We start from the raw sequence: 107132 nt of genomic DNA on the forward strand, positions 1-107132 counted from the left end.
GCGGCCCCCCCCCCCCCCGCCCCGCCGCCGCCCCCCCCGCCCCCCCCCCCAACGCGACCGGGCCGTCGGGGCGCCGATCCTGCGCGACAGGGTGTGAGAGCCTGACCCGGTGCTGGACGACGGACATGGCGGGCGGACAGCGGCCCGGCCGCAGTGGTGGGCCGCCTACCTGACACGGCATTGCGCGGTGGCCGACACCGAGCGCGAGCTGGTCGCGGGGTGGTTCGGTACCGGTGCCGCCGAGGCCGACGCCGTGTGGGAGACGGCGATGCTGGAGGGGCTGGAGGTGCGCCTGCCCTTCGGCGGCGGGCACGCGGTGCACGTGTACAGCTGCGACCTTCCCACGGAGTGGGGAACGGAGTACCTGGTCGTCCACCCCGACTGGGGCCGGTTGCGGGGCCGTCTCGCCGCCGTCGACACCCGCCTCCCGGAGCCGGAGCACCAGCAGGGACCGGGCCTGTCCTGGCGGGAGCTGATCCACGTCGCGAGCACGCCCGACCGCGCCGCGCCCGGTGTGCACGACCCGTCCGTGCGGCTGCTGCTCCTGCTGCCGACCCTCGGCGACGCGCAACTGCCGCCGGACGCCGCCGAAGTGGTGCGGGCGGCGCTGGCCGCCGTCGGGACACCCCCGGAGAACGCGGCGCACCTTGCCGCCTTCGTCCTGCGGCACCCGCGCTGGGCACCCGCTCGCTGGAGCGCACCGCAGGGCCGGCGATGGGCCCGGCCCCGGGCAGGGCGGGAGCGCGCCGTCGCCGGGATCCTGCGGTGCGACGTCCCGGGAAGCCCGCGGTTCGCCCGGCAGCTCGCCCACGGCATCACACCCGCGCAGGGCAGGCAGCTCGCCCGGGCGCTCGGGACCCGGCAACCGCGGTGACGGCCGTCCACCGGGCTCTCCGTCACGGGCCCGGTCGACGGCTCGGTCGACGGCTCGGCCGGGCACGGGCTCGGTCGACCACGGGCCCGGTCGACGGCTCGGCCCAGACCCGCGACAGGGGCCGGGGAGGGCTCAGAACCGCTCCGGAACGACGTCCACGCCGGCTGCGAGCATCTCGGCAGTGATCCGCTGCGCCAAGGTGTCGTTGCAGATCAGCAGTTGCGTCCACGGCGCGTCCCGGCGCCGGACCACATGGCCGCCGCCGCTCTCGTGGAGCTGCCACCGGTCACGTTCCGTGGTCCACAGGTACTGGTAGCCGCCGAGGGCGCGTTCGACCTCGACGGCTTCCGCCGCGGCCCGGGTCCGTCGGCCTGCCGGCGGGGGTGGCGGGGTGGCTCGCAGGGTGACGGCCGTCAGGTAGCCGTGCCGGTCCTGCGGCGCGATCGAGAGTTCCGCGGGCAGATCGTCGCCCAGGGCCTCCAGCACCTCGGTCGCCGGGTACCCGAAGAGATCGACGTCGGCGAGGACGACGGGCGTGCCGCCCGGCACGTGTGAGGCCGACCGGCCGCGGCTCAGCACGACGGACCGCAGGACAGGCTCGGTGGGCTCCGCCCCGGCCCCGCCCAGCTCCTCGGCGCCGTCCAGCTCCTCGGCACTGGCGGTCACTTCGATGTCCGCCCAGCGGGCGGTGCGGCTCCGGACCGTGTCGGGTACGGGCCTCGGCGGGAGCGGGCCGAGCCCGGCCAGGGTCTCGGCGGTCGTCCGGTCGTCCAGGCCGAACCGCAGGGTGCCCGCTGCGCCCGGCAGTTGGACCCCGATGCCGGGGAGCAGTTCGAACATCGGCCGATCCTCCCGCGGTGCCGGAGTGGGAGGCAAGCTCCGGAGCGGGAGGCAAGCTCCGGAGCGGGAGGCAAGCTCCGGAGTGGGAGGCGGGCTGCGAAAGGGCCCGGCGCCCCGCCGCATCGCGGGGCGCCGAGCCTGGGTTCCGCCGGGCCGGCTGGCGCTACCGGCGGCCGCTGCTGCTGCGGGTGCGGCGGGTGAGGGAGTCGAGGACGACGGCGGCCAGCAGCACCGCGCCGGTGATCATGTACTGGATGGCCTGGGCGGCGTGGACCATGTCCAGGCCGGTGGTGATGGACTGGATGACGAGGATGCCCAGCAGGGCGGACCAGGTCTTGCCGCGCCCCCCGAAGAGGCTGGTGCCGCCGATGACGGCCGCGGCGATGGCGCTCATCAGGACGTTGCCGCTGCCCAGTTGCTTGTCGGCGGAGCCCTGCTGGGAGGCGTAGAACAGGCCGCCCAGGCCAGCCAGGAACGCGGAGAGCACGAAGACGGAGATCCGTACCCGGGCGACGTTGACGCCCGCGCGCCGGGCGGCCTCGACGCCGCCGCCGACGGCGAAGACCTGGCGGCCGTAGCGGGTGCGGCGCAGCACGAAGTCGGTGGCGAGGACGGCGCCGAGCAGGACGACCAGGGACAGCGGCAGGCCGCGGTCCTGGTTGAGGGTGTAGGCGGTGGCGAGGGTGAGGACGGCGAGGGCGGCGGCGCGCACGGCGCTGTCGGCGGCGGGGGGTGCGGTGAGGCCGGCGGCGCGGCGCCGGCGGGCGGTGTTCAGGCGGGTGGCCAGGTAGAGGACGGGGGCGAGGACGGCCAGGGCCCAGGCGTAGGCGATGTCGCCGTCGCCGAGGAAGGTGCTGTCCAGGCCGGCGACGACGCCGCCGTGGCGGTTGTTGACGGTGCCGCCGTCGCCGAGCACGTACTCCTGCAGGCCGCTCCAGGCGAGCATCCCGGCGAGGGTGACCACGAAGGCGGGCACGCCGACACGGGCGAAGAACAGGCCGTGCAGCAGCCCCATGACGCAGGCCGCGCCGAGGGCGGCGAGGATCGCCACCCACTCGCTCCAGCCCTGGCGCACCGTCAGCACCGCCGCGATGGCGGCGCCGGCGCCGGCGACCGAGCCGAGGGAGAGGTCGATCTCGCCGAGGATCAGCACGAAGACGACACCGACCGCGATGAGGCCGGGCCCGGCGATGAAGCGGGTGATGTTGGTGAGGTTGTCGGCCTGCAGGAAGTGGTGGGTGACGGACTGGAAGACGACGGCGATGACGACCAGGCCGACGACGACCGGCAGCGAGCCGAGCTCGCCGGAGGCCAGGCGCCGGCGGGCGGCGCGCAGTTGGCCGGCCCAGCCCGGTTCGGTGCTGTGCAGCCTGGGGTCCGGCGTGGCCGCGGTGGCGGGGGCGGTGGCAGGGGCGGGTGCTTCGGGGGTGCTCATACGGCCTCGGCCTCCTCGGTGTGCCCGGTGCGGCGGGCCCGGCGGGCGTGGGCGTTGTCGGTGGCGCCGGTGATCGCGGCGACGATCTGCTCCTGGGTGGTGCCGGCAACCGGGAAGACGCCGTTGTTGCGGCCCAGGCGCAGGACGGCGACGGTGTCGGCCACCGCCCGTACGTCGGCCATGTTGTGGCTGACCAGCACGACCGCCAGGCCCTGCCCGCGCAGCCGCTCCACCAGGTCGAGGACCTGGGCGGTCTGTTCGACGCCGAGGGCCGCGGTGGGCTCGTCCAGGACGACCAGGGCCGGTTCGCCGACCAGGGCGCGGGCGATGGCCACCACTTGGCGCTGCCCGCCGGACAGGGCGGCGACGGGGGTGCGCACGTCGGGGATGCGGATGGAGAGGGTGTCCAGCAGCCGGCGGGCGTGCTGTTCCATGGCGACCTCGTCGAGCAGGCCGCGGCGGCGTTTCTCGTGGCCGAGGAAGAGGTTGGCGATGACGTCGAGGTTGTCGCACAGCGCGAGGTCCTGGTAGACGGTCGCGATGCCGAGGGCGGTGGCGTCCTGGGGGCGGGCCAGGCGCACCGGCTCGCCGTGCCAGGCGAGGGTGCCCTCGTCCACGGGGTGGACGCCGGCGATGGTCTTGACGAGGGTGGACTTGCCGGCGCCGTTGTCGCCGACGAGGGCGAGCACCTCGCCGGCGTGGACGGCGAGGTCGACGTCGGTGAGGGCCTGGACGGCACCGAAGCGCTTGGAGACCGAGCGCAGCTGCAGGACGGGTGCGCCTGTCACGGGAACAACCACCTTGGGGGAGCGGCTACTTGGTGTGATAGCCGAGGCCTGCTGGAGAGGGCCTGCTGAAGGGGCCTGCTGGAGAGGCCTGCTGGAAGGGGGCCTACTTGAGGCCGGCGGCGGCGCACGCGGCGGCGTAGTCGGCGGTGCAGATGTCGGAGACCTTGTAGATGCCGTCGGCCACCACGGTGGTGGCGATGGTGTCCTTGGTGACGACCTTGGCGTCCAGCAGCTTGGACGGGATGTTCTTGGCGGTGGCGCTGTCGACGCTGTCGGGGGCGATGCTCTTGACGTCCTTGCCCCGCAGCAGGGCGACGGCCAGTTCGGCGGCGGTGTCGGTGATCGGGCGGTAGGCCTTGTAGATGGTGTACGCCTGGTCGCCGTTCACGACGCGCTGGATGGCGTCCAGGCTGGCGTCCTGGCCGCCGACGGGGATGTTGATGCCGGCGCCCTTGAGCTGGGTGATGATGGCGGCGGCCATGCCGTCGTTGGCGGAGTAGACGCCCTGGAAGCCGTTCTTGCCGAACTCGGTGACGGCGGCGGAGATCTTCTGCGCGGCGACGGCGGCGTTCCACTGCCCGGACTGCTCGTAGACGACCTTCTTGATCTTCCCGTCGAGGGCCTTGTGCGCGCCGGACTTGAACTGGGCGGAGTTCGGGTCGGCCTCGTCGCCGTCGATCATGACGATGTTGGCCTCGGCGGCCTGCGGGCCGAGCGCGTCCAGCAGGGCCCGGCCCTGGAGTTCGCCGACCTTCTCGTTGTCGAAGGAGGTGTACGCGGCGACCGGGCCGCTGGCCAGGCGGTCGTAGGCGAGGACCTTGACGCCCTTGGCGGCGGCCTCCTCGACCCAGCTCTGGGTGGAGTCGGCGTCGTACGGGTCGAGGATGATCACCTTGACGCCCTGGGTGAGCAGGGTGTCGAACTGCTGCTTCTGCTTGGCCGCGCTGCCCTCGGCGTTGTTGTACAGCACCTTGCACTGCGCGCACAGGGACTTGACCTTGGCCTCGATGAACGGCCGGTCGAAGGACTCGTAGCGCACGGAGGAGGCGTTCTCGGGCAGCAGCAGGCCGATGGCGTCGGGGTTGCCGGCGGCGGATGCCTCGTTCTTGGTGCCGCCGGCCTTCCCGCACGCGGCGGTCATGGACAGGGTCAGCGCGAGGCCCACGGTGGAGACGAGGGCGCGACGCAGTACGGCGTTCATCGGATACCTCTCCCTGGGATCGCCGCGGCTTCGCGGCGGGGTGGGGGGAGTTAAACCTGGGCGCGTACATGACGTCAATAAGTAAAACCAAACTCCCCGGAATCCACCACCATTCGTTATCTTCGTGAACGCGCCTCGGACGGGCGGCGCACCCGCGGCGCGGGAAAGCGGAATGCCCGCCGCTCCCCTCGGACGGCGGGCACTCCCGGCTCGGACCTGACGAAACGTCAGGGACGGTCGAGCGTGATCGAGTTGATCGGACCCAGGTCGTCGTACACGCCGCGCTGCGCCGCGATGTCGTAGACGCAGTCACCGCCGCCCGAGGCACGGCACAGGTGGGCGTGCGCGCCGCCGGTCTGGTTGTTGAGCACCCAGTGGTTTCCGTACTGGCCGCTCAGGTTGTGCGCGCCGTAGCTCCGGTAGACGGCACTGGGGCTGACCGCCGGGTCCTGGTCCTGCGGGTAGATGCAGACCGCCCCGGACGGGCAGCCCGCCCAGTCGCCGGCCGCGGCGCCGGCACTGCCGGCTCCCATCGTGGTCAGCGCGGCGGCGGCCATGGCCAGGGCGGCGACGGCGTGGGTGATCCTGCGCATGAGTGGTTCTCCCTTGGCTGGTACGAGGACGGACGACCCGTCCGTCCGGTGCCCGTCAGCCTAGGAATCCGGCGCCCGCAGCGGTCCCTGACATCTGACAGGGGCGCGCCTGCTTGCCCCACGAGCCGGGCGCCCCCCCCAACGAGCCGGGAACCCCCCGCGAGTCGGGCGCCCCCCCACGGAACCGGCGCTCCACGGAACCGGCGTCCCGCCGGCCCGGCCCCGAGGTCAGTGCGGGTGGCCCAGGTACGGGAAGGCCGGCAGCAGATCGGTGTGCGGCCCGATGTGGTCACCGGACACCTTGCCGTCGGTGAGCATCGTCAGCCGCGCCGAGGTCACGTCGTCGGTCAGCGAGCGCCCGTTCGGGTAGACGGCCGGGCGGGCCCGGTCGTAGCGCAGGACGTCCGGCAGCACGATCCGCAGCTGCGCGTGCGCCGCGTCCGTGGTGTACCCGCCGAAGTGCTGCAGCTTCGCCGTCCACGGATCACGGTAGGTCACCCAGTCGTCCACCGGCTCCCCGGCGTTGTACGCGTCCTTCACGTCCTCCTCGTTGAAGTACGCCGTCAGCGACGGATGCGCACCCCGGTCCACCGACACCAGCCGACCGTCCTTGCGCACGCTCACCCGCGCCCACACCCCGATCTCCGGCGCCTCGCCGAACGCCGCGTCCGGCGCCTCCAGCACGATCCCGAAGACGTTCTTGTCCGCGCCCCAGTCCACCCCCGTCCACTGGAAGTCCTTCACGATCCCGTCCAGGTCCGCGAAGAACGGGTCGCTGCGCAGCCCCGCACTCACCCGGTACGACCCCGCCTCCACCACCGCAGGGGTGCCCGTGAAACTCACCGGCGCCCGCGACACCAGCACCTCACCGGTCGCCTCGTGCCCGCGCGCCCCCTCGCCGGTGGTGCGCCGCACCGTCATGCTCTGCGCCCCGCCCACCGGCTCGGAGAAGGTGAAGCTGTACGCGATGTCGGCCCGCTGGTCGCCGTCGGTGTCGATGTCGATCCGGTACACCGCCTCCGGATGGAAGGCCTGCCCGCCACTGGGTGCGACCGGGTTCACGTTCATGATCAGCACCGTCCGGCCCGGCTCCGGCGAGGCGAAGGCGAACAGGTCGGTCAGATCCAGGCGCGCGTCACCCTCCGGTGAGCGCAGGTTCGGTCCGCTGAGGTGGTGCGACACGACGGTCTCCGGTCTCCAGTGCTTCGCGTGCGTCCGCGTGGACACCCCCCGCCCCCTCCGGCCATTGCTAACACGACCCGCCCGTACCGGCCCGCCCCGCTGCGCCACCCGGGCGACGTCGCAGGGGGGCGACGGGCCCGGGGCGGCGGGGTGGGGCGGGCCGGTACAGCAGCCACCGGCCGGCCCGGCCGGGGCCTGCGCGGCGCGCCCCTGCGCTCCGGCACGGGCGGTCCGGCACGGACGGGCACGGCACGGCTCACGCCCGCACGCGGCCCGCCTCGTGGATCCGCGGCGGCGCCACCGCGCTCGTGGCGCGCTCGAACAGGGCGCCGCTGCGGCTGTGGGCCACCGTGCGCACCCAACGCCAGCCCTGCGCACGGTAGTAGGCGTGCAGGGCGGCGTTGTCGCTCCACACGTTCGCCCGCAGCAGCCCGGCGCCCGCCCGCGCGGCCCGCCAGGCGGCCCAGTCGCCCAGCCGGGCGCCGATGCCGCGCCCGGCGTACCGGCGGTCCACCGTGAAGGAGCTCACGTAGCGGGCCGGGCGGGCGAGTTCCTCGCCGCTCCACAGGCGGGGGCTGCCGGTGGGGCGCAGCGTCACGGTGGCGACGGCCTCGCCCTGCGGCGCCAGCGCGGCGACCACCGTCGCGCCCCGGGCGATCAGCGTCAGGCCGCGCTCGGCGTCGTACGGGGCCGACCACTGGGCCGAGCCGTGCTCCAGCGCGATCCAGGCGGCGGCCTCCGCCCGCAGGGCGGCCAGCCGGGGCAGGTCGGCGGGCACTGCGGCGCGGACGTACAGCGGCACCGGTGTCCTCGGCACGGGCGTCCTCGGCACGGGTGTCCTCGGCACGGGTCTCCTCATCGCGACGCGCAGGGGACGGCGGATCCCACGGGTTCGTCGAGGGGTTCGAGGACGAAGCCCGCGCGCAGGGCGTCCACCAGCCGCCGTCCGGGCGCGGTGAGCGCGGTGCCGTCCGGGGTGGTCAGCGGGTGCCGGGCCACGACCCGGGCGAGCGGCACCCCGGGGAGCAACACCGTCCCGGGGGAGGGGAGTTGCAGCAGCACGCAGTCGTCGGGCCCGCACTCCAGCAGGCCGAACCCGGCGCCGCAGTACCGCAGCCGCCCGTCCTTGAGCCGGTGCAGACCGCCCCCGGGCGCCGCCGCCACCCGCACCGGGGCGCCGGTGTGCCGCACCACCAGCTGCACGGCGCCCGCCGCGTCCGTGCGCGGCTCGCCGCCGGTGGCGTGCCCGTAGAGCTCCAGGACGTGGCGCAGCGCGGACGGCAGCGCGTGCTCGGCCAGTTCGAGCTCGCCCAGCAGCCAGGTCGAGCCCTGCATACGGCAGTTGAGCTCCAGCAGCAGCGGGCGCTCGCCGTCCAGGACGAAGTCGGCGCCGAACAGGCCCCGGTAGCCGAGCGCGGCCAGCGCCTCGCCGACGCGCCGCGCCGCGGTGCCGGCCCGGGCCAGGGCGAGCGGCGACAGCAGGGCGGGGGCCGCGAAGTCGCAGCCGGAGTAGGCGCCGAAGGGCGCGCCGACACCCTCGATACGGGTCAGCTGGACGGACGGGCGCAGCACCCGCACCGCGCTGTCCGCCGAGACCAGGACGTGCAGGTTGACCGCGACGCCCTCGACGTAGCCGCTCACCAGCCAGGGCCCGCCGCCGACCCGGCGGATCGGGCGCAGGTCCGCCTCGTCGACGACCAGGTGGGTGCCCTTGCCGCTGGAGCCCACCGGCGTCTGCACCACGTAGGGGGACCCGAAGCGGCGGCGCAGCTCCCGGTGGTCGAGCGCCGGGACCACCGCGTCCGGCGGGGTCGCGGCCCCCACCGACCGCAGCCACGCGCGCTGCGCCCGCTTGTCGCCCAGCATCGGCAGGTCCACGTGCGAGGGCGGCTCCAGCAGGCGGGTGCCGAGCGCGCCGAGTGCCGTGCGCCACTCGGCTTTCATCGCCGAGTAGGGCAGCAGCGCCAGTTCCCGGCCCCGCCAGCCGCCGCCCGCCGCGTCCGCGTCCTCGCCCGGGGCGCCGGCGATCGCGCGCAGCACCGCGTGGACCCCGGCCCCCGCCGAGGTGTGGTCGCGCACCCCCCGGTCCGGTTCCAGCGCATGGAAGGTGGCCCCGAACTCGCCCGCCCAGCCCGCGTCCGGGCCCTCCACGCTCACCACCGCGGACAGGCAGCCGGTGCGCAGCAGCGGCAGCACGTTCAAGGGGCGGGCACAGCACGACAGTCCGGGCAGGGCCCGCAGCCGGGCCACCGCTTCGTCACAGGATGTGATCACCCACGCGATTATGGAGAGCCCGGGACCGGGCCCGCCGCCGCCCCGAACCCCGCCCCGCCCCGCACGAGGCACGCCCCGCCCCCACCCTCACCCGAACGAATGAACCCCCCGCGTTGACGGTCCGTCGGGTCCGCTGTCGGCACCCGGCAGTACCGTGCACGAATGAACAGCCGCACCGCCCCCGACCCGCACCGCCCCGCCGCCCGCACCGCCGCACCCACCTGGCGGGTCACCGAGACCGCCGGCCTGGAGACCTCCTGGATCGACCTGCGCCCCACCGCCCTGACCGCCCGCGGCCGCGTCGCCGCCGCCGAACCGGCCCCGTACTGGCTCGACTACGAACTCGACACCGGCGACGGCTTCACCACCCGCCGCATGCACGTCACCGCCCGCACCCCCGACACCGTCCGCACCCTCGACCTGCGCCGCGACGGGACCACCGGCCGCTGGACCGTCGACGGCACCCCGCGCCCCGACCTCGACGGCGCCCTCGACTGCGACCTCGGCCTGTCCCCGCTCACCAACACCCCGCCCGTGCTGCGCCACGCCCTCCACCGCGGCCCGGGCGAGCACCACTTCCTGATGGCCTGGATCCGGGTGCCCGAGCTGGTCGTCGTGCCCTCCCGCCAGACCTACACCCACCTGCGCCGCCACGAGGACGGAGGCGCCACCGTCCGCTACGCCTCCGGCGACTACCGGGCGGACCTGCTGCTGGACGCGGACGGCCTGGTCGCCGACTACCCGGGCCTGGCCCACCGCATCGCCTGACGGCCCCGGCCCCGGCGGCCCGGTTCGGCCCGACGGGGCGCCCGACCTGACGGGGAGCCCGGTTCCCCTGCCCGGTACGCTCGGGCGCGTCCCCCGACCCGCCACGAGGAGGCCCCGATGCCCTGGTTCGCACTGGAGCGCTTCGACGCCTCCTTCTTCGACACCGCCCCGCACCGCCACCGCCACGTGATGGACCTGCCGGTGGCACCGCGGAGCGTGTGGGCGGGGCTCGCCGGCCCGGCACCGCTGTCCTGGTGCCGGGGCCTGGCCGGCGGCCGCTACACCTCACCGGCCCCGCACGGCGTCGGCACCACCCGGGAGATCACCGCGCTCGGGACGCTGCGGCTGCGCGAGGAGTTCACGCTCTGGGAGGAGGGCACGCGGCACGCGTTCTGCGTCACCGAGGCCTCCCTGCCGCTCTACCGGCGCTTCGGCGAGGACTACCTCCTCGAACCCCTCCCGGGCGGCGGCACCCGCTTCACCTGGACCTTCGCCTACGAGCCGGCCCCACTGCTGCGCCGCCCCGCGGCACTGACCGACATGCCCGGGGCGGCCTTCCAGCGGACGCTGGTCGCCGACACCAAACGGCACTTCGGCGCGGCCTGAGCCCGCCGGGCCACGGGCGCCGGGCCCTCCGGCGAACCACGCCCCCGCACCCCGCCGTCCCGGCGTCCCGGGCGGAGGTACCGCTGATGGCCGCCATCGGCAGTGCCTGTGCCGCACCCGCCGCCCTCACCGGAGCCCGCCCGCCGTCCGTGCGCCCCGGCCCCGGGCTCAGGCGCCGTAGGCGCGCAGGAAGACGTCCACCGCCTCGGCGGCCACCTCCCGCACGTCCGCGTCCGGCCGGTGCTCCAGGGGCCCGGTCAGCAGGGCGAGGAGGTGCTCGGCGGCGCGGTCGGGGTCGCAGGGGCGCAGCCGGCCGGCCAGGACGAGGCGGGCCGTGCGGTCGGCGAGGGCGGCGTGCGGGCGCAGCAGCACGCGCTCGCGCACGGCGGCCGCGAGGCCGGGGAACTGGACGGCCTGCGCACAGGCCAACTGCCGTACCGTGCGGGACTCCTGGCAGCAGATGGCCAGCAGCAGGGCGTGCGCGGCCGAGGTGAGGGCCGCCCGCAGGTCGGCGGCGTCCGCTGCGGCGGCCGAGCGCAACGGTTCGACGGCGGCCACCGCCCGGACGCCGACGCGCTCGGCCGCCGCCTCGACGGCCTCGCGGTAGAGGCTCTCCTTGTCGGCCAGGTGGCTGTAGACGGTCGGCTTGGCCACCCCCGCCTCGCCCGCGATCTCCTGCACGCAGGCCTGCGCGTAGCCGCGCCGCGCGAAGACCGCGAACGCGCCGTCCAGGATCGCCTGCCGCCGCTCCGTCTGCCGCTGCGTCTGCAGCTGCTTCTGCCCACGGCCCGTTCGCCCGGCGCCCGTTGACACTTCTGAACCCATGGGTTCAGTCTAGAGCCCGAACCCTAAAGACCAGATTTCTGAACCAGAGAGTTCAATCCCGAGTTCACGTTCGAGGGAGAGACGCGTGATCATCCACATGCTGCGCTTCGCGTTCAAGGAGACCGCCACCGAGGAGGACCGCGCACACGTCCTCGCCGTCATGCGCCGCACCGCCTCCGTCGAGTCGGTCGCCTTCTCCACCGTCGGCCGGAGCCTCGACGCCACCGGCGGATTCACCCACGCCTACTGCGTCGCCATCCCCGACCTGCCGGCCCTGCGCCGCTACATGCACGACCCGGTCCACCTCGCCGGGGACCCGCAGATCATGCCGCACCTGGCCCGCATCGCCATCGGCCCCGACCTGTCCGACGACCCGGCCCCCGACCTCGCCGCCCAGGTCCTCGCCCTGCACGAGGAGAAGGTCGCCCTCCACCCCGAGTGGGCCGCCGAACTCGCCCCGCTGCTCGCCGCCTGACCGCCCGCCGGTCCGTCGACCGGCGCGCCGGAACGCGGCTCCGACAACCCGGGGGAGGGGCCGCGGCGGGCCGCCCCGACCATCCCCGTGAAGCCCGCACACGTACGAGTGAACGAGCTGGACCGGGCGCCTCCGGGTCACGTACAACTGCGCCCACAGGGCCACCCGTTGAACGACCCGACCGCCGTCGGCCCTGCCACCCACGCACCCCCGGAGGGCCCGATGGCCACGGAGATCACCTACGAGGAACTGGCCACCCTGGTCAGGACCCGCGCCGGCGTCCAGGTCACCGCCGAGGAACTCGCCGACCCCGGCCGCATGTTCCTCGACCTCGGCGTCGACTCCCTGGGCGTGCTGGGCGTCCTCGCCGACCTGGAGAACCGCTACGGCGTCTCCCTCGACAGCTCCGACCTGCTCGGCCGCCCCGTCGCCGAGTTCCTCAAGGACGTCAACGCCTCGCTGAGCCCCGGCTCCTGACCGGCCCGGCGCGGGGCGGGAAGCCCGACCCCGGAGGCCCCCGGCGGCCCCCGGCGGCCTCCCGCCCCGTCCCCGCCCCGCCCCGCCCCCGCGCCCCGCGGCCCTACCCCTGCGGGTAGAACACGAACAGCGTGCAGCCGACGGCCGTCGACGGCACGTGCCACGACCCCGCCGGAGCGTGCAGGAACGTACCGGCCGGGTAGTCCCGCGCCCCGTCGCTGAAGACGCCCGCCACCACGAACACCTCCTCCGGCCCCGGCTCGTGGACGTCACGGTGCGGCCAGCCGGAGCCCGCCGCCATCTCCAGCACATGGGCGTGCGCACCGTCCGGCCCCCGCCACAGCGCCCGCAGCCGGACACCGGGGAACAGCTCGCGGACCGGGGACTCGTCGACGGACACGGACATGTAGCCCTGCTGGGCAAGGATCTCCGGATACATGCCCGCAACGGTGCCGCGCCCCGGCCGGCCCGGACAGGCCCCACCGCGACACCCTGGGGTACTTTCCTGCCATGCACCGCGTGGTGGCCCTGGTCCGGCCCGTCCAGTCGACCTTCGAACTCGGCTGCGCCGCCGAAGTCTTCGGCACACCGAGACCCGGCCTGCCGCAGCACTACACCTTCGCCACCTGCACGCAGGTCCCCGGCCCGGTGCCCACCACCGGCGGCTACACCATGTCCGTGCCGCACGGCCTCGACGCGCTCGACACCGCCGACACCGTGATCGTCCCCGGCTGGCTGCCCGTGGACGAACCCCTCGCCGACCCCGTGCGCCGCGCCCTGCTGCGGGCACACGCCCGCGGGGCCCGGCTGACCGCCATCTGCTCCGGAGTGTTCGCCCTGGCCCGCACCGGACTGCTCGACGGCCGCACCGCCACCACCCACCGGGCCCGCGCCGACCAGCTGCGCCGCGCGTACCCCCGGATCCGGGTCGAGCCGTACCGGCGCTACGTGGACCACGGCGACGTCGCCACCAGCGCGGGCGCCGGCGCCGGCCTCGACCTGTGCCTGCACCTGGTCCGGCGCGACCACGGCGCCGCCCACGCCGCCGCGCTGGCCCGGCACATGGCGATGGCGCCGCACCCCGACGACGACCGCACGCCGTACGCGCCGGCGCCGGCGTCGCCGCTGTCGCCGCTGTCGCCGTCACCGCCGTCACCGCCGTCACCGCCGGTGCCGGTGTCGTCGGGGCAGGCGCTGGACGGCCTGCTCGCCTGGGCCGACGAGCGCCTCGGCGCGCCCCTGTCGGTCGAGGCCCTGGCCGCCCGCCTCGGCGTCTCGCCCCGCACCCTGGCCCGGCGTTTCGCCGACCAGCTCGGCACCAGCCCGGGCGCCTGGCTGCTCGCCCGCCGGCTGGCCGCGGCCCGGGTCCTGCTGGAGGACACCGACCTGCCCGTCGACGCGATCGCCGCCCGCGTCGGCCTGACCTCCGCCGTCAACCTGCGCCGCCGCTTCCGCGCCCGCACCGGCACCACCCCCGGTGCCTACCGGCAGGCCTTCCGCACCCGCTGAGCCGTAGTCCCGCGGTACGTGCCCCGCGCCCCGTGCCACGCCGCCACGCGCTGCGGGACGTACGGCCGTCAGCCGCGCCGGAGGGCCGCCGTCACCCGATCGAGTGGCCGGCGCCGCCGTTTCCCGTGCCGGTGACGTGCGCGTGGGTAGCGTCGGTCCATGATCGTGGACTCGTCAACAGGTCTGACATGTCGACGATTTGACTTATTGTCATACAAGTAAAGAGGCATTGTCGCATGGCAGAGAAGCGCCTGAAGTCCTGGGGCAACAACCGCTCCGGCCAGCTCGGGGACGGCACCTGGGCCGACCTCCGCACCACGGCCACCGCCGTGCTCGGGCTGACCAGCGCCGACGTGGTGAAGATCGCCGCCGGCGGGGCCGGTGCCACCCTCGGCCACGGGCTGGCCCTGCTCGCCGACCGCACGGTGCAGTCCTGGGGCGTCAACGGCTCGGGCCAGCTCGGCGACGGCACGGTGTTCAGCCACAACGCGCCCGGCCAGGTGGCCGGTCTCGCCGACGCCACCGACATCGCCGCCGGCGGCGCTCACAGCCTCGCCCTGCTCGCCGACGGCACCGTCCTGGCCTGGGGCCAGAACACCCACGGCCAGCTCGGCAACGGCACCGGCGCCGACAGCGGCGTCCCGGTGCGGGTCGAGGGCCTCCACAAGGTCGTCGCCATCGCAGCCGGCCTCCACCACAGCCTCGCGCTGCGCGAGGACGGCACCGTCTGGGCCTGGGGCTACAACAGCAACGGCCAGCTGGGCGACGGAACTTCGACCAACCGCGGCCTCCCCGCGCGGGTCGTCGGACTGACCGGCGTCAGCCGGATCGCCGCCGGCGCCAGCCACAACCTCGTCCTGGTCGGCACACCCGGCACCGGCGCCGCCGTGAAGGCCTGGGGCTACAACGCCACCGGCCAGCTCGGCGACAACACCACCATCAACCGCTACACCCCCGTCACCACCCACGGGGCCTGGACCGGCGGGGTCACCCGGATCGCGGCCGGCTGCAACCACAGCATGGCCGTCGTCGACACCGACCACCGCCTCAAGGCCTGGGGCCAGAACACCGCCGGCCAACTCGGCGACGGCACCACCGTCTTCCGCGTCACCCCCGTCACCGTCCCCGGCCTCAGCGGCGTACGGCTGGTGGCCGGCGGCCGGGAGCACACCGTGGCCCTGTCCGGGACCAGCACCGTGCACTCCTGGGGCAGCAACGGCTCCGGCCAGCTCGGCGACGGCACCACCGCCGACAGCAGCACCCCGGTGCCCACCCTCACCGCCCTCACCGGCATCGACAAGCTCGCCGCCCCCGTCGGCGGCGACTTCACCCTCGCCAACTGAAGCGCCTCGACGGTGCCCGGCCGTCCCTCCTGCCACAATGCGCGTGAGCACTCCGTAGCCGCCGCAACCCGTACAGTGAGGTCATCGTGTCGAAGGTCAAACTGAGCACCAACCACGGCGCCATCGTCCTGCGCCTCGACGCGGAGAAGGCCCCGGCAACGGTGGAGAACTTCCTCCAGTACGTCCGGGACGGCTTCTACGACGGGACGGTCTTCCACCGGGTCATCAACGGCTTCATGGTCCAGGGCGGCGGGATGGAGCCCGGCATGAAGCAGAAGAAGACCCGCGCCCCCATCCAGAACGAGGCCGACAACGGCCTGAAGAACCTCACGTACACCGTCGCGATGGCCCGCACCGGGGACCCGCACTCGGCCACCGCCCAGTTCTTCATCAACGTCGCCGACAACGACTTCCTCGACCACAGCGGCAAGAACGCCCAGGGCTGGGGCTACGCCGTCTTCGGCGAGGTGGTCGAGGGCCAGGACGTCGTGGACGCCGTCAAGACCGTGCCCACCGGCTCCAGGAGCGGCCACCAGGACGTCCCCAAGGAGGACGTGGTCATCGAGAAGGCCGAGGTCGTCGAGTAGAGGGCGGGGTCGTCGGCCGGGCGGGGGAGCGGGCGTGCGCACGGGAAGTCGGCCCGGCCGACTTCCCGCTCCACGCGGCTTCGCCCGCCGCGCCGCCGCCGCACGGGTGAATGCGCCCATGGCGGTGCGCGGCGCGCCCGCCCGGGCCGCGCCGGGCCGTCGAATACTCACGTACTCACGCGATGAGGCGCACGGCCCGTGCCGCCCGGACGAGGGAGGACCCGCATGCACCGCCGCACCGCCGCCAGGCCGGGACACCGCATCGCCGCGCCCCTGCTGGCCGGCCTGCTGCTCGCCGGGTGCACCTCCGCCGCCTCCGACCCCGAGGCCGCCCCCGGCTCCTCCGGCGCCGTGCCCACCGCGCCGCCGCAGCCCTCGCCGCAGCTGAGCGACCGGCAGGTGGCCTTCGCCGTGGACCGGATCGACGCCTATGTCCAGGACGCCCTGCGCAAGACCGGCGTGCCGGGCCTGGCCCTGGCGGTCGTCCACAAGGACAAGGTCGTCCACGCCAAGGGCTTCGGCGTCCGCGAACTCGGCAAGCCGGACACCGTCGACCCCGACACCGTCTTCCAGCTCGCCTCCGTCTCCAAGCCGATCTCCTCCACCGTCGTCGCCACGGCCGTCGGCCAGAAGGCGGTCGCCTGGGACGACCCCGTCATCGCCCACGACCCCGGCTTCACTCTCGCCGACCCCTGGGTCGGCCGCCACGTGACGCTCGCCGACCTCTTCTCCCACCGCAGCGGCCTGCCCGACCACGCCGGCGACCTCCTCCAGGACCTCGGCTACCAGCGCGACTACATCCTCCAGCACCTGCGCGACCAGCCCCTGGCCCCGTTCCGCGCCACCTACGCCTACACCAACTACGGCCTCACCGAGGCGGCCGTCGCCGTCGCCAGGACCAGGGGCACCGCCTGGGAGACCCTGGCCGCCGACACCCTCTACAAGCCGCTCGGCATGACCTCCACGAGCTCCCTGCGCTCCGCCTACGACAACGCGCCCGACAAGGCCGTGCCGCACGTGCGCACCGGCACCGGCGGCGGCTGGCAGGTCAGCACCACCGAGAACGCCGACCCGCAGTCCCCGGCCGGCGGCGTCAGCTCCACCGTGCAGGACCTCGCCCGCTGGATGCGGCTGCAGCTCGCCGACGGCTCCTTCGAGGGCAAGCAGATCGTCGACACCGCCGCCCTGGGCGAGACCTGGCTGCCGCACAGCCTCTCCAACCCGCCGTCCGCACCCGACGGCAACCCCGGCCAGTACGGCCTGGGCTGGAACGTCGGCCGCGACAACGGCGGCCGGCTGCGGCTCAACCACTCCGGCGCCTTCGAGCTGGGCGCCGCCACCGTGGTCACCCTGCTGCCCTCCGAGCAGCTGGGGATCGTGGTGCTGACCAACGGCCAGCCGGTCGGTCTGCCCGAGGCGGTGGCCGAGGAGTTCTTCGACCTCGCCGAGGAGGGCCACGAGACCGTCGACTGGCTCGCCTTCTTCGGCAAGGTCGTCCCCGCCGCCGCGCTGACCGGCGTCTCGCCCACCGACTACACCAAGCCCCCGGCCGACGCCGCCCCCGCCAGGCCCGACGCGGCCTACGTCGGCACGTACGCCAACGGCTACTACGGCCCGCTGACGGTGACCACCGGCAACGGCGGCGCCCTGGTGATGAGTCTGGGCCCGGACGACCTGCAGTTCCCGCTCCAGCACTACGCCGGGGACGTGTTCAGTTTCCGCACCCGCGGGGAGAACGCCGTCGGCCTGTCCGGGGTGACGTTCGGCGTGGGCGCCGACGGCCGGGCCTCCACGGTGGTGGTCGAACAGCTCGACCACGAGGGCCTCGGGACTTTCACCCGAAGCTAGGGTCTGTCTTCAGACCCCTGTCTGCGGGGCCGGGTGCCGCAGGAGGGCGAGGCGGCTGGCGGTGCGGTCGAGGTCGCGCATGAGGGCGGAGTCGGCGGGGAGGCCGGCGAGCGGGTCGGCGCCGATCAGGACCAGGCGGACGTCGCGGTCGCAGCAGACGTCGACCAGGTTGGCGAAGCGCCGGCGGCCGTCGGGGGAGGCCTCGGTGAGCGGCGGGACGCCGTCGAGGACGACGGTGGGGAAGCGGTCGGCGAGGGCGAGGTAGTCCGCGACGGAGGTGAGGCCCTCGCACAGCTCCGGGAAGCCGAACCACACGTGGTCCCCGCGGACGGCCCGGGCCGGCAGCTCGCGGTGGTGGGCGGCCACCGGACCCGCCTCCTCGGGCCGGGGCGCCGTGAGGCCGGCCGAGGCCTCGTCGCCGGGGTGGAGCCGGGCGCCGAGGCCGAACCCGTGGGCGCGTTCCGACCCGGGCAGGCGCCGGAAGTCGACTTGCCCGCAGACGTCGACCACGTCCATCCGCTCCTCGATCAGCCTGATCGTCGGCTCGAAGAGGTGGTGGTACAGCGGGTCGGGCATCAGCCCGGCGGGCGGGTAGTTGGACGTGGTGACCAGGGTGATCCGCCGGTCCAGCAGGGTGTGCAGCAGACGGGCCACCAGCATCGCGTCACCCGCGTCGTGGGCGTGGAACTCGTCGAAGACCAGGACCCGGCAGTCGCCGAGCAGCTCGTCCACGGCCCGGTCCACGGCCGCGCCGTCCGCGCCGCGACTCCCGGCGTGGTGGGCGACGCCCTCGTGCAGCCGGCGGAAGAAGTCGTGGAAGTGCAGCCGCCGCTTGCGCGGGGTCGCCAGCCCGTCGAGGAAGGTGTCCACCAGCCAGCTCTTGCCGCGGCCGACCGGGCCCCAGAGGTAGAGGTGCCGCGGACCGCGGCGCAGCCGCCAGGCCGGGTGGGCGAGCTCGCCGGCCAGCCGGCTGAGCCGCTCGACCGGGAGCTCCTGGGCGGGGTCGAGCGTGAATCCGCGCTGCCCGGCGGCCCGGTGGAAGTGCCCCCGCATCGCCTCGTACTGCTTCTGCACCCTGTCCGTCACGGGTCGGGACCCTAGCAGGGCGTCAGCGGTGTACGGATCACCGGGAGTTGCCCGGTCACGGGGCCCCTTCACGGCCGGTCCGGCGCGGGGCGGGTGCTGACGGAGCGTCCCGCACCCGCCCGGCCGAGGTTCCCGCTCCCGCTCCCGGGCCGCCGGCCGGCGGAAACGGTGAAGTCCGGTGGAACCGCTAGTAGTAGCCCTTCGAGCCGTCGAGGAGCTCGCGGACGATGTCGGCGTGCCCCGCGTGGCGGCCGGTCTCCTCCACGAGGTGGATCAGCATCCAGCGCAGGTTGGCGCCGCCGGCGCGGAAGCCGGGCTTGCGGCCGACGTCGTCCAGGGAGGCCGCCGCGACGATCTCGTTGCTGCGGGCGCACTGGGCCTCGTACTCCGCGAGCAGGTCGGCGAGGGGGCGGTCGTCGGTGTGCCAGTCGGCGTCCTCGGTGGACTCGTCGAAGGACGGATTCTGCTTCTCGTCACCGCCGAGGAACATCACCTCCAGCCAGAGGTGCTCGGTCCAGCGCATGTGCGAGATGAGGCCGGCCATCGTCATGGCCGGCGAGGTCGGGACGACCGCCCGGTGCGCGTCCCGGTCGTCCAGCCCCTCGCACTTCCAGCGCAGGATCTTCCGCTGCAGGTCCAACCAGCCGATGAGCGCGGTGCGTTCGTCCGCCTGGAGTGGGGGGCGTTCCAGTTCCGATGCCATGGCGGTGCAGGCTACCGAGGTGTCGCGCCGGGCGCACCGGGTTTTCCGCGTGCCGCCCGCCGCGCCGGGCGCGGGCACGCCGGTCGTGCGTGGGAAGTCGGCCCGGCCGACTTCCTGCTCCTGGGCCGGTCGGCGGTCGGCGGTTCGGGGGTCGCCGGTGCGGTGCGGGTGGCGGGCGTTCGGTTCGCGGACGATGAACCGGCCTCGGGCGGAGGCCCGTTGGAGTCGGAAAGAGAACGTTCACGCCCGATCACCATCGGGGCCCCGAGTCCGGAGGCTTCTTGCATGTCGATCAACCGTAGGACCCTTCTCAGGGGCGCAGCGCTCGCGGCCACGACCGGGGCCCTGGGCATCGCCGGCTCGGGCGCGTCGGCCGTCGCCGCGCCGGACCGCCTCGTCCACCGCCCCACCGACAAGTGGATGTCGCTGCTGGGCGACAACGTGAAGCTGTCGCAGCTGACGATCCCCGGAACCCACGAGACCTGCGCGCTGTACGACGGCGGCGCCTTCGGCTTCGCCCAGTGCCAGGAGTGGCGCATCAACCAGCAGCTCCAGGCGGGCGTGCGCTTCCTCGACATCCGGTGCCGGGTGGCGGGCGACGTCTTCACCATCCACCACGACAAGATCTACCAGAAAATCAACTTCGGTGACGTGCTGAACCTCTGCATCGACTTCCTGAAGGCGAACCCCCGCGAGACGATCATCATGCGGGTCAAGAAGGAGTACACCGAGGGGCAGGACTACCGCTTCAGCGAGATCTTCAACTACTACATGGACGGCTACGACGGGAAGGGCAACTACCGGCCCTGGTTCTGGCTCCCCAAGGCCGGATCACTGCCCGGCGGACTGCCCACACTCGGGCAGGTGCGCGGCAAGATCGTCCCCATCATGTCGGACTTCACCTGGGGCGACGGGCGCTACGACCCGCTGCAGTGGGGGGACAGTTCCCGGATCTGGCTGCAGGACGCGTGGAGCGACGGGCCCAGCCGCAAGGTCCAGCGGGTCAGGGAAGGGCTGGACACGGCGTTCTACGGCCAGAACGACGGCAAGCTGTACCTCCACTTCGCCAGCTCCAGCAGCTTCCCGGACACCCCGTACCAGATCGCCAAGGTCGTCAATCCCTCCATCCAGGACTACCTGACGCCGCGCATCTCCCAACGCGCGCACTACGGCGTGATCGCGATGGACTTCGTGGACGAGCGCAAGGACCTGCTGCAGATGATCGTCGACTGGAACTTCGGGCTCTGACCCCAGCCACCGGCCCCGCCGCCCCGAGGGTGGGGCGACGGGGCCGAGGGTTGTGGTCAGCGGGCGTCGAACTCGCCGGTGCGGACGGCGGTGACGAAGGCCTGCCAGGCGGCGGAGTGGAAGAGGAGGGTGGGGCCGGAGGGGTCCTTGGAGTCGCGTACGGGCATGACGCCGGCGAAGCCGTCGGCGACCTCGACGCATGCGCCGCCGCCACCGCTGTACGAGCTCTTCCGCCAGGTGGTGATGTGGGTGGTGTCCATCGCGCGCCTCCTGGGATCGTGCCCGCCAACTGGTGACCAGGGTAGGGGAGAAGGGCGGGAAGCAGGCCACGCCGGCTTCCCGCCCTTCAGATGGTCACCCGGTGGTTTCTAGTAGAACCAGACGGAGAGGCGGGCGGTGTTCGGGGCGACGTCGCAGAAGTAGCTGACCGCCTCCCCGCGAGCCACGTAGGCCTTGCCGGCCGCGTCGCACGCGGCGCCGCTCGGGTACATGCCGATGTAGGTGTAACCGGTCGTCCTTGTGGTGGACGCCTGGGCCGCGGGGGCGGCCATCAGACCGCCCGCAACCGTGAGCAGCCCGGCCAGGGCCATGGTGGAAACCGCCTTGCGAAGTGCCATGTCGATGTCTTCCTCGCTCAAGGGAGAACACCGGAGTCCGCTTCCCGGTGCTCGGCGGCGAGCCTTCCGGAATCCCGGATTCGGGGCAATGGTAGAGACCAATTTGGCAGAAAAGAGCCGCCCGCTGCCCAGTTGCGCACACCTCGGCCCCGCCGTCCCTGGGCTGGGGCGGCGGGGCCGGTGGTGGCTGTGGTCAGCGGGCGTCGAACTCGCCGGTGCGGACGGCGGTGACGAAGGCCTGCCAGGCGGAGGCGGGGAAGAGGAGGGCCGGGCCGGAGGGGTCCTTGGAGTCGCGCACGGGCATGACGCCGGCGAAGCCGTCGGCGACCTCCACGCACGTACCGCCGCTGCCGCTGTGTGAACTCTTCCGCCAGCGGGCGCTAGTCAGGTCGACATCCATTCAAAGTCCCTCCGTACCGCACGGATCATGGCTACCGATTCGGTCTGGCCCAAGGCCTCCACCACGAGCCGATCGTAGTCGTTGCCAAGTGCCGTGATCGCGTCGGAATCCCGATCGAGGTAGCCGCGCTGCTCAGTCTCGCCGTAAGCAAGCTTTTTGCGGTCGGGCATGGTAAGGAGGTGCACCAGCCGGGTGAACGGCCTGTTCTCGCCCAGCGAGTACGGCGCCACCTGGAGGATGATGTTGGGTTGAGCAGCCATTTCTTCAAGGTGGATCAGCTGCTCGACCATGACGTCCCGGCCGCCGATGGGTCGCCTGAGACAGCTTTCATCGATCACCGCGTGCAGGAGCGGCGGCGGTGTGCGGTTGTAGATGTGCTGTCGGGCAAGCAGAAATTCGATTCGCTCATGGGCCTGCTCCTGCGTGACGGTGCCTCGCCGGAGATTTCCCTGCTCCCAGGCGACTGCGTACGGCCGGGTCTGCAGCAGTCCAGGGATGACGTTGATCTCGAAGAGCTTGATCTTCTCCGCGCTCGCCTCGTAGTTGGCGTACTCAGGGAAGCCCGGAACCAAGGCCGTGTGCTTGGCCTGGAAGTACATCAGCATCAAAGTCCCGCCCGTCTCCAGGACTTCGTCGGCCTTGGTAGCAAACTTCTTACTCGGCGGTCGGCGCGCAAGTTCAACGAACGAGACGTACGACGAGCTGACTCCGCACTTGCGGGCGAGCTGGTGCTGCAGGAGGCCCTTTGCCTTGCGTGAGTTGCGGAGTTGGATCGCGAAGGGGGCCCAGGGGCCGGACTCCGGGTCAATCTCCTTGATGTTCACCATGGCTGCTCCAAATCCACGCTTGCGCCGCAGTCAAGTTGTTTGCGCTTCCGATCGTAGGCGTCGGCGGGCCACCATGTGCACAGAACGTGAAACTCCGATCGCAGAGGGTTCCCTTCCCATGCACCACGACCAACTCCCTCGCCTCCACGGCTACGGCGTCCGCTGGGACGCCGGGGCCGACCGCTACCGGGTCCGCAACGAGCTCACCGGGGAATGGCTCCGCGGCGCCAGCGGCGAACTCGCGGCCTTCACCTTCTTCGGGGACGCGTACGGCGCCTGGCGCGCCTTCGAGGTCCACAAGCGGCCGGGGGAGTGAGCAGCTTGTCCTCCACCCTCTCCCGCGCGACCGCCGAGCAGCGCCGGCAGGCCGCCGACGTCCTCGACGACCTCGCCACCGTCCTCGCCCTCGGCGGCGTCAAGCTCCCCACGCTGGAAGTCGACTGGGCGGACGGCCGCCTGACGTGCAGCTACCTGCTGCGCCTCACCGCGCGACCGCTCGACCTCCTGCGCATGGTCGACCTGTTGCGCAAGGGACTGCGCTACGAACGCCTCACCCACGACGACTGAACATCCCCCACCGCGTCGAGAAAGCGACCTCCCCCATGCAAGACCCCCGCCTGCTCGCCAAGCCCCCCGTCTGCCGGCTCGGCTGCCTCGTCCTCGTCCGCAACCAGCGCGGCGACGTCCTGCTGGTCGACCCCGACTACATGGACGGCATGATCCTGCCGGGAGGCTCCGCCAAGCCCAACGAACCCCCGCACCTGGCCGCCGCCCGGCACCTGCACGCCGAGACCGGCCTGATCGTCCGCCTGAGCGACGTCCTCGCCGTCGACTTCACCCCCGCCGACCGCCATCTGGAGCGCCTCACCCTGGTGTTCGACGGCGGCGCCGTCCCCGACGGCACCCTCATCACCGTCCCCGCGCAGCGCAGGAGCGGTCTGTTCGGCGCCCGCTTCGTCCCCGCCCGCAGCCTCCCGGACTTCATGGCGCCCTCCCAGGCCGCCCGCGCCGCCGAGGCCCTCGCCGGCCGTTCCCTGCCCGCCCTCCTGCACGGCCAGCGCGCCGCGTGACAACGGCAGCGGCGGGGCCGACCGGCATGTCGTTGCCGGTCGGCCCCGCCGCTGTCGAACCGTCGTCTACCAGTCCGACTTGATCTCGAACGCCCAGTCCCAGCTTCCGAGTTCGGTTCCGTCGTCGTCGACGAAGCTGCCCTTGCCGGTGTAGGCCCCCCGGGTGAGGACGCCGGACGGCACCTCCTCCCAGTCGTGCCGCGGAACGGAGACCTCGTGCGGCTGGGTCTGCGGGCCGAAGGAGCCCAGCATCTGGCGGTCCTTCTGGACCCTGAGCCCCTTGCGGTAGGTCTGCGCCGTGTACTGGACACCCGACGCGATCTCGCCCGCGACGCGGAACGTCAGCTTCACCTGGTACTGGGCGCCCTCCTTGAGGGCGAGGGGGGTGTCGGCCGCCAGCTTCCGGGCCTCCTCGGTGGACAGGTCCAGGACCACGGAGTCGCGGCCCTCGAACTCGAACGTGGCCCGGAGAAGGGCGAACCGGGGCTCCGGCTGTGCGGTGCTGTCGCTCGTCATGATCCCATTCCTCGCTGATCGGATGCGATCAGCCTTCCGGGGCAACGGCGTTCGGGGTGCGCGGCCCGGTGCGATGTGGCCGAAACCAAATGTGATCTTCACTCTTGAGAGTGAAGATCACGGGCGTATCCCGGCCACGGTGCAGATGGGGCAGGGCGATCATTGGCGCGGCGATCGTCGGCCCGGCGCGGGCTCCCCGCGCCGGGCCGGGGCGGTTCCGTCAGTCCCTCGGGGTGCGGCGGCAGGCGTCCGCCGCGACGGTGGCGGCGATTCGTCGGACCAGCTTCGTAGTGATCAAATCCTCTCGAAGGGCATGGAGTTGGCGGGATGAAGGGAGCATGATCCGCCCACGATCCCCGGCCCGGGGCATGCATGCCGGACCGCGCGCCGTGCCCGTTCGGACGCCGGGCCGACACCCGACCAAGATCACCCGAAGACGAGGAGGGAGGGTCGTGCCGGGCCCGCCGACCACCGTGCTGGCAGGATGGCGGCATGGAACGAGTAGTGGGCATCGGCGGGTACTTCCTGCGGGCCGCCGACCCTGCGGCGCTGGGCGCCTGGTACCGCGACTGCCTGGGGCTGGACGCCGACGAACACGGCCTGTGGCGCCAGGAGCCCGGGCCGACGGTCTTCGCGGCCTTCGAGTCCGGGACCGACTACTTCGGCTCCCGCACCCAGCGGACCATGCTCAACTTTCGCGTCCGCGACCTGGATGCGATGCTCGCCCAACTGCGCGCCCGGGGGGCGGACGTGGCCGAGGAGACCCAGGACATGGCGGGCGTCGGCCGGTTCGGCTGGGTCACCGACCCCGAGGGCAACCGGATCGAGCTCTGGCAGCCCGCCTGACCGGACCGAGCCGCGGCGGGCCGAGGTGATCATCTCCCCATCCCAGTACGGGAGATGAGGGTTCTCTGAGGGTGCTTTCTCGGGGACAACCCCGATGCCGGACCCGGCCGTGGGGCCCGAGACTCGGGTGCATGCGCATCACACGGGCCGGCTGGGCCGTCATGACGGTGCTCTCCACCCTCATCGTCGCCGTCTCCGCCAAGTACCTCAGCTTCGATCCGGCGGTCTTCATCGAGCAGCAGCGCGCCACCTACCTGAGTCACGAAGTGCCGCTCTACATCCACATCTTCGGCGCGCTCACCGCTCTGCTGGTGGGGCCGTGGCAGTTCTCCCGCCGCCTGCGCGAACGCCGCCCGCGCCTGCACCGCCGCATCGGCGTCACCTACCTGATCGGCTGCCTGGTCGGCGGAGCGGGCGCGCTGCTGATGGCGCCGGTCGCGTTCGGCGGCGCGGTCTCCGGGACCGGCTTCGCCTGCCTGGCCGTGGCCTGGCTGGTGACCGGCGGCGCCGGGCTGCGGGCGATCCTCGACGGGCGGGTGGTCGACCACCGCCGCTGGATGGTCCGCAGCTTCGCGCTCACCTTCGCCGCCGTCACCCTGCGGCTCATGCTGACCGTCGCCATGGCCGCGCACCTGGACTTCCGCACCTCCTACACCGCCATCGCCTGGCTGTGCTGGGTGCCCAACCTGCTGCTGGCCTGCTGGTTCACCCGCCGCAGCCCCGTCGCGGGGGCGCCGAACCGGCGGAACCGGTCGAGGTGACGGCTGCTCATGTTTCCCTCGGTGACGTTCTGTTGATCGAACAGGGGAGTGCGGCCCCCCGTTAGCCCGGCCGGGCAGCGGGGTTCCTCCGCCCGGGTAGCGGATGCCTTCCCCGGCGGCGGGCCCGGGTGGTTCGGGTACGGATCGGGGTCGATGCGGGGAACAGTCCGCCGTCGACACAGCCCGACCCCACACCCCACACCCCAGGAGGCCGCCGTGGCCCGCACGAAGCCCCTCGTCCTGACCGCCCTCACCGCCTTCAGCGTCCTGGCCGCGAGTGCCGCCGTCGCCTTCGCCGACGGCAAGCCCGCCGGCAAGCCGAGCGTCGTCGTGCCCCACGACGAGGCCGCCGCCGACCCCGCGCTGCTGTCCGCGCACAACCAGGTCTTCGGCGACTTCGTCGACGTGGCCCCGGGCGGCAACGGGTTCGCCACCGTGACCTGCCCCTCCGGCCAGGTGCCCACCGGCGGCGGCGGCCAGACCAGCGCCTTCCGGATCTTCTTCACCGACTCCTACCCGAGCGGCAGCTCCTGGGTCGTGCGCGGCACCAACACCGGCACCGCGACGGAGTCGATCCTGGCGACCGCCGTCTGCACCATCCCCTGACCTCCGGGGGGAACGGCCCGGGTCCGGCATTCGGGCCCGGGCCGCCGCATGTCCCGCGGGCGGACGGTGTGGCGCAGCTCACGGCGCGCGGGCGGCGCGGGGATGTCACAGAACGGCGGGCTGTCCTGTCTTCAAGGGCAGCAACGGGACCACCGACCGAGGAGCACCCCATGGAAGCCCGCCTGAACCCCTTCGCCAGCCCCGTCATGGGCAAGGTCTTCAAGCACCTGATCGCCGCCAACAGGCCCGTCGCCGAGTCGAGCCTGCCGTACACCGTCCAGGAGCTGGTGCGGCTGCGCGCCAGCCAGATCAACGGCTGCGGCGCCTGCATCGACATGCACTTCAAGGAGGCCGTCCACGCCGGGGAGGACCCGGTGCGCCTCAACCTGGTCGCCGCCTGGCGCGAGGCCACCGTGTTCACCGACGCCGAGCGCGCCGCGCTGGAACTCGCCGAGGAGGGCACCCGGCTCGCGGACGCGGCGGGCGGGGTGAGCGACGAGGTGTGGGCGAACGCCGCCAAGCACTACGACGAGGAGCAGCTCGCCGCGCTGGTCTGCGTGATCGCGATCATCAACGCCTTCAACCGGGCCAATGTGATGCTCCGCCAGCCCGGCGGCGGCTACGAGGTCGGCATGTACCAGCACTGACTTCCTCAACCGGCCTGCCGGGCCGGGCCGGAGGGAAGACCGGGGCCGCTCGACGGTACGGCCGCCGCGAGGGTGCGGCGCCGCGCCGCCGGGCGGCCCCGGCGGCCGTTCACCGGGCGCCCGGACCGGGCGGGTGCGGGTGGCCTACCATGTCCCACTGATGATCATCTCGTGGCCGCACCCGGTGTACGGGGAGCGGGCCGAAGGGGGACGGGTATGGAGATCGGGCTCGCGGACACCATCCGGGCGCTTCGGCAGGAGCTCGCCACCGCGATGGCCGACGGCGAGGGCTCGCCGGTGCGGCTGCGCGTCAACTCCGTCAAGCTCGACGTCGAGGTCGCCGTCACCGCCTCGGCCGAGGTCGAGGGCGGGGTCAAGTTCTGGGTGGTCTCCGGCGGGGCCAAGGCCGCCGGCGCCAGGACCGCCACGCACACGGTGTCGCTGGAGCTGACGGCCGAGACCGAGCAGGGCGGTGCGGTGCTGACCAACTCCGAGGCCGGGATCCTGCTGCCCGACTGACGCCGGGCGGGGCCCGGCGGACGGCGGTAGCCACCACCGGGGAGGCTTTGCGGAACGGTCCGAACGGCGGGTGGGGGACAGGGCATGCGGCGCGGCCCGAACGGCATGCTGGACAGGGTGGTGATGGTCGCCCGACGGGACCGGACGACCGGCGGGACGCGGTTCCTCGCCTCGGGCTTCCTGCTCGCGAGCGGTATCGCACTCTCCGTGCGCCACGCCTTCGAGGACTCCGAGCGCTACGCGTACGAGGTCCGTCCGGCGGTGGGATCGGCCGGCGGGAGCGGCAAGCCCGTCGCCGTCGACCTGGTGGTCGGCCACCAGGACCCCTCCCTCGACCTGGCCCTGCTGGTGCTGGCCGAGGACCGCGGCGACCTGCCGCCGATCCGGCTCGGCGTCGCGCCCACCCGGCTCGGCCGCATCGCCTTCACCGCGGTCGGCTTCCCGGACTTCGCCATCGACCGGATGCGGCCGACCACCCGGCAGATCGACGGCGACGTGCTGCTCGGCTCCTTCCTGGGCCGCGCCGACCTGGAACTGTCACTGACCTCCCCGCCCCCCGCGGTGCCCCCCGCGGCGCCCACCGACCGGCCCGGCCCGGCATCACCGTGGACGGGCTTCTCCGGCGCCGGCGTGTTCACCCGCGACGACGTACTGCTGGGCGTGTGCAGCAGCCACCACACCCGCGGCGGGACCGCGAGCCTGACGGCCACCGGCTTCCAAGGACTGTCCGAGGACCCCAGGTTCGTCCGCTACCTGCGCGCCCACGACATCGACCCGGACCCGGTCGCGGTGACCGACCGCGAGGGCTCCGCGCAACGCCTGCGGGAGATCCACACCCACGACGAGGTCGTCCGGGGACTGCACGGACGCGAGACCCGCCTCGTGGACGACCGCCTCTCCTTCGTCAGCCCCGGCCCCCTCCACGAGGCCCAACCGCGGAACCTGCTGCGCCGTCTCTCGACACCGGACCCGCGAGGCGTCCTCCTGGTCGGACAGGCCGGCGCGGGAAAGACCCGGACCTGCTTCGAAGTCGCGCGGGCCGCCCATCTCGACGGCTGGCAGGTCCTCCACCTCCAGGCGAACAACTCCGTGACGGTGGACGACCTCTCGCAGGTCGTGCGCCAGGCCGAGCGGCCCCGGGTCCTCCTCGTCCTCGACTCCCTCGACACCTGCGCCCAGCTGGACCCGCGGGCACTCGTCGACGCCCTGCTGCCCGAGGCCAAACGGTGCGGCGTCCACGTCGCGGCGCTCGCCTCGACCCGTCCGGGAGCACGCCACCGGCTCCACCAGCGCGGTGCCGGGCTCCTCTTCGACGAGGTCCTGCTGCGCCAGGACGAGGACCACCGGACCACGGTGATCACCCACATCCTCCGTGAAGTCGCCCCGCAGGCGCTCCAGCGGTGGGGGGAGGAGGAACTCGCCCGGGCCTGCGGGCGCCGTCCGGTCATCGCCCTGCTCATCGCCGACGCCCTCGAACGCCGGATCCGCGCCGGCCACCTCGCCCCGGACCTCGCGCGGGTGCGCCCCGGTGAACTGGTCAGCTGGATCCGGGAGGGAATCCGGCAGGACTCGCTGACCCCCGTCGGCACCGGGGACGCGACCGGCCCGCTGGCCACCGCCCTGCCCGACCTCGCCCACCTGGCCTTCGCCACGGCGGTCAGCATCTGCCCGCAGCCCCGCCCGGCCGTGGAGGAGGCACTCGACGCGCTGCTCGACGCCCACCCCTCCACCGCCGCGGGCGTCATGGGCGGACGGCACGTCACCGACACCCTGGTCTCGCTGGGGTGGATGGACGAGTCCGGGGGCGAACTCCACGTCGTCCACGACATCGTGACGGACGAACTGGTCCTCCACTCCCTCCTGCCGCCACCGGGCTGGAGCATCCACGGCGCATCCGCCGAAACGCTGTTCGACGCCACGTCCCGGCACTCCCGCTCGTTCGCCCTGTTCACCGGCCATCTGCAGCGGCTGGCCTCCGACCTGGACGGGCCGGGAACGGGCCACCGGGCCGGCGCACTGGAGCGCTTCTGCCGGGACTGGGCCACCCGCAACGCCGTCAGGCTGGGACAGCTGCTGGAGCACGCGGGCCGGGACGGCGAGCAGGCGCTGCTCGCCATGACCCTCGACCCGCCCTGGAAGTCCGCGGCCCTGGAGACCTGGGACGCACTGGTCCGCCCCTGGCTGACCCGGGCCGAACTCGACCACGCCGCAAGGCCGTTCCTCTCGGCGGCGCTCGGCGATCCGCAGAACGTGCCGCAGCCGCTGATCTCGGCCTCGCTGTCCTGGCTGTCCCGGCGGGCCGGGCAGACCGACGCCGACCACGTCATCCAGGCGCTCCTGGAACGGGACGACCTCTCCTGCGGCCAGGAGCGGCTGGCTGTGGACCACGCCCTGGAGTGGGTCCGCGGACACGCCGGCTGGCGCTCCGCCCCACTGGTCCTCAAACAGCTGCTCAAGCGGGACCACGACACCCCCACCCGCGGCCGGGTGGTCCAGTGCGCCTTCGACTGGCTGAGCCCGCGCCGCCCGTCCGAGGCGAGCGCCGCCGTCCTGCAGCACCTGCTGACGTACGGGAACCCGGCGGGGGAGCAGCGGGAGGAGGCCGTGCGCCGCACCCTCGCCTGGTTCGCCGACCACCGGGACGCCGCCGGCACACTGCGGGCCGCGTCGCTCCTGCGTACGCTCCTGAGCCACCCCGCGCTGACGGCGTCCGAGGAGCACGCGGCGCTCGAACGGGGCCTCGACTGGCTCGCGGAGCACCACGCCGAGGTCCCCACCGCCGGCGCGGTGCTCCGCGTCGTCCTGGAGCGCCACACGCTCACCCCCGACCGGGCGCGGCGGGTGACCCGCTACGTCGAGGCCTGGAGCAGGCTCCATCCCGCCAGTCCGCACCGCAGCCACGTCCTGCGCGTCCTGCTGGCCAGCGAAGGCACCGGCGCCGGCGAAGGCACCGGCGCGGGCACCGGACTGCTGCACCAGCTGGCCGGCGATCCCGCCGATCCGGCGGCGGCCGTCGCGCTGCAACGACTGCTCGAACGCCCGCTGACTCCCGAGGAGGCCCGCCCCCTCATCTCCCGGGCGTTCCGGTGGCTGGAGCTGAACGAGACCTCCGCCGACCGCCGGCGCGTCCTCCAGGTTCTGCTGTGGCGGAGGGAACTGACCGGAGAGCAGCTGACCGAGGTGGCCGATCTGGTGGTGGCGGAGCTCCGCGCCGGCCCCGCCCAGCCGGCCCTCCTCGGCTCGCTCCTCGGCCGCCGCACCGGACTGCGGCCCGACCAGGCCCGGTTCGGGATCGACCTCGCGATCGACCTGTGCGCCGTCCACACCACCTTCCACTTCCAGCGGCCGTTCCTGTGCCCGCTGCTGAGGCGGTCGGACCTGACCCCCGAACAGGCCTCCCGGGCGGTGGCGCTGGGACTGGAGCGGCTCTCGGCGAACTTCAGCAACAAGACCCGGGAGATCCTCTGCGCCCTGCTGGAACGGCGGGACCTCTCCGCGGCCCAGCTGTCCCTGCTCCTGCGGCACACGACGGATTGGCTTGCCAGGCGCGGCTCGACACCGAGGGCCCCCTTCGTCCTGCTGCACCTGCTGGAGCGCGACGACCTGCCGGCCGGGATCGAGCAGGAGGCTCTCCGCAGGGCCCGGGAGGCACTCCTGGCGTACCCGGACACCCTGCCGGCGGAGCGCCTGCGCGCACGGCTGGCCGGACGCGGCCCGGTCGGGGCCTGAGCGCAGGGGCGCCCCGGCCGGGGCCTGAGTACAGGACACCAGGCCCGGCGGGTCCCGGCGTTGTTCAGCCCAGCACCGCCGCCACCGCGCGCGGCGTCCAGTGCCCGGCCGCGCCCGGGCGGGTGGCGAGGTAGCCGGCCGCGCGCCAGGGGCCCCAGCCGTGGGACTCGGCCAGGCCGGTGGCCAGGGTGCGCAGGTAGGGCGGGGTGGGGGCGTTGAGATCGGCGCCGGCCACGCCCCGGGAGGCGGTGAAGGTCAGCAGCGGGTGGCCGTCCGACTCGCCGACGTGCAGCAGGGTTTCGTAGCGGCCCGGGCCCAGTTCGGCGCGCCCGGCGGCGAGCGCGGGGGCGAGGTCGAGGTCGGTGCCGGGGCTCCGGCGCATCTCCTGGGCGGCGATGTCGCTGAACTGACCGACCGTCACCAGATAGGCGCGGCACGGCACTTCGCCGCCGCCGGCCGGGTCGTAGAAGGCCGATCCGCCGCCCCAGGTGAGCGATTGCCCGGCGAAGTAGAGCGTGCCCGGCAGCACGGTGGCCACCGCCCGGCGCGGCGGACGCGGATCGCGGCAGCCGGGCTGGGCCTGCGCCCCGCCGTCCGGGCGCCCGCCGCGCAGGTAGCAGGCGAGGCGGGCGGCGTGCAGGTTCGAGCCGTACGCCACGTACCAGACGAGCGTGCTCCCGTTCCGGCCGTCGGCGCTTGTCCGCGGCCCCTCGTCCTCGGTGGAATGCCCAGCCGATTCCCAGCCCGAGGGGCCCTTGCCCGGCCCGCTCACAGGACGGAGCCGCGGCGAGGTGCGCGAAAGGATCCCACGCGAAGATGTGAAAACCGTGAACAGTCCGATGATCCGACCAGAACCCCCCGATCCGGTAGCGACCCCCTCGCCACCGGTAGCGTTCCGGACGCCATGGTGTTCATCACCCTTCCCTCTCCCGTCGCGCCGTTCCGGTATTCGGCGATTACTCTTCACCAGCGGAAACGAGCGAAAACCCGCGAAATGTCATTCGATTCATACCGTTGCTGTTCCTGTGCGGCATCGATGATGAGAATTCCCTTTGATCGAACCTTCGCTGCATCCAGCCGACTCCCAGCAGAGTCATGGTGAGTGGGCGCCCTCCGCAGGTGACAACCGGGTCATCCGGCGTCACACCCGTACACCCGTACACCCGTACGCGCCCCCAGGACCCCGGAGCCAAGGAAACCCATCCATGGACGCACGCCACGACACGGCCGGCCCAGGCACGCTGCACCGCCCCCACCAGGGCCCCGCGGCCGGCTGGCCGGTGGCCCAGGCCGCCCACCCCCGCAGCCTGCTCGACATCGTCGCCGCCACCGCCGACGCCCACCCCCACGCGCCCGCGCTCGACACCGGCGACACCGTCCTCGACTACCGCGCCCTGCTCCACGAGGTCGACACCCTCGCCGGGCAACTGGCCGGCCACGGCATCGGCCGCGGCGACCGCGTCGGCATCCGCATCCCCTCCGGCACCGCCGACCTCTACATCGCCGTCCTCGCCGTGCTGCGCTGCGGCGCCGCCTACGTCCCCGTCGACGCCGACGACCCCGACGAGCGCGCCGGGATGATCTGGCAGGACGCCGCCGTCTGCGCCGTCCTCGGCCCCGGCCGCAGCCTCCACCCCGGCGCCGCCGCCCACCCCGGCGGCCGCCCCGCCTGGCCCGGGCCCGCCGACGACGCCTGGATCATCTTCACCTCCGGCACCACCGGCCGCCCCAAGGGCGTCGCCGTCACCCACCGCTCCGCCGCCGCCTTCGTCGACGCCGAGGCCCGCCTCTTCCTCACCCACCGGCCGCTCGGCCCCGGCGACCGCGTCCTCGCCGGCCTCTCCGTGGCCTTCGACGCCTCCTGCGAGGAGATGTGGCTGGCCTGGCGCCACGGCGCCTGCCTCGTCCCCGCCCCCCGCGCCCTGGTCAAGGCCGGCACCGACCTCGGCCCCTGGCTGGTGACCCGGCGCATCACCGCCGTCTCCACCGTCCCCACCCTGCTCGCCCTGTGGCCGCAGGAATGCCTGGACGCCGTCCGCCTGATCATCGTCGGCGGCGAAGCCTGCCCCGCCGAACTCGTCGAACGCCTCGCCGTCGACGGCCGCGAGTTCTGGAACACCTACGGCCCCACCGAGACCACCGTCGTCGCCACCGCCGCCCGCCTGCTCCCCGGCGAACCCGTGCGCATCGGCGCCCCCCTCGACGGCTGGGAGATCGCCGTCGTCGACCCGGCCGGAAACCCCGTCCCCTGGCACGCCAGCGGCGAACTGCTCATCACCGGCGTCGGCACCGCCCGCTACCTCGACCCCGCCAAGGACGCCGAGAAGTTCAGCGCCCACCCCGCCCTCGCCTCACCCCGCGTCTACCGCAGCGGCGACCTCGTGCGCAACGACCCCGACGGCCTCGTCTTCCTCGGCCGCGCCGACGACCAGGTCAAACTCGGCGGCCGCCGCATCGAACTCGGCGAGATCGACGCCGCCCTCCAGGCCCTGCCCGGCATCCGCGCCGCCGCCGCGGCCGTCCGCAGGACCCCCGCCGGCGCCGACCTGCTCGTCGGCTACCTCGTCGCCCACCCCGGCACCACCCCCGACCTCACCACCGCCCGCCGCCGGCTCCTGGAACGCCTGCCCGCCCCGCTGGTGCCCGTCCTCGCCCTCGTCGACTCCCTGCCCACCCGCACCTCCGGCAAGGTCGACCGCGGCGCCCTGCCCTGGCCGCTCGCCACCACCGGCACCGCCCCCGCCGCCCAGGCCCTCGACGGCACCGCCGGCCTGCTCGCCGGCCACTGGGAACGCCTGCTCGGCACCACCCCCGGCCCCGACGACGACTTCTTCGCCCTCGGCGGCTCCAGCCTCACCGCCGCCCGCCTCGTCTCCGAACTGCGCACCCGTCACAACGGCGTCTCCGTCGCCGACCTGTACGCCCACCCCGTCCTCGCCGACCTCGCCGCCCACCTCGACACCCTCACCCCCACCACCGCACCCGAGGACACGGCCGCCACCACCGCCGTCCGCGGCCGCACCGTGCGCCGCACCCCCCGCAGCGCCGGCCTCTGGCAGACCCTCCTGCTCCTCGGCATGTTCTCCCTCGCCGGACTGCGCTGGATCCTCGTCCTGATCGCCCTCGACAACCTCACCGGCAGCGACCTCGCCTGGGCCCCCCACAGCTCCTGGTGGCCCGTCGCCGCCGGCCTGCTCCTCCTCTACAGCGCCCCCGGCCGCACCCTGCTCGCCGCCACCGGCGCCCGCCTGCTCACCGTCGGCATCCGCCCCGGCAGCCACCCCCGCGGCGGCCACGTCCACCTGCGCCTGTGGGCCGCCGAACGCTACACCGCCATGTTCGGCACCGCCGCCCTCGCCGGCACCCCCTGGGCCCCCCGCTACGCCAAGGCCCTCGGCTGCCGCGTCGGCCCCGGCGTCCAACTCCACACCCTGCCCCCCGTCACCGGCCTCGCCCGCCTCGGCGCCCACGCCTGCGTCGAACCCGAAGCCGACCTCGCCGGCTGGTGGCTCGACGGCGACACCCTCCACCTCGGCCGCATCGACATCGGCGAAGGCGCCCGCATCGGCCACCGCGCCACCCTCATGCCCGGCGCCCGCATCGGCGCCCGCGCCGAGATCGCCCCCGGCTCCTGCGTCACCGCCACCACCCCCGTCCCACCCGGCGCACACTGGACCGGCTCCCCGGCCCGCCCCGCCACCGAAGCCCCCGCCGACTGGCCCACCACCCCCGCCCCCGCCCCCCGCCGCTGGAACCTCGCCTACGGCGCCGGCTTCACCGTCCTCGGCCTCGTCCCGATCATCGCCGCCCTGCCCGCCCTGCTCATCGTCTACCCGATGGTCGACACCGACGCCACCCTGGCCGGCGCCCTCCTCCAACTCCTGCCCGCCACCGTCCCCCTCGCCGCCCTCACCATCACCTGCTACGCCACCCTCATAGCGCTCCTCGTCCGCCTCCTGTCCCGCCCGCTGCGCCCCGGCTTCCACCCCGCCACCGGCCGCGTCGCCTTCTGCGCCTGGGCCGTCAGCCGCCTCGCCGACACCGCCCGGCGCACCCTCTTCCCCTTCTACGCCAGCCTCTTCACCCCCGTGTGGCTGCGCCTGCTCGGCGCCCGCGTCGGCCGCCGCGTCGAAGCCTCCACCGTGCTCGCCCTGCCCGGCCTGATGCGGGTCGACGACGGCGCCTTCCTCGCCGACGACACCCTCGTCGCCCCCTACGAACTGCGCGGCGGCTGGCTCCACCTCGGCCCCGCCCACGTCGGACGCCGCTCCTTCGTCGGCAACTCCGGCATCGTCGGCCCCGGCCGCCACCTGCCCGACAACTCCCTCGTCGGCGTACTGTCCGACACCCCCGCCCACGCCCCCGAAGGCTCCTCCTGGCTCGGCCGCCCCGCCTTCGCCCTGCCCCGCGTCGCCGACACCGGCACCGAAGGCCGCACCTACGACCCGCCCCGGCGCCTGATCTGGGCGCGCGCCGGCGTCGAACTGTGCCGGCTGCTGCCCATCGTCCTCGCCGCCCTGCTCGGCGACCTCGTCCTCGCCGTCCTGCAGGAACTGCGCGACGACTACGGGCTCGGCGCCGCCCTCGGCGCCGCCGGACTCGTCCTGATCGCCGCCGCCGTCACCGCCTGCGCCGTCACCACCGCCGCCAAATGGGTGCTCGTCGGACGCTTCCGCGTCGCCGAGCACCCCCTGTGGTCCTCCTTCGTATGGCGCAACGAGCTCTACGACACCTTCGTCGAGGAACTCGCCATGCCCTTCGGCGGCCACACCATCACCGGCACCCCCTACCTGAACGTGTGGCTGCGCAGCCTCGGCGCCCGCATCGGACGCGGCGTGTGGTGCGAGACCCACTGGCTGCCCGAGACCGACCTGGTCACCGTCGAGGCCGGCGCCAGCGTCAACCGCGGCACCGTCCTGCAGACCCACCTCTTCCACGACCGGGTGATGCGCCTGGGCCCCGTCCACCTCGCCGCCGGCTCCACCACCGGCCCGCACTCCATCGTGCTGCTCAACTCCTCCCTCGGCGCCGGCACCACCGTCGGCCCGGCCTCCCTCGTCATGCGCGGCGAGAACGTCCCCGGCGGCGGGCACTGGCTCGGCAACCCCGTCGCCGCCTGGAACGCCGACCCCACCCCGCCCGCCGGACGGCGCCGCCGCCGGGCCACCGCCGGGGTGTGACGCGGATCACCCACGCGGGGCGATGAGTTCGCGGTGCGGTCACGGTCCATACCCGTGACCGCACCGCTTCCCGCCGTGCCCCGCCGAGAGGAACCGCCCATGACCGCCACCCCCGCCGCGAAGACCCCCGCCGAGAAGAAGCCGGCCGCCAAGGGCAACCCCGCCTCCTACTTCCCCGCCATCGAGAAGAAGTACGGCCGCCCGATCGAGGAGTGGAAGGACCTCGTCCGCACCTCCCCGCTCACCAAGCACATGGAACTCGTCGCCTGGCTCAAGACCGAGCACGGCCTCGGCCACGGCCACGCCAACGCCCTCGTCGCCCACACCCTCGCCGAGAAGGCCGCCTGAGCCCGGCCGGCACGTGCGCAAGCGCCGCCGCGCGGGCCCGGGAGACGACCCGTCAGGTCGTACGGGCCTCGCGCCAGGGCCCCGTGACGGCGGGCCCGGAGGATCCGGCCCCCGCCGCCCACCCGCCGCCCGACGACTTGCCAGCCGTCCGGCGCTCCCCGACAGTGGGCGCGGGGAGTCGGCGATCACGCCGCTCAACTCCGCTACCGGGACAGGGGATCGGCATGGCAAGGCAGTTCAGGGAGCCCGCGTTCGGTGCGCTCCACCGCAGTGCTTCCGTCATCGGCGTCCCCGGGCTGCTCTGGCAGCTCGGGCGGCGGTTCGTCCTGGTGTTCTGCCTGGTACTGCTCGTCGGCCTGGTGGTGATGCGCCCGGACAACGCCGTGATCAAGACCGCGATCGTGGTGGCGATCGTCCTGGCGGTCTACGGCCTCGCCTTCGCCTGGCGCTGGGCGGCCGGGCGGCTCGGTATCCGCCAGTGCCGCCTGCACGAGGACGGCGTGGCCGTGACCGACCTCCTCGGCGGCGTCCGGGACGCGGTCGCGTGGCGCGACCTGGCGACGGTCAGGGAGATCAACGCGACGGGCGTCCTGACGTCCTTCCGCCGCTTCGAGTTCCAGCACCGGGCAGGACACCTGGCGATGGCGGTCGTCGTCCCCTCGGTCCACCGCGCCTTCGCCAAGGACCTCATCCGCCTCGCCAACCGGAAGATCGGCGCCCAGGGGTCCTGATTCGTAGACCGCCGGAGTTCACGGGAGTTCACGGGGGTCACGGGCGCCGGGCCACGAAGACGAACTCCCGGCCCGGCCGGTCGGGCGCGTCGCGGACCTCCTCCACCACGAAGCCGTGGGCGGCCAGATCCCGCTCGACCTCCTCCCGCTCCCGGAAACGCAGCGTCGAATCCGAGGTCAGCACCTGCCCGTCCGCGGCGAACACGTACGTCCACCGGAACGACACCAGGGGCCAGTGCACCCCGGTCAGGTCGACCCAGCTCTCGACGGAGCCGGCCCCCGGGACGTCCGTCACCCGGTGGGAACGCCCACGGGTCCACTCCTGCCAGGCGCGCGCGGCCGGGTCACGGGTCTCGAAGACCAGCCGCCCGCCGGGCCGCAGCGCCCCGAAGGCCCCCCGCAGCGTCCCCTGCCAGTCCCGCGGACCGACGACGGCCTGGGCGACGTTCGCCGTCATCGTCGCCAGATCGACCCGCAGCGGCGGCAGCCGCGTGGCGTCACCGTGGATCCACCGCACCCGCCCGCCGCCCGGCTTGGCCCGCGCGACCTCCACGGACGCCGGCGCGGGATCCACGCCGACCACCTCGACCCCGCGCCCGGCCAGCAGCAGCGCGAACACCCCCGTGCCGCAGCCGATGTCCAGCACCCGGCGCGCCCCGAACTCCCGCACCATCCCCAGGTAGGGGTCGAGATCACCGCGGTCCGGGTCGAGCGGGTCGTAGACCGCGGCCAGCCGCGGGTGCCCGAAGCATGCGTCCACCATGGGCCGAACATAGGCGAAGCCCCGCCCGGCACCCAACGGGTCGGCACCACTTCGCCCACGGCCGGCCGAAACCGGCCCCGTCCCGCGCCCGCCGGGCCGAGGCCCTCGCCGCCCGACAGGCCGTGGTCGCGCTCAGCATGCGCTGCGCCCGGCCGGGGCTGCCTCCAACGCGCCATTGCCGCAGCCCTGTTGTGCCGGATCCGGGCACCTGGCCGACCTGGCGCACGGGCGTGCGCACCGCCCCCTCGCCTGGATCGAGGCCGAGGGCGAACCCGCCGAACTCGCCCACTTCCAGCGGCTGATCACCGTCCCACCGCAGCCCCGCCCGGGGCACCCGGGACGCCCGGGACGCCAGCCGGGCCCGGCCGAGCGGCGCAGGAAGTCGGCGGGGCCGACTTCTCGTGCGTTCGGGGTGCGGGTTCGCCGTCCGGGTGTCGGGCGCCGCCGGTCGCGCCGGTACGTGGGAAGTCGGGCGGGCCGACTTCCCGTGCGCGCCCGGCCGGGGCCGCTACCGGTGCGGGGCCGGGACGCCGGCGGCGCGCAGCCTGGCCTCGGTGAGGGCGGTCAGCCGGGCCGAGACCGGGGCCTCGTCGTCGCGGTGGCGGTCGATCAGGCGGTACTGGACGGAGGCCCTGGCCCAGGCCCGCAGGCTGTCGGGATCCCCCAGGAGCGCGGGGTTGGCGAGGCAGCGGTCGGCCATGGCGGCGGCGAGCTCCTCGATCCTCGGATCGTCCGGCGCCCAGGCCTCGGCCTCCTGGCCGCGTCTGGCCAGATCGACGAACTCCGGGTCGTCCAGGCGGTGTTCGAGCTGGGCCAGGAAGCCGTCGAAGCCCTCCGGCACCAGGGCCCGCGCCAGCACCAGGGCCTCGCGCTGCGCCGCCACGTAGTCGGGGCCGAAGCCGAGCCCGGGCATCCGCTCCAGGGCCGCGCAGGCGCGGTCGGGCAGCAGGGCCCGGTCGCCGTCGGCGAGCCGGTGCAGGGTGTCGCGGCGCGCGGTCAGTTCCGCGATCCGCTCGTCCAGCCGCCGCTCCACGTCGGCGAGGGCGGCGGTGAACCGCTCGCCGTCGGCGCCGAGCAGCGGCCCGATCTCCGCCAGCGGCACCCCGGCGGCGGCCAGCGTCCGGACCTGCACCAGCCGCAGCAACTCGGCCGACCCGTACCGCCGGTAGCCGGAGGCGTCGCGCTGCGGCTCGTCGACCAGCCCCTGCCGGTGGTAGTGCCGCACCGTCTTCACCGTGACGCCGACGTACGCCGCCGCCTGCCCGATCGTGACTCCGTCGAATCCGTTCGTCATTCGTTCAGCCTGCCGTACGACCGGATGCCGTACGACCGGATGCCGCGGGGCCGGGCCCGGTGCCGAACACCTCGTCGACGAGCCGCCGCTGGGCGTCCTGGAACGCCGCCGCGATGGACACGTCGGCGTCGTCCACGTAGTTCAGCCCGGCGGTGAGGGTCGTGCCGCCGTCCGGCGAGCCGTACATCAGCGCCGCGGAGCCGATGGTGGCGCCGTTGTGGTGGAAGACGGTGCCGCCCTCCCTCTCCTGGGCGAACAGCCCCAGTCCGTAGCCGACCGTCGCCTCCGGCGTGCGCATCTCGGCCAGCAGGCCGGGCGGCAAGAGCCTGCCGCCGAGCAGCGCGGAGACGTAGGTGTGCAGGTCCCGGGTGGTGGAGATCATGTCGCCGCCGGCCGCGACCCAGGACGGGTCGTGGCGGGTGACGTCGAGCGTCCGCTCCCGTCCGGCGTCCTCGTAGCGGTAGTAGCTGCGGGCGTGCGGCGCGGGGACCTCCGGCGAGGCGCCCGGCGCCACCGTGCCGGTCAGCCCCAGCGGATCCAGGACCAGCCGCCGCAGCTCCTCGGCGAAGGGGCGGCCGCCGACCCGCTCGACCACCAGCCGGGCCAGCACGTAGTTGGTGTTGGAGTAGCTCCAGCCCGCCCCCGGCGCGAACCGCGCCGGCCGGGACAGCGACAGCCGCACCAGTTCCTCGGGCGGGTACGTGCGGAAGCGGGCGTCCACCCACTCCTTGCCCCGCCACGGGACGCCCGGCACGAACGTCCCGTCCTCGGTCAGCTCGCCGGTGTGGTTGAAGATCCCGCTGGTGTGCTGCAGCAGCATCCGCACCGTGATCCGCCGGTCCAGCCCGAACCCGGGCAGGTGGTCGCCGGCCGGGTCGTCCAGGGCCAGCCGCCCCTCGGCGACCAGCAGGAGCACCGAGGTCGCGACGAAGCTCTTGGTGACGCTGCCGACGCGGAAGTGCCCGTCGGCCGGCGGCCTGCCGTCGCGGCCCAGCTCGCGGGCCCCGGTGCTGCCGACCCACTCGCCGTGCGCGTCGTTCACCCGCACCTGCACCCCGAGGAAGCCGGATGCGGCGATCTCCTCGACCGCCCGCCGCAGCTCCGGGCGGTCCGGACCGTGGCCGAGGTGGTGGCCGACGTGGCGGGTGGAGCGGTGGGTGGTGGACATGCTGCCCCCTCGTATCCGTGGGGCCCGCGTGGTCGTCGGGCCCGATGAGGGGAGCCTGCACCCTGACCCGAGGTCAACCTCAACCGTGATCCGGCTCACAGCCGCAGCGTGGACGGGGGACGGGAGGACGGGGGGCGGGAGGACCCGGGACCGGGGCCGCCGTCGGCACGATCGGGAAGACGGCGGCCCCGGCCCCGGTACGGGTCCGTACGGGCGGGGCATCGACCGCGGGGTTGCCCGTACGGCTGCGGTCGGCACCCATTCCACGACTTCAACAGGACTTGAAGTCAAGCCCCGTCCGAGGCGAGGCCCCGCCCGAGGGTGCCGTTCCGGGGCGGGGTAGCCTCGCTGCGGCGGGGGACTGCGGAGGACAGACACGGACAAGACGGACAGGGGCGGGCGGATGACGGAGCAGCACAGCTACTGGCGGGTGTCGGACGGCGCGGCGGTCGGCGCCACCCAGGCGCACATCGTGTGGACCAGGGCGGCCTACCCCGCCCTGGTGGAGGTGGCGCGCCGCTACCACGCGGTGATCAGCTACGCGGACCTGGCCGAGGCGGTGCAGGAGGCCTCCGGGGTACGCACCCGGGTCAACCAGCGGCACTGGATCGGCAAGGTGCTGTCCCTGGTGATCCGCGAGGCGCACCGGCGCGGCGACCCGCCGCTGACGGCCCTGGTGGTGCACGCCACGGACGGCCGGGTCGGCCCCGGCTACCAGGAGGTGCTGGCGGTGGCCGGACAGCCGCCGGTGGCCGCGGAGATGGACCGCGAGCAGCACGCGGCCGCCGCCCGCCTGGCCTGCTACCGGCACTTCGGCGCCGACCTGCCCGCCGACGGCGGCACCCCCGCCCTGGCCCCGCGCCTGCGCGCCTCGGTGGAGCGCAAGGCCGCCGTCGCCGCCCCGCCGCGCCCGCCGGCGATCTGCCCGACCTGCTTCCTGGAACTGCCCGCGACGCGGGTGTGCGACTCCTGCGGGGCGACCGTCGCGCCGTGAGCGGGGGAGTGCGGCCGTGAGCCGGCGGCCCGAGGGCTGAGCGGACGTCCCGTCACACGGCGGCGGGCAGCCGCCCGGGCATCTGCCAGCCCTCGGCGAGGCGGGACGGGGACAGGCGCCGCCCGTCGCCGAAGAACTCGCAGAACTTCATGATCAGCGGGTCCCAGCCGACCGGGTCGACGTAGTGGTCGCTGCCGGGCACCAGCAGGCTCTCCTCGACGTGGGCGCGCACCACCGACACCTCGAAGGCGGTGCGCCCGCCGCCGGTCAGCGCCGTCGCCGACTCCACCCGGCACTCCAGCTGCACCGGGCACTCGGCCGCGCGCGGCGCCCGCACCAGCTCGCCGGGCAGCTCGGTCATACCGGCGGCGGCGAACTTCCGCCGCTCGTGGCGGTAGCCCTGCTTGAGCCGGTACTCGGCGATCCGCGGGGCGGCGGTCAGCAGCGCGAGGGCGTCCACGGCGTCCACCTGCGAGGAGGAGGGCAGGTTGAGCACGCACTCGCCCTCGCGCCGCAGGTTGGCGGCGGTCTGGGAGCTGTCGCCCAGGCCCAGCACGCAGGACTGCCCCAGCCACCACGCCGAGGACATCGGCATGAGGTTGGCGCTGCCGTCCTCGTTGCGGGATCCGATCAGCACCACCGGGGTGCCGAAGTAGAGAACCTTGAGATCGATGACCTTGTGCACGGGAACTGCCGTCCTCGGGATGGGGAATCGTTGCGGTCACCGACTCTGCCCCGGCCCGGCCGGGGGCGCTGGCGGTGATCGGACATCGCGTTTCCGCAGGTCCCGCAGCTCCCGCAGGTCCTGCGGCTCCCGAGGACGGCACGGCCCGCCGCGGCGGGCGCTCCGTCAGCCCACCGGCCCCCGGGCGGCGACCAGCCGGGCCCGGCCGTCGCGCAGCCGGTAGGACAGGCCCACCACGGACACCTTCCCCCCGGCGACCTTCGCGGCCAGCGCCTGCGAGCGCTCCACCAGCAGGTCCACGGTCTGGCGGATGTGCTCGTCCACGATCCCGTCGCTGTCCTCGATGCCCGCTGCCTTCGCGGACAGCACGCTCGGGGTCACCCGCTCCACCACGTCCCGGACGAAACCGCCCGGCAGCTGCCCCTGCTCCAGGGATTCGAGCGCCGCCGCCACCGCACCGCAGGAGTCGTGGCCCAGCACCACCACCAGCGGGCAGTCCAGCACGCTCACCCCGTACTCGATGCTGCCCAGCGCCTCCGCACCGGTGACGTGCCCGGCGGTGCGCACCACGAACAGGTCGCCCAGGCCCTGGTCGAAGATGATCTCGGCGGCCAGCCGGGAGTCCGAACAGCCGAACAGCACCGCGAAGGGCCGCTGCGCCGGGGCGAGCGCCGCGCGGCGCCCGGCGTCCTGGTTGGGGTGCTCGGGGTTGCCCGCGACGAACCGGGCGTTGCCCTGCATCATCACCCGCAGCGCCTGGGCGGGGTCGGTCAGGAAGTCGTCCGTGGGGCCGTCGAGCGGGCCGGGCTCGGGCGCGGATATCGGTGTGGGGATCATGTCTGCACCCTAGATCGCCGCAGGTCGAGCCCGCAGCCGGGGGTCAAGGGTCGGACGGCCCCACGGACGGGCCCGTACGACCCCGTGCGATCCGCACGCGACCCCCGTACGGCCTCATGCGCCCCGTGCGGGTCCGTACCGCTCCGACGGGCCCGGGCTGCGGGTCCGTCGGCTACGGGGCGGGGCCGCGGGTCCGTCGGCTACGGGGCGGGGCGCAGGGCGAGGACGGTGACGTCGTCGCGGCTGTGGCCGCCGCTCCAGCGCCGGGCCCGCCGGTCGAGGGCCTCGGGCAGGGCGTCGGCGGGGGTGGCGGCGAGGTCGGCCAGGCCCTGTTCGACCGGGTAGAACGTGCCGGAGTTGTCCTGGGCCTCGGTGATGCCGTCGGTGAGCAGGACCAGCACCCCGTCCCCGGGCAGCGCGAAGCGCCGTACGGGGCGCGGCTCGCCGGGGGCGGCCAGGGCGGCGAGGCCGAGCGGGATGCCGGCGTCCAGGGGGACGGGCTCCACGCGGCCGTCGGGGTGCAGCAGGTAGGGGGAGAGGTGGCCGCAGTTGACGGCCCGTACCTCGGTGGCGGAGCCGTCCCGGGCCCGGGACCCGGTCCCGTCCGCGTTCCCGTTCCCGTTCCCGTCCGGGCTGCCGACGCACAGCACGGTGGCGGTGACGAACCGCTCCTGCTCGCCGCTCTGCACCGCGTACGCGTTGTGCCGCTCCACCGCCGCCTCCAGGGCGTCGGCGACGGCGGGCAGCCGCGCCTCGCGGAAGGCCGCCTCCCGGAAGGCGCTCAGCACCGCGAAGCCCGTCCCGATCGCGGGCAGGCCCTTGCCCTGGACGTCGCCGACCAGCACCCGGGTGCCGTGCGGGGTCTCGGCGACGTCGTACAGGTCGCCGCCGACCATGGCGTCCTCCTCCACCGGCCGGTACAGCCCGTCCAGGCGCACGTCCGAGGTGGTGACGGGCAGCGGGCGCAGCAGCTGGCGCTGGAGGGCGACGGCGCTCTGCCGCATCCGCGACAGCTGCCGCTCGCGCCGCACCCGCCGCGCGCACAGGCCGATCACGGCAGCCTCGGCGGCGACCACGCCCACCAGGGTGCCCAGCCGGGCCGGCAGGTCGCCGGGCGGGACCACCAGCGAGTGGAGCACGACCACGGCGGTCACCCACACCGAGACGGCCACCGTCTGGGCGATGGTGCCCAGACCCGCCATCAGCGCAGGCAGGAACACCAGCAGCAGCACCAGGCGGGAGCTGGTGCCGCTGGCCGCCTGGACCAGCAGCACGGCGGCGGTGGCGGCCAGCACGCCGAGCACCACCGTCCGGTTGGCGGGGGCACGCGGGGCGGCGGGCTGTTGATCCTTGCGGTCCACCCCTGCCGTCCTCTCCGCCGCCCGGCCGTCCCTCCAGGGTGGTCGGCGCGGCGGGGCAGGCGCGAGCGGGCTGCGCCGGGCGGGGGACGGCGACTGTCGGCGGCGCTCGGTACGGTGGCCGGTGTGTCCTCCCCGTCCACGCCCCCGCCCCCGTCGGCGCCCCCGCCTGTGCCGCCGCCCCCGCCTGTGCCGCCGTCCTCCCGTGCGACCCCGGCGGGCCGGGTGCCGATCGACGACCTGGTGCGGCTGCGCCGGGCCCGGGACCGGATGGACCGCGAGTACGCGCAGCCGCTGGACGTGCCGGCGCTGGCCCGTACCGCGCTGATGTCCTCCGGCCACTTCTCGCGCAGCTTCCGCAGCGCCTACGGCGAGACCCCGTACAGCTACCTCATGACCCGACGGATCGAGCGGGCCAAGGCGCTGCTGCGGCGCGGGGACCTGAGCGTGACCGAGGTGTGCATGGCGGTGGGCTGCACCTCGCTGGGCTCCTTCAGCACCCGCTTCACCGAGCTGGTCGGGCAGAGCCCCAGCGCCTACCGGGCCGGCGACCACGAGCCGGGCGCGGCGATCCCGGCCTGCGTCGCCAAGGTCCGCACCCGCCCGGTGCGCCGCGCGGAGGCCAAGGGCGCCAAGGGGGCGAAGGAGGTCGAGGAGGCCACGGGGGCCAAGGGGACGAAGGGGGTCAAGGGTGCCGAGGACGCCGAGGGCGCCCGGCGGGACGGCGGCCCCGGCGCTCCCGTAGCGTGACGCGCATGAGCATCGAACTCGCGCAGTGCTTCATCGCCGTCGACGACCACGACCGGGCGCTCTCCTTCTACCGCGACGTCCTCGGCTTCGAGGTGCGCAACGACGTCGGCTTCGAGGGCATGCGCTGGGTCACCGTCGGCTCGCCCGACCAGCCCGGCGTGGAGATCGTCCTGGAGCCCCCGCTGGCCGACCCGCACGCCTCCGAGAACGACCGCCTGGCCGCCGCCGAACTCCTCGCCAAGGGCCTGCTGCGCGGTGTCATCTTCCGCACCGACGACTGCGACGCCACCTTCGAGCGGCTGCGGGCGGCCGGCGCCGAGGTCCTCCAGGAGCCGATGGACCAGCCCTACGGGGTGCGCGACTGCGCCTTCCGCGACCCGTCGGGCAACATGCTGCGCTTCAACCAGCCGCGCACGAGGTAGCGGCCGGCCGGCCCTCGGCCTGTGCGGCCTGGGGCGGCCTGGGGCGGGTCAGACGGGCTGGAGCCGGGTGCGCAGGAGGCAGAACTCGTTGCCCTCCGGGTCGGCCAGGACGTGCCAGGCGGCGTCGGCGGGCTGGCCGACGTCGACCGGTACGGCGCCGAGCGCGAGCAGCCGCTCCAGCTCGGCGTCCTGGTCTCGGTCGGTGGGGTTGACGTCGATGTGCAGCCGGAGCTTGCCGGGCCGCGGCTCGCTGTTGGGGAGGAAGAAGAGGGTGGGCTGCGGGCCGCCGAAGCCGGTGCCGGGCGGCCCGATCTCGATGGTGCCGCCGCCCTCGCGGCCGACTTCGACGTAGCCGAGGACCTCGCTCCAGAACGCGGCGAGCCGCTCGGGGTCGGCGGTTTCGATGACCAGTTCACTGATGCGGCATGCCATGGTCCGTCAGCCTACGTCGATCATGTCGCGGCGCAAGGGAATTGATCCGCCCGCCCGGACGACGGGGCGCCTCGGGGGCCGGGCGGCGCGCGGGGGCGTTCGCGCAGACGAACGGCCCGGCGCGCACCCCGGTGCGGCACGATGGGGCGATGGAGAGCACTCGACAGACAGTCAGTTCCGGCTCGCCCCTCGAACCGCGGATCGGTTTCTCCCGGGCCGTGCGCAAGGGCGATTACGTCGCGGTCGCGGGCACCGCCCCGATCGGCGAGGACGGTGCGCCGGTCGGCCAGGGCGACGTCCACGCCCAGACCGTCCGCTGCCTGGACATCGCCGAGGCCGCCCTGCGGGAGACGGGCGCCACGCTCGCGGACGTCGTGCGGACCCGCATCATGCTCACCGACATGAGCCAGTGGCGGGAGGCGGCGCGCGCCCACGGCGAGCGCTTCGCGCAGATCCGCCCGGTCACCACCTTCGTGGAGGTGTCGCGGTTCATCGACGAGCGGTGGCTGGTGGAGGTCGAGGTGGACGCGGTGATCGGCTAGCGGGCCGACCGGGCCGACCGGCGGCCCCCTGGCGGCACCGGGCGGGGCCGGCGGGCGGTGGCCGGCCGGTGGGGGAATGAATCGCGGGATGGGTGCTGTTGTCGCAGGTCGAGATACCCCCACCCGTATTTTTTCGGGCGTCCGTACCCCGGACACCCGAGAACGGAGCCCCCGTGAACCGCCCCGCCGAAGCCGTACGGCCCGACGCCCCGCCCCCCGACGCCCCCGCGAGCGGCGGCGCCCCCGAGGGCGGCCGACCCGGGCCGCTCGGCCGCCTCGGCGTCTGGTCCACCCGGCACTTCAAGGCCGTCCTGGTCGGCTGGCTGATCGTCGTCATCGGCCTCGGCGCCTTCGCCCCCAAGGTCACCACCGCACTGTCCGGCGCCGGCTGGCAGGCCAACGGCTCCCAGTCCGTCCAGGTCCGCGAACTCGCCGAGCGGCACTTCGCCGGCAACGCCTCCTCCGCGATCCAGATCGTCGTGGCCGCCGACCGCCCCGTCACCGACCCGGCCGTCCAGCAGGTGATCACCGCGGCCGGCGCCCTCGCCGCCGCCGACCCCCGGGTCTCCACCGTCATCGCCCCCCAGCCCGGCGCCACCATCAGCCCCGACGGCCGCACCGCCGTCCTGCTCGCCGGCGCCAAGGCCTCGCCCGACGACATGGTCCGCGCCGCCGACGACCTCAAGGAACCGCTGGGCGCCCTGTCCACCGACGGCGTCAGCGTCCACGCCACCGGCGCCTCCGTCCTGTGGAGCGACTTCAACAAGGCCAACCACGACGCCATGATGAAGTCCGAGTTCATGTCCTGGCCGGTCACCCTCGCCATCCTGGTGCTCGCCTTCGGCTCCCTCGTCGCCGCCGGCCTGCCCCTGCTGCTCACCATGGCCGGCCTCGCCGCCTCCGCCGGTTCCCTGGTACTGATCAGCCACCTCTTCCCGGTCTCCGTCTGGGCGATGAACTTCGCCATGATGTTCGCCCTCGCCCTGGGCATCGACTACGCGCTCTTCCTCGTCGTGCGCTTCCGCGCCGCCCGCCGGGCCCGCACCGCGCGCGGCGCCGCCGGGGCCGCGGACGCCGTGCGCGCCGTCGCCGAGACCATGGACACCGCCGGCAAGGCCGTCCTGCTCTCCGGCGCCACCGTCCTGATCAGCCTCTCCGCCGTCATGCTCGTGCCCTCCCCGGCGTTCCGCTCGATGGCCGGCGGCATCATGCTCGCCGTCCTCTTCGTCCTCGCCGCCACCCTCACCCTGCTGCCCGCCGTCCTCGGCCGGCTCGGCCACCGCGTCGACGCCCTCGCCCTGCCCCGGTCCAAGTCCGCCCGATCCGACACCTCCGCCTCCCCGCGCTTCGCCGCCTGGGGCGAACGCCTGTGGAAGCACCCGCTGCGCTACGGCGCCCTCGCCCTCGCCGCGCTGATCGCCCTCGCCGCCCCCGTCATCGGTCTGCGCACCGCGATGCCGTCCATCACCGTCCTGCCCGAGGACGCCAGCGCCCGCGCCGGCTACACCGCCGTCCAGCAGGCCTTCGGCCCCGGCGCCCCCGGCACCCTGCAGATCCTCACCCCCACCGACCGGGCCGCCGACGTCACCGCCCGGGTCGCCGCCACCCCCGGCATCGCCGCCGCCATGCCCGCCCAGCCGGCCGCCGACGGCTCCGGCTGGTCGATGATCCAGGCCGTGCCCACCGTCGACCCCTCCAGCCCCGACCTCTCCGGCACCGTCCAGACCCTGCGCGCCGAACTGCCCGCCGACGTCATGGTCGGCGGCGCCGCCGTCGAGAACCTCGACCTGCAGCACCTGCTCACCGAGAAGACCCCGCTGGTCATCGGCGTCGTCATGGCCCTCGGCTTCCTGCTGCTGCTCGCCGCCCTGCGCGCCCCGCTGATCGCCGCCCTCGGCACCGCCGCCAGCCTGCTGTCCACCGGAGCCGCCTTCGGCGTCGCCCGCCTGGTCTTCCAGGACGGCCACGGAGCCGGCCTGCTGGGCTTCACCCCGCAGGGCTTCCTGGACGGCTGGGCACCGGTGTTCTTCTTCGCGATGATCTTCGCCATCGCGATGGACTACACCGTCTTCCTCCTCGCCTCCGCCAAGGAGCACTACGAACGCACCGGCGACCCCAAGGCCGCCATGACCGGCGCCCTGGCCCACTCCGGCCGGGTCGTCTTCGCCGCCGCCGGCGTCATGGTCGCGGTGTTCTTCACCTTCGCCCTGTCCGGCCCGCTGCCGCCCAAGGAGATGGGCATCGTGCTCGGCACCGCCGTCCTCCTCGACGCGGCCCTGGTGCGGCTCGTCCTGCTGCCCGTCCTGCTGCGCCTGACCGGGCGCGCCGCCTGGCACACCCCGCGCTGGCTGGACCGGGTGCTGCCGCGGATCACCTTCTCGCACGACTGACGGGCCACCCGCCCCGCGCACCGGCGCCCCGGTGCGCGGGGCGGTGGGCCGCCCTACCGGCCGCGCCGCAGCGCCCCCGGCACCGCCGACAGGTCCTGCTCGGCGATCTCCGGGTGCGCCAGCAGCACCTCGCGGGCCGCCGCCAGCACCGGGCCGCCGCCCGCCAGGGCGAGGTCCTTGGCGGCCAGCCGGACCGGGAAGTCCGACCCCGTGCCGAACGCCCGGGCCGCCACCCCCGCGAGCGGCCCGGCCGACAGCACCTCCCGCGCCTGCTCCTGCGGCACGCCCAACTCCTCGGCCACCGACAGGACTTCGCCCAGGGCGGTGACGCAGGCGACGATCGCGCCGATCACCACCACCTTCAGCGCCGCGCCCGAGCCCGGGCCGCCGCAGCGCCGTACCCGGCCCAGCTGCTCCAGGACCGGCTGCGCGCGGTCCAGGTCGGCGTCCTCGCCGCCCGCGAGGACCGTCAGGCCGCCGGTGGCCGCCGGGCCCGTGCTGCCCAGCACCGGGGCGTCCACCAGGGCGACGCCGTCCGGCAGCCCGGCGCGCAGGTCGGCGGTGGCCCGCGGGCCGATCGAGGACATGTCGATCCACAGGGTGCCCGGGGCCAGTTCCGCCGCGCACCGCCCGGCCACCTCGGCGACGGCCGCCGGGTCGGACAGCATCGTGACGACGACGTCCGCGCCGCGCACGGCCTCGGCCGGGGTGGCGGCCACGGTGGCCCCGGCCAGGTCCCCGGCGCGGCCGGGGGAGCGGTTCCAGACGGTCAACGGGTAACCGGCGGCGGCGAGTCGGCGGGCCATCGGCAGGCCCATCCGGCCCAGCCCCAGAAAAGCGATCTTCTTCATGGCCGCCACGCTAGGCAGCCACGAGCCAGGCGACAAGCGAATGTCCGGCATGGTAGTCATGCGCAATGGACATGGCTTGGCTGGACGTCTTCCGCACCGTCGCCCACCTGGGCTCCTTCACCGCCGCCGGCGAGCGACTGGGCTACACCCAGTCCGCGATCTCCCGCCAGATCGCCACCCTGGAAGGCGAGTTGGGCACGCCGCTGTTCGACCGGCTGGCGCGCGGCGTACGGCTGACCGAGCACGGCCGTGCCCTGCTGCCGCACGCCGAGGCGATGCTGCAACGGCTCGACGCCACCCGGCGCGACCTGACCTCCCTCACCGAACTCACCGCCGGACGGCTGCGGGTGGGCGCCTTCGACAGCGCCAACGCCGACCTCGTCCCCGGCGCCCTCGCCGCCTTCCGCGCCGCACACCCGGACGTGGAGATCGGCCTCACCGAGGGGCTGGCGGCGCACCTGCTGGACCTGCTCGCCGAGGGCGCCGTCGACCTCGCCCTCGTCGCCTCGTACACCGAACCCGCCGACGACGGCGACCGCTTCGACTTCCGCCCGCTGATGGACGACCCGGTGCTGGTCGCCCTCCCGCGCGGGCACCGCCTCGCCGGACGCCGCCGACTGCGACTGGCCGAACTCGCCGACGAACCCTGGATCGCCGCCCGCCGCCACGCCGAATCCACCCTCCTCGCCGCCTGCGTCCGCAGCGGGTTCCAGCCCCGCATCGAGTACACCGTCGCCGCCTGGACCGCCAAACTCGGCCTGGTGGCCGCCGGGTTGGGCGCCACCCTGATTCCCTCCCTCGCCGCCCGCGTCAGCCGCCCCGGCATCGCCCTCGTCCCCCTGCACCCGGACGACACCCCGGTCCGGCAGGTGTACACGGCGACGCGGCGCGGGCAGCGGGTGGCCCCGGCGGTGGCGGCCTTCGAGGCGATCCTGCGCGAGGGCGCCGGTTAGCGGCGCAGGGCGAGCCCGGCGGTCAGGGCACTGACCGCCGGGCCGCCGAGGAGCAGGACGGCCGGATGGCGGGGCCGGGACTGCAGGGTCGGGCGGAAGCCGCCCACGCGGAACCCCAGGAACGGGCGAAGGGGACCGCTGTGCAACAGGCGCCGGCTCAGCAGGCGGTGTCCGCGGCCGGCAGCGCCCCCGTCGACAGGTAGGCGTCCACCGCCGCGTTCGCGCACGGGCTGTAGGCGTTGAGGTAGAGGGTGTGGACGCGGCCCGGGACGGTCACCAGGCGGGAGCCGGGCAGACGGGAGTGCAGCGCCAGGGCGCCCCGGTAGGTCGCGTGGGTGTCGCCGGTGGCGTGGAGCTGGAGGGCTGGGACGGCGTTGCGGACCTCGACGGGCGGCTCCAGCGGGGCGCTGCGCCAAGCGGCGCACGGGACGGGGGCGTTGTAGACCGGGCCGAAGACCGGTTCGGCGGCGCGGGAGCGCTCGACGGCGTCGCGGTACCAGGGGGCCGAACGCGGCATCGCCACGTCGTCGCACAGGATGCCGAGGGTGGACGACAGGCCGGCGCCGGCCTCCGGGCCCGGGGCGAGGAGCACGGTCAGCAGCTGGTGCAGGGCCGGGCCCGCCTGGACCGGCCGGCCGTCGGCGGCGTCCAGCAACTGGCGCAGCACGTCCGCGCACAGGGCGCCGTCGCGGTCGTCGCTCAGGCAGACCGCGAGCAGCACCGGCAGCAGCGCCCCGTCGAGCCGGAAGCCGTCGACGGCGATCGGCGCCGCCTCGGCCCGGCGCGCCAACTGCTCGACGGTGGCCCGCACCGCCGCCGGGGTGGCGCCCAGGTGGTAGGCGCCGTCCTGCGGCGCGGCCCAGGCGGCGAAGTCGTCCAGGGCACGCTCGTTGGCGCCGGCCATGTCCTGGAACGCCCCCATGCCGTACCGCGCCGGGTCCAGGGCGCTGTCCAGCACCAGCCGGTCGACGCGCTGCGGGAACAGCTGCGCGTACACCGCGCCCAGCATCGCGCCGTAGGACTGCCCGAAGAAGGAGGTCCGCTGCTCGCCCAGCGCCGCGCGCAGCACGTCGACGTCCCGGGCGGTGTTGCGGGTGGTCAGGTGGGGCAGCAGATCGGGGTACTTGTTCCAGCAGGCGTCCGCGTCGGCCTTGGCCAGGCGCCAGGCCTGCTCGAAGCCCGCCCGGCCGGTGCCGGCCGAGCGCAGCCACGTGCCGCGGGTCAGGCCGCAGTCCGGGCCGCCGGCGCCGACCCCGCGCGGGTCCATGCCGACGATGTCGTAGGCCGCCGCCGTCCCGGGGGCCAGCTGCTCCCGCAGCGCGACCGGCATGTCCAGCCCGCGATCGCCGGGGCCGCCGGGGTTGGTCTGCAGGACGCCCCGGCGCTTGGCCGGGTCCGCGGACCTGATCCGGGAGACGGCCAGGGACAGGGTGCGGCCCCGCGGCTCGCGGTAGTCCAACGGCACGGTCAGGGAGGCGCATTCGGCGCCGGCGGCGGCCAACTGCGGCTCCTGGCAGGCGGCCCAGGCGAGCGGCTGGCGGCGGTAGGGCTCCAGCTGATCGGCGCCGGCCGAGGAAGCGGGGGCGGCCGAGGAGGCCGAGGAAGCGGAGGAGGCGGGGGCGGCGAAGGGCGCCGAGGAGGCGGGGACGGCTGCGGTGAGCACGGTGGCCGCGGACAGGGCGAGGGCGGTGGCGAGCGCCGGTGCGGTCTTCATGTCGGCCAGCCTAGAAGGGAGTTGGCCACCACCGGGGATCCGGCCCGCCGATCCGCCTTGACCTCAAGTCGGCTTGAGGTCCTACGGTCGGTCGCGTCCTGACGATCAGTCGATCGTCGATCGGCCGAAGGAGCACCGGACATGACGATCAAGACCTACGAACCGCAGATCATCGCCGCCCAGCCCATCGGGGCATGGACCGGCGAGGTCTACCGCCGCCTGGTGGTGGAGGGCCTGCGCGAACAACTGGCGGTGGAAGACCTCACCCAGCCCCACTGGTGGACGCTCAACCACGCCGCCGGTCGCCCCGGCGGATGGACCCGCACGACCCTGACCGAGCGGCTCACCCCCTACGACGACCAGAACACCGCCTTCGACACCGTCTACGACGACCTGATCGCCCGCGGCTGGCTGACCGAGGACGCCGACGGCGCCCTCACCCTCACCGAGGAGGGCGAGGCCGGCCGCCTGCGCGCCCGCGAACGCAACCTGAGGATCAGCGAACGCGCCCACCAGGGCATCGACACCGACGAGTTCGTGACCACGATCAACGTGCTGCGCCGCATGGTGGCGAACCTGGGCGGCAACGGCAACCTCCCCGACTGACCGCCCCCGCAGGACGGTACGGCAGGACGGTACGGGCCCGGTTGAAGGACGGAATTGACCCATGGAAACGATCGCCGATTGCCACCTGATCGGCGGTCTTTCCGCCCATAGGCTGGTCACATGACGACGACGAAGACCACCGCCGCCCCCGTCCTGACCCGCTGCGCCGAGGCCGAGACCTGCACCGACCCGAGCTCCACCATGACCCTGCTGGCCGACTCGGCCCCGGAGGAGGGCGGCTTCACGGTCTACCGCTCCACCTTCGCCGCCGGCGCCCCCGGAGCACCCGCCCACTTCCACACCCGGGCCTGGGAGCTGTTCTTCGTGATCAGCGGTTCGCTGCGGGTGCTGGTCGGCGAGGAGGTCTCCGTGCTGGGCGCGGGCGACTTCCTCGCCGTGCCCCCGCACACCCCGCACGCCTTCGCCGCCGCCCCCGGCGCCGAGGCCGACGTGCTGTGCGTGTTCACCCCCGGCATGGACCGCTTCGACTACCTGCGCCTGCTGGGCAGCGTCATGCGCGGCGAGAGCGACCCGGGCGCGATCGCCGCCTCGGCGGAGCGCTTCGACAACCACTACGTGGACAGCCCGGCCTGGCGGGCAGCCCTGGCGGGCGACGGCGCCTGAGCCCCGCACACCGCCGCCCGACGGCTCCGGTCCGCTCGACGGGCCGGGCCCGCCCGGGTGTGGAACGGTGGTAGCCCGGGAGCGTCCCGGTCGCGAGAGGAGTGGCCATGTCGTCGAAGCGCCGCCGCAAGAAGAAGGCCAGGGCCAGGCGCGGGGCCAACCACGGCCGCCGGCCCCAGTGCTGAGCCGCGGCTGAACGGGTGAGGCGCGCCCGGGCGGCCTTCCCGGCCGCTCCGGGCGCCGCCCGGTCGCTGCCCGAAGAGCCCTTGCCCCCGGAGCCCCGGCTCAGAGCCGCCCGCGTCCCAGGAAGCCGCCGCGCGCCACCTTGTGGTACTGGCAGTAGCCGACCCAGTTCGCACCGAACGCCAGCTCCAGGACCACGCCCCGCCCGTCCGCGCGGACCTCGCTCAGCAGCTGCGCCGCGTCCACGTCCGCCGGCGTCTGCTCGAACACGTAGAGCCGGTTGATGTACGGGCCCGCCGGGATCGGGTCCCGGTGGGGGATGCCGTCCCGGTCCCAGGTCAGCGTCGCGCCGGGGCTGGACAGGCAGGGGGACTGCATCCGCCAGCCGTCGGCGTCGACTCCGCCGTCGCGGTGCCAGCGCAGCGCGTGGTCGAGGCTGCCGGCCGGGTCCGGCCCCTGGCCGTGGGCCTGCCACGGGACCACGTCCGCCGCCTCGATCCGCCGCAGGACGTCGAGGACGTCCCCGGCGTCCTCCCGGACGACGAAGTAGGCGCGGGCGTAGATCCGGCAGACCAGCAGGGTGTCCCGGGGGTGGTCCAGGCCGTAGGAGGACGGGAGGGTGGACTGGTCCAGGACCTGGGTCAGCACGTGCTCGACCCCCTCCACCGCCCCCAGCGCCTCGACCAGCCCCCGGATCCGCTCCCGCTCCGCCGCCCGGGCCGCCCGCGCCGCCGGCGAGTCGATCAGCTTCAGCCTGCGCCGCTCGGTGGGCCAGTGCATCGCCCGCAGCGACTGCACACCGTTGAGGACCGGGTTCACCAGCATGACGACGAGATGGACGAGGCTCGTGGCCACGTCCTTCAGCAGCTTCTTCACCAGCAGGGAGTCCTCTCGGGTCGCACGCGCGTCTGCGCCCCACACCCTGTCCCGCCCGCACCCGGCCCCGCAATCCGCGCCCGTACTCAACTCCCCTCCGTGCCCGCCCGGTTGCCGAGCGCGTCCACCGTCCACCGTCCACCGTCCACCGTCCACCGTCGGCCGCCGGGTCGATTCGGGGCAGTCGGGCCGCAGCGGCCACCGGTCCGCCGCCCCACCGCCCCGGCGGCGGGGCGATCGTCGGCGGCGTGACCTACGGTGGCGTCATGGACGAGTACGCGGTGCCGGTCCTGCCCAGCCGGGACCTGGACGAGACCCAGGAGTTCTACGCCCGCCTGGGCTTCGAGCCGCGCGGGCGCTGGGACGGCGAGGACGGCTACCTGATCCTCGTCCGGGGCACGGTCGAACTGCACTTCCGCCACGACCCCGGGGTGGACCCGCTGTCCACCGCCGCCGGTTGCTACCTGCAGGTGCGGGACGCGGACGCACTGCACCGCGACTGGGCCCGGCTCGGCGTGCCCACCGACCCGGCCACCGGCAGCCGTCTGACCCCGCCCGCCGACACCGCCTACCGGATGCGGGAGTTCGCCCTGGTCGACCGCAGCGGCAATCTGCTGCGGATCGGCAGCCCGCACGGGCCCCGGTAGGCCCGGGCCGCGTCCGTACGGCGACCCGTTCGCGAGGGCCCGCGCATGCTCAGGGGCTCGCGGGTTCCGCGGGCCGGTCCCCGGGGGCCGGGGACGGCGTACGGGAGCGGCTTCGCACGCCGGTGACGACGAACCACAGGCAGGTCAGCAGGGCCATGGCGGAGAACGTCGCGATGAGCAACTGGGTGTCGGGCATGTCGTCGTCGGGGTAGTGGGTACCCAGCACGCGGGCCGTCGCCGGGTGGTCCGCGGCCACCTCCAGGGGAACGGTCACGCCGACGGCCGGGTGGGCGACGGCGCGCCCGACCTTGAGCGAGGTCGTACTGTACTCGCGCTCGCCGACCCGGTACGTGAGGGTGCGCTCCACCCCGCTCTTCTCCCTGTTCCGCTCGGCGCTGATCGTGGCGTCCACGCGCAGTGGCGAGGCGTCGATGCGGTCCGCCGCCCGGTGCTGCGCGAGCATGCCGGACAGGCTCAGGCCGAACACCAGCAGCGCGAGCGCCGCGCCCGCCAGCGGCAGCGGCCACCTCCGGCGGATCAGTTCCTTCATGGCCCGACGGTATCCGCCACGACCCGGGCGGGTCCACGGAGTTGAGCGAACGGACGCCCATGTGATCGCGCGTCATCGCTCGTCGGCGCCGTCAGCGCGTGGCCACGGTGGTCGTCACGCGGACGAGCGAGGGCCGCCGCGGGGTGGAACCGAAGCCGAACCGCACCGGTGCGACCGGTGCGAGCGGGCCGAGCCGTCGGCCGTCGAGCACGGCGGTCACCGCGGTGACCGCGTGGAGGTCGCGGACGCCGTACCACTCGCGCCGGCCCCGGCCCGCGGTGCCCCGGGTCCGCACGCCGAGCAGGAGCCGGGCGAGCGGGTCGGTCACCGCGGTCCAGCCGGGCCGGGCCGCGATCGGCCCGGGCACCGCCCTGAGCGCGAGCCCCAGAACGCCGCGCCGCCCGGTGGTGAAGCGCAGGTCGAGCGGGCCCGCCGTGACCCGCCAGCGCGTCGCGCCCCGCTGCACCGCGACCGGTACGACCCGCACCCGGTCGAAGGCGTACGTGCCGGCGATGAACTCCGCCGTCCCCTCGGTGGGCGCCAGCAGGATCCGGGTCCCGTCGGCGTGCTCGACCATGACGTCGGAGAACGGCCCGAACGGCGAGGCCGCCCAGTGGCCCACGACCACGCGCGTGCCGGAGGCGGTGCCGATGCCGGCGATCCAGCCGTCGAACCGCAGTCGGCGCGGGCCCGCAGGCCCCCGGGCGGTCGCCGGGCGACGGGCCCGGGCCGTGTGCGGTGGATCCATCGTTCCTCCTCGCCCGCCCGGCGGGACGCCTGCGGCATCCATCCTCGACGGCTCCCCGGACCGTGTCCACGCGGGACCGGGCGGCGCCCGGGGGAGGGGGCCGGGCCCCGGGCCGCTCGGCCCCGCCCGGCCCCGCGGTCGGGGCCGAACCGGCTTGCTACACCGTGCCGTTGGTTCGTGGGGCGGCTGCCGCGCGGACTCGCCGGCGCAGGAACAGGGCGGCGCGGTCCAGCGCCTCGTCCGCCTCGTCGAGGACGCCGGCGAACGCCTGGAACACGTGCGGCACGTCGGCGGTGACGTCGAGGACGACGTCCACGCCCGCCGCGCTCGCCCGGGCGGCCAGGCGGGTGGAGTCGTCCAGCAGCATCTCGTTGCCGCCGACCTGGATCAGCATCGGGGGGAAGCCGGTCAGGTCGGCGCAGACGGCCGGGCTGAGCAGCGGCTGGTGCGGGTCGGCCCCGGCGAGGTACATGGCTCCGGTGCGTTCCAGGCCCGCGCGGGTGAAGACGGGGTCGACGCCCTCCCTGGTCTCCATGCTCGCGCCGCTGCGGGTCGCGTCGAGGCCCGGGGAGAAGGCCAGCAGGGCGGCGGGCAGCGGCAGGCCCGCGTCCCGCGCGGCGAGGCAGGTGGTGACGGCCAGGCCACCGCCGGCGGAGTCGCCCGCGAAGACGACGGCCGAGGGGTCCTCGCCCCGGTCGAGCAGGGCGCGGTAGGCGCTCAGGGCGTCCTCGATCGCGGCCGGGAAGGGGTGCTCGGGGGCGAGCCGGTAGTCCAGCGAGTACGCCCCGAGGCCGGTCCTGGCCACGAGGTTCCCGGTCAGGGAGAGGGCCGTTCCGGGCGAGCCGAAGACCCAGCCGCCGCCGTGGAAGTAGAGGATCGTCCCGGCGGCGCCCGGGGCAGCCCGCTCTCCCGTGCCGGGCCCGCCGACCGGCTCCACCCGCAGGGCGGGGCGGCCGCCCAGCGTCGTCGGGGCGGTGCGGATGCTGTCGTGGGGCACGATCATCCGGGCCATCAGCTCCCGGAATCCGGCCCGGACCTCCTCGACCGACCGGGGCCCCGCGGGGCCCTGCTGCCGCAGGATCCCGTCGACCCGGATGCGCTGCTCCCTGCTCATGGGCGTGCTCCTGCCGTAAGTAGCTTCCGGTACACTATATGCCGTGGAATATACATCGAGCGGTGACCGTGCCGGGGCCGGGCTCCCCGGGCTCTTCGCCGACCTGGTCCGGTGCGAGACACGCCTCTACAACGACCTCGGCGAGCGCCTGCGCGAGCGGCACGGGATCGTCCTCTCGCAGTACGAGTTCCTCGGCTACCTGCGCGACCACCCGGGCTGCCGAGTGGCTGACATCGCCGCCGAGTTCGCCATCGGCGTCGGCGCGACCAGCAAGGGCGTCGACCGCCTGGAGAAGCAGGGATGGGCGGCCCGCCGACCCAACCCCTCGGACCGCCGGTCCTCGCTCCTGGACCTCACCGACGCCGGCGCGCGGCTCGTCCGGGACGCCGAGCGGACCTACACCGGCGGCCTGGCCGAGCTGCTCGGCGGCGCCCTCGACGCCCCCGCGCTGGCGGCGGTCGCACAGGCCCTGTCGACCCTGCGGTCCGCCCTCGAACGCGACCGGGTCGGCACGCCCACCGGCTGACCGGGGCCCGGCCCGGGAGCCCGCGCCGGGCCTAGGACTCCAGCCCGTTACGCCGCCCCGGCGTCCCGCCTACGGTCCTTTCCCGTGGACACGACAGGGATTCTGGACGAAGCGCTCCAACGACTGCACGCCTGCGGGCCCGAGCGGCTCGGACGGCTCACCAACCACGCGCCGATGGCCGTCGAGGCCCTCACCGCCCGCGGACAGGCGCCGTCGGTGCACCGCTGGCTCGACCTCTACGCGCGCAAGCTGGAGGACCTCCCGCCCCGCGTCGAGCCGGTGACGGACACCAACTGGCGTACGGCGCTCGGCGATCCGAGGCGTGCGGCCGACTGGATCGGCCACTTCGAGCGGGAGGTCGCCGAGCGCCCCTGGCGCGAGGTGCTGGCCCGGTGGTGGCCGCGGCTGCTGCCCGGCCTGTACGGCGGGTCGACGCACCCGGTGATCCGGGTGGGCCACGCGGTGCGCACGCTGCTGGCCGGCGAGGCCACCGGGCCGCGCCTGGCGGAACTCGCCCACGGCCTGGGCTACTGGGCGGCCCGCCACCGGAGCGTCGCGGTGCCCGCCCGCCTGCCGGGCGCCGCCTCCGCGGCCGCCGCCCTCGACGCGGTGCCGGCCGTCGACGTCCGGGACGGGGGCTTCCCGGAAAGGCTCGGCCGCGTCACGGCCCTGCCGGTGTGGGCCGGGGCCGAGGCACCCCTTCCGGGGGAGGTGCCCGGCCGCCTCGCCGAACTGGTCCGGGCGGCGACCCACCGCTACGCCACCCACGGCCACGGCGAGGAGACGATGCTCGTCCACGCGGCCACGGCCCCCAACGCCGTGCTGCGCACGCTGCCCGCGCTCCCGCGGGCACTGTGGCCGGCGAGCCTGCGGGCGGCCTGGACGGCCTCGGCGGCGGTGACGGCGATGTACGCGCCCGCCGCACCGGCCGGGTACGTCCCGCCCGGCGCGTTCACCCCCGAGGAGGTCTTCGAGCGGGCGCTGGCGCACGGCGACGAGCACGTCATCAAGCTGACGGACACGGCCCTGGACGTCGGCGACGCACCGGCCCTGACGGCGGCCCTGCGCGCCATGGAGCTGAGCACCCCGCTGGGATGAGGTGTACGGCGCGGGGCCGCCGGAATCGCCCGCCGGAATCGCCCGCCGGGACCGTCGTCGGAATCGATGGCGTGAACGTGTACATGAGGGGCGGCAACTCCCCGACGGCGCCTGCCGCATGCCTTCCGAACGCCGACCCCGACGCCCGCGCGACCGTCGCGCACAGACCGGCACCTCACCGCCTCCACCGCGAAGGAGTCCTGACCATGCGGAAGTTCATCCTCGATCTGGTCGAGCGCACCGTCGCCACGTACGCCGCGGCGTTCCTCGGCCTGCTGCTGGCCGACAGGTTCGACCTCACGTCGATCAGCTCACTCAAGGCGGCGGCGGTCGCGGCGCTGCCGGCCGCACTGACCGTGCTCAAGGGGGCGGTGGCGACCCGCGTCGGCGACCCGAGCTCGGCCGCCCTGCTGGGCCGCCCCCGCGAGTAGCCGGACCGGCCGGCGAGGGGAGGGGCGCGCCACGGGGCGCCCCGCCCCTCGCCTCGGGTGTGCCCGGTGCCGGTGGGCCGACAGTGAGGACGGTGAGCTGCCGGTGGGATGCGAGTGGCCCGAGGGAGCCTGGGAACCGGGCGGGACCGGCTGCGATGCGCGGGTCCGCCCGTACCGCCGGATCACCGTGCCGAGTTCCAGGAGCCCGCCATGCCCTCCCAGCCCCAGTCCCAGTCCCAGCGCCAGCCTCAGTCCCAGCGCCAGGCCCAGTTCCAGGCCCGGCGCCAGGATTCGCCGTGGGACGTCCACCGGCTGCCCCGCGCCGAGGGGAGGAACGTCCTGGTCACCGGCGGCAACGCGGGCATCGGGTACTTCGTCGCCGAGCAGCTCGCCGCCGCCGGGGCCACGGTCGTCCTCGGCAGCCGTGACCGGGCGAGGGCCGAAGCGGCGATCGCCTCCATCGGCTCGCGCGTCCCCGGGGCCAGGGTGGAGCACCTGCCCCTGGACCTGGCCGACCTCGCCTCGCTCGGCCCGTCCGTGGACGCGCTCGGACTGGACCGGCTCGACGCGGTCGTCCACAACGCCGGCGTGGCGCTCGACCACCCGCCGCGCCGCGAGACCGCCGGCGGCCACGAGCTGATGCTCGCCACCAACCACCTCGGGCACTTCGCGCTGACCCACCACCTGGCACCCCTGCTCGCGGCCGCCCCCGGAAGCCGCATCGTCACCACCGGCAGCTTCGCCGCCAAGTCCGAACGCCTGGACCTCGACGACCTCCAGAGCACCCGCGACTACCGGCCCAAGCGCGCCTACGCGCGCTCCAAGTTGGCCCAGATGCTCTTCGCCCTCGAACTCGACCGCCGCCTGCGCGCCGCCCGCAGCACGACACTGAGCGTGCTCGTCCACCCCGGCGGCGCGCTCGACTCCCTCACCCCCTCGCGCCCGCCCGTCCACGTCCGCACCACCGGCGAGCGGCTGCGCCACCTGCCGCTCGGGCTCGTCGTCCAGGGCAAGGACGCCGCCGCCTGGCCCGCCGTCCGGGCCGTGCTCGACCCGGCCGTGCGCGGCGGTCAGCTGTGGAGCCCCCGCGCGTTCGGGCTGCGCGGCACGCCCAGGACCGAGCCGCTCTGGGACCACCTGGCCGACACCGCGACCGCCGCGCGGCTGTGGGCGGCCAGCTGCGAGCTGACCGGTCACGACCCGACGCCCGCCCACTGAGCTCCGCCGGAACGCAGAGAGACCGCTCGGGCCACCAGGGCCGGGCGGTCTCTGCTGTTCGGGCGGACCCATGCGCCAACACGGCCCGCTGCCGATGTTCCCGAGTTGTTGGAGTGCACAGCGCCCCGGGTTCCGGACCCGCGGGTCCGGGTGACGCCGCTGCAAATCGTCACATCCAGCCAGGACGGCTCACAAGGGCATGCTGCACAAAGGCGCATCAAAATCCGGTTTCAGTTCGTTGAACTGTGCGTTTCTGATAGGGCGTTCACGAGATTGCGGCCAGGGGCCGGGACCGTGGCGCATCAATCTTCGCGATGTTCACCGAACCGATTGGGATTCACCCGTACGCCTGACAGAGTGTGTGCCCACCGGGCACACAGTGCGACGCCAACCGCACAAGTGCCCGCCAGTTGGAGTGGACAGTGATATGGAGGACTCCTCGATGACGAGGAAGCGGAACAAGCGCGCCCACACCCCTACCCACTGCGCGGCGGCGCAACCGGTACCGCCGCGCCCGCGCCCGTACCGGCCGCTCGCGGCCGGTGAAGCGGCCGTGGTCGTCGTCGTGGTCGTCCTGACGGTCGCACTGGCCGCCGCCCTGGTGGCGACGGGCATGTCGGCCGGGGCCGCGCTCGAACTGGCCACGGGCGGATGCCTGTTGGCCGCGAGGCTCCGACGGGAGCGGGCCTAGGAAGAGCGCCTGCCCGAGATGGGACGCCGAGAGAATCCGATCGGGGCGACCGAGCCGGCGCTGGGCCGGCTGGCCGTCTGGCTGCGGGAGCAGCGCGAGCAGGCCGGGTTGACGTACCGTCAGCTCGCCGCTCGGACCAACTACCACCCCACCACCCTGCAACGGGCCGCCGGCGGGCGCTCCGTACCGAGCTGGAAGGTCGTCGAGGCCGTCGTGCGCGAATGCGGCGGCGACCTCAAGACCGCCCGGCGCAAGTGGGTCCAGGCCAACTACTGGGCCCACGTGCCGCGCCCCTCGGGCAGCCGGCGGCTGCGCGCACCCCGGCGGGTCGACCCCCAGCAGGTCGACTCCTTCGCGGACCTGCGCCGGGCGATGCACGAGATGCGCCGCAAGGCCGACTGGCCATCCCTGCGGGAACTGGACCGCCGGGCCCGCGACCGGGGCGGACGCCTGCCCTCCAGCACGCTGGCCCTGGTCCTCAAGGGCGAGGCCCCGCTGCGCAAACCCGTCTTCCTCGCCTACATGGAGGTCTGCGGGGTCAAGGAGGCCCGCCGCGCCCTGTGGGCGGCGGCCTGGGACCGGACGAACAACGCCCGCACCCCGCTGCCGGTCAACTCGCGTACGTACCACAGCGAGTTCGTCCGGGCCATGCAGTCCTCCAGCGCCGGCACCCCGACGGACATCCTGTTCCGCCTGTGGGCGACCCTGCGCACCAGCCTCGCCGCCGAACGGGGCGAGGGCCCCGGCCACCCCGCGGCGGCGGGCCGCGAAGGCACCGACGACAACCCGTCGGTGCTCGTGTGACCCGGTCCGCGGCCGGGACGCGCCACCCGCGCCCCGGCCGCGGACCGGGCACCCGCCGCGGACCAGCACCCACCCGCGCCACCTCGGGACACCACCATGCCGACACCACGACGCCGATCGGCAGCCCCCGGGCCCGCCCTGGGCCTGTGGGCGCTGCACGACCTGCACCTGCGCCACTACCTCGACTACGCCGAACTGCTCCTGCCGCCCGCCGACGCGCCCCTGGCCGTCCGCGCCGCCTTCGAGGAACTCGGCAGCCACTGGCTCGACGCCCTGTCCACCGCCAGCCCGGCCGCCTATGCCTGGCAGGCGGTGCGCCGCCGGGTCTGCACCCTGGCCGGCCCCCGGCCGCTGGGCCCGGTCGCCCACCTCACCGCCGCCCAGCAGGACGTCCTGCTGCTGCACCTGGTCCTCGACCTGTCCGCCGCCGAGATCGCCGCGCTCACCGGCACCGAACCCGCCGCCGTCCACGTCCAGCTCCGCTCCCTGGCCGCCGCCGCCCGCCGCTGACCGGGCCGGTGTCGCCCGCCGCTTGCCGAGAGCCCGTCAGGGGCCGGGGCGCCGTGCGGACTACGGGGCCGGCGGGTAGCCGCGGGTGTGGACGAGGTCGCGGGTGAGGCGGGTGAAGGCGCGGGCGGCGGCGCTGCGGTAGGCGCCCTCGCGGTGCAGGAGGGTGACGGTGCGGGTGGGCAGCGGAGGGTCGAGCGGGACGGGGGCGAGGTGGGGGTGGTCGTGGGCGAGGGCGTCGGGCAGGACGGTGGCCAGGCCGGTGCGCCGGACGATCTCGGTGAGGGCCTGGACGGAGTTGGCCTCGACCGTGATGCGCGGGGCGGCCCGGTGGCGGGCGAAGTAGCCGTCGATGTGGCCCCGGGTGGCGAAGTCACCGCTGAGCAGGGCGAGTTGTTCGTCCTTGAGGGCGTGGACCGGTAGCGGGTCGGGCAGTGTCCGGGCGCGCGAGGAGCCGGTGACGAGGCTGAGGGTCTCGGTGAACAGCGCGGTGGCGGTGAGGCCGGGCGGGTGGGCGCCGGCGAAGGCGATGCCGAGGTCGAGGTCGTCGGCGAGCAGCGCGGCCTCGATGCGGTCCTGGGTGGTCTCGGTCAGGGTGAGGCCGACGCCGGGGTGGCGGGCGTGGAGCTCGGCGGTGAGCGGGCCGACCAGGTAGGCGGTGAAGGTGGGGGTGACGCCCAGGCGCAGGTGGCCGCGGGAGAGGTCCTGGACGTCGTGGACGGCGCGTTCGGCGGCGGCCAGGTCGCGCAGCGCGCGCCGGGCGTGGTCGGTGTAGACGGCGCCGGCGTCGGTGAGCCGCACGGTGCGGCCGGTGCGGTCCAGCAGCTGCACGCCCAGGGTCCTCTCCAGCTGCCTGATCTGCTGGGAGAGCGTGGGCTGGGAGATGTGCAGCTCCTCGGCGGCGCGGGTGAAGCTGCCGTGTTCGGCGACGGCGAGCAGATAGCGCAGGTGACGCAGTTCGGGAGCGGCCATGGAACACACTATAGATGCGACCAATGGCTTCCATGCCCGACAGCTCTTGGACGCTATAGGCACAGGTCATGCATGGTGGATCTCACCGGCCCACCGAGGCCGGCCACCACCCGAAGGGAGTGACCAGTGCAGGACCTCACCGACGGCGTCGCCCGTTTCCAGCGGGACGTCTTCCCGGCCAAGGCGGAGCTCTTCGCCCACCTGGCCACGCACCACGCCCCGGACACCCTGTTCATCGGCTGCTCCGACGCCCGCGTCGTCCCCGAGCTGATCACCGGCACCGAGCCGGGCGACCTGTTCGTCATCCGCACCGCCGGCAACCTGGTGCCCGCCCACACACCCGAGGCCGACGGCGTCGCGGCCAGCATCGAGTACGCCGTCGCCGCACTCGGCGTGCGGGACATCGTCGTCTGCGGCCACTCCGCCTGCGGCGCGATGACCGCCCTCGCCGAGGGCCACGACCTCAGCGGCGCCCCCGCGGTCGCCACCTGGCTGCGCCACGCCGACGCCTCCGTGGCCCGCACCGCCGCCGACGGCGACGTCCCCGCGCTGGTCCGCCAGAACGTGCTCGCCCAGCTGGCGAACCTGGCCACCCACCCCTCGGTCGCCCGCGTCCTCGCCGCGGGCGGGGTCGCCCTGCACGGCTGGGTCTACGACATCCCCACCGGCCGCGTCGAGGTCCTCACCGCCGGCGCCCCCGCGCTCGCCGCCTGACCCCCCGACCCCCCGTACCCCCTCGCGTCGCCCCCGTTCCCGGGTGACGTGGACCCCTCGCAGAGAGAAGGACAACCGCCATGGTGCACGCCCAGTTCAACCAGAGCGCCCGCGAGGCGCTGGCCGACGCCGCCGTCGACGCCAAGATCCGCAAGAACCTCTCGTGGAAGCGGATCGCCGAGGCCTCCGGCCTGTCGGTGGCCTTCACCACCGCCGCCGTCCTCGGCCAGCACCCGCTGCCGGAGGAGTCCGCGAAGGCCGTGGCCGAACTGCTCGGCCTGGACGAGGACGCGGCGCTGCTGCTGCAGACCGTCCCGGTCCGCGGCTCGATGCCCAACCGCATCCCCACCGACCCGACGATGTACCGCTTCTACGAGATGCTCCAGGTCTACGGCACGACCCTCAAGGCCCTGGTGCACGAGGAGTTCGGCGACGGCATCATCTCCGCGATCAACTTCAGGCTCGACGTGCGGAAGGTCGCCGACCCCGAGGGCGGCGAGCGCGCGATCATCACCCTGGACGGCAAGTACCTGCCGACCAAGCCCTTCTGACCGGCCCTTGCGGCCGAGCCCTGCCGATCGGGGGCGGGCCGGGACCCCCACCCCGGCCCGCCCCTTGCCCCCCGTCCCTTACCTCTGCCCCTTCCCCCCGCTCCCGCCCCGGAGGCCCTGATGGACTTCGTCCAGCGCACCATCGACATCGCCCGCCAGAACGTCACCGAGGGCGGCCGCCCGTTCGCGACCGTCATCGTCAAGGACGGCGAGATCCTCGCGGAGAGCCCCAACAGGGTCGCCCAGACCGGCGACCCCACCGCCCACGCGGAGATCCTCGCCATCCGCGAGGCCTGCACCAGGCTCGGCACCGAGCACCTGACCGGCACCACCGTCTACGTGCTCGCCCACCCCTGCCCGATGTGCCTGGGCTCGCTCTACTACTGCTCTCCCGACGAGGTCGTCTTCCTCACCACCCGCGACGCCTACGAGCCCCACTACGTCGACGACCGCAAGTACTTCGAACTGGGCACCTTCTACGACGAGTTCGCCAAGCCGTGGCAGGAGCGCAGGCTGCCGATGCGCCACGAGCCGCGCGAGGACGCCGTCGAGGTGTACCGCCTCTGGCAGGAGCGCAACGGCGGCGAGCGCCGCGTGGCGGGCGCCCCGCGCCCCCAGGGCTCCGCGCGGGACTAGGCACGCCCTAACATCGAGCCGTGATCGTATGGCTCAACGGCACCCACGGCGCGGGCAAAACGACGACCGGCGCACTCCTGCAGCCGCTGATTCCGGATGCGCGGGTGTTCGACGCCGAGAAGGTCGGCGAGACCCTCATGGACATCACGCCGGGGCTGCCCCGGACGGACAACTTCCAGCACTGGCCGCCGTGGCGGCAGCTCGTGGTCGAGACCGCCCACCGGGTGCTCGACTACACCGGCGGCACCCTGGTGATGCCCATGACCGTCCTGGTCGAGCGGTACTGGCGGGAGATCAGTGCGGGCCTCGCCCAACGTGCCATCCCGGTACGGCACTTCGTCCTCCACGCCGACCAGGGGACCCTCCGCGGACGGATCGAGGGGGACACCGTCCTCGGCCCCTCCTCCTTCCGCCTCAGGCACCTCGAACCCTACGCCGAGGCGGCCCGCACCTGGCTGCACGCCGAGGCCGAGGTCCTCGACACCACCCACCTCACGCCCGCCCAGGCCGCCCGGCGGATCGCGGCGGCCGTCACGGGCCGGGGCCCCACCCTCCCAGCCGTTGAGCCGGGGGCCGGGTCGGGGCCGTAGACGTGGAAGGGGCGCCCTCTGCCGGAGCGGGCGCCGCGGCGTCAGGAGGCAGGCGTGCTCAGGTTCCACGGAGCATGGCGGATCACCGTCGTCGGCAGGAGCGCCGACTTCGACCAGCGGGCCGTCGTGCGCGGCGCGTACGGGCTGCGGGTGCTGGCCGGGCGGGTCGGCGCCGCCATCGAGGTGGACGAGGAGAGCTGGACGCTGTCCCTGGAACACCACCTGCGGGGCCGCAGCTGGCAGCCCAACCTGCGCACCACCCCCGGACCGGTCACCGAACACGGCGGCCTGCGCAGCCAGTTGCTCACCAGCAACGACTGCCACTGGCCGGGCAAGCCGCTCGACTACGTCAACTTCGTGCTGCGCCTGGACCAGGCCGTCACTCCGGCCGTCACCCGGACCGCCGCGCCGGTGCGCGCCGCCCGTCCGCTGGAGGCGCCGATCGCCGCGCCCGTTCAGGCCGTCCGCACCTCCTCCTCGGGCTGGCCCGGGTCCGGGCCCGCGACCGGGCCCGAGCGCGAACGCGAGCGCGGCACCACCCCTGAGCGCAGCACCGCCCCCGAGCGCGGCACTGCCCCCGCGTCGCCGTCGGTGTCGCCGAGGGAGAGCGGGCGGCCCGCCTGGTAGCCCGACGGCGCGAGCGGGGGATACCCCCAGGTCACGGCGGCCCGCTGGCCGGGTGTTCCGGCGGGCCGGCGCCGGGTTGGCTGGAGCCGTCAGCACCAGCCGAACCGAAAGGCCGTCACCCGTGCCCTTCCGTACGACCGTCCGCACCACCGCCCGCGCCGCCGCCCGGGCCGCCGCCGTCACCGCCCTGGCCGCCGCGCTCGGCGCCACCGCCATGAGCACGAGCGCCTCGGCCATCGTCAACGGCCGCGACTCCACCGAGCGCTACCCCTTCATGGCCACCCTCCCGCTGAGCGCCGAGCAACTCGCCGACGGAGCCTGCGGCGCCACCCTGATCGACCGCCAGTGGGTGCTGACCGCCGCCCACTGCGTGGTCGGCACCGAGGACACCGGCGTCACCCTCAAGGGCACCGTGCGCATCGGCAGCGCCCACCGCGACAGCGGCGGCACCGTGCGCAGGGTCGACCGCGTCGTCGTCCACCCCGGCTTCGAGTTCGGCGACGGCGCCACCCGCCCCAACCGGAACGACCTGGCCCTGGTCCGCCTGGACCGCCCCGCCCCCCAGCAGCCCGTCCGCGTCGCCGAACACCCCGGCAGCCCCGGCACCCCCACCCGGCTGCTCGGCTTCGGCACCGTCGTCGACACCACCGACTACCAGCGGATGGTCTTCCCCGACCGCCTCCAGGAACTGCCCACCCGCATCGGCGCCACCACCGACTGCGCCCCCGGCTGGGCCGACCCCACCCGCCTGTGCACGCTCAGCCGGGTGCCCCGGGCCATGGCCTGCTTCGGAGACTCCGGTGGCCCCCAGATCCAGCGCGGCCGCGGCGGCCGCTGGGAACTCGTCGGCACCACCTCCGGCCCCGGCGCCCCCGGCGTGCCCTGCGCGGGCGGCCCCGGCCTGTACACCGACGTGCCCGCCTACGCCCCCTGGATCAGCGGCACCCTCGCGGCCGGCTGACGCCCCGACCCCACCGCGCGGCTAAAGTCCCAGGTGAGAACCGTCGCGCCCGAGGAGAGCCCGCCATGCCGACCGACCCCGCCGCCACCGCGATCCCCGCCCCCGCCGCCGCGCGCCCGCACCCCGCGCGCCTCGGCCTGGGCACGGCGGCCGTCGGCCGGCCCGGCTACATCAACCTCGGGCGCGACGCCGACCTGCCCGCCGAACGCACCGTCGACGCCCTGCGCGAACGCACCCACACCCTGCTCGACGCCGCGTACGCCGCCGGCGTGCGCTACCTCGACACCGCCCGCTCCTACGGCCGCGCCGAGGAGTTCCTCGGCCAGTGGCTCGCCGAACACCCCGAGGCCGCGGCCGAGGTGACGGTCGGCAGCAAATGGGGCTACACCTACACCGCCGACTGGCAGACCGACGGAGTCGCCGCGCACGAGGTCAAGGAGCACTCCACCGCCGTCTACGACCGCCAGATCCACGAGACCCGCACCCTGCTCGGCGACCACCTCGACGTCTACCTCGTCCACTCCGTCACCCCCGACAGCCCCGCCCTCACCGACCCCGCCCTGCACCGGCGCCTCGCCGACCTCGCCGCCGAAGGCGTCCGGGTGGGCCTGTCCACCAGCGGCCCCGCCCAGGCCGACACCATCCGCCGCGCCCTCGCCGTCACCGCGGACGGCGGACCGCTGTTCACCGCCGTCCAGGCCACCTGGAACCTGCTGGAGACCTCCGCCGCCCCCGCCCTCGCCGAAGCCCACGCGGCCGGATGGCTCGTCGTCGTCAAGGAGGGCATGGCCAACGGCCGCCTCGCCGGCCGCAACGCCACCGGCCCCGACACCGCCCCGCTGCGCACCCTCGCCGACCGCACCGCCGCCACCCCCGACGCCCTCGCCCTCGCCGCGGCCACCGCCCAGCCCTGGGCCGACATCGTCCTCTCCGGCGCCGCCACCCCCGACCAGCTCGCCTCCAACCTCGCCGCCACCGGCCTCCGCCCGACCCCCGAGGACCTCGCCGCCCTCGGCACCATGGCCGAGCCGGCCGGGGCGTACTGGCGTACGCGGGCCGGGCTGCCCTGGTCCTGAGGCGTCGCGGGCGGGGGCTCCGCGCGAGAAGTCGGCGGGGCCGACTTCTCGCGACCCCGCCCGTTGTCGGTGCCCGCCCCTACGGTGAGCCGCATGACCGAGCACCTGGACCTCGTCGCCGCCCTCGCCGCCCTGCCCGTCGACCTGCCCGTCGACCTGCCGCCCGGCCGTACGGTCACCGCGGACGACGGGCCCGAGCCGCTGCTGTGGATCAGCGACGCCCCCGCCCCCGCCGGGCTCTGGCGCCAACTGCACCGCGCCCACCCGCAGACCGGACTGTGGCCGCTGCTGCTCACCCCGCTGGACCCCGCCGGCCCCGACTACCGGCCCTGGCTGTCCGGCGAGCTGTACCCGGTCGACGCCGCCGTACCCGACCTCTACGACCCGGCCGCCCTGCTGGCCACCTGGTGGAAGCAGGTCGACGAGGACGAGGACGGGGAGGTCAGCGAGGACGCCGAGATCCTGGACGAAGCCCTCGCCCCCTACGGCCGCACCTGGCCCGGCCCCGCCCCCGCCGCCACCGTCCCCGAGGGCGCCGCCGGCACCGAGGCCCGGGAACTGGCCGAGGTGCTGCGGTCCGTCAAGGACGCCCGCCTCGGCCTGGTGCGGGCCGACAGCGGCGCCCAGGCCCTCGCGGTGTGCGGCTGGAGCGGCCCCACCAACCACGACGACATCGCCAGGATCGCCACCGTGCTCGCCGACTGGGAACGCCGCTTCGGCGCCCAGGTCGTCGAAGTCGGCTTCGACACCCTGGAGCTGAGCGTCCCCGTGCCGCCCGCCACGCTCGCCGAGGCGCTCCCGCTGGCCGCCGAGCACACCGCCTTCTGCCCCGACCTGGTCTTCCAGGGAACCGGCAGCCTCACCGAGTACGCCGAGGGGCTGGTGGGCGCCCACCAGTGGTCCTTCTGGTGGGACTGACCGACCTGACCTGACCTGACCTGGCCCGATCCGGGGCCGGGCGCAGGGAGCCGCTTGGGCACGACGGACCCGGGCGGGCCGACCCGGGCGCGCCGACCCGCCCGGCGCCCGCCGGCCACCCGTGTGGCATGCTGCGCCGGGCCGCGAACCGGGCCGCGAACCGGGCCGCGAACCGGGCCGCGAACCGGGCCGCGAACCGGGCCGCGAACCGGGCCCGAGCACCGCCCACCGCACGGACACCCGTCCCCGCCCCCCGAGGAGCACCCCCCTGAACACCGCCTGCGCCGAAGCCCTGTCCGCAGGCCTGCTGGTACTCGTCCTGGTCTGCGCCGTCGCCCGCCCCTGGGGCTGGCCGGAGGCCGCCGCCGCGGTGCCGGCCGCCGCCCTGCTGGTGGCGACCGGCGCCGTCCCGCTGGAGCACGCCACGGCCGAGGCCGCCCGCCTCGGACCGGTGATCGGCTTCCTGGCCGCCGTCCTGGTCCTGGCCAAGCTCTGCGACGACGAGGGGCTGTTCCGCGCCTGCGGGGCCTGGATGGCACGCAGCGCCGCCGGCCGCCCGCGCCGACTGCTGGTCCAGGTGTTCACCGTCGCCTCCCTGGTCACCGCGGTGCTCAGCCTGGACGCCACCGTCGTACTCCTCACCCCCGTCGTCCTCGCCACCGCCGCCCGCCTGGGCACCCGGCCCGGGCCGCACCTGTACGCCTGCGCCCACCTGTCGAACACGGCCTCGCTGCTGCTGCCGGTCTCCAACCTGACCAACCTGCTCGCCTTCACCGCCAGCGGTCTGAGCTTCGGCCGCTTCGCCGCCCTGATGACACTGCCGTGGCTGGCGGCGGTCGGCGTTGAGTACCTGGTGCTGCGCCGCTTCTTCGCCGCCGACCTGGACGCCGCCCCCACCGCGGCGCCCGAGACCGGACCGGCCCCCGCCATGCCGCTGTTCGCCCTGGTCACCGTCGGCTGCACGCTCGCCGGGTTCGTCCTCGCCTCCGCACTGGACGTCGACCCGGCCTGGGCGGCGGCCGCCGGCGCCACCGTCCTGGCCGCACGCGCCCTGGCCCGCGGCCACGCCACCCCCGCGACGGTGGTGCGCTCGGCCGCCCTGCCGTTCCTGGCGTTCGTCCTCGCCCTGGGCATCGTGGTGCGCGCCGTCGTCGACAACGGCCTGGCCGCCGGCCTGGCCCACCTCGTCCCCGACGGCACCGCCCTGCCCGCCCTGTTCGCCACCGCCGCCCTGGCCGCCGTCCTCGCCAACGTCATCAACAACCTGCCCGCCACCCTGGCCCTGGTGCCGCTGGCCGCCCCGGCCGGACCCGGCGCCGTCCTCGCGGTCCTGCTCGGGGTGAACATCGGCCCCAACCTCAGCTACGCCGGCTCGCTGGCCACCCTGCTGTGGCGCGGCATCGTCCGCGACCGCGGACTGCCGGTGGACCTGCGCGAGTTCACCCGCCTGGGCCTGCTCGCCGTCCCCGCCACCCTCACCGCCGCCGTCCTGGCCCTGTGGGCCTCGCTGCGCCTGATCGGGCCCTGAGCGGGGCGGGAATCCGGCAGGCCCGACTTCCCGCGCCGCGCCGCACCCCTGCCGGCCGGCGGGGCGGAGAGCCGACCGCCGTCCGCTGGCTGCGGCCGGCCCGCGCCGGCCGCCGGGGCGAATCTCCGGTGCGCCCGGGCCGTGCTCCCCGGTACCGTCCACGCGTGACCCGTAGAACCCCGCCGCGCCCCCTGAACGTCGAAGAGCTGTTTCCCGAGGTCGCCCCGTTCCGCCGGGAGGCCGTGAGGCTGCATCCACGTCGGGGCGAGCCGACGTGCCGCGACAGCTCGGTGGGCGGCCCGCTGCTCTGGCCGGCGCCGGAGCCGTGGCCGGAGTGCCCGGAACACCCCGGGTCGCCGATGGTCGCGGTCGTCCAGATCCACCGCCGGGACGTGCTGGACCTCGTGCCCTTCCCGGAGGAACGGGACCTGCTCCAGGTGCTCTGGTGCCCGCTGCGTCACGACGGCCAGTGGGTCGTGCCGCAGGTCTGCTGACGGTCCGTGCGGGAGGTCGGGGAGGTGCGGCCCGCGCCGCCGGTGCCGGCGGACGCCGCGTACGGGCAGGTGCCGCGGCCGTGCGTCGTCCATCCGGAGCGGGTGACGGAGTACCCGAGTTGGGACCTGCCGTACGAGATCTGGGACGCCCTGGAGGGCCGCTTCGAGCAGGTGGAGAGGGAGACGGGCTGGGACTACCAGTTCCACCTGTCCACCGCGCCGGGCGTCAAGCTGGGTGGGTTCCCCGGCTGGAGGCAGGACCCGCAGTGGCCGGTGTGCCCGGCCTGCCGGACGGCGATGGACCATCTGCTGACCGTGAGGAGCACCGAGGAGCACGACTGCAGGCAGGCGTGGACTCCGCTCGAGGACCGCGACGTCCGGTGGGAGGGAACGGACCTGAGCCTCGGAGACCTGGGCGGTGTGTACCTGTTCGAGTGTCGCGCGTGCCCCGGGCGCCCGTTCACCCATCGCTTCGACGCCTGACCCCCGCGACCGGTGATGCCGGAGAGGCCGGGGGATTCCTGGGCGCGGGGGGCGTACCCGGCCGGTCAGTACTCCGAGCTGGGCGCGGCCGTGACCGGGCCGAGGTCCGGTCGGTCGCGCAACTCCAGTGCGGTGCCGTGGCGTTCGAGTTCCAGGACGACCAGTTCGTTGGCGCCGGGCCGCCACAGCGGGGCGGGGGCGTAGAGGGTGCGCTGGGGGCCGGCGGCGCAGTGGCGGCCGAGCAGGAAGCCGTTGAGCCACAGCAGTCCGCGGCCCCAGTCGGGCAGGGCGAGGAACGCGTCGGCGGGGGAGGGGAGTTCGGCGGTGAAGCGGTGGAAGGCCGGCTCGCCGTCGCGGGCCTCGGCATTCTCCGTATTCTCCGTGAAGCGCAGTGCGGACAGGTCGGTCAGCGGCAGCGGCCGGATCTGCCAGTCGAAGAGCCGCTGGTGGCCGTGCGAGACGCCGCGGGTGATGCCCTTGCGGTCGTCCATCTGCGGGCCGTAGTTCACCCGTCCCAGCGCCTCGACCAGGATGTCCAGCACCACCCCGTCGGGCCCGGTGGCCAGCGGCAGGGTCGCGCCGGGGGAGTTGCGCTCCAGCACCCCGAGCGGGCGCCCGTCCGCGAACACCTGCGCCCGGTCGGCCAACCCGTCGATGCGCAGCGGCAGTTCGGGGCGCGGGCCCGGTACGCGGGTGCGGTAGTGGATCAGGCCGCGGTCCTGCCCGAGCCGCTCCATCGGCAGCGGCGCCGCGTGCCGAAGCGGCTGCGACAGCGCGTCCAGGGCCTGCGCCAGGGGCGCGCGCCCGTCGGCCCGTTCCAGGCGCTGCGGCGCCACCCGGGGCGGGGGGTCGGGCAGTTCGCCGTCCGGCAGGGGCAGGTGGCGGCCGATGACCTCGCGCAGGGCGTGGAACTTCTCGGTCAGCTCGCCGGCCTCGCCGATCGGCGCGTCGTAGTCGTAGCTGGTGACGGTCGGCTCGTAGCCGGCGTCCAGCGGGTGGGCGCCGGAGTGGTTGGCGCCGGACCACAGGCCGAAGCTGGTGCCGCCGTGCGCCATGTAGAGGCTGACGGAGGCGCCGGTGGCCAGCAGTTCGTCCAGCGAGGCGGCGGTCTCCTTCGGGTCGCGGACGTGGTGCGGCAGGCCCCACTGGTCGAACCAGCCGATCCAGAACTCCATGGCGGTCAGCGGGCCCTCGCCCTGGTGGCGGCGGAGCACCGCGAGGCGCTCGGGGGCGCGCGAACCGAAGGTGGCGGTGGCGAGGAGGCCCGGGACGGTGCCGCCCTGCTGCATGGTGTCGTGGGCGCCGTCCGTGGTGAACAGCAGGCAGTCCACCCCGCGCCGCAGCAGGCCGTCGCGCAGGTGGGCGAGGTAGGCGGCGTCGTCGCCGTAGCTGCCGTACTCGTTCTCCACCTGCATCGCCACCACCGGCCCGCCCCGGCTCGCCAGCAGCGGCAGCAGCTCGGGCACCAGCGCGTCGAACCAGCCGTCCACCTCGGCCAGGTACGCCGGGTCCGCGCAGCGCAGCCGCAGCCCGTCCACCGCCAGCAGCCGGGCCGGCAGCCCGCCGAACTCCCACTCCGCACAGATGTACGGGCCCGGGCGCAGGATCACGTCCAGCCCCAGGCCGGCGGCGAGGCGCACGAAGCGCGCCACGTCCCGCCAGCCGGTGAAGTCCACGGTGCCGTCGGGCAGTTCGTGGAAGTTCCACGGGACGTAGGTGTCCACCGTGTTCACGCCCAGCGCCCGCACCCGCCGCAGCCGGTCCTCCCACAGCTCGGGGTGCACCCGGAAGTAGTGCACCGCCCCGGCCACCACCCGGTGCGGCACCCCGTCCCGCACGAACCCGTCCGCGTCGTACCCGAGCATGCGCGCACCCGCCTTCCCGCAGGAGACCCCGGGGCCGCGCGGCCCCCGGCACCGCCGAGCCTAGCGAGGAACGGGCCGCGCGGGCCGCCGCCGCTCAGGTGTCGTAGCAGCCGTCCCACGGGGCGAAGAAGCCCAGGCCGTCCGGGTAGAGCTCCAGGTGCACGCGGTCCTCCTCGTCCTCGTCCACCTCCAGGACCAGGCCGAACAGGGCCCCCTCGAAGCGGACCTCGAAGGGGGCGATGGCGATGTCCTGGTAGTGCCGCCCCGGCAGGGCGTCCAGCCACTGCTCCAGCAGCAGCGAGGCCGCGTCGACCGCCTGCCGCTCGCCGTCCGCCGTCGTGCCGGTGGACTCGATGCGCGAGCCCAGGTGGCGGCCGGCCTCGTCGAACCGGTGCAGCACGGCGTGCCAGCGCTTCACGGCCTGCCAGTCGTCGCCGCTCCAGCCCTCGGGGAACGCTGCGACGACGGTCGCGTAGAACTGGCCGCCCTCGCACCGCCCGATGGTGTCCGTGCGGTAGTCGGGCTCGTGGCGGATCGGTATGACCTCGGGAACGTTCATGTCCCGCACCTTAGGTCCCACCTGCGACAACGCCGCCCGGCGGGGCCCGGGCGCCGATGTTGCGCCCGGCGGCGCGGGTGCGGTAGTCAGATGGGTCGCCACGCGCGGGGCCCGACCGACGGCTCTCCTCCTTCCGGCAGGACGCGCGAACATCACGGAGGTGGGGCCATGGACGTGCCGCAGACGATCGCCCGGCTGATGCTCCGGCTCCCGGGGCTGACCGCCGCCGCCGGTGGCCGCGACGTCGACTGGGCGGCGATCCGGGAGGGGATCGGTACCGGACTGCCCTCCGACTACCGTGAGCTGTCGACCCGCTGCCCCAGCTTCTCGGTCGACGAGTTCCTCCTCGTGTCGACCCCGGTGCCCGGCTCGGAGGCGGCGTTCGTCTCCGGCGTCCGCTCCGACCGGGAGATCCTGGAGGACGACCTCCGGGAGGGGGACGTCCCGGCGGAGTACACCACCGGCGAGGGGGACGGGGCGCGGCCCGCACTGCTGGCGTGGGCGGGCACCCCGGACGGCGACGAGATCCTCTGGCACACCGCCGCTGCCGACCCCGACACGTGGCCGGTCGTGGTCCGGGGCCGCGGCGGCGGCTGGTGGTCGTACCCGGAGGGGGCCGTGTCCTTCCTGGAGGGCCTGTACGCCGGACGGATCGCCGTCCCCGGCCTGCCGGCCCCGCTGCCGTCGGGCGACAGGAGGGTCTCCTTCCACGCTTTCTAGTGCTCTGAGCGAGAACGTTCGCCGGTTGGGCCCGGGATAGCCTGCGCCCGTGAAGGTCTATCCCCTCTGGCACATCAGCCACCAGAACGAAGCCGGGCCCAACGACGAGACGATTCATCTCGACGACGGGGACGTGTTCATCGACGAGCAGGACGGCGACGACGTCAAGCTGCTCGGCATCTACTCCTCCGAGGCCGTGGCCGAGGAGCGGATGCGCCGCGCGCGTCTTCTACCGGGCTTCGCCGACGAGCCGGACTGCTTCCAGATCGGAGAGTACGACATCGATGAGGACCACTGGACCGAGGGTTTCGTCCGCGTGCCGGTCTAGGTCTTCGGGGTGGCGGGCGTTCGCGTTGCGCCAGCGCAGGTAGGCGTGCAGAGCGCGGGTCCGGACCGTGTGGTTCGGATGGTTCGAGTTGGCGAGCGTGAACTGCCGCAGCTGCCCCGGCGCACGATCCGTTGTAACTGCTGGCCCTCCTGGTCGGTCAGCCTCCTGACCTTGACCGGCTCCGCCACCACGCCCCCACCCGTTGGATGTCCGCCTCATCCAACCGGTTCCGGCCCCACCGCCGCCAACCCGGTGAACGTTCTCGGTCAGAGCACTGGCTACAACGGGAGCACCATGCCCTCCTCGGCCGCGATCACCTCGCCCGAGAACCGGCTCCGGGCCTCGGCGGTCGAACGCGTGCGGTCGCTGCCGGGCCAGAAGTGCGTGAGGAGCAGGCGCTCGGCCCCGGAACGGGTCGCCCACGTCCCGGCCTCCGCGGCGCTCATCAGGTGGGGGTCGCCGCCGTCGGCGGACGGGCCCTGGAGGGTGGCTCCGGCGATGAACAGGTCCGCTCCCGCGGCCAGCCGGGCAAGGGCGGGGTCCGCTCCCGCGTCGCCGCTGTAGGCAAGGGTCAGACCCGGCGCGGTCAACCGCACCCCTGCGTGCGGAACGTGATGCGGCAGCAGCGCGGCATCGAGCCGGAACGGTCCCACCCGGTGACTCGAAGGAAGCGCGTGCACGTCGAAGACATCGAGCAGGTCCTCGGTCGGTTCCATCGCCTGGACCCGGCCGATCACTCCGGGGGTGCAGTACAGCGGCAGGCGGGCGCCCCGCTCCTGCGCGAAGTAGCGTGCGCGGCACAGGGGACTGAGGTCGGCGCAGTGGTCGGGGTGCTCATGAGTGATCACCACGGCGTCGACGTGCCCGGCGGCACAGTGCTCCAGCAACCGCGGGAACGTCGCGTAGCCGAGGTCCAGCACCAGCCGGAACCCGTCGTACTCCAGCAGGAACCCGCTGGCGCCCCGCCCGGCCTCGGGCCAGGCGCCGCACGTCCCCAGGACCGTCAGTCTGCGCACCGGCCGATGCTCTCACGGGTGGCTCCACCGGCCGAACTCGAACGGTCCCGGTCCCGGTCCCGGTCCCGCCGCCGCGCCCGGCCCGTACGGTGATTCGCAGAAGGGCCCTGTCAGACTGCGGACATGAACGGAAAGTCTCTCGACGACGGGCTCGCCGCGAATCGCGCCCTCTGGGACGCCCGGGCGAAGGCGCACGGGACGACCCCCGACGACGTGTTCTACGACGTCGATTCGTTCCTGGCCGGGCGGCAGACGCTCCACGGGATCGAACGGGAGCTGGCCGGTGAGGTGGCCGGTCGGGACGTGCTGCATCTGCAGTGCCACTTCGGCATGGACACCCTGAGCTGGGCCCGCCTCGGTGCCCGGGTGACCGGGGTCGACTTCTCGCCGGCGGCGATCGCCCGGGCGCGTGAACTGGCCGGGCGCGCCGGTCTGGTGGCCGATTTCATCGAGGCGGACACGCAGAACCTGCCGTCCGGCCTGGCGGACGGGTTCGACCTCGTGATCGCCACCTACGGGGTGCTGTGCTGGATCGGTGACCTCGACGCGTGGATGCGCGGTGCGGCGATGGCGCTGCGGCCCCGTGGCGGGCTGGTGCTGGTCGACCTGCATCCGGCGTTCCAGACCCTGGCGAGCTACGAGCCGTTCGTGGCCGACTGGCCCTACGGCGGCGGGGAGCCCCAGCGCGAGGCCGTGACGGGCACGTACGCCGACCCGGACCTGCCGATGGCGGCGCAAGAAGTGGTGCAGTACCCGCATTCGGTGGGCGAGATCGTGACGGCGGCCGCCGGAGCGGGACTGATCGTGGACCGGCTCGTCGAGCACACCGAGGCCGCGTTCGACGCACGCCGCATCCTGCCCCAGGGACCCGACGGCACCTACCGGTTCCCGTTCGGCGACTCCTACCTCCCGGTCCTCTACTCGCTGCGGGCGGTGTCACCCCCGGACCCCCGTCGGACGGCCGGGTGACTGGGGGGAGAAAGCCGCAGGCGCGACGAACGGGCCGCCGTGGACGGCGAGTTCGCCGCCCCGCACGCCCCGCACGCCCCGCACGCCCCGCACGCCCCGTTCGCGCTGTTCCCGAGGCCCGGCGGGCCGCTGACCCGGGGAGCCACCGGGCACGGTGACTTCCGCGCAGGCGGGTTGCCCGTGCGGTGCTACGGCTGCGCGCGCTCGCGCCACCAGGCGACCGTCGCCCGCAGTTGCTCCTCCAGCGGCGTGGCCCGCACCGCGAACGCGGCCTCGTACGCGGAGCTGTCCACCACGAACGGCCGGTCGAACTGGTAGCGCACCTCCCGCAGTTCGCGCAGCAGCGGGGAGAACAGCCCCGCCACGGCCAGTGCGGCCGCGGGCAGGCGGCGCACCGCGACCGGCCCGCCGCCGGCCTCGGCGGCCAGCCGGTCGACCATCGCGCGCGCCGACAGGGGAGGGGCGGTGGGCACGTGCCAGGCCCGGCCCCAGGCCCGCTCCTCGCCGGCGATCTCGGCCATCGCCCGGGCCACGTCCGGCAGGTAGGTCCAGCTGTGCGCGGTGTCCGGGTCGCCGAGGGCGGCGATCGGGCGGCCCTTCAGCAGACCGGGCATCACCCGTGCCGCCAGGTGGCCGCCGTCGGTGACGCCGGGGCCGAAGAAGTCCGAGGCCCGCACCTCCACCGCCCGGATCCGCCCGGCCTCGTGCAGCGCCCGCGCCTGCTCCCAGGCCGCCGCCCGTACCCGTCCCTTGGGGCCGGTCGCGGCGAGCGGCAGGTCCTCGGTCATCGGGCCGGTCACCGGCCCGTAGCCGTACAGGTTGCCGAGCATGACCAGGACCGCGCCGCTGTCCTCGGCCGCCGCGCACAGCGAGGCGGTCAGTGCCGGCCACAGCCGCGCCCACTGCGGCAGCGGCGGCGCGGCGCAGCCGTGGACGGCGGCGGCACCGCGGGCGGCCGGTGCCAGCTGTGCGGGGTCGCTCGCGTCCAGGACGAGATGCTCGACGCCGGGGACGGCCGGCCCGGCGGGGCGCCCGGTGCGGGTGACGACCCGGACCTCGTGGCCCTGTTCGGCCAGCAGGCGGGCGGTGGCGGCCCCGGCGGGCCCGTGTCCGACGACCAGGTGGAAGCTCATCCGCCAGAGCCTAGCGGCGGCCTCCGACGGGCAGGGGGCGCGGTGCGGCCCGCTGCGGCCCGGTGCGGCCCGGTGCCGGAAGAGGGAAGGCGGAAGGGGAGGCCGGACAGATCGGGGCAGGTCAGGGCAGGTCGGGGCGGGTCGAGGACCGGCACTTATTTGGTATGCCGATCGTAAAAGTGGATCTATGCTGTGGGTCGTTCATGATCCCTTCACACGAAGCAGGTTTGCTCTCGATGAAGCTGCCCCGGGTGTCCGCAGTCGTCGCCGCCGCGGTCCTGGCCCCCGCTGTCCTCTTCCCGTCCACGGCCTCCGCCTCCGACGCCCCGAAGCCGATCGGCCTCTCCGGTCCCGACACCGGCTCGGACTCCGTCAAGGACACCGCCCCCGAGGACGGCACCCCCGGGGCCGGCAGCGGACAGGAGCAGCGCGACCGCGCCGAGGTCCAGCGCATCCTTGCCGACCCGGCGAGCGGCTTCGGCGTGCGCGAGGCCGCCGAGAAGGCCCTCAAGGGCGGCGCCGCCGAGCTGCGCCACTTCCTGGAGGTCGAGCTCGACGAGCAGCGCAAGACCGACGACCGGGTCAGGACCGCCCAGATCTACAGCACCGGCGGCCCGGCCGTGAAGGCCGCCGCCAGGGCAGCCCTCAACAGCGGCGACGATGCCATCGCCGAGTTCCTGAAGACCGGCCAGTACGTCGCCCGCGCCGAGGACGAGGACCGCGCCAAGGTCGAGGCCCTCCTCGCCGACCCCAAGACCGGCCGCGGCGTGCGCGAGGGCGCCGAGAAGGCCCTCAAGGGCGGCGCCGCCGAGCTGCGCGACTTCCTGACCACCAAGCTGCGCAGGCTGCGCGCCGACGACAACCGGGTCAAGCTCAGCCAGCTCATGAGCCAGGGCGGCACGGCCGTGCGAGAGGCCGCCGGCAAGGCGCTGGACGCCGGCACCGACGAGGCCGTCGAGGCCTTCCTCAACGAGGGTTTCGCCAAGGCCCAGTTCGAGGACGACCGGGTCGAGGTGCTGCGCATCATCGCCGACAAGGAGACCGGCCCGGCCACGGCCGCGGCCGCCCAGAAGGCCATGGACGGCAACGCCGAGGCCGTGCGGCGCTTCCTGACCGTCGAGCTGCCCGTCCTGCGCGAGAGCGACAACCGGGTGAAGGTCTCCCAGATCATCGAGACCGGCGGCCCCGCGGTGAAGAAGGCCGCCCTGGCCGCCTCCGAGGGCAGCTACGCGGACATCCTGGCCTTCCTCAAGGAGGGCTGGGCCAAGGCCAGGGCCGAGGACGAGGCCGCGGCGGCCAAGCCCGGCACGGGTACGGGCAACGGCACCGGCACGGGTACGGGCACCGACGGTTCCGGGCAGCAGCCGCAGACCGTCCAGCCCGCCGGCCTCACCCAGACCACCACCGGCGGCGGCACCACCGGCACCGGCGGCACCACCGGCACCACGGCCGGCACCCGCACGGGCACCGGCAGCACCGGCACCACCGGCTCCGGCACGCTCGCCGCCACCGGCAGCGACGGGCTCGGCTGGGAGGCCGGCGGCGCCGCCGCGGCCCTCGCCGCGGGCGCGGCGATGGTCGTGGCCGCCCGCCGCCGCTCCACCGAGAGCTGACACCCCGGAAGCCGACACCCCGGGCGCCCGCCTCCCCGCGCGTCCCCGCCCGCCGTCACCCCGGCGGCCGGGGACGCGGTGCGTTCCGCCCGCTCCCGGCTCGGCGGCTCAGCCGCCGTCCCCGCCGTCCCCGCCGCTGTCCCCGCCGCCGTTCCCCACGCGGTGGGGCCGCCGGCGCTGGTAGCTGCGCACCGCCTTCCCGGCGCCGAGGGTGAGGGTCGCGACCACCCGGGTCCAGGGCGGCCCGCCGCGGTCGGCCCACACCACGCAGCCGCACCCCGCGACGACCAGGACCAGCACTCCCACCAGAACCGCACCGACCATCGCGACCACCCGCTTTTCGCTCGACGTCCTGTTACGTCTGACGTCCGGATCGTCCCACCCGGTTCGGCCGTGCGGGCGGAGGCTGTGCCAGGATGCGGTAGCCGAACGGCCCAGGTCACCGCACCGGGCCGGACGGGCCCCACCCGTCAGCCGTACCCGAGGAGTCACCCAGTGGCCACTGCCCGGTTCGCCACCCTGCACACCACGGCGGGCCCGATCCGCCTGGAGCTGTTCCCGTTCCACGCGCCGAAGACGGTCCGCAACTTCGCCGAACTCGCCGAGGGCACCCGGGAGTACACCGACCCGCGCACCGGCGGGCCGGGCCAGGGCCCGTACTACGACGGCACGCTCTTCCACCGGGTGATCGCGGGCTTCATGATCCAGGGCGGCGACCCGACCGGCACCGGCGCCGGCGGCCCGGGCTACTCCTTCGCGGACGAGTTCCACCCGGAGCTGTTCTTCACCAAGCCGTACCTGCTCGCGATGGCCAACGCCGGCCCGGGCACCAACGGCTCGCAGTTCTTCATCACGGTGGGCACCCCCGCCCACCTCAACCGCAAGCACACCATCTTCGGCCAGGTCGCCGACGCCGCCTCCAGGGCCGTGGTCGACGCCATCGCCGCCACCCCCACCGAGGCCGACCGCCCGGTCGAGGACGTGGTGATCACCTCCGTCGAGATCGAGCACTCCTGACCCGGTGACCGCCGAGCAGCAGGCTTTCCCGCCCCGCCCGGTCCGCGGCGTACGGGCCCGCTACGTCCACCAGACGAGCTGCCCGGGCGACGTCGCGATCGTCACCGTGGACTTCGAGCCCTGGGAGGAGGGCCTGCGCGTCGAGTCCGCCCCGGACGCGACGGTCCGGGGCGACCCGGAGCCCGGGGACCTGGAGCGCTTCCACGCCGCCCTGGCCGAGGGCGTGCGCGCCGAGCTGTCCGAGCAACTGTCCGGCACCCCGGTGGCGTTGGCACTGGTGCTGCACCACACCGTGGTGCACCTGGTCGACTCCCGCGAGCACTCCTTCCGCACCGCCGGCCGCCTGGCGGCGCGCGAGGCGCTGACCCGCCTGGGCGGCGGCGGCCAGGAGATCTGACGGCAGGTCAGAACCGGTTCGACGGGGGACCGTTCGCGGACCGCGGCTCCGGCCGGCCCGTCAGGGGGCCGGCGGTCGGCCGGGGCTCAGGACCCCGGCGGGACCGTGCTCCACTGCTGGGAGCGCGCCCCGTCGTACATCCGCAGGGCGACGGCGCTGCCGAGCCGGACGCCGCCGGTGAGGGCGAGGTCGGGGTGGGTGGCGGGGGAGATCCTGACCTTGCCCTGCCCCACGTTCTGGGAGCAGGTGCAGGACCTGCACCGCGCCGAGTTCGTGCGCCGGTCGGTCCAACTCGCCGAAGGCGTCGGCTCGGTGCTGCCCGGAGCCCGCCTGCACGGCAGCGCCTGGGAGCTCCCGGGCCCGCCCAGGGACGTCCACCTCGACGGGCGCGGGCTCCTCCTCCTGCCGACCTGCCACCGGTCCGGCGGGCCGCTGCTGTCCGATCTCCCCAGCCGTCCCGCCGCGGTCACCTACCCGGCCGGCCCGGCCTCTTCCTGCCGCGGCCCGGCGGCCCGGCCGGCCCGCGGACGCTGGGCACGGTGATCGGGAACACCCGCACCGAACTGCTGCACCTCCTGGACGAGGAGCGCACCACGAGCGAGCTCTCCCGCCACCTCCACCTCAGCGCCGCCACGGTCTCCGCCCACACCACGGCCCTGCGCGGCGCCGGCCTGATCTCCGCCGAGCGCGCTGGCAAGGCAGTCCTGCACCGGCGCACCGCACTCGGCGGCCTGCTGCTGGGACAGGGCGCCTGACCGCACCCTCTCCGTGCGCCTGACCGCACCCTCTCCGGGCTCCGGCACCACCCACGCAGACGGCTGGAGCCGGTGCCCGCTCGAATCCGGCCGCAACCACGGGACGACGAAGGCCCGGGCCTTCGCGAAGGCGGAGGATACGAGGTTCGACCTCGTGAGGGGTCGCCCCAACACGCTTTCCAAGTCTCACGAACGGTATCCACCGGGGTTCACACCGGTCCTGACCAGCGGAGGAGCAAACCGATGGGCGCGGTCGAACCCGGGCGGACGAGGATGAACGAGAGCAAAACTGAGACCACGAACCTCCTCAAATGCGACAGCATGAGGATGTCCCACGATGCTGGGTCGACTCGCGAGGCACTGTCATACCTGCCGGTCATACTTCAGCCTATGGGTGTCAGATCAGATTTCTCACTGGACCTGCAGCTCAAGTACGTTCACGAGCAGGCGGCGAACGACGAGGTGAAGCGGGCGGTCGCCTCTGTGCTCCAGCACATGAGAACTGGACGCGGTGGCCACCGCAGAGGCGGGAAGGCGCTCGTACAACTCTTGGCAGAGGCGCGCGGACGCGCAGCCTCGGTTGGTGAGTGGGAGGTTGTGCGGATGCTGCAGGACTCCCTCGATTACGCCGAGGAACGGATCCTGCAGCCGGAGTTCGACGAGAGATACCGACTCTTTCAAGACGGCATACGCAACCAGCGGCTGCGGCGGTTTGTGGCGGGCACGCTTGAGATTAACTTCAAGTACGTCGCTGAGGCGGGGCGCGAGTTCCTGGACCAACACCCCGACGCAGATGTGGATGATCTGCTGGCCCATATCAACTCACTCAGCCATGACGCGCGGTATCTCGTAGCACCGGAGGGCCGGCCAGGGCGCTACTCGCTCCTCCGCGGCCGGGCGGAGCAGATGGTGTGGCTAGAACGTGTGCTCCAGGAACGGATCGATATCGAAGACCCGGTGGAAGCTGCTCGGCGGATTGCTGCGTCACCAGAGGCATGGGCTCTCCTAGCCGCTGATCCAGATGGCCAGATGATCCTCCGGGCAGCCCAGCTTCAGCAGCGATCGGCCCGTCTGGCCAGTCTGCGCAGAGTGGCGGAGGACAGCACAGCCACGGAGCTGGACCTACAACGGGCGCTGGAAGGGCAGTACTGGATCTTTGGTGGTCGTTTCGTTGGGGAAGCGGCCCAGCGCAGGTTGGTGTCCGGTGACGAGGTCGACATTCCTCTGATCCGCGGCGATGGAAGCCTTCACATCGTCGAGTTGAAGCGGGCCATGAGCATGAAGGGTCCTCTAGTGAAGCGACATCACGGAGCCTGGGTGCCTACTGCTGAGGTGCACGATGCCGTCGGCCAAGCGGTCAACTACCTTGTTGGGTTGGACGAGAACCGTCAACAGATCTTCGAAGACTTCGGCATCGAGACACGTCGAGCAAGCGCCATCGTTTTGATCGGCCATCCTGCCGTCCAGCCAAGCGTACCGGAGCGTGAGATCAACGAAGCGCTTCGGACGTTCAACACGCACGTGAACCGTGTTGAGGTCATCACGTACAAGGAGCTCATCGACAACGCCGGACGCTCCCTCGGGGATCCCTCCGAGACATAGTGGCTGCGCCGACGGAGAACGGTAGATGACAGCGAGCCCCGACCATACTGTGATCGCGGCCCTCCGGGCGGCTGGGCTGCACCTCAACGGACGGCAACGAATGAGACCACCGGGCCCACGGCCGATCCGGTGGCCGCAGTTGCTTGACTCCGTCGCCGTGTATGCAAGGTCGACCACCATCCGCTCGCCGGGTGGGGTTTCCAGCTGCGTGTACCCGGGCTGAGGTGCCTCCGGTACTCGCCACACCAGCCTGGAAGCTCGACTCGCACCATGCCGACTCCGCCTTGGCGGGACCTCCACTGGCGATCGGTTTGGTGGCCTGGGCATGCTCCACTTGTCGCGGCTGGCGCCCTACGTCGGCGCAGGTCGTGACTGAAAATCAGAGGTGGGTCCTGATCCAGATGGTGCAATACGTCATCGCAGCAGTTCCTGCTGCGGTTGCTGCTCCTCGGAGGAAACACAGCGCGGCCTCATGAAGAAGCCTTCGTGCGCGGCGCGTGCGCTGGTTACTTCGGCGCTGCCTCTTGAGGCCTGGGCTGGATGGTGCGGCTGCGTCGGTGACCGGCATGGCTTCCTCCATGAGCTGAGTCTCAGCAGTGGCTGAGGCGGTTGTTGTGGCCGCAGAACATGTTCGCTGGGGCAACTGGGCTGGCCCCCACGGAGCGGAAGCATCCGCAGGAAACAGAGGAGAGCCTGATCTGCAAGGTTCTGCTCTGTTCTGCGCAGAGATCCGGCGATCACCGGAAATCTGCACTGGACCCCTTCTAACGTTGGGCTTCGGGCGAGAAGGGGCGGTGAGCCAGATGGTCAAGGGCGGCGTACGAGCTGGCGAGAGCCGGTTCCAAAGGGAACTGGGCGCGGCGGCCGCAGAATTGCGCAGATTGAGGACGCAGGGCGGAGAGCCCACGCTGAGGCAGATCGTTGAGCGGGCTCGGCGAGGGAACCTGTCCGAGTCAGGGGTCAGCAGCGCGCTGCGTGGGGGCAACTTGCCCAGGTTGGACTACTACATGCTCCTGGTACGGGTCCTCCTGACCTTCCAGAGTGGCAAGGTTGCGACGATCCAGCATCCGGATCTGGCTGAGTGGCGCGAGCGGTGGCAATGTCTGAAGCAGCTACAGGGAGACGAGAAGGTCAGTAAAGAATCAGCCACTGCTGGGCGGGAGGTCCCAGCCGCCTCAGGCGGCCTAGCCGAGCAGGTCCTGCTTGCAGCGATACGGCGCGGTGAGTATGTGCAGTTGCTTCCCATGGAAGAGGCCACGGGCGGAGTATGGGCGGTGGCCTTCTCACCGGACGGCTTGCGGATTGCAACCGGCCACGGATCGAAGACGGCCCAACTGTGGGACACCGTGGGACAACACAAGTTGGGTAGGCCCCTCTTTGGGCATACGGACCTGGTCCTCACTGTCGCTTTCTCGCCGGAGGGCGCTCTGCTTGCGACGGGTAGTCGCGATGGGACGGTGCGCCTGTGGGATGTGGCCGGCCGGATGTCAGTTGCCGAGCCTCTTGACGGCCACGATGCTGGCGTGTCCCTGGTGCGCTTTTCCGGTGACGGCCGGTTTCTCATCACCGTTGGCAGAACGATCCGTTTGTGGGATCTGGCCGATGCCGAACATCCGAGCAGGATAGGCAAGCCCTTCTCGAGCTCTCTCACGGCCGAACCTGCACTCTCTACCGACGGACTCCTGGCAACCGGGCATGCGAACGGCGTTGTCCAGCTGTGGGATCTACCCACCCAGACCAAGATCGACGGGGTACTGCGCGGCCATGCCGACCGTGTCACAGCCACCGCGTTCTCTCCTGACGGCCGGCTCCTGGCCACGGCCGGGTGCGACATCCAGCTCTGGGACGTGGACTCGCGGCGGATGATCCACGAACCTCTCACGTGCCAGCAGGAGCATGTGCAGACCTTGTCTTTTTCCCCGGACGGGCAACTCCTTGCCGCAGTCACCGGAGTCCGCGGCCAGAAGCAGAAAGAGACGCCAACCGACATAGTCAGGCTGTGGGATACCAGGACGTGGCAGCCGGTCGGTGAACCGTTGGAAGGCCACGAAGGAGTGGTGAGAGCCGCGGCTTTCTCTCCCGACAGCCGACTGTATGCAACCGGTGGTGACGACGGCCTGCTGCGGATGCGTATCCTTCCTGCAGCGCCTCACTGGTAGCCGCGGGGAGGGGAGTTCGGTGCACTCGTGTTTTTGGGTACACCGATCCCCGGTACTCCCGCTGCCGCAGCTCCGCATCCTGCTGGCTCTGGGCTCTTGTTGCACCTTATCGAGGACATCTCCGCGCAAGTGACGCCCCGCCGATGTGGCCCGCAAGGAGACGCGTCGCGGGTGACCGCCCCACCGATAGCGGCCGAGCCGCTCGGCTCAGCAAGGGCGCGGGCTGTCTCCACGTTCCAGGCGCCGTGTCTGCGACCTGGGAGGTGGCCGAGGGTGCCGAGGGGACGATCCGACCTTCCTCGAAGAGGGCGGTTGAGACTGCCGATGAGAATGTGAACGACGAAGGCCCCCTGCCACGCGATCACGCGGCTCGCGTGGCAGGGGGCCGGAAGCGGAAACAGCGGAACATCTCATGTCAGCGCTCGACTCGTCACTACCCTCACGGCCACTCGCCCGTTACTCAGGCCAAACGTCCCGGCTGGCCGTGACCGCGATGGCTCGATGCCCGGCCGGCAGACCCCACTCCACGACGTGCAGTTTCGCCCGTTCGACAGCTTCGCGCGTAACGCCCATAGCGGCAAGTGGGGTTGCCCCATGGTGCTCTAGCCAAGCGAGGCGGCGGCGTTGCTCCGTGGGGTCCAGGGTGTCCCAAGAATCCAGAGTGACTCCTGGCGTCGGCATACCTAGCATCTCCATCCGAACTGCGACGCTGTGGACGTACGGGAGTTCGGAAGGGGACCGCGCCAGTTCCACCAGGGACCAGGCAGCCGCGTACGAAATTGAGCCGTGAGCCCCCATTAGCCGGCGGGCGCGCCAATGTTGGATCGGCGCGAGCACGTAGCGTAAGCCCTGCCGTCTCCTTATGTTTCCCGTGCTCATCAGCTGGCATGCTCATCGCTCGCTGAGCTGGATTGCTCAAGCTGCAGTTCTCGTTTCCGCTGCTCTTCCTTAAGACGTTCGACAAATCGAGCAAACATCCGAAGTCGCTCGCCCTCGGAGAGATCGTTATTGGGGTCGCTTCCAGCGTATTCATCGAGCATGAACTGTGAAGCGTTGTAATGTTTCTCGATCTCATCGGCAGTCGACTGCAGGTTGTAGCCGCGTTCCCGGAACTTGAAGTACCCTGTTACTCCTGCCGATATTCCCACAAAGCCACTGAGGAAGGCGGCTCCGAATCTCAGTGCGGCACTGCTTCCGTCATTCATGGCGGTGAGGGATGACGTCACAATTGACCCGGTGATGATGATCACTTGGAAGAAATTGTGAACTCGACGGTTCCTGTTGGCGCCCTTCCTGTACTGATCGACGATCTCCAGCGAAGCCTCGCGGTAGATCCGCAGGCCGGATGGGGAGTCCAGTGGGAGTTGGGCTGCGGCGGTTTGGCGATCCTGTAGCGCATTGCGCAGCTCGCCGGACGTGGTGACGATCTTCGCGCGGTTGATCCAGAGGAGTCGGCCCATCGTGACCCACAGGGCGGTGACGATCGCCAGTCCCGCATATCTGGCGAACAGCGGCTGTGTATTCCAGAGGCCGACGATCACGGTGTAGCCCAGCAGGAAAGCCAACGCAATGGCGCCAAGCATGCTCAGCAGGAAGATTCGTTGGAAGGTGCGGGCTCCGCGGAGATCGGCCTCTAGTTGGTCAAACTCCTTGACCTTCCTTCGGTAATCCTCCTGAAGGCGCCGCTCCTCGTGCTCTGGCATCAAAAAGGGTCGATATCCAGGCGAATTTTGCCCATCTCCGGAAATGCCTGCACCCGTCGCCACAGATCCCCCTGTTGCCTCACTGGATCTATCGGAGGGTAGGGCACGGATCATTGGCAAGCAAGAGCGGATGTCTGTGCGGCAAGCTTCCGTGAAGAATGTTCCGAAAATTACTGCGAGGGCCGCTGAAATATTCGAGACGATGTGAATTTGATGAGGTTCGGATAGGTCAAGGTCTACTGTGGGCGTAGACGCTTAGCCGAGAGCGGGCCCGAGGAATCTGCCGGCGGCGGGTGAAACGAGAGTCGTGGCGCCCCCGCCGGAGGGCCGGTGTGCACGTCGTGCTGGCTAGATTGGTCCAGACCACATGCCTGCTGGAGCTGATCACGTTGTGCGCGTCGGCCGTTTCCGATCTGGTAGTCCTATAGGCGTGACCGCACACGAATTCGTGGATATCGACGACCCCGACACCTGGCCGGTCCTTCTTGCCGCCCGCATCGGTGAAGTCGCCGCCGAGGTGCCCGCACGCCTCGACACCGCGCGCGACCTCAACAACCGGGTTGGCCACGTCGCCGAGTAGGACAGCGAGGGATCAGCTTCCGGGAGCCCCTCGGGCCTCCTGGCTGGTCGGGCTCCTGACGTACTGGGGGGAAGTCCAGTAGTTTGGGACTGCGTGGGAGAGCGTTGACTATGACCACGTGCGCCGCCTCGGTCGCCTGTCCATAGTCGTCGCGGCTATTGACGTGACCAACTCTGCTGCCCGTGTGCCTGGCCGTGAACTGCTCTTCGACTTCATCGGCATCCACTGAGGCATGGACAGAAGCGGTGTGACCTTCCACTGCACGGCTGACGTCCCGGGCGAGCAGATCGTGGACATCTGGCACCCCGGCGACCCCGAGTGCGATCAGCACCTTCATTCTCCCCAGACGTAGCAGGTCCGGCAGCGGGGTTCACTGTGCAGAGCGTGGCAGCTTAGATGTCCAGAGGCACAACTGAGACCAGAATCTAGACCGCGGAACGATGAAGCAAGCGCCGAGCGGGAGGGGCCGTCAGGCCTGCCCTCCCGAAGGCGGTCGGCCCGGGGCTCAGGATCCCGGGGGGACAGTGCTCCACTGCTGGGAGCGCGCCCCGTCGTACATCCGCAGGGCGACGGCGCTGCCGAGCCGGACGCCGGCGGTGAGGGCGAGGTCGGGGTGGGTGGCGGGGGAGATCCTGACCTTGCCCTGCCCCACGTTCCGTACGGTCCACTGCTGGTTTATGTCGTTCCGGTCGCAGGGCCGGAGCGTGACGGAGCCGCGGGAGCCGTTCGGCGCGGTCAGGCAGGTGCCCGTCGCCTTGTTCTTGACGAGCTGCTTCCCGGCGACGGTGCTCAGGCTCCACTGCTGGCGGTCGTTGTTGCGCTCGGGGGTGGCCACGATGACCCGGCCGCCGCGGCCGGCCTCCAGGTTCCTGGCCGAGTCGTCGCCCCGTGGCCAGACCCGGAGCTGGTTCCAGTTGTCGGTCTGCTTGGACGGCTGCGTCGTCTGCTGCGGGGCCTGGGATCCGGCCGTTCCGGTGGCTGCCGTCGCCAGGCCGGGCGTGCCGCCCAGCAGGACGGCGGTGATGGCTGCGGTCGCGATGCGCTTCGCAGGAGACATGGTTGTCACTCTCATGTGTTTTCCCTTGTGGGGTGTCCGAGAGGCGTGCGGGTTCCTCGGCGGATTGCGCCGGAAGCCCTGCGGGTCACGGGGCCGTGGGCCGGTGGGCACGGAGATGCCCCGTACCCACCCGACCAGGCTAGCCAGAGGTCGGTCCGTCCGCAGCTCCGAGGAAACGTGCAGGTCACGGGCGTGCTGCGGGCGTCGGAGGGCCTGCCGGGGGCGGGGGTCGCCCGGGGGCCACTACTTCACGGACCGCATGGACCACTGCTGGTTGTCCTGCGCCGCGTAGATCCGCAGGAGGGCTGTGTTGCTGCCGGCCTGGGTGCCCCCGGTGAGGGCGAGGCGGGGGTGGGCCTTCGGTGAGATCGCCACCTGGCCGGCCGTCACGTAGTGCACGTCCCACCGCTGGTTCGGGTTGTTCCTGTCGCAGGCCCGGACGGTGACGGCGTCCAGGGTGTCGTCCGGCGCGGTCAGGCAGGTGCCCGTCGCCCTGTTCTCGATGAGCGGCAGTCCGCCGATGTTGCTCAGGCTCCACTGCTGGCGTGCGCTCTCGGGGTCGACGACGGCCACGACGGCCCTGCCGGCGCTGTCGACGTCCAGGTTCCTGGCCGGGATGTTGAGCGGGTAGATCTTGAACTGGTGCCATTCGCCGGTCAGCTGGGAGGGAAGTGCGGCCTGCGGAGTGGCGGCCGTGGCCAGGCCTGGGGTGGCGCCCAGCAGGACGGCGGTGACGGCCGCGGTCGCGATGCGTCTGGCAGGAGACATGGTTGTCACTCTCATGGGGGTTTCCCTTGTGAGGTGGTCCGAGAGGTGCGCGGGCTCTTCCGCGGATGACGCCGGAAACCCTGTGGGTCCCTGTGGGTCGCTGTGGCTCGCACCGGCCGCTGGGCCTCCGGGGCCCGGTGGGCACGGCGATGCTTCGCACCCACCCGACGACCAGGCTAGCCAGAGGTCCGTCCGCCCGCAGCTTCGGGTGAATGCGCAGGTCACGGCCGTGCGGGCGGGGTGAGCCGGGGCACTGTACGGCGGGTTGCGCGGCGGCGCACGTCCGGACGGCCCTGCCGACCGGCCGGAAACGCGGGGCCGCCGCCCGGCGCGGTGCGCGGGCGGCGGCCGTGGAGCGGGCGCGGTGTCAGGAGCAGCTGCTGAACGTCGCGCTGGTGTTGGCGATGTAGAGGGTGGCGCCGGCGGTGGGGTCGGAGGCGAGCGGGACGGTGATGGTGTCCTCGGCGGTCCACGGGATGCCGTGGGCGTCGAAGGTCCAGGTGCCGGTGACCTTGCGGGCGACCTTGGCGAGCGTCACCCAGCCGTACTCCTGGGTCGGGACGGTGACGGTCACGCTGTTGTTGACGCTCCGCGACCCGTGCCATTCGTTGGTGTAGTGCAGGGTGGAGCTGACCGTCCCGGTCAGGACGTTGCCGGGGGCGGCGGCGGACATCTGGGTGCCCATGTCGGCGCCGATGCTGTTGGACCAGCCGCTGTCGTCGGTGACCGCGAAGGACTGCTGGACGGCGCTGCTGGTGTTGTTGAACCAGACCGCGGAGGCGCAGGCGCGCGGCAGCGGCGCGGCCGGGGCCTCGCTCTTGGTGGCCCAGGAGCAGCTGGAGGGGTCCTTCTGGCACTGCTTGGCGCCGTGGTCGACGGCCAGGTTGCGGGCGGCCTGGGCGAAGCCGGTGGACCACTGCTGGTTGACGGTGCCGTTGCAGCTGTACTGGTCGGTCCAGGCGTCGTCGTAGTTGCCGCCGAGCAGCAGGTCCAGGCAGGTGTTGTCACCGGCGTGGCGGATCATGAACGAGTCCGCGCCGCCGGCCGCCGCGGGCTGGAAGTACCAGCGCTGGCTGGCCTGCCCGGCGCAGCTCTGCTGGCGCAGCGCCGGGGTGAAGAAGGCCAGGTCGATGCACTTGCCGGTGTCGTTGTTGACGATGGTGAAGGAGGAGTCGGACGGGTCGACGTTCAGCCGCCAGGACTGGTGGTAGCCGGGGGCGGAGTTGGTGACGATGTAGGCGCCGTCGCCCATGTTGCCGTTCTGGACGTCGAGTTGGCGCCCGTTGCTGAGCGACTTGATGGTCAGGCACTGCTGCGGCGAGGCGCAGGCGGCGAGCGGGGCCGGCGCGGCCTCCGGGGTGGCCGCGGCGGCGCGGGCGGGCGCGGCGGTCAGGCCCAGGGCGGCGCAACAGGTCACCAGGAGGGCCGCGAACAGGCGCAGCCAGGGCGCCGTACGGCCGGGGGTCGTGGTGGGCAAGGGGTTTCCTTTCGTCGGGGGAGAGGTGCGGGGCCCGGGCTCAGGGCGCGGCGGCGAAGGCCGCCTCCAGGCGCGGGACGTAGTCCGCGAGGTCCTGCGCCCAGCAGCCCGCGGTGTGGCCGCCGTGGCAGTCGGCGCCCCAGCCGGTGCCGTCGCCGTAGCCGACGTAGCGGTACGGCAGGCCGAGCGCGTCCAGGCGCTGCTTGAGGCGCTTGGCGGTGCCCTCGGCCCAGAACTCCATGTCGGCGGGGTTGTTGTTGCCGTTGCCGGTGTAGACGGCGATGCCGGTGTGCTCCAGCAGGCCCGCGCGCGCGACGGGGTCGGCGGCGTTCCAGCGCCAGTCGGCGTTGAACACCGGGTACGGGGTGCCGAAGATCGCGTCGCTGGAGACGGTGGGGCCGAAGTCCAGGCCGCAGGGGTGGCCGTCGCTGGGGCCGCAGAGCACGGTGCCGGCGTTGGTGAGGGTGGCGACCACGGCGCCGCGGATGATCATCTCGTCGGTGGAGAGGTCGTTGGCGCCGGACATGGTGAGGACCTGGCCGAACAGGTCGGGGCGGTCCTGGGCGTAGTGCAGGGCGCCGAAGCCGCCCATGGACAGCCCGCCGACGGCCCGGTGGGCGCGGTCGGTGCGGGTGCGCAGGTTGGCGTCGACGAACGGCAGGACCTGGGTGAGGTGGAAGGTCTCCCAGTTCTGGGCGCCGGCGGCGGTGTTCTGGTCGAGCCAGTCGGTGTACCAGCCGCGCAGGCCGCCGTCCGGGATGACGGTGATCATCGACTGGGCGGCGGTCAGCGCGGGGTAGGCCAGGGCCGGGTCGCTCGGGTTGTCCGAGGCGCCGTGCAGGAAGTACAGCACCGGGTAGCGCTTGTCCGGCCGCTGCGCGTAGTCGGCGGGCAGCAGGATGCGGATGGTGTGCGGCCCGGCGACCTTCGCCGTGGTGACGGTGATGACGAAGTTGGTGGCGGTGCCGGTGGCGGCGCCGACCTGGGTCAGCCCGAAGCCGTCGGTCAGCGGCGGCGGCGCGTCGGTGTCGGCCCGTACGGCGACCTCGGCGCGTACGGCGGGTGCCGCGGGTGCTGCGGGCGCCGCGGGCGCCGCTGCGGCGGAGGCCGCGGGCGTCGCGGCGAGCGGGAGCAGGCAGGCGGCCAGGGCGGCGAGTGCCGCGCGGGCGCGCCGGAGCCGGGCAGGGGGCATGGGCGTCCTCGACCTTCAGCGACCTTTGGCGAGCTTCGGTGATCCTCGGTGATCTGACTGATCGCCGACAACTCTTGCCAGTGGCCCCGCCCCGGCGCCAGGGCCCCCGGCGGCGCACCTGGGCCACTGGCGCATGTGCGCCGCAGGGGTGGGTAGGTTCCCCTGAATCTGCCCTGGACATGACACAGTGGCGGGACGCGATGACTGGGGGGCGTCGTGCACGACGTGCTGGAACCGGACTCCGAACGCGGCCGCGTCTACCACGGCCTGGTCGGCCGGCCACGGGCCCGCGTGCCCGAACTCGCCCGCGAGAGCGGCCTGGACGAGGACGCCGTCCTGGCCGTCCTGCGCGACCTCGCCGACGAGGGCGTCGCGGTGGCCTTCGACACCACCGACAGCGCCGACGACCGCGACCACGCCTGGGAGGCGCTGCCACCCGCCCGGGTGGTGGAAGCAGTGCTGCAGCACGACGCGCTGCGCCAGGCCACCGCCCGCCGGGCCGGCGCCGAACTGGAACGGCTCTACCGCTTCGCCCGCCGCGACACCGGCAGCTACGGCGCCCTGGAGGTGGTCGAGGACCCCGCCGAGGTACTGGCCGCCAGCCGCCGCCTCCAACTCGCGGCCCGCCACCAGCTACGGGTCATCGACGTGCCGCCGTACTCCGGCAGCCCCGCCCACTACCTCGACCAGGAGGTGCTGCAGCGCCGCCGGATGGCCGCGGGCGTCAACTACCGGGTGATCTACCAGGGCTGCGCGTTCCAGGACCCGGTGGTCGGGCCCAACATGGCCCGGATGATCGAGGCGGGGGAGCAGGCCCGCACCCTGGACGAGCCGCCGCTCAAACTCGCCATCGGCGACGACGACCTGGCCATCGTCACCCTGCCCGCCGACGACGGGCCGGGGGTGGTGTCACTGCTGATCCGGCCCTCCGGGCTGCTGAACGCGCTCACGGCGGTGTTCGAGACGCTGTGGCGCCTGGCCGTGCCCGCGTCGATGGCCGAGGTCGACCTGCGGATCGACGAACGCGACCGGCGGATCCTCACGTTGATGGCGGGAGGCGCCACGGACGACGCCATCGCCCGCCGGCTGGGGCTGGGGCGGCGCACCGTGGTGCGCCGGGTGTCGACCCTGCTGGCGCACCTGGGCGCCACCACCCGGTTCCAGGCGGGGGTGCAGGCAGCCCGGCGGGGGTGGCTCTGACCGGCGGGGGCGAAGTGCTGCTCGGCACGGTTTGGAGTGGGAAGTCGGGCCGGCCGACTTTTCGTGCGGGGGTGGGTGGCGGGGGTGAGTGGGGTCGGATTCGGGTGCGGCGCCTTGGTGTGGCTTGGCGCGAGAATCCGGGCCGATCGACTTCTCGTGCGGGTGTGGGCGGCGCGGCGGGGGGTGGGCGTGAGTGGGGCCGGCTTCGGGTGTGGCTGCTCGGTGTAGTTCGGCGTGAGAAGTCGGACCGGCCGACTTCTCACGTGGGGTAGTGGTCGTGTCTGCCTGTGGAGCGGCCCGGCGATGCGGCGGCGTCCGGGCCGGATGGCTAGCGGGCCGTGTCCGCCCAGCTGATGCGGATCTCGCGGTCGCCGAGCGGGAGGGCGAGGACGGGGGCGTCGGCGAGGTCGCGGACGATGTCGCGCCGGGCGCAGGGGCCGGTGAGGCGGCGCTCCAGGGCGTAGTGCTGGAAGCGGGACATCGGCAGGTGGCAGACCGAGGCCCAGATCCGTTCGAGGGCATCGGCGTTGAGGGTGTGGACAGCGGGCGGGCGGTGGCCCGGGACCTCCACGCGGATGTCGTGATCGGCCCTCACGCGGCCACCTCGCACCAGACGATCTTGCCGATCGGTTGACGCGGGGAGCAACCCGTCTCCTTGGCCAGGGACTTGACGAGGTGCAGGCCGCGCCCGGCCTCGCCGTCGAGGGTGAGGGCGCGCAGGACGGGCTCGCGATCCTGCCGGGCGTCGTGCACTTCGATGCGCAGGCAGGTGGGGTCGGGGGTGAAGTCCGGGTCGAAGTCGAGGTCGAGGGAGAGGTAGATGCGGTGCCCCGGCGGGGTGCCGTGCAGGAGGGCGTTGGTCACGAGCTCCGAGACGATCAGAAGCCCCGAGTCGAGGAACTGATTCCCGTTCGGGGCGGAGGCGAGGAACGAGGCGAGAAGGGAACGCCCCTCGGAGGGGGCGCGGCGGCTGCGCGGCAGCCAGGTGGTGGAGGAGTGGGAGGACACGGCGAATGCACCTTCCAAACACGCGAGTGGAGTTGACCGGGCCGCGGAAGCGGCGACCCGTACGCGTCCATCAGGGAGCGCCCATCAGGGCGTGGCGTAGCAGCGTGCCATGCATGTCACGCATAGCCACCATTTCGTTACGCAAAGCATGGAGCATGTGGATGTCGCACCGCAAGACATGTCAACCAAAAGTGAAAACTTTCAGATCTGATGGCAAGGTGCACCCTCTACGCTTCAGTCAGTGGTGGCGAACCGTCACCACTCGCATGCACACTGGTGTCTGAACGTTCTGGAGGGTTACGTAGATGGCTGTCGCAGTGCCAGCTGTGCGGTATCGGCGCATCGCCGCTGAACTGAGGAGGCTTCGCGAGCTGAAGAGCTTGTCGGCCGAAGAGGTGGTCGCCCAGGTCGACGGCGTCAACCTGGTGAAGCTCAGCAGGTACGAGAACGCGCGCGTCCAGCTGAAGCCTGATGTCGTCCGAGCTCTGCTCGACTTCTACGAGTGCGACGAGGAGCTCAAGGACGTCCTCGTAGAAATCCTCCGGGACAAGCGCCGTCCCGGCTGGATGGCGGGCTACGAGCAGCTGAACCCGCTCTACACGGACCTGATTCGCCTTGAAGAGACGGCCGTGGGCAACAAGTCCTATCAGTCCGCCTATATCCCGGGCTTGCTTCAGACGCGGCAGTACGCTCACGCCATCATCGCCAGCGGCGTGATAAACAACTCCAGCGTCGAAGAGCGCGTCGAGGTCCGGATCAACAGGCAGTCAGTTCTCACTCGATCCGAGAACCCACTGAAACTGTGGGCCGTGATCCACGAGGCGGCCCTCACCATGAGTGCCGCGCCGGGCGTGATGATCGACCAGCTGGACAAGCTGGTGCAGTTCAGCCAACTCCCCAACATCAAGGTTCAGATCATGCCGGCCATGGCACCGCCGCATCCCGGGATGACAGGGCCTTTCGCACTCCTGGAGTTTCGGCAGCGTGATCTCGACCTGGTTCTGCTCAGCGGGATGCTCAGCAGTGACTGGGTTGAGGATCCGGATCAAGTCGACATCTACCGAGAGGCGTTCGACGAGATCATGGCAACCGCCATGTCGCTCGACGAGTCGCGCAACCTCATCACACAGAAGAGAGAAATGCTCAAGTGACCCACTTCTCTGTCGCCTCCGCACTCCCTGTTCAGTGGAGGAAGGCAACCGCCAGCAACCCGAACGATGACTGCGTCGAAGTGGCCGAGGGCATCACCGGCATCGTTCCGGTCCGCGACAGCAAGGACCCCCACGGGCCGGCCCTCGGCTTTGCCCCGGAGGCGTGGCGGTCGTTCGTTGCGGGTATCCAGGCCAACGACTTCCCGGCCGGATCCTGAAGCGCTTTTTTGCCGGGCGGCCTCGCGGAGCACGCGAGGCCGCCCGGTCTGCTTGCGGTATCCGGGCCGGTGACTTCCCGGCCAATCCCTGAAGTGCTTTGCCGGGCAGGCCCGCGTGCTCTGCGGGACCACCTGCCTGGCAGTGCACGCCCTCTTGCCCGAGAGCGCACGGCATCCACCCCGGACGTCCGAGGCGGCGGGGAGCGCTCACCGTCTGCGGCAGACTGGCCGAATTCGGGCCTTTCGGGAGGGTGTGTGCTGCTGCTCGACCTCGACACGGTGTCTCCCCGTGAGCGTGTGGACGCTTTCCACCATGCGTTGACGGATTCGCTGGTGCCGAACGACGTCTTCCACGAGGAGCCGGAGACCGGCATCCACGCGCGCATGGAACTCTGGCGCGTCGGCGGCCTGGACCTCTTCGCGACCCGGAACTCGGGCTTCGAGGTGCGGCGGACGGCCCAGCACGTGCGTCACCACCGGAGCAGCCCCATCGTCTCGGTCTCGCTCCAGCCCGTGGGCGTCCACCGGGCCGAGGTCGCCGGCCGGCGGACGCTCCTCGGCGCCGACGACATCTGCGTCTTCCACGAGCTGTCGCCCCGCGTGTACGGCTGGTCCGGCGACGGCGCCTCCCAGGCCGTCATGTTCGACATGGACCGCCTGGGCGTGCCGGTCGAGGACGTGGCGCGGGCCTCCCAGCAACTGCGCTCCAGCCCGCTCCACGGCCTGGTGCTGCAGCACCTGCGGGGCCTGTGGCACGATCCCGGCCGACTGGAGGCCGATCCCGGCGCGCAAGCCCTGGGGTCCGCCACGACGGAACTCGTCCGCGCGCTGCTCCTGTCGGCCGCGCACGCCGAGGAGAGCGTCGAGGTCAGGTCGACGATGGACGACACCCTGCTCACGCGGGTCCTCGCCTACGCGCGCTCCCACCTCGCGGACCGCGACCTGACGCCGGAGCGGATCGCGGCCGAGCACGCCGTCTCGGTCCGCCGGCTCTACACACTGCTCAGCGGGGCGGGCATCAGCCTGGAGCAGTGGCTGATCGAGGAGCGGCTCGGCAAGGCCCGGCGCATGCTGGCCTCCCCGCGCTACGACCGCCTGACCGTCGCCGCGGTCTCCGCCCGGTGCGGGTTCAGCAGCCCGAGCCACTTCAGCCGCCGCTTCCAGGCGGCCTGCGGGGTGTCCCCGAGCGAGTGGCGGCGGCTCGGCGGCGCCGTCCCCGTGGACGACCCCGGGTGACCTCACGTCCGCGCGGGCCCGGGTGACGTCACGTCCGCGCGGGCCCGCGCGACGTCACGCGTGCAGGGCGGTGTGCAGGGCGTCCGTGATCTGGATGCGCGCCGCCCCGGACGCCTCCGTGCCGCGGAGCCGGTCGAACAGCACGAACCCGTGGATCGTCCCGTGATAGCGGGCCGACACCACCGGGACGTCCGCCTGCCGCAGCCGCGCCGCGTACGCCTCGCCCTCGTCCCGCAGGACGTCGGCCTCCGCGGTGATGACCAGCGCCGGCGGCAGCCCCACCAGGCTCTCCACGGGCGCGCGCAGCGGTGAGACGGCGCCCCGCACGCGGTCCCGCGGGTCCGGCGCGTACTGCTGCCAGTACTCCCGCATGGCGGCGCGGCTGAGGAAGTACCCCTCGGCGAACCGGCGGTAGGACGGGGTGTCCATCGCCGCGTCCGTCACCGGGCACACCAGCACCTGGTGGCGCAGGCGCGGGCCGCCGCGCGCCCGCGCGAGGAGGGTGAGCGCGGCCGCGTGCTGGGCACCCGCGCTGGCGCCGACCACCGCGATCCTGCTTCCGTCGAGCCGGCAGCCCGCGCCGTGCCCGGCGATCCACCGGGCCACGGCGTATGCCCGCTCGACGGCATCCGGGTGGCGGGCGTGCTCCGGCCCGTCGTACTCGGGCACCACCACGGCCGCGTCCGCCCCGAGCACCAGGTCCACCAGCAGCTGCTGGTGCGCGTGGGCGTCGGTCAGCATCCAGCCGAGCCCGTGCAGGTAGAGCACCACCGGCAGCGGCTCGCAGGCCCCCGCGGGACGCAGGATCCGCACCCGGATGCGGCCGCCGTCCCCGCGCCCGCCGTCCCCGCGTCGCCCGTCCCCGCGCCCGCCGTCCCCGCGTCGCCCGTCCCCGCGCCCTCCGTCCCCGCCGGGCACGGCCAGCCACTCCTCCTCGACCTCGGGCTCCTCGCGGCCGCCGCCGTCCCACAGCGCCGCCATCCGCTCCCTCGCCGTGGGGCCGCCGGCCCGCGGGGGAGCCGGCCACGGGCAGGACTCGACGAAGGCACGCGTCTGCCGCCCGAGGACGGGTGCCACCCGGGGAACGTGGACGTCTTCGGGCACGAGTACTCCTCCTGGTTCACCGCCCGCTCACCACGGACCGGGGGATCAGCCTGGGGCAGTCGCGCACCGGATGCACGAGGGCCCGGGCAACCCCGCAGGCACGGGCAAGAGCCGTGCACCGTGGGGCATCGCGGCGGTGACACGGTGGTCCGGGGACGAGCGGGACCGGAACCGATCCGGGCACCAGGGCCGATCCCGGCACGCGGGAAGCCGCCGGATCCCGGCCGATCCCGCCCCGCCGGCCCCGCGCCGCACCGGGACGACCACGAATGAGGACTGCCATGACCGAACAACGGCGGCGAGCCCCCCTCGGCAGTGCCGCGCTGCGACAGCTGATCGAGGAACTCGCGGAGTCACTCGGCCGGTCCGTGGCCGTGGCCGACTCCTCGGTCCGGGGCGTCCGCACCAGCCGGCACTTCGGCGACGCGGACCGCGCCCGCGTCCACAGCCTCCTCCAGGGACGGGCGAGCGGCGACGTCTCCCGCCACGTCCTCGACCAGGGAGTCACCCGCTGGCCCCGGCCGGGGTTCCTGCAGGGCCGGGACGATCTCGGACTGCAACCCCGCTACTGCGTACCGCTGCGCGAACGCGGCCACTTCCTCGGCCTGCTGATGGTCATCGCCCCGGACGCCACCCTGGCCCCGGAGGAGACCGAGGCCATCGCCCGGGCCACGCCCGCCATCGTCGGCCAGCTGTACGCCGACCACCTCCTGGCCGACGCCGAGCGGGCCAGGGAACAGGAACTCCTGCTGTCGCTGCTGGACCCGGATCCCGCCACCCGCGCCGGGTCCCGCCACCGGATCCTGGACGACGGGCTGCTCCCGGACGCCCCCCACGCGGTGGTCAGCGTTGTGCAGGCGGTGCGCTGCCAGGCGTCACCCGGGCAGGTGGCGGCCGCGCTCTCCGGCGCGCTGGAGGGATTCCGGCGCACCCGGTCGGCCCACGGCGCCTTCGCGGTCGCCCCGGACCGGGTCGTCCTGCTGCAACTCGCCGACCGGCCGCTGGAAACCGAAGCACTGCGGGAGCAGTCCCGGCACATCCTGGACATCCTCGGCACCCGCCTGGACGCCTCGGCCGCTCCCGTCATCGGCATCGGCGGCCACCACAGCGGCCTCTCCTGCGCCCGGGCCTCCTACGAACAGGCGCTCGTCGCGGTGCGCGCGGCACGCCGGATACCCGCCCTGAACGACATCGGTTCCTGGGAGGAACTCGGCGAACTCGCCGTGCTCCTGCAACTGCCCGACCACGCCCTGAACACGTCACTCCTCCCGAAGCCGCTGCACACCCTGCTGGAATCCAGCGGAGGCCACCGCCTGGCGGAGACCCTGCGCTGCTTCCTCGACCACGCCGGATCGACGACCAGGACCGCCGACGCCCTGCGGATCCACCGCACCTCGCTGCACTACCGGCTGCGGCAGATCCAGGAGATCACCGGGTTCGACCTGGACAGCGGAGCGGACCGCATGACCCTGCACCTGGGCCTGCGCATCCGGGACCTCCTCGTCTCCCTCGGCACGGCCGGCGAACCCGCCACCCCCGCCGGCCGGGGCACCGCCGACGGACGCCACCGGGCCCGGACCACCGCGCCCGCCACCACCGCCGGCCGGGGCACCGCCACCGGCAGGGGCACCGCCGCTGCCCGGACACCGTCCGCCGCACCGCAGGACCGGGCCCGGCGCACGGCGAACGTCCACCCGGCACACCAGGTCCCGCCGCAGCGCACCCGCACCGCCCGCGAGCGCACCGCCCTGCCCGTCACGGCCGACGGCCACAGACGGGTCGAAGCCGCCTAGCGTTTCACCGGCAGGTCGCAGCCCTTGCGGTCGGCCGCGTACTGCTCGTCGCTCGGGACACCGTAGGCCCCCTCCAGATAGCCCTGGACCAGGGCGACGCAGGCCGCCTCGGTGCCGGTCGGTATCGTGCCGGGGTCCTGGGCGACGGCGGTCCCGGCGCCGAAGGCGAGGGCGGCGCAGCCGGCGCCGGCGATGCCCGCGGCACTGTCGTGGGCGTGGAGCCGGTCGAGGTAGGCGACGCCGTCCGCGCAGTCCAGCGGCATGTCGGCGGTGCCGAAGGTCATCGAGGCGATCATCCGGTCCACCTGCTGGTCCTGGGCCGCCGTCAGGTCCCCGTAGGTGGTGAGGCGGATGTGCGAGGCCGGCAGCCACCACACCCGGTGGGTGTGGGTGCGGGTGCCGTTGTAGTCGGGCAGCACGTCGGTACGGACGGTCCAGCTCTGGGCCTTGCGGCCGCCGATGGGCACCAGCGGGCCGGCCTCGGCGGCGGTGACCGTCTCCGGGGTGCCGCCGTCCTGCCCTGCCCACAGGATGCCGGAGCCCCTGAGGTCGGAGGGGAACATGCGGTCGGCGGTTTCGCCCGGGTCGAAGGCGATCAGCAGGCCCGTGAAGCCGGCGCCCGCGGGCTGGTAGCGGCCGAGCGTCACTCCCGCTCCGTTGGCCGGTACCTGCGGGCCGTCGTTGCGCGGATCCCTGGTGACCTGCCAGTCGGCCGGGACGGTGATGCCCATGCCGCCGAAGAGGCTCCGGGCGGTCGCGGTGGGCGTGGGCGTGGGCGTCGAACTCGCGGTCGGGCTCGGGGTGTTGACGGGGGGTGCGGTCGGGGTGGCGCGGGGCGTGGCGCTCGGGCTGCTCGGGGCCGGGCTGCCACTGGGGCCGGCCGCGACTCGGGTGCCGCCGTCCCGGTCGGTGCCGCCGTTGTCCAGGGCGGCGAAGACCAGGCCGGCCGTGAGGGCGGTGAGCAGCACGCCGCCGCCGACCGCGCGGACCGCCGTACCGGAGCGGCCGCCGGCGCCGCGGACGGGGTCGCGGACGGCGTCGGCGGCGGGCGGGCGCCGGGTCGGATCGACCGGGGGAACGGCCGTGGGAGCGCCCGGGGGAGGCGATGGAGGAACGGGCCCGGGCGGCGGGAGGACCTTGGTGAGGTCGTGGTCGGCCGCGGGGACCTCCCAGCCGGAGGGTGGCAGCGCGGCGATCGGCGGCAGTCCCGGGGCGGTCGTGTCCACGGTCCGGGTGAACGCCACGGTGGGGAACACCTGGGTGCCGCTCGGCCCGTACACGGCGGCGACGGCCTCGGCCAGGCCGCCGGCGGTGGGCCGGTTCATCGGGTCACGGTCGAGGGCCGCCAGGACCTGCGGGGCGAGCCGGTCGGGGACGCCGGTGAGGTCCGGGGCGCCGCCGGCGATCCGGAAGTCGATGCCGGTGGGGTTCCCGAAGGGATGGCGGCCCGTCGCGGCGAAGCACACCAGCATGCCCCACACGAACACGTCGGTGGCCGTGGTGGTCTCACCCCGGGTGAGCTGCTCGGGGGCCATCCAGCCGGGGGTCCCGGTGGTCACGCGGGTCGCGGTGACGGAGGTGGCGTCGAGGTGGTGGGCGATGCCGAAGTCCAGGACGCGCGGGCCGTCCGCGGCGAGGATGACATTGCTGGGCTTCAGGTCCCGGTGGGCGACCCCAGCCCAGTGGATGCAGGCGAGTGCGTGGGCGGTCGCGGCGGCGAACGTCGTCAGGCCGGAACCCGTCAGCGGCCCGTGCCGCTGGGCGTGCTGGTGCAGGGTGTTGCCGGGCACGTACGGTGTGGCGAGCCACGGCTGCCCGGTGTCGGGGTCGGCGTCCACCAGCGGTACCAGGTACGGGCCCGTGACCTTCCGCAGGACGGCGACCTCCCGGGCGAAGCGCCGTCGGTGCACCGGGTCCTGCGCGTGGTCGGCATGGAGGACCTTCACCGCGAGCGGCTGCCCCGTTCCGGGGTGAAGGCAGTAGAAGACGGTGCCCATACCGCCCGCGCCGATGAGTCGCAGCGGGCGGTAGGGGCCTATGAGGTCGGGGAGTGCCACAGCGCGAATTCTCGCGCACGTCCGCGGCGTTCTGCCCGGTGATCCCGCGAAACCCGTGAGCCCCGGCCCCCGCGGGCCCAGCGCGTCGGCGCCGCGGGCGCCTCGGCGGGCGAGCGATTCGTTCAAGACTCCGCCCCAACCACCCGCCCACACTGGCCCCATGACACCGAGCGACACCTTCACCCCCGCGGCCGGACGCTTCGCCCTCGGCCTCTACGACCCCATCGTCTCGCTCACCCGCGAACGCCTGTGGCGCAGCCTGCTGGCCATGCACGTCGCCCCCCGCCCCGGTGACGTCATCGTCGACGTCGGCTGCGGCACCGGCTCCTTCGCCGTCCTCCTCCACCGCGCCGAGCCGCAGGCCACCGTCATCGGCGTCGACCCCGACCCCGCCGTGCTGAGCCTGGCCCGCCGCAAGGCCGCCGCGGCCGGCGCCACCCCCGACTTCCGCACCGGCCTGGGCGACGCGGTGGCCGAGGTCGTCGGCGACGAAGCGGCCGACACCGTCGTCTCCAGCCTCGTCCTCCACCAGTGCCCCGTTCCGATGAAGCGGGCGATCCTCGCCGCCATGCACCGCACCCTGCGCCCCGGCGGCAAACTGGTGATCGCCGACTACGGGCGGCAGCGCACGGCGGCCATGCGCCTGGCCTTCCGGATCGTCCAGTTCGCCGACGGGAAGCAGGACACCCAGCCCAATGCCGACGGCATCCTGCCCCGCCTCATCGCCGAGGCGGGCTTCGAGGGCGTGCGCGAGACGGACACCGTCGCGACGGTGACCGGTTCGATGTCCCTCTACACCGCGCGCCGCCCCGGCTGAGCGGCCCCGCCCTCCGCCCCGCGCAGTGCGGGCAGCACCTGCGAGGGCGTCAGCCCGGTCAACTCCCGCATCCACCGCGTGAAATGGGCCTGGTCGGCGAATCCGCCCGCGAACGCCGCCTGCGCCGGCGAGCACCCCTCGCCGAGCGCCAGCGCCGCCCGGGACAGCCGCTGCCAGCTGCGCCAGCGCGCCAGCGGCACCCCCAACTGCCGCCGCGCCAGGGCCCGCAGGCGCTGCGGGGACAGCCCGACGCGCGCGGCGAGGCCCTCCAGCGGCTCCTGGTGGTCGGCCAGTGCCGCCATGGCCGCGCGCAGCCTCGGGTCCAGGCCGGTGGCGGGCAGCCCGCCGTCCGGCCGTACGTCCCGCTCGGTCAGGCCGTGCCACTGCGGGGCGACGGTGACCCCTTGCCCGCAGCCCGTGCGCAGCCGGTCGGCGAAGGCGCAGTGCGGATCCACGTAGAAGGTCAGCACCTCCCGGGTCGGGGCCATCCGGTGGCGCACCATCGGCGGCACCACGAGCGCGGGACCGCGATGGCGCCGCCCGGTGTCGTCCTCGATGGCCACCGTGCGGACGGCGCCCGCGACGGCGACCTGGAAGGTGGTGTGCCGGTGGAAGGCGCTGTCGGCCAGCGGCCCCCGGTACAGCGCGTACCCGGGGCCGACGGCGAACCGCGGGCCGGTCCCGCTGCTCACCGGTCCGCCTCCCGGACCTGGGCGGCCAGGCGGACGGCGGCGTACGGTACGGCGGCCAGGCCGAGCAGGGCCAGCACGATCCAGAACGGGGCGGCCGCCGGGCTCGGGCGGCCGGTGACCATCCGCCCGCCGTCCTCCAGCCAGGCCCGGACCTCCTGGCCGTCCGGGTAGGGCTCGTCGACCGGGCGCTCCTCGCTGAACTCCTGTCCGTCCACGCTCCAACGGTAGGTGCACCCGTACGTCTTCGAGCCCAGACCGCCGCCCTCCACCGGCCGCTGGCCGGTCGCCCGGCAGTGCGTCACCACCGCCGCGACACTGCGCGGCTCGTGCGCCCGCACCTGAACGGTGTGGACGGCCTGGGCCGTCGCGAACGCCGTCCCCCACACGGCCGCGAGCAGCACCACCGCCCACGCGCGGACCGCCGCGTCCCCGCCGCCTCCCGCCCGCCGGGCCGCTCGTCGGACCGCACGTCGGCCCGGCCGGGCCGAGGCGGCCGCGCCCACCGCCAGTGCGGCGGCGCACAGCCACAGCGGCCCCGCGCCCACCGGCCGGTCCAGCGACCACGCCCACACCACCGGCGCTCCGGCGGCGGCCGGCGCCGCGAGCGCCACCACGGCCGGCCACGCCCGCCGGCGACCGGATTCCCCCCTCGTCACGGCACGTCCCCCTTTTTTTCCCGTCCTTCTCCCCGTCCTTGCCCGTTCTTGACGCCGCCCCGGCCCCGCGGGCGCGCCTTCGTGCCGAGCGGTGACGGGACCGCGACATCGTCACGGGCCGCCGGGGCGGGAGGAGGCCGTGTTCGAATCGATGTGTCGACACAGTGTCATCACCGCAGGACAGCGCCCATTGCGGTTCGATCACGGTGTGTCCGATTCGTCGAACATTGGGGGAAAGTGTGGCGGTTAACTGTTTTGGCAGCGGTGTCGGCGGCCTCTCATAATTCCTGCCGACACGCGTGACGGAATTCCCGGAGAACCCGCTGGGGCAGTGGTGCCCGCGAGGGGCCCGCGCGTGGGATTCCGCATTCTTCCTGGGGGGATTTCCTTGCCCGAGCCTGAGCCCGAGAACGAGGGCGCCGCCGCCGCACCTCCGGCACCGGCCGAGCCGGCCGCCGCGCCGCCCGTGCCGGCCGCCCCGCCGGAGCCGGCAGCGCTGCCGACGCCGACCGCCGCGCCGACGCCGACCGCCGCGCCGGAGCCGACCGCCCTGCCGCAGCAGGCCCCGCGCCGGCTGCCGCGCGCCGTCGGCGTCGCGCTGGCCACCGCCGGCCTGCTCGCCGTCACCGCGGCCAGCGCCGCGGTGACCGTCGCCGTCGGCAAGCCCGCCGCCCGCTCGGCCGCGGCCGCCCCCGCCCCGTCGAGGGTGGCCGCGAGCGCGAGTGCGAGTGCCACCGCGAGTGCCACCGCGTCCGCGACGCCCTCGGCCGCGCCCGTCCCGGTGCCCACCGCCGCCCCGGCCGAACCCGCCCCCGCCAGCACCGTCAAGGGCACGGTCAAGAACGGCCAGCACGAGGGCGACCTGCGCTACTTCCTGCTCCCCATCCCGGCCGGCGGCGAGTCCTACGGTCCCGCGGACGGGATGACCATGACCAACGACGACGTCGCCGCGCTCTTCGGCAAGCAGGACGGCATCATGGACATCCTCGGCTCGTACGGCTACAGGAGCGGCGCGACCCGGACGTACCGGACCGCCGACGGCAAGGCCGAAGTCACCGTCACCCTGCTGAAGTTCGGCTCCACCGGTGCGGCACGCGACTTCGTCAAGGGCTACGAGGTCAAGTCGCTGAGCCCGTTCGACATCGACGGCGACCCGGGCGGCCACGGCTACCTGCAGGCCCCCAAGCAGCAGGCCTACACCGGATCGATGAGCGGCATCTCCAGTCAGGGCGACGTGCAGTACACGGTCGACGTCGACGTGAAGGGGACGCCCGACAAGGCGCTGCTGAACGAGCTGATGAAGCGCCAGCGCGAGTGGCTCACCACTGGCGGCTGAGCCAGGCTCCGACCGCCCGCCCGATGCCGCCCCTTCCTCTTCCCCCTTCTCTGGAGCCACTTCCGTGACCACCGAACCCGCGGAGCCGGCGCCCGCCGCGCCCGCCGTGCCCGCGCCTGCCGTGCCCGCGCCTGCCGTGCCCGCGGCCGCTGTTCCGCCGCCGCCGCCC

116 protein-coding genes and 1 pseudogene are annotated in these 107132 nt (G+C 73.7%); 67 read left to right on the forward strand and 50 right to left on the reverse strand.

From position 1 onward, the window contains the following. Positions 1–187: 187 nt before the first annotated feature. Complete coding sequence (locus ACFVUY_RS29805) at positions 188–874, forward strand: hypothetical protein (protein WP_387735110.1); 687 nt, start codon at positions 188–190, stop codon at positions 872–874. Positions 875–1006: 132 nt separating this feature from the next. On the opposite strand, the gene ACFVUY_RS29810 is transcribed toward ACFVUY_RS29805, so the two are convergent. From ACFVUY_RS29810 to ACFVUY_RS29845, 8 genes are all read right to left on the reverse strand, one after another. Beyond that, positions 1007–1714, reverse strand: a complete 708-nt coding sequence (locus ACFVUY_RS29810; RefSeq protein ID WP_387690540.1) for a hypothetical protein — start codon at positions 1712–1714, stop codon at positions 1007–1009. A 163-nt stretch (positions 1715–1877) separates the two neighbouring features. Continuing rightward, entirely contained in the window at positions 1878–3149 is a 1272-nt protein-coding gene (locus ACFVUY_RS29815) for a sugar ABC transporter permease (RefSeq protein ID WP_387690538.1), read from the reverse strand. Then, the gene (locus ACFVUY_RS29820) at positions 3146–3937 is read right to left on the reverse strand and encodes an ATP-binding cassette domain-containing protein (protein ID WP_387690536.1); all 792 of its coding nucleotides are present in this window, start codon (positions 3935–3937) and stop codon (positions 3146–3148) included. The genes ACFVUY_RS29815 and ACFVUY_RS29820 overlap by 4 nt, the downstream gene beginning before the upstream one ends. A gap of 103 nt (positions 3938–4040) precedes the next feature. Then, on the reverse strand, positions 4041–5138 hold the full coding sequence (locus ACFVUY_RS29825; RefSeq protein ID WP_387690534.1) for a sugar ABC transporter substrate-binding protein: 1098 nt from the start codon (positions 5136–5138) through the stop codon (positions 4041–4043). Between the two features lie 227 nt (positions 5139–5365). Then, a complete protein-coding gene (locus ACFVUY_RS29830; protein ID WP_387690533.1) occupies positions 5366–5731 on the reverse strand; it encodes a hypothetical protein in 366 nt (121 codons plus the stop codon). Between the two features lie 228 nt (positions 5732–5959). Then, complete coding sequence (locus ACFVUY_RS29835) at positions 5960–6913, reverse strand: DUF4331 family protein (RefSeq protein WP_387735113.1); 954 nt, start codon at positions 6911–6913, stop codon at positions 5960–5962. Positions 6914–7169: 256 nt separating this feature from the next. Beyond that, positions 7170–7760, reverse strand: a complete 591-nt coding sequence (locus ACFVUY_RS29840; protein ID WP_387735115.1) for a GNAT family N-acetyltransferase — start codon at positions 7758–7760, stop codon at positions 7170–7172. A gap of 8 nt (positions 7761–7768) precedes the next feature. Further along, positions 7769–9187 carry an ATP-grasp domain-containing protein gene (locus ACFVUY_RS29845; RefSeq protein ID WP_387735117.1) on the reverse strand — a complete coding sequence of 473 codons (1419 nt, stop codon included), beginning with the start codon at positions 9185–9187 and terminating at the stop codon, positions 7769–7771. Between the two features lie 162 nt (positions 9188–9349). On the opposite strand from ACFVUY_RS29845, the gene ACFVUY_RS29850 reads away from it, so the two are divergent. After that, positions 9350–9955: a putative glycolipid-binding domain-containing protein gene (locus tag ACFVUY_RS29850; protein ID WP_387735120.1), complete on the forward strand. Its 606-nt coding sequence runs from the start codon at positions 9350–9352 to the stop codon at positions 9953–9955. A gap of 117 nt (positions 9956–10072) precedes the next feature. After that, positions 10073–10561, forward strand: a complete 489-nt coding sequence (locus tag ACFVUY_RS29855; RefSeq protein ID WP_387735123.1) for an SRPBCC family protein — start codon at positions 10073–10075, stop codon at positions 10559–10561. 168 nt (positions 10562–10729) lie between these two features. Here ACFVUY_RS29855 and ACFVUY_RS29860 read toward each other — a convergent pair whose 3' ends face one another. After that, a complete protein-coding gene (locus ACFVUY_RS29860; protein WP_387735125.1) occupies positions 10730–11386 on the reverse strand; it encodes a TetR/AcrR family transcriptional regulator in 657 nt (218 codons plus the stop codon). A gap of 85 nt (positions 11387–11471) precedes the next feature. Between ACFVUY_RS29860 and ACFVUY_RS29865 the strand changes: the two genes are divergently transcribed. Further along, on the forward strand, positions 11472–11861 hold the full coding sequence (locus tag ACFVUY_RS29865; protein WP_387735128.1) for a Dabb family protein: 390 nt from the start codon (positions 11472–11474) through the stop codon (positions 11859–11861). 222 nt (positions 11862–12083) lie between these two features. Next, positions 12084–12338: an acyl carrier protein gene (locus tag ACFVUY_RS29870; protein ID WP_387690523.1), complete on the forward strand. Its 255-nt coding sequence runs from the start codon at positions 12084–12086 to the stop codon at positions 12336–12338. 103 nt (positions 12339–12441) lie between these two features. Here the strand turns inward: ACFVUY_RS29870 and ACFVUY_RS29875 are convergent, their stop codons facing one another. Further along, positions 12442–12777 carry a cupin domain-containing protein gene (locus ACFVUY_RS29875; RefSeq protein WP_387735131.1) on the reverse strand — a complete coding sequence of 112 codons (336 nt, stop codon included), beginning with the start codon at positions 12775–12777 and terminating at the stop codon, positions 12442–12444. 71 nt (positions 12778–12848) lie between these two features. Here ACFVUY_RS29875 and ACFVUY_RS29880 point away from each other — a divergent pair, with 71 nt between their 5' ends. The 4 genes from ACFVUY_RS29880 (at position 12849) to ACFVUY_RS29895 (ending at position 17625) form a co-directional block, all read left to right on the forward strand. After that, positions 12849–13847 (forward strand): helix-turn-helix domain-containing protein, encoded by a 999-nt coding sequence (locus ACFVUY_RS29880; RefSeq protein ID WP_387735133.1) that lies wholly within the window; start codon positions 12849–12851, stop codon positions 13845–13847. 236 nt (positions 13848–14083) lie between these two features. Beyond that, positions 14084–15190, forward strand: coding sequence for an RCC1 domain-containing protein (locus tag ACFVUY_RS29885; RefSeq protein WP_387735136.1), 1107 nt, complete (start codon positions 14084–14086; stop codon positions 15188–15190). A gap of 86 nt (positions 15191–15276) precedes the next feature. Next, positions 15277–15777: a peptidylprolyl isomerase gene (locus ACFVUY_RS29890; RefSeq protein ID WP_387690516.1), complete on the forward strand. Its 501-nt coding sequence runs from the start codon at positions 15277–15279 to the stop codon at positions 15775–15777. A gap of 225 nt (positions 15778–16002) precedes the next feature. Beyond that, positions 16003–17625, forward strand: a complete 1623-nt coding sequence (locus tag ACFVUY_RS29895) for a serine hydrolase (protein WP_387735139.1) — start codon at positions 16003–16005, stop codon at positions 17623–17625. 9 nt (positions 17626–17634) lie between these two features. On the opposite strand, the gene zapE is transcribed toward ACFVUY_RS29895, so the two are convergent. Together zapE and ACFVUY_RS29905 are read right to left on the reverse strand one after the other, a co-directional pair. After that, positions 17635–18711: a cell division protein ZapE gene (gene zapE / locus ACFVUY_RS29900; RefSeq protein ID WP_387735142.1), complete on the reverse strand. Its 1077-nt coding sequence runs from the start codon at positions 18709–18711 to the stop codon at positions 17635–17637. A 187-nt stretch (positions 18712–18898) separates the two neighbouring features. Further along, entirely contained in the window at positions 18899–19414 is a 516-nt protein-coding gene (locus tag ACFVUY_RS29905) for a DinB family protein (RefSeq protein ID WP_387690508.1), read from the reverse strand. 285 nt (positions 19415–19699) lie between these two features. Here ACFVUY_RS29905 and ACFVUY_RS29910 point away from each other — a divergent pair, with 285 nt between their 5' ends. Then, complete coding sequence (locus ACFVUY_RS29910) at positions 19700–20662, forward strand: phosphatidylinositol-specific phospholipase C (protein WP_359913017.1); 963 nt, start codon at positions 19700–19702, stop codon at positions 20660–20662. A 56-nt stretch (positions 20663–20718) separates the two neighbouring features. On the opposite strand, the gene ACFVUY_RS29915 is transcribed toward ACFVUY_RS29910, so the two are convergent. The 4 genes from ACFVUY_RS29915 to ACFVUY_RS29930 form a co-directional block, all read right to left on the reverse strand. Further along, entirely contained in the window at positions 20719–20922 is a 204-nt protein-coding gene (locus tag ACFVUY_RS29915; RefSeq protein WP_387735145.1) for a DUF397 domain-containing protein, read from the reverse strand. 108 nt (positions 20923–21030) lie between these two features. After that, positions 21031–21279 (reverse strand): hypothetical protein, encoded by a 249-nt coding sequence (locus ACFVUY_RS29920; RefSeq protein WP_387690505.1) that lies wholly within the window; start codon positions 21277–21279, stop codon positions 21031–21033. Positions 21280–21472: 193 nt separating this feature from the next. Then, on the reverse strand, positions 21473–21679 hold the full coding sequence (locus ACFVUY_RS29925) for a DUF397 domain-containing protein (protein WP_387735148.1): 207 nt from the start codon (positions 21677–21679) through the stop codon (positions 21473–21475). Then, a complete protein-coding gene (locus ACFVUY_RS29930; protein WP_387735151.1) occupies positions 21664–22506 on the reverse strand; it encodes a helix-turn-helix domain-containing protein in 843 nt (280 codons plus the stop codon). Before ACFVUY_RS29930 ends, ACFVUY_RS29925 begins: the two co-directional genes overlap by 16 nt. A 118-nt stretch (positions 22507–22624) precedes the next feature. On the opposite strand from ACFVUY_RS29930, the gene ACFVUY_RS29935 reads away from it, so the two are divergent. The 3 genes from ACFVUY_RS29935 to ACFVUY_RS29945 are packed head-to-tail and all read left to right on the forward strand — an operon-like array spanning position 22625 to position 23576. Further along, complete coding sequence (locus ACFVUY_RS29935) at positions 22625–22822, forward strand: hypothetical protein (RefSeq protein ID WP_387690500.1); 198 nt, start codon at positions 22625–22627, stop codon at positions 22820–22822. A 5-nt stretch (positions 22823–22827) separates the two neighbouring features. Beyond that, the gene (locus tag ACFVUY_RS29940) at positions 22828–23073 is read left to right on the forward strand and encodes a hypothetical protein (RefSeq protein ID WP_359913031.1); all 246 of its coding nucleotides are present in this window, start codon (positions 22828–22830) and stop codon (positions 23071–23073) included. Positions 23074–23108: 35 nt separating this feature from the next. Continuing rightward, positions 23109–23576, forward strand: a complete 468-nt coding sequence (locus tag ACFVUY_RS29945) for an NUDIX domain-containing protein (RefSeq protein ID WP_387735155.1) — start codon at positions 23109–23111, stop codon at positions 23574–23576. A 66-nt stretch (positions 23577–23642) separates the two neighbouring features. On the opposite strand, the gene ACFVUY_RS29950 is transcribed toward ACFVUY_RS29945, so the two are convergent. Further along, the gene (locus ACFVUY_RS29950; protein WP_387735158.1) at positions 23643–24092 is read right to left on the reverse strand and encodes a hypothetical protein; all 450 of its coding nucleotides are present in this window, start codon (positions 24090–24092) and stop codon (positions 23643–23645) included. A 492-nt stretch (positions 24093–24584) separates the two neighbouring features. On the opposite strand from ACFVUY_RS29950, the gene ACFVUY_RS29955 reads away from it, so the two are divergent. The 6 genes from ACFVUY_RS29955 (at position 24585) to ACFVUY_RS29980 (ending at position 31200) form a co-directional block, all read left to right on the forward strand. Then, entirely contained in the window at positions 24585–24938 is a 354-nt protein-coding gene (locus tag ACFVUY_RS29955) for a VOC family protein (protein WP_359906643.1), read from the forward strand. Positions 24939–25069: 131 nt separating this feature from the next. After that, positions 25070–25699: a DUF2306 domain-containing protein gene (locus ACFVUY_RS29960; RefSeq protein ID WP_387735160.1), complete on the forward strand. Its 630-nt coding sequence runs from the start codon at positions 25070–25072 to the stop codon at positions 25697–25699. Between the two features lie 216 nt (positions 25700–25915). Continuing rightward, the gene (locus ACFVUY_RS29965) at positions 25916–26305 is read left to right on the forward strand and encodes a hypothetical protein (RefSeq protein ID WP_387690485.1); all 390 of its coding nucleotides are present in this window, start codon (positions 25916–25918) and stop codon (positions 26303–26305) included. Positions 26306–26475: 170 nt separating this feature from the next. Further along, positions 26476–26952: a carboxymuconolactone decarboxylase family protein gene (locus ACFVUY_RS29970; protein WP_387690483.1), complete on the forward strand. Its 477-nt coding sequence runs from the start codon at positions 26476–26478 to the stop codon at positions 26950–26952. Positions 26953–27168: 216 nt separating this feature from the next. Beyond that, positions 27169–27471: a trypco2 family protein gene (locus tag ACFVUY_RS29975; RefSeq protein WP_359906629.1), complete on the forward strand. Its 303-nt coding sequence runs from the start codon at positions 27169–27171 to the stop codon at positions 27469–27471. A gap of 84 nt (positions 27472–27555) precedes the next feature. After that, complete coding sequence (locus ACFVUY_RS29980) at positions 27556–31200, forward strand: trypsin-like peptidase domain-containing protein (RefSeq protein ID WP_387735163.1); 3645 nt, start codon at positions 27556–27558, stop codon at positions 31198–31200. Positions 31201–31264: 64 nt separating this feature from the next. Here the strand turns inward: ACFVUY_RS29980 and ACFVUY_RS29985 are convergent, their stop codons facing one another. After that, the gene (locus tag ACFVUY_RS29985; RefSeq protein WP_387735166.1) at positions 31265–31858 is read right to left on the reverse strand and encodes a histone deacetylase; all 594 of its coding nucleotides are present in this window, start codon (positions 31856–31858) and stop codon (positions 31265–31267) included. A 547-nt stretch (positions 31859–32405) separates the two neighbouring features. Here ACFVUY_RS29985 and ACFVUY_RS29990 point away from each other — a divergent pair. The 3 genes from ACFVUY_RS29990 to ACFVUY_RS30000 all read left to right on the forward strand — a co-directional run bounded on the left by ACFVUY_RS29990 (position 32406) and on the right by ACFVUY_RS30000 (position 37459). Beyond that, entirely contained in the window at positions 32406–36380 is a 3975-nt protein-coding gene (locus ACFVUY_RS29990) for a Pls/PosA family non-ribosomal peptide synthetase (RefSeq protein WP_387735169.1), read from the forward strand. Positions 36381–36479: 99 nt separating this feature from the next. Then, positions 36480–36728: a DUF4287 domain-containing protein gene (locus ACFVUY_RS29995; protein ID WP_387735171.1), complete on the forward strand. Its 249-nt coding sequence runs from the start codon at positions 36480–36482 to the stop codon at positions 36726–36728. A gap of 224 nt (positions 36729–36952) precedes the next feature. Next, entirely contained in the window at positions 36953–37459 is a 507-nt protein-coding gene (locus ACFVUY_RS30000) for a hypothetical protein (protein WP_387735174.1), read from the forward strand. Between the two features lie 37 nt (positions 37460–37496). Here the strand turns inward: ACFVUY_RS30000 and ACFVUY_RS30005 are convergent, their stop codons facing one another. The 3 genes from ACFVUY_RS30005 to ACFVUY_RS30015 all read right to left on the reverse strand — a co-directional run bounded on the left by ACFVUY_RS30005 (position 37497) and on the right by ACFVUY_RS30015 (position 40684). Further along, entirely contained in the window at positions 37497–38222 is a 726-nt protein-coding gene (locus tag ACFVUY_RS30005) for a class I SAM-dependent methyltransferase (protein WP_387735176.1), read from the reverse strand. A gap of 508 nt (positions 38223–38730) precedes the next feature. Then, positions 38731–39516, reverse strand: coding sequence for a MerR family transcriptional regulator (locus ACFVUY_RS30010; RefSeq protein ID WP_387735179.1), 786 nt, complete (start codon positions 39514–39516; stop codon positions 38731–38733). A gap of 4 nt (positions 39517–39520) precedes the next feature. Beyond that, positions 39521–40684 (reverse strand): serine hydrolase domain-containing protein, encoded by a 1164-nt coding sequence (locus ACFVUY_RS30015; RefSeq protein ID WP_387735181.1) that lies wholly within the window; start codon positions 40682–40684, stop codon positions 39521–39523. Positions 40685–41087: 403 nt separating this feature from the next. On the opposite strand from ACFVUY_RS30015, the gene ACFVUY_RS30020 reads away from it, so the two are divergent. Further along, a complete protein-coding gene (locus ACFVUY_RS30020; RefSeq protein ID WP_359906603.1) occupies positions 41088–41678 on the forward strand; it encodes a hypothetical protein in 591 nt (196 codons plus the stop codon). A gap of 52 nt (positions 41679–41730) precedes the next feature. Here ACFVUY_RS30020 and ACFVUY_RS30025 read toward each other — a convergent pair whose 3' ends face one another. The 3 genes from ACFVUY_RS30025 to ACFVUY_RS30035 form a co-directional block, all read right to left on the reverse strand. Beyond that, positions 41731–42363 carry a flavin reductase family protein gene (locus tag ACFVUY_RS30025; protein WP_387735183.1) on the reverse strand — a complete coding sequence of 211 codons (633 nt, stop codon included), beginning with the start codon at positions 42361–42363 and terminating at the stop codon, positions 41731–41733. 165 nt (positions 42364–42528) lie between these two features. Next, positions 42529–43107: a carbonic anhydrase gene (locus ACFVUY_RS30030; protein WP_387690730.1), complete on the reverse strand. Its 579-nt coding sequence runs from the start codon at positions 43105–43107 to the stop codon at positions 42529–42531. 293 nt (positions 43108–43400) lie between these two features. Next, positions 43401–44561 carry a PP2C family protein-serine/threonine phosphatase gene (locus tag ACFVUY_RS30035; RefSeq protein ID WP_387735185.1) on the reverse strand — a complete coding sequence of 387 codons (1161 nt, stop codon included), beginning with the start codon at positions 44559–44561 and terminating at the stop codon, positions 43401–43403. Between the two features lie 222 nt (positions 44562–44783). Here ACFVUY_RS30035 and ACFVUY_RS30040 point away from each other — a divergent pair, with 222 nt between their 5' ends. Together ACFVUY_RS30040 and ACFVUY_RS30045 are read left to right on the forward strand one after the other, a co-directional pair. Then, positions 44784–45308: a helix-turn-helix transcriptional regulator gene (locus ACFVUY_RS30040; protein WP_387735187.1), complete on the forward strand. Its 525-nt coding sequence runs from the start codon at positions 44784–44786 to the stop codon at positions 45306–45308. A gap of 5 nt (positions 45309–45313) precedes the next feature. Further along, complete coding sequence (locus tag ACFVUY_RS30045) at positions 45314–45730, forward strand: VOC family protein (RefSeq protein WP_387690467.1); 417 nt, start codon at positions 45314–45316, stop codon at positions 45728–45730. A gap of 48 nt (positions 45731–45778) precedes the next feature. Here ACFVUY_RS30045 and ACFVUY_RS30050 read toward each other — a convergent pair whose 3' ends face one another. Continuing rightward, positions 45779–46162 (reverse strand): VOC family protein, encoded by a 384-nt coding sequence (locus ACFVUY_RS30050; RefSeq protein WP_387690465.1) that lies wholly within the window; start codon positions 46160–46162, stop codon positions 45779–45781. A gap of 149 nt (positions 46163–46311) precedes the next feature. Between ACFVUY_RS30050 and ACFVUY_RS30055 the strand changes: the two genes are divergently transcribed. Together ACFVUY_RS30055 and ACFVUY_RS30060 are read left to right on the forward strand one after the other, a co-directional pair. Beyond that, positions 46312–46704, forward strand: coding sequence for a RidA family protein (locus ACFVUY_RS30055; RefSeq protein WP_380633774.1), 393 nt, complete (start codon positions 46312–46314; stop codon positions 46702–46704). A gap of 173 nt (positions 46705–46877) precedes the next feature. Beyond that, positions 46878–49094, forward strand: a complete 2217-nt coding sequence (locus ACFVUY_RS30060) for an MMPL family transporter (RefSeq protein ID WP_387735189.1) — start codon at positions 46878–46880, stop codon at positions 49092–49094. A gap of 53 nt (positions 49095–49147) precedes the next feature. Here the strand turns inward: ACFVUY_RS30060 and ACFVUY_RS30065 are convergent, their stop codons facing one another. After that, positions 49148–49945 (reverse strand): NAD(P)-dependent oxidoreductase, encoded by a 798-nt coding sequence (locus ACFVUY_RS30065; protein ID WP_387735192.1) that lies wholly within the window; start codon positions 49943–49945, stop codon positions 49148–49150. Between the two features lie 65 nt (positions 49946–50010). On the opposite strand from ACFVUY_RS30065, the gene ACFVUY_RS30070 reads away from it, so the two are divergent. Continuing rightward, complete coding sequence (locus ACFVUY_RS30070) at positions 50011–50898, forward strand: LysR family transcriptional regulator (RefSeq protein WP_387735194.1); 888 nt, start codon at positions 50011–50013, stop codon at positions 50896–50898. Positions 50899–51055: 157 nt separating this feature from the next. On the opposite strand, the gene ACFVUY_RS30075 is transcribed toward ACFVUY_RS30070, so the two are convergent. Continuing rightward, positions 51056–52612, reverse strand: coding sequence for an alpha/beta hydrolase (locus ACFVUY_RS30075; RefSeq protein ID WP_387735197.1), 1557 nt, complete (start codon positions 52610–52612; stop codon positions 51056–51058). A 141-nt stretch (positions 52613–52753) separates the two neighbouring features. On the opposite strand from ACFVUY_RS30075, the gene ACFVUY_RS30080 reads away from it, so the two are divergent. Then, entirely contained in the window at positions 52754–53218 is a 465-nt protein-coding gene (locus ACFVUY_RS30080; RefSeq protein ID WP_387735200.1) for a MarR family transcriptional regulator, read from the forward strand. A gap of 120 nt (positions 53219–53338) precedes the next feature. After that, complete coding sequence (locus ACFVUY_RS30085; RefSeq protein ID WP_387735202.1) at positions 53339–53842, forward strand: cupin domain-containing protein; 504 nt, start codon at positions 53339–53341, stop codon at positions 53840–53842. A 285-nt stretch (positions 53843–54127) separates the two neighbouring features. Here the strand turns inward: ACFVUY_RS30085 and ACFVUY_RS30090 are convergent, their stop codons facing one another. Then, a complete protein-coding gene (locus ACFVUY_RS30090) occupies positions 54128–54901 on the reverse strand; it encodes a hypothetical protein (protein ID WP_387735205.1) in 774 nt (257 codons plus the stop codon). 248 nt (positions 54902–55149) lie between these two features. On the opposite strand from ACFVUY_RS30090, the gene ACFVUY_RS30095 reads away from it, so the two are divergent. Beyond that, positions 55150–55548, forward strand: coding sequence for a bleomycin resistance protein (locus ACFVUY_RS30095; protein ID WP_387735208.1), 399 nt, complete (start codon positions 55150–55152; stop codon positions 55546–55548). A 49-nt stretch (positions 55549–55597) separates the two neighbouring features. On the opposite strand, the gene ACFVUY_RS30100 is transcribed toward ACFVUY_RS30095, so the two are convergent. The 3 genes from ACFVUY_RS30100 to ACFVUY_RS30110 form a co-directional block, all read right to left on the reverse strand. Then, positions 55598–56098, reverse strand: coding sequence for a hypothetical protein (locus tag ACFVUY_RS30100; protein WP_387690450.1), 501 nt, complete (start codon positions 56096–56098; stop codon positions 55598–55600). 91 nt (positions 56099–56189) lie between these two features. After that, positions 56190–56846 carry a hypothetical protein gene (locus ACFVUY_RS30105; RefSeq protein ID WP_387690448.1) on the reverse strand — a complete coding sequence of 219 codons (657 nt, stop codon included), beginning with the start codon at positions 56844–56846 and terminating at the stop codon, positions 56190–56192. A gap of 157 nt (positions 56847–57003) precedes the next feature. Further along, positions 57004–57960, reverse strand: coding sequence for an alpha/beta hydrolase (locus ACFVUY_RS30110; protein WP_387690446.1), 957 nt, complete (start codon positions 57958–57960; stop codon positions 57004–57006). 43 nt (positions 57961–58003) lie between these two features. Between ACFVUY_RS30110 and ACFVUY_RS30115 the strand changes: the two genes are divergently transcribed. The 7 genes from ACFVUY_RS30115 (at position 58004) to ACFVUY_RS30145 (ending at position 63238) form a co-directional block, all read left to right on the forward strand. Then, the gene (locus tag ACFVUY_RS30115; protein ID WP_387690444.1) at positions 58004–58486 is read left to right on the forward strand and encodes a MarR family winged helix-turn-helix transcriptional regulator; all 483 of its coding nucleotides are present in this window, start codon (positions 58004–58006) and stop codon (positions 58484–58486) included. A gap of 84 nt (positions 58487–58570) precedes the next feature. After that, on the forward strand, positions 58571–59584 hold the full coding sequence (locus ACFVUY_RS30120) for a questin oxidase family protein (RefSeq protein WP_387735211.1): 1014 nt from the start codon (positions 58571–58573) through the stop codon (positions 59582–59584). Between the two features lie 206 nt (positions 59585–59790). After that, a complete protein-coding gene (locus tag ACFVUY_RS30125; RefSeq protein WP_387690440.1) occupies positions 59791–60015 on the forward strand; it encodes a holin in 225 nt (74 codons plus the stop codon). A gap of 210 nt (positions 60016–60225) precedes the next feature. Next, positions 60226–61233 carry an SDR family NAD(P)-dependent oxidoreductase gene (locus ACFVUY_RS30130; protein WP_387735214.1) on the forward strand — a complete coding sequence of 336 codons (1008 nt, stop codon included), beginning with the start codon at positions 60226–60228 and terminating at the stop codon, positions 61231–61233. 442 nt (positions 61234–61675) lie between these two features. After that, on the forward strand, positions 61676–61924 hold the full coding sequence (locus ACFVUY_RS30135) for a hypothetical protein (protein ID WP_387690437.1): 249 nt from the start codon (positions 61676–61678) through the stop codon (positions 61922–61924). 18 nt (positions 61925–61942) lie between these two features. Then, a complete protein-coding gene (locus ACFVUY_RS30140; RefSeq protein WP_359906539.1) occupies positions 61943–62728 on the forward strand; it encodes a helix-turn-helix transcriptional regulator in 786 nt (261 codons plus the stop codon). A gap of 96 nt (positions 62729–62824) precedes the next feature. Then, positions 62825–63238 (forward strand): sigma factor-like helix-turn-helix DNA-binding protein, encoded by a 414-nt coding sequence (locus tag ACFVUY_RS30145; RefSeq protein WP_387735216.1) that lies wholly within the window; start codon positions 62825–62827, stop codon positions 63236–63238. A gap of 60 nt (positions 63239–63298) precedes the next feature. On the opposite strand, the gene cynR is transcribed toward ACFVUY_RS30145, so the two are convergent. After that, positions 63299–64207, reverse strand: coding sequence for a transcriptional regulator CynR (gene cynR, locus ACFVUY_RS30150; RefSeq protein WP_387735218.1), 909 nt, complete (start codon positions 64205–64207; stop codon positions 63299–63301). A gap of 126 nt (positions 64208–64333) precedes the next feature. Here cynR and ACFVUY_RS30155 point away from each other — a divergent pair, with 126 nt between their 5' ends. From ACFVUY_RS30155 to ACFVUY_RS30205, 11 genes are all read left to right on the forward strand, one after another. Next, positions 64334–64921, forward strand: a complete 588-nt coding sequence (locus tag ACFVUY_RS30155; RefSeq protein ID WP_387735220.1) for a carbonic anhydrase — start codon at positions 64334–64336, stop codon at positions 64919–64921. An 80-nt stretch (positions 64922–65001) separates the two neighbouring features. Continuing rightward, positions 65002–65472, forward strand: coding sequence for a cyanase (gene cynS / locus ACFVUY_RS30160; protein ID WP_387735223.1), 471 nt, complete (start codon positions 65002–65004; stop codon positions 65470–65472). A gap of 120 nt (positions 65473–65592) precedes the next feature. After that, positions 65593–66108: a nucleoside deaminase gene (locus ACFVUY_RS30165; RefSeq protein WP_387690428.1), complete on the forward strand. Its 516-nt coding sequence runs from the start codon at positions 65593–65595 to the stop codon at positions 66106–66108. Positions 66109–66128: 20 nt separating this feature from the next. Beyond that, positions 66129–66698, forward strand: coding sequence for an ATP-binding protein (locus ACFVUY_RS30170; protein ID WP_387690426.1), 570 nt, complete (start codon positions 66129–66131; stop codon positions 66696–66698). A gap of 54 nt (positions 66699–66752) precedes the next feature. Continuing rightward, entirely contained in the window at positions 66753–67325 is a 573-nt protein-coding gene (locus ACFVUY_RS30175) for a hypothetical protein (RefSeq protein ID WP_387735224.1), read from the forward strand. A gap of 121 nt (positions 67326–67446) precedes the next feature. Then, positions 67447–68286 carry a S1 family peptidase gene (locus ACFVUY_RS30180; RefSeq protein WP_387735227.1) on the forward strand — a complete coding sequence of 280 codons (840 nt, stop codon included), beginning with the start codon at positions 67447–67449 and terminating at the stop codon, positions 68284–68286. A gap of 65 nt (positions 68287–68351) precedes the next feature. After that, the gene (locus ACFVUY_RS30185) at positions 68352–69362 is read left to right on the forward strand and encodes an aldo/keto reductase (RefSeq protein ID WP_387735230.1); all 1011 of its coding nucleotides are present in this window, start codon (positions 68352–68354) and stop codon (positions 69360–69362) included. A gap of 93 nt (positions 69363–69455) precedes the next feature. Then, positions 69456–70280: a DUF4253 domain-containing protein gene (locus ACFVUY_RS30190; protein WP_387690423.1), complete on the forward strand. Its 825-nt coding sequence runs from the start codon at positions 69456–69458 to the stop codon at positions 70278–70280. Positions 70281–70548: 268 nt separating this feature from the next. Then, a complete protein-coding gene (locus ACFVUY_RS30195; protein ID WP_387690722.1) occupies positions 70549–71808 on the forward strand; it encodes an SLC13 family permease in 1260 nt (419 codons plus the stop codon). Between the two features lie 164 nt (positions 71809–71972). Further along, positions 71973–72302 (forward strand): hypothetical protein, encoded by a 330-nt coding sequence (locus tag ACFVUY_RS30200; RefSeq protein ID WP_387735233.1) that lies wholly within the window; start codon positions 71973–71975, stop codon positions 72300–72302. Positions 72303–72308: 6 nt separating this feature from the next. Then, positions 72309–72785: a hypothetical protein gene (locus tag ACFVUY_RS30205; RefSeq protein ID WP_387735236.1), complete on the forward strand. Its 477-nt coding sequence runs from the start codon at positions 72309–72311 to the stop codon at positions 72783–72785. A 65-nt stretch (positions 72786–72850) separates the two neighbouring features. Here ACFVUY_RS30205 and ACFVUY_RS30210 read toward each other — a convergent pair whose 3' ends face one another. After that, entirely contained in the window at positions 72851–74650 is a 1800-nt protein-coding gene (locus tag ACFVUY_RS30210) for a beta-galactosidase family protein (protein ID WP_387735239.1), read from the reverse strand. A gap of 94 nt (positions 74651–74744) precedes the next feature. After that, complete coding sequence (locus tag ACFVUY_RS30215; RefSeq protein ID WP_387735242.1) at positions 74745–75209, reverse strand: hypothetical protein; 465 nt, start codon at positions 75207–75209, stop codon at positions 74745–74747. Positions 75210–75377: 168 nt separating this feature from the next. On the opposite strand from ACFVUY_RS30215, the gene ACFVUY_RS30220 reads away from it, so the two are divergent. Together ACFVUY_RS30220 and ACFVUY_RS30225 are read left to right on the forward strand one after the other, a co-directional pair. Next, entirely contained in the window at positions 75378–75929 is a 552-nt protein-coding gene (locus ACFVUY_RS30220) for a hypothetical protein (RefSeq protein ID WP_387735244.1), read from the forward strand. 49 nt (positions 75930–75978) lie between these two features. Next, positions 75979–76257 carry a hypothetical protein gene (locus ACFVUY_RS30225; RefSeq protein ID WP_387735246.1) on the forward strand — a complete coding sequence of 93 codons (279 nt, stop codon included), beginning with the start codon at positions 75979–75981 and terminating at the stop codon, positions 76255–76257. On the opposite strand, the pseudogene ACFVUY_RS30230 reads toward ACFVUY_RS30225, so the two are convergent. Further along, positions 76255–76374 (reverse strand): annotated as a pseudogene (locus ACFVUY_RS30230) (IS630 family transposase); the annotation flags it as partial. The gene ACFVUY_RS30225 and the pseudogene ACFVUY_RS30230 overlap by 3 nt on opposite strands. A 161-nt stretch (positions 76375–76535) precedes the next feature. Beyond that, a complete protein-coding gene (locus ACFVUY_RS30235; RefSeq protein WP_387690414.1) occupies positions 76536–77273 on the reverse strand; it encodes an MBL fold metallo-hydrolase in 738 nt (245 codons plus the stop codon). 123 nt (positions 77274–77396) lie between these two features. On the opposite strand from ACFVUY_RS30235, the gene ACFVUY_RS30240 reads away from it, so the two are divergent. After that, positions 77397–78242: a class I SAM-dependent methyltransferase gene (locus tag ACFVUY_RS30240; RefSeq protein WP_387735248.1), complete on the forward strand. Its 846-nt coding sequence runs from the start codon at positions 77397–77399 to the stop codon at positions 78240–78242. A 188-nt stretch (positions 78243–78430) separates the two neighbouring features. On the opposite strand, the gene ACFVUY_RS30245 is transcribed toward ACFVUY_RS30240, so the two are convergent. Continuing rightward, the gene (locus ACFVUY_RS30245; RefSeq protein WP_387735250.1) at positions 78431–79375 is read right to left on the reverse strand and encodes an NAD-dependent epimerase/dehydratase family protein; all 945 of its coding nucleotides are present in this window, start codon (positions 79373–79375) and stop codon (positions 78431–78433) included. 251 nt (positions 79376–79626) lie between these two features. Here ACFVUY_RS30245 and ACFVUY_RS30250 point away from each other — a divergent pair, with 251 nt between their 5' ends. Beyond that, positions 79627–80988: an ALF repeat-containing protein gene (locus ACFVUY_RS30250; RefSeq protein WP_387735252.1), complete on the forward strand. Its 1362-nt coding sequence runs from the start codon at positions 79627–79629 to the stop codon at positions 80986–80988. 108 nt (positions 80989–81096) lie between these two features. Here ACFVUY_RS30250 and ACFVUY_RS30255 read toward each other — a convergent pair whose 3' ends face one another. Next, positions 81097–81312: a hypothetical protein gene (locus ACFVUY_RS30255; protein ID WP_387735254.1), complete on the reverse strand. Its 216-nt coding sequence runs from the start codon at positions 81310–81312 to the stop codon at positions 81097–81099. A gap of 171 nt (positions 81313–81483) precedes the next feature. Here ACFVUY_RS30255 and ACFVUY_RS30260 point away from each other — a divergent pair, with 171 nt between their 5' ends. Beyond that, positions 81484–82005 carry a peptidylprolyl isomerase gene (locus tag ACFVUY_RS30260; RefSeq protein WP_387735257.1) on the forward strand — a complete coding sequence of 174 codons (522 nt, stop codon included), beginning with the start codon at positions 81484–81486 and terminating at the stop codon, positions 82003–82005. Positions 82006–82009: 4 nt separating this feature from the next. Beyond that, positions 82010–82402 carry a hypothetical protein gene (locus ACFVUY_RS30265; RefSeq protein WP_387735260.1) on the forward strand — a complete coding sequence of 131 codons (393 nt, stop codon included), beginning with the start codon at positions 82010–82012 and terminating at the stop codon, positions 82400–82402. An 86-nt stretch (positions 82403–82488) separates the two neighbouring features. Here ACFVUY_RS30265 and ACFVUY_RS30270 read toward each other — a convergent pair whose 3' ends face one another. Then, positions 82489–82635: a hypothetical protein gene (locus ACFVUY_RS30270; RefSeq protein WP_387735263.1), complete on the reverse strand. Its 147-nt coding sequence runs from the start codon at positions 82633–82635 to the stop codon at positions 82489–82491. Here ACFVUY_RS30270 and ACFVUY_RS30275 point away from each other — a divergent pair. From ACFVUY_RS30275 to ACFVUY_RS30290, 4 genes are all read left to right on the forward strand, one after another. After that, the gene (locus tag ACFVUY_RS30275; RefSeq protein ID WP_387735265.1) at positions 82622–82945 is read left to right on the forward strand and encodes a hypothetical protein; all 324 of its coding nucleotides are present in this window, start codon (positions 82622–82624) and stop codon (positions 82943–82945) included. The genes ACFVUY_RS30270 and ACFVUY_RS30275 overlap by 14 nt on opposite strands. Continuing rightward, positions 82942–83157 carry an ArsR/SmtB family transcription factor gene (locus ACFVUY_RS30280; RefSeq protein ID WP_387735268.1) on the forward strand — a complete coding sequence of 72 codons (216 nt, stop codon included), beginning with the start codon at positions 82942–82944 and terminating at the stop codon, positions 83155–83157. Before ACFVUY_RS30275 ends, ACFVUY_RS30280 begins: the two co-directional genes overlap by 4 nt. Before the next feature lie 243 nt (positions 83158–83400). Next, on the forward strand, positions 83401–84759 hold the full coding sequence (locus ACFVUY_RS30285) for a Shedu anti-phage system protein SduA domain-containing protein (protein ID WP_387735270.1): 1359 nt from the start codon (positions 83401–83403) through the stop codon (positions 84757–84759). Between the two features lie 995 nt (positions 84760–85754). Then, positions 85755–86918 (forward strand): WD40 repeat domain-containing protein, encoded by a 1164-nt coding sequence (locus ACFVUY_RS30290; RefSeq protein ID WP_387735272.1) that lies wholly within the window; start codon positions 85755–85757, stop codon positions 86916–86918. Between the two features lie 878 nt (positions 86919–87796). Here ACFVUY_RS30290 and ACFVUY_RS30295 read toward each other — a convergent pair. Then, entirely contained in the window at positions 87797–88621 is an 825-nt protein-coding gene (locus ACFVUY_RS30295; RefSeq protein ID WP_387735275.1) for a DUF4231 domain-containing protein, read from the reverse strand. A 430-nt stretch (positions 88622–89051) separates the two neighbouring features. Here ACFVUY_RS30295 and ACFVUY_RS30300 point away from each other — a divergent pair, with 430 nt between their 5' ends. Continuing rightward, positions 89052–89201 (forward strand): hypothetical protein, encoded by a 150-nt coding sequence (locus ACFVUY_RS30300; protein ID WP_387735276.1) that lies wholly within the window; start codon positions 89052–89054, stop codon positions 89199–89201. A gap of 505 nt (positions 89202–89706) precedes the next feature. Here ACFVUY_RS30300 and ACFVUY_RS30305 read toward each other — a convergent pair. The 4 genes from ACFVUY_RS30305 to ACFVUY_RS30320 form a co-directional block, all read right to left on the reverse strand. Continuing rightward, on the reverse strand, positions 89707–90258 hold the full coding sequence (locus tag ACFVUY_RS30305; protein WP_387735278.1) for an RICIN domain-containing protein: 552 nt from the start codon (positions 90256–90258) through the stop codon (positions 89707–89709). Between the two features lie 243 nt (positions 90259–90501). After that, positions 90502–91026: an RICIN domain-containing protein gene (locus tag ACFVUY_RS30310; RefSeq protein WP_387735280.1), complete on the reverse strand. Its 525-nt coding sequence runs from the start codon at positions 91024–91026 to the stop codon at positions 90502–90504. Positions 91027–91393: 367 nt separating this feature from the next. Then, complete coding sequence (locus ACFVUY_RS30315; RefSeq protein WP_387692524.1) at positions 91394–92503, reverse strand: RICIN domain-containing protein; 1110 nt, start codon at positions 92501–92503, stop codon at positions 91394–91396. Between the two features lie 40 nt (positions 92504–92543). Beyond that, positions 92544–93695 (reverse strand): alpha/beta hydrolase, encoded by a 1152-nt coding sequence (locus ACFVUY_RS30320; protein ID WP_387692522.1) that lies wholly within the window; start codon positions 93693–93695, stop codon positions 92544–92546. Between the two features lie 216 nt (positions 93696–93911). Between ACFVUY_RS30320 and ACFVUY_RS30325 the strand changes: the two genes are divergently transcribed. Then, positions 93912–94895 carry a hypothetical protein gene (locus ACFVUY_RS30325; RefSeq protein ID WP_387692520.1) on the forward strand — a complete coding sequence of 328 codons (984 nt, stop codon included), beginning with the start codon at positions 93912–93914 and terminating at the stop codon, positions 94893–94895. A 328-nt stretch (positions 94896–95223) separates the two neighbouring features. On the opposite strand, the gene ACFVUY_RS30330 is transcribed toward ACFVUY_RS30325, so the two are convergent. Together ACFVUY_RS30330 and ACFVUY_RS30335 are read right to left on the reverse strand one after the other, a co-directional pair. Then, positions 95224–95490 (reverse strand): hypothetical protein, encoded by a 267-nt coding sequence (locus tag ACFVUY_RS30330; RefSeq protein ID WP_387692518.1) that lies wholly within the window; start codon positions 95488–95490, stop codon positions 95224–95226. Further along, the gene (locus ACFVUY_RS30335) at positions 95487–95903 is read right to left on the reverse strand and encodes an ATP-binding protein (RefSeq protein ID WP_387692517.1); all 417 of its coding nucleotides are present in this window, start codon (positions 95901–95903) and stop codon (positions 95487–95489) included. Before ACFVUY_RS30335 ends, ACFVUY_RS30330 begins: the two co-directional genes overlap by 4 nt. Positions 95904–96208: 305 nt before the next feature. Between ACFVUY_RS30335 and ACFVUY_RS30340 the strand changes: the two genes are divergently transcribed. The 3 genes from ACFVUY_RS30340 (at position 96209) to ACFVUY_RS30350 (ending at position 98508) form a co-directional block, all read left to right on the forward strand. Further along, the gene (locus ACFVUY_RS30340) at positions 96209–97054 is read left to right on the forward strand and encodes a helix-turn-helix domain-containing protein (RefSeq protein WP_387692515.1); all 846 of its coding nucleotides are present in this window, start codon (positions 96209–96211) and stop codon (positions 97052–97054) included. Beyond that, the gene (locus tag ACFVUY_RS30345; protein ID WP_387692513.1) at positions 97051–97272 is read left to right on the forward strand and encodes a DUF397 domain-containing protein; all 222 of its coding nucleotides are present in this window, start codon (positions 97051–97053) and stop codon (positions 97270–97272) included. Before ACFVUY_RS30340 ends, ACFVUY_RS30345 begins: the two co-directional genes overlap by 4 nt. Positions 97273–97569: 297 nt before the next feature. Beyond that, on the forward strand, positions 97570–98508 hold the full coding sequence (locus ACFVUY_RS30350) for a helix-turn-helix domain-containing protein (RefSeq protein WP_387735282.1): 939 nt from the start codon (positions 97570–97572) through the stop codon (positions 98506–98508). A 54-nt stretch (positions 98509–98562) separates the two neighbouring features. Here ACFVUY_RS30350 and ACFVUY_RS30355 read toward each other — a convergent pair whose 3' ends face one another. Beyond that, positions 98563–99612, reverse strand: coding sequence for an alpha/beta hydrolase (locus tag ACFVUY_RS30355; RefSeq protein ID WP_387735284.1), 1050 nt, complete (start codon positions 99610–99612; stop codon positions 98563–98565). A 281-nt stretch (positions 99613–99893) separates the two neighbouring features. Between ACFVUY_RS30355 and ACFVUY_RS30360 the strand changes: the two genes are divergently transcribed. After that, complete coding sequence (locus ACFVUY_RS30360; RefSeq protein WP_387735286.1) at positions 99894–101405, forward strand: PucR family transcriptional regulator; 1512 nt, start codon at positions 99894–99896, stop codon at positions 101403–101405. Here the strand turns inward: ACFVUY_RS30360 and ACFVUY_RS30365 are convergent. Beyond that, a complete protein-coding gene (locus tag ACFVUY_RS30365) occupies positions 101402–103462 on the reverse strand; it encodes a serine/threonine protein kinase (protein WP_387735288.1) in 2061 nt (686 codons plus the stop codon). The two genes, ACFVUY_RS30360 and ACFVUY_RS30365, sit on opposite strands and share 4 nt — an antisense overlap. 160 nt (positions 103463–103622) lie before the next feature. On the opposite strand from ACFVUY_RS30365, the gene ACFVUY_RS30370 reads away from it, so the two are divergent. Next, a complete protein-coding gene (locus ACFVUY_RS30370) occupies positions 103623–104279 on the forward strand; it encodes a class I SAM-dependent methyltransferase (RefSeq protein ID WP_387735290.1) in 657 nt (218 codons plus the stop codon). Here the strand turns inward: ACFVUY_RS30370 and ACFVUY_RS30375 are convergent. Next, positions 104255–104971: a helix-turn-helix domain-containing protein gene (locus tag ACFVUY_RS30375; RefSeq protein ID WP_387735293.1), complete on the reverse strand. Its 717-nt coding sequence runs from the start codon at positions 104969–104971 to the stop codon at positions 104255–104257. The two genes, ACFVUY_RS30370 and ACFVUY_RS30375, sit on opposite strands and share 25 nt — an antisense overlap. Next, positions 104968–105627, reverse strand: coding sequence for a hypothetical protein (locus ACFVUY_RS30380; RefSeq protein ID WP_387735296.1), 660 nt, complete (start codon positions 105625–105627; stop codon positions 104968–104970). The genes ACFVUY_RS30375 and ACFVUY_RS30380 overlap by 4 nt, the downstream gene beginning before the upstream one ends. A gap of 388 nt (positions 105628–106015) precedes the next feature. On the opposite strand from ACFVUY_RS30380, the gene ACFVUY_RS30385 reads away from it, so the two are divergent. After that, positions 106016–106963: a hypothetical protein gene (locus ACFVUY_RS30385; protein WP_387735299.1), complete on the forward strand. Its 948-nt coding sequence runs from the start codon at positions 106016–106018 to the stop codon at positions 106961–106963. Positions 106964–107132 lie beyond the last annotated feature (169 nt).

The organism is Kitasatospora sp. NPDC058063, assembly GCF_042885395.1.
Taxonomy (GTDB): domain Bacteria; phylum Actinomycetota; class Actinomycetes; order Streptomycetales; family Streptomycetaceae; genus Kitasatospora; species Kitasatospora lactacystinica.

What these genes read in the sequence shown, in the direction of transcription:
- ACFVUY_RS30085 (WP_387735202.1), top strand. Translation starts at nt 53,339, where the DNA reads ATGACGACGACGAAGACCACCGCCGCCCCCGTCCTGACCCGCTGCGCC.
- ACFVUY_RS30020 (WP_359906603.1), top strand. Translation starts at nt 41,088, where the DNA reads ATGACGGAGCAGCACAGCTACTGGCGGGTGTCGGACGGCGCGGCGGTC.
- ACFVUY_RS30135 (WP_387690437.1), top strand. Translation starts at nt 61,676, where the DNA reads ATGACGAGGAAGCGGAACAAGCGCGCCCACACCCCTACCCACTGCGCG.
- ACFVUY_RS30010 (WP_387735179.1), bottom strand. Translation starts at nt 39,516, where the DNA reads ATGACGAACGGATTCGACGGAGTCACGATCGGGCAGGCGGCGGCGTAC.
- ACFVUY_RS29930 (WP_387735151.1), bottom strand. Translation starts at nt 22,506, where the DNA reads ATGGTGAACATCAAGGAGATTGACCCGGAGTCCGGCCCCTGGGCCCCC.
- cynS (WP_387735223.1), top strand. Translation starts at nt 65,002, where the DNA reads ATGGTGCACGCCCAGTTCAACCAGAGCGCCCGCGAGGCGCTGGCCGAC.
- ACFVUY_RS29995 (WP_387735171.1), top strand. Translation starts at nt 36,480, where the DNA reads ATGACCGCCACCCCCGCCGCGAAGACCCCCGCCGAGAAGAAGCCGGCC.
- ACFVUY_RS30005 (WP_387735176.1), bottom strand. Translation starts at nt 38,222, where the DNA reads ATGGTGGACGCATGCTTCGGGCACCCGCGGCTGGCCGCGGTCTACGAC.
- ACFVUY_RS29960 (WP_387735160.1), top strand. Translation starts at nt 25,070, where the DNA reads ATGCGCATCACACGGGCCGGCTGGGCCGTCATGACGGTGCTCTCCACC.
- ACFVUY_RS30305 (WP_387735278.1), bottom strand. Translation starts at nt 90,258, where the DNA reads ATGTCTCCTGCGAAGCGCATCGCGACCGCAGCCATCACCGCCGTCCTG.
- ACFVUY_RS30030 (WP_387690730.1), bottom strand. Translation starts at nt 43,107, where the DNA reads ATGATGCAGGGCAACGCCCGGTTCGTCGCGGGCAACCCCGAGCACCCC.
- ACFVUY_RS30255 (WP_387735254.1), bottom strand. Translation starts at nt 81,312, where the DNA reads ATGGTCGGTGCGGTTCTGGTGGGAGTGCTGGTCCTGGTCGTCGCGGGG.
- cynR (WP_387735218.1), bottom strand. Translation starts at nt 64,207, where the DNA reads ATGGCCGCTCCCGAACTGCGTCACCTGCGCTATCTGCTCGCCGTCGCC.
- ACFVUY_RS29920 (WP_387690505.1), bottom strand. Translation starts at nt 21,279, where the DNA reads ATGGCACTTCGCAAGGCGGTTTCCACCATGGCCCTGGCCGGGCTGCTC.
- ACFVUY_RS30310 (WP_387735280.1), bottom strand. Translation starts at nt 91,026, where the DNA reads ATGTCTCCTGCCAGACGCATCGCGACCGCGGCCGTCACCGCCGTCCTG.
- ACFVUY_RS30110 (WP_387690446.1), bottom strand. Translation starts at nt 57,960, where the DNA reads ATGAGCAGGGAGCAGCGCATCCGGGTCGACGGGATCCTGCGGCAGCAG.
- ACFVUY_RS30015 (WP_387735181.1), bottom strand. Translation starts at nt 40,684, where the DNA reads ATGTCCACCACCCACCGCTCCACCCGCCACGTCGGCCACCACCTCGGC.
- ACFVUY_RS30145 (WP_387735216.1), top strand. Translation starts at nt 62,825, where the DNA reads ATGCCGACACCACGACGCCGATCGGCAGCCCCCGGGCCCGCCCTGGGC.
- ACFVUY_RS29915 (WP_387735145.1), bottom strand. Translation starts at nt 20,922, where the DNA reads ATGGACACCACCCACATCACCACCTGGCGGAAGAGCTCGTACAGCGGT.
- ACFVUY_RS29895 (WP_387735139.1), top strand. Translation starts at nt 16,003, where the DNA reads ATGCACCGCCGCACCGCCGCCAGGCCGGGACACCGCATCGCCGCGCCC.
- ACFVUY_RS30285 (WP_387735270.1), top strand. Translation starts at nt 83,401, where the DNA reads ATGGGCGCGGTCGAACCCGGGCGGACGAGGATGAACGAGAGCAAAACT.
- ACFVUY_RS30065 (WP_387735192.1), bottom strand. Translation starts at nt 49,945, where the DNA reads ATGAAGAAGATCGCTTTTCTGGGGCTGGGCCGGATGGGCCTGCCGATG.
- ACFVUY_RS30220 (WP_387735244.1), top strand. Translation starts at nt 75,378, where the DNA reads ATGGACGTGCCGCAGACGATCGCCCGGCTGATGCTCCGGCTCCCGGGG.
- ACFVUY_RS29870 (WP_387690523.1), top strand. Translation starts at nt 12,084, where the DNA reads ATGGCCACGGAGATCACCTACGAGGAACTGGCCACCCTGGTCAGGACC.
- ACFVUY_RS29875 (WP_387735131.1), bottom strand. Translation starts at nt 12,777, where the DNA reads ATGTATCCGGAGATCCTTGCCCAGCAGGGCTACATGTCCGTGTCCGTC.
- ACFVUY_RS30140 (WP_359906539.1), top strand. Translation starts at nt 61,943, where the DNA reads ATGGGACGCCGAGAGAATCCGATCGGGGCGACCGAGCCGGCGCTGGGC.
- ACFVUY_RS29825 (WP_387690534.1), bottom strand. Translation starts at nt 5,138, where the DNA reads ATGAACGCCGTACTGCGTCGCGCCCTCGTCTCCACCGTGGGCCTCGCG.
- ACFVUY_RS30190 (WP_387690423.1), top strand. Translation starts at nt 69,456, where the DNA reads ATGACCGAGCACCTGGACCTCGTCGCCGCCCTCGCCGCCCTGCCCGTC.
- ACFVUY_RS30240 (WP_387735248.1), top strand. Translation starts at nt 77,397, where the DNA reads ATGAACGGAAAGTCTCTCGACGACGGGCTCGCCGCGAATCGCGCCCTC.
- ACFVUY_RS29810 (WP_387690540.1), bottom strand. Translation starts at nt 1,714, where the DNA reads ATGTTCGAACTGCTCCCCGGCATCGGGGTCCAACTGCCGGGCGCAGCG.
- ACFVUY_RS29855 (WP_387735123.1), top strand. Translation starts at nt 10,073, where the DNA reads ATGCCCTGGTTCGCACTGGAGCGCTTCGACGCCTCCTTCTTCGACACC.
- ACFVUY_RS29830 (WP_387690533.1), bottom strand. Translation starts at nt 5,731, where the DNA reads ATGCGCAGGATCACCCACGCCGTCGCCGCCCTGGCCATGGCCGCCGCC.
- ACFVUY_RS29980 (WP_387735163.1), top strand. Translation starts at nt 27,556, where the DNA reads ATGCGGCGCGGCCCGAACGGCATGCTGGACAGGGTGGTGATGGTCGCC.
- ACFVUY_RS30045 (WP_387690467.1), top strand. Translation starts at nt 45,314, where the DNA reads ATGAGCATCGAACTCGCGCAGTGCTTCATCGCCGTCGACGACCACGAC.
- ACFVUY_RS29880 (WP_387735133.1), top strand. Translation starts at nt 12,849, where the DNA reads ATGCACCGCGTGGTGGCCCTGGTCCGGCCCGTCCAGTCGACCTTCGAA.
- ACFVUY_RS30130 (WP_387735214.1), top strand. Translation starts at nt 60,226, where the DNA reads ATGCCCTCCCAGCCCCAGTCCCAGTCCCAGCGCCAGCCTCAGTCCCAG.
- ACFVUY_RS29955 (WP_359906643.1), top strand. Translation starts at nt 24,585, where the DNA reads ATGGAACGAGTAGTGGGCATCGGCGGGTACTTCCTGCGGGCCGCCGAC.
- ACFVUY_RS30340 (WP_387692515.1), top strand. Translation starts at nt 96,209, where the DNA reads ATGGCTGTCGCAGTGCCAGCTGTGCGGTATCGGCGCATCGCCGCTGAA.
- ACFVUY_RS30070 (WP_387735194.1), top strand. Translation starts at nt 50,011, where the DNA reads ATGGACATGGCTTGGCTGGACGTCTTCCGCACCGTCGCCCACCTGGGC.
- ACFVUY_RS30215 (WP_387735242.1), bottom strand. Translation starts at nt 75,209, where the DNA reads ATGAACGTTCCCGAGGTCATACCGATCCGCCACGAGCCCGACTACCGC.
- ACFVUY_RS29990 (WP_387735169.1), top strand. Translation starts at nt 32,406, where the DNA reads ATGGACGCACGCCACGACACGGCCGGCCCAGGCACGCTGCACCGCCCC.
- ACFVUY_RS30165 (WP_387690428.1), top strand. Translation starts at nt 65,593, where the DNA reads ATGGACTTCGTCCAGCGCACCATCGACATCGCCCGCCAGAACGTCACC.
- ACFVUY_RS30185 (WP_387735230.1), top strand. Translation starts at nt 68,352, where the DNA reads ATGCCGACCGACCCCGCCGCCACCGCGATCCCCGCCCCCGCCGCCGCG.
- ACFVUY_RS30210 (WP_387735239.1), bottom strand. Translation starts at nt 74,650, where the DNA reads ATGCTCGGGTACGACGCGGACGGGTTCGTGCGGGACGGGGTGCCGCAC.
- ACFVUY_RS29885 (WP_387735136.1), top strand. Translation starts at nt 14,084, where the DNA reads ATGGCAGAGAAGCGCCTGAAGTCCTGGGGCAACAACCGCTCCGGCCAG.
- ACFVUY_RS30370 (WP_387735290.1), top strand. Translation starts at nt 103,623, where the DNA reads ATGACACCGAGCGACACCTTCACCCCCGCGGCCGGACGCTTCGCCCTC.
- ACFVUY_RS30125 (WP_387690440.1), top strand. Translation starts at nt 59,791, where the DNA reads ATGCGGAAGTTCATCCTCGATCTGGTCGAGCGCACCGTCGCCACGTAC.
- ACFVUY_RS30320 (WP_387692522.1), bottom strand. Translation starts at nt 93,695, where the DNA reads ATGCCCCCTGCCCGGCTCCGGCGCGCCCGCGCGGCACTCGCCGCCCTG.
- ACFVUY_RS30360 (WP_387735286.1), top strand. Translation starts at nt 99,894, where the DNA reads ATGACCGAACAACGGCGGCGAGCCCCCCTCGGCAGTGCCGCGCTGCGA.
- ACFVUY_RS29945 (WP_387735155.1), top strand. Translation starts at nt 23,109, where the DNA reads ATGCAAGACCCCCGCCTGCTCGCCAAGCCCCCCGTCTGCCGGCTCGGC.
- ACFVUY_RS29975 (WP_359906629.1), top strand. Translation starts at nt 27,169, where the DNA reads ATGGAGATCGGGCTCGCGGACACCATCCGGGCGCTTCGGCAGGAGCTC.
- ACFVUY_RS29860 (WP_387735125.1), bottom strand. Translation starts at nt 11,386, where the DNA reads ATGGGTTCAGAAGTGTCAACGGGCGCCGGGCGAACGGGCCGTGGGCAG.
- ACFVUY_RS29970 (WP_387690483.1), top strand. Translation starts at nt 26,476, where the DNA reads ATGGAAGCCCGCCTGAACCCCTTCGCCAGCCCCGTCATGGGCAAGGTC.
- ACFVUY_RS30075 (WP_387735197.1), bottom strand. Translation starts at nt 52,612, where the DNA reads ATGAAGACCGCACCGGCGCTCGCCACCGCCCTCGCCCTGTCCGCGGCC.
- ACFVUY_RS29910 (WP_359913017.1), top strand. Translation starts at nt 19,700, where the DNA reads ATGTCGATCAACCGTAGGACCCTTCTCAGGGGCGCAGCGCTCGCGGCC.
- ACFVUY_RS30295 (WP_387735275.1), bottom strand. Translation starts at nt 88,621, where the DNA reads ATGCCAGAGCACGAGGAGCGGCGCCTTCAGGAGGATTACCGAAGGAAG.
- ACFVUY_RS29925 (WP_387735148.1), bottom strand. Translation starts at nt 21,679, where the DNA reads ATGGATGTCGACCTGACTAGCGCCCGCTGGCGGAAGAGTTCACACAGC.
- ACFVUY_RS30000 (WP_387735174.1), top strand. Translation starts at nt 36,953, where the DNA reads ATGGCAAGGCAGTTCAGGGAGCCCGCGTTCGGTGCGCTCCACCGCAGT.
- ACFVUY_RS30100 (WP_387690450.1), bottom strand. Translation starts at nt 56,098, where the DNA reads ATGAAGGAACTGATCCGCCGGAGGTGGCCGCTGCCGCTGGCGGGCGCG.
- ACFVUY_RS30105 (WP_387690448.1), bottom strand. Translation starts at nt 56,846, where the DNA reads ATGGATCCACCGCACACGGCCCGGGCCCGTCGCCCGGCGACCGCCCGG.
- ACFVUY_RS29905 (WP_387690508.1), bottom strand. Translation starts at nt 19,414, where the DNA reads ATGGCATCGGAACTGGAACGCCCCCCACTCCAGGCGGACGAACGCACC.
- ACFVUY_RS29850 (WP_387735120.1), top strand. Translation starts at nt 9,350, where the DNA reads ATGAACAGCCGCACCGCCCCCGACCCGCACCGCCCCGCCGCCCGCACC.
- ACFVUY_RS30080 (WP_387735200.1), top strand. Translation starts at nt 52,754, where the DNA reads ATGACGATCAAGACCTACGAACCGCAGATCATCGCCGCCCAGCCCATC.
- ACFVUY_RS30050 (WP_387690465.1), bottom strand. Translation starts at nt 46,162, where the DNA reads ATGGCATGCCGCATCAGTGAACTGGTCATCGAAACCGCCGACCCCGAG.
- ACFVUY_RS29935 (WP_387690500.1), top strand. Translation starts at nt 22,625, where the DNA reads ATGCACCACGACCAACTCCCTCGCCTCCACGGCTACGGCGTCCGCTGG.
- ACFVUY_RS30055 (WP_380633774.1), top strand. Translation starts at nt 46,312, where the DNA reads ATGGAGAGCACTCGACAGACAGTCAGTTCCGGCTCGCCCCTCGAACCG.
- ACFVUY_RS30245 (WP_387735250.1), bottom strand. Translation starts at nt 79,375, where the DNA reads ATGAGCTTCCACCTGGTCGTCGGACACGGGCCCGCCGGGGCCGCCACC.
- ACFVUY_RS29950 (WP_387735158.1), bottom strand. Translation starts at nt 24,092, where the DNA reads ATGACGAGCGACAGCACCGCACAGCCGGAGCCCCGGTTCGCCCTTCTC.
- ACFVUY_RS29815 (WP_387690538.1), bottom strand. Translation starts at nt 3,149, where the DNA reads ATGAGCACCCCCGAAGCACCCGCCCCTGCCACCGCCCCCGCCACCGCG.